Origin of the sequence: Lentzea sp. NPDC004782, from assembly GCF_040609115.1 — a bacterium.
Lineage (GTDB): Bacteria > Actinomycetota > Actinomycetes > Mycobacteriales > Pseudonocardiaceae > Lentzea.
Map to the genome: position 1 here is coordinate 1 of NZ_JBEXJN010000012.1, position 114970 is coordinate 114970.

Below are 114970 nucleotides of genomic sequence, written 5' to 3' on the forward strand. Positions count from 1 at the left end.
CCTGGGGCTGGGTCTTGGGGCGCCCCTTACCCCCCCCTTTGTTGACGCGCCCGCCCTTCATCCACGAAGGTAAGGGCGAACCCCAGGTGACGGACAGACCGCCGCTTCCCCGCTCGCCCTCCTTGACACCGCGACGCGTCCAGCCGCATTCTGGGAGCGCTCCCAGAATGTCGGCGGCGTTGCCAAGGGGTGGCCATGAAACCGTGTCGCAGCAGGCTGTCCGCACGTCGGCTGACGTTGGTCCTGGGTGCCGCCCTCGCGGCACTCGCCGTGGTCGCCGGCTCGCTCGTGCCCACGACCTCGGCGGCCGCCCCCGCGGCACCGGTGACCGGCAACGCCACCCACTTCGACGGGCTCGGCGCTCCCTACGGCGGCTGCGGACTGCCCCAGGAAGTGCTGGACTCCCAGGACTTCGTGGCGCTCAACGTCTACAACACGCCCGGCGACTACAGCTTCTACCCGAGGCCGATCCCGCCGTCGCAGGCGGCCAAGATCGGGCTGTGGGACAACGGGCGCAACTGCGGCCGGTTCGTGCAGGTCACCATCGGCGACTACTGCACCGGAACCAACGACGGCGCGGCCGGGCAACCGTTCTGCCGCAACGGTTCCTGGATCTCCGACGGGTACAACGGCGCGACGCTGACCATGGTGGTGGCGGACAGCTGCGGAGACTCCAACGCCTGGTGCCGCGACGACCCGAACCACCTCGACCTGTCCACCGCCTCGCTCAACAGGTTCCTCCGCAACGGCGTTCCGGTCGGCGACCTCAACCCCGCGCACTGGAACAACCGCAAGGTGTCCTGGTCCTACGTCCCGAGCCCGAACTACACCGGCGACCTGCGCCTGGGCTTCCTGCAGGGCGCCCAGCGGTACTGGCCCGCGATCGCGGTGTCGCACCTCGCCAACGGCATTCACGGCGTGGAGTACCTGAACGAGAGCGGAACCTGGACACAGGCCAAGCCCAACAGCGACATGGGACAGGCGTTCATCATCGGCCCCACGACGAACGCGGGAACCTCCTACGAGATCAGGGTGCGCGACGCCGACGACGCTCTGGTGAACGGCGGCCGGACCTACCGGTTCTCGTTGCCCGGCCAGTGCTCGTCGACGTGTTCGGCCGCCTACACGGCCGTCACCTACACCACCAGCGACGGCACTCCTCCCACGAGCACGACCACCACGACCACCACGACCACCACGACCACGTCTCCCCCGTCCGGCGGGTGCACCGCGACCGCGACGGTCACCGGTTCCTGGAGCGGTGGCTACCAGGTGGAGGTCGTCGTCAAGAACACCGGGTCGAGCGCGCTGTCCGGGTGGACGTCGTCGTTCTCCTTCGACGGCGACCAAAAGGTGACGAACTCGTGGAACGCGACCGTGAGCCAGACCGGGCGACAGGTCACCGCGAGCAACCAGAACTACAACGGCAACCTGGCCGCGGGCGCGAGCACCACCTGGGGCGCCGTCGTCACCGGGAACAAGGCCAACCCGTCGCCGACCTGCACGGCGCGGTGAACCCGACGTACCGCAAAGAAGGACGCTTGCCAACCGACGAACGTCTGGAATGACCGCCCACCAAGAAGATTCCTCTTTTCTCGGAAACGCTGTCCGACCGCAGAACCGCTACCGCCGGGCAACATCGCGGCGATAACGTCCTTTCGGCGCACGACCGTCCGTGCGACCCGAAACCCTGCACTAGGAGCCTCGCAGCGTGCCCAGAACATCGTCAACGAATCGACTCAGGACAGCGGCCGCCGCGGTGATCGCGGTGACCGCACTGGCAGGACTGCCCGCGGTGAGCACCGCCTCGCCGGACAACCCGTGGACCGCGGTGTCCGCACCGGGGGCGGCTTCCCTGTCCGCCGAGCAACCCGAGATCCGGGCCGGCCGGTTCGCGGGATACTCGCTCGACCGCGCCGCCATGTCGTCCAAATTGGACGGTCAGGCCGCGCGCGAGGTGCTCCTGCCCACGCCGGAGGGCACCTTCCAGCGGTTCCGGCTGGAGGACGCGCCGGTGATGGAGGACGGGCTGGCCGCGGCGCACCCCGAGATCAGGACGTACTCGGGCAGGGCCGTCGACGACCCCGCCGCCACCGTGCGGGCCGACCTGACGCCGCTGGGCTTCCACGCGTCGGTCCGGTCGCCGCGCGGTCAGTGGTACGTCGACCCGTACCAGCGCACCGGCCAGGGCCTGTACGCGAGCTACTACGGCCGTGACCTGGCCAGGCCGGCCACCTCACTGGTGGAACGCGGGTCTGTCCGGGGATCGGCGCCCGGCGTGCAGGCGAGCGGTGCCGCCGGCCCGGTGCGGTTGCGCACCTACCGGCTCGCGCTCGTCACCGATCCTTCCTACGCGACGTACTTCGGTGCCGCCAACGTCACCGCCGCGAAGGTGACGCTCGTCAACCGGGTCAACCAGGTCTACGAGGACGAGACCGCGATCCGGCTGCTGCTGGTCAACGACACCGACAAGACGAACCTCAACACCGCGGCGCTGGCCTTCGAGCCCAACGGCCCCTGTGGCGCGGAAGCCTGCTTCGCGCCCAGCGACCTCAGCGCGTGCGACGTTCCCGCTCTCGACCGCAACGCGACCGTGCTCGGCCAGCTCATCGGCGCGAGCAACTACGACGTCGGGCACATCGGTCTCGGCGTCAACGGCGGCGGCCTGGCGGCTCTCGGCGTGGTCGGCGGGGAGGGCAAGGCCCAGGGGTGCACCGGGTTGCCGACACCGGTCGGTGACTTCTACGCGGTCGACTACGTGGCGCACGAGCTCGGCCACCAGTTCGGCGCCAACCACACCTTCAACGGCGCGCAGTACAACTGCGCCTCGGACAACCGGAACGCGGGCACCTCCGTCGAGCCCGGCAGCGGGTCGTCGATCATGGCCTACGCCGGGATCTGCCGTCAGGACAACCTGCAGCCGCACAGCGACCCGTACTGGTCGCACCGGACCTTCACCGAGATCACCTCGTACGTCACCAGCACCCAGCCCGTGCTGAACGAGCAGCAGAACGTGGCGCTGCGCGACTTCGACGGCACGGACTCGTTCCGGATCAGCTACCGCGGCCACGAGTCGGCGCCGATCGTGCGCGGCACGAACTACACCGCCACCGGCATCAAGGCCGCCATCGAGGCGATCCAGGGGTGGCCCGCCGGCGCGACGGTCGACGTGCTCGGGTTCGGCGGTCACGAGATGACCGACGCCGGGTTCCGGGTCGGCTTCACCGGCGGCCCGCTGGCGGGCAAGGACGTGGCACCGCTCGTCATCACCGACGCGCACGGCACGACGAGCCTCGTCGGCGAGGAGATCAAGGGCGGCAAGCCCGACAACGGCGGACGCCGCGTCACCAGCACCGGCAACCACGCGCCCGTGGTGAACGTCGCGCCGAAGTACACCATCCCGGTCCGCACGCCGTTCGCGTTGACCGGCCGTGCGATCGACGTCGACGGCGACACCGTCACGTACATGTGGGAGCAGAACGACATCGGTGGCGCCACCGGCACGGACCTGGTGAGCAACACCAAGACGGACGGGCCGCTGTTCCGGCAGTTCGGCACCGCCGCGGTCGTGAGCAAGGAGGACGCGCTCAAGTACCACTCGCCGGGTGAGAACGCCGTGACCACCAACCCCACCAGGGTCTTCCCGGACCTCGCGCAGATCGCGGCGAACAACACCAACGCCCGCAGCGGTGCCTGCCCCGCCGCACCGCCGCCCCCGACCACCGGCGGCGGCTCGAACGTGCCGCCCGAGCTCGTCGACTGCTACTCGGAGTTCCTGCCCACGGCGGACTGGGTCGGCGTCGGCAACGACCGGACCCTGCACTTCCGCCTCACCGCCAGGGACGGGCGTCCCGGTGGCGGCGGCATCAGCAGCGCCGACACCGCGCTCGTGCTGGCACCGTCCGCGGGCCCGTTCCTCGTGACCTCGCAGGCGGCCACGACCACGCTGACCGGAGGCACCACGCAGACGATCACCTGGGACGTGGCCGGTACGAACGCGGCGCCGATCGGCGTGCGCGACGTGAAGATCTCGCTGTCGCTCGACGGCGGCCTGACCTTCCCGCACGTGCTCGCGCACCGCACGCCCAACAACGGCAGCGCGACCGTCTGCCTGCCGCGGGTGAGCACGTCCAAGGCGAGGATCAAGATCGAGGCGGTCGGGAACGTCTTCTTCGACCTCAACGACGCGGACTTCGTCATCCAGCCGCCGTCATCGGGTGCTGCCGGAATGCTGTGACACACCGGAAGCGGAGGGGCGAGTGGCTCGCCCCTCCGCTCAGCGGTCGTGATCGGCCTGGCGCCACCACAGTGCCGTGCCCACCGCACCCGCCGCCCCGGTCAGGACCACCAGCACGATGCCGAGCGCACCGGGTGACGGCCGGTCGGGCCCGGCGAGCCCGCTGAACAACGCCGGCACGGACCAGGGGAAGTACTGGCCGTAACCGAGCGCGGCGACGATCTGGGCGCAGAACACGGCGGCGATCATGGCGCCCACACCGGGCAGGTAGCCGCGCCCGGCACAGGCCGCGAACGCCACGGGCGTCGTGAGCAGCACCGTCAGGACCGCGACCGCACCGGCCTGAAGCAGCCCGGTGAGCACCTCGGCCGCCGACCAGCCGGGCAGGTGCAGCACGGTGCCGATCCCCAGTCCCAGCACCAGCAGCTGCGCCGTCAGCAGCAGGCACCAGATCGCGACCACGACGAACTTCGCGGCGACGATCGTGACGCGAGGGGTGGGCAGCGCCAGGAGGTCCTTGGCGGTGTGCTGGCCGAACTCGCGGCCGAACGTCCAGATCTCGACCAGGCCGAACACGATCATCCCGCCGACCGCGGTGCTCTGCGCCAGGAACGACAGGTAGGCAGGCCAGTCCGCGGCGCCGCCCGCCAGCGCCGCCTTGGTGCCGAGCAGCCCGATCGACCGCGCCCGTTCCGGGTCCCGCAGGATGAACATGAACAGGCCGCCCACCAGGGCGACGACGGTGAACGCGAGAGCGGTCACCTCGGGCACGCGCGAGCGGCGGGCCTTGAGCAGCTCGGTCGCCAGCACGCCGATCACGGCGCCACCACCCGCAGGAAGAACGTCTCCAGATCGTCCTGGTCGACGGCGAGGCGATACGGCGGGCATCCGGCGGCGACGAGAACTCCCGCCACGATCTCCGGTTCGCTGATCGCGCGCGGATCGGTGAGCACGACCTCGCCGCAGCGCTTCGTCAGTCCATTCGCGACGATCACCATCAGGAGCTCCTCGAAGCCGGCCACGTGCAACACTCCGACCAGGCTTCCCGGCACACCTGCGGAGGAGTCTACAACCGCGGCGCGATCGGAGTTCTCGATTGCGCGGGCCGGACTTCTGCGGCATCTTCGCGCGCGGTGACCGGGCTCAGGCCAGCACGAAGTACCGCAGCCACAGGTACGGGGCGGCGAGCAGGATCGACAGGCCCGCGACGACGATGCCGTACCGGGTGAACTGCCAGAAGCTGATCGGCGTGCCGTTGCGGGCGGCCAGCCCGAGCACCACGACGTTGGCGCTGGCGCCCACGGCGGTCGCGTTGCCGCCGAGGTCCGCGCCCAGCGCGAGAGACCACCACAGGGAATCCGACTGCGGAGTGTTCCCCTGGGCCGCGACGAGTTCGGCGACGATCGGTGACATCGTTGCGACGTAAGGGATGTTGTCCACGACCGCGGACAGCACCGCGGAGCCGGCCAGCAGCGCCATCACCGCGAGCAGCGGGTCGCCCCCGACCGCGCCGGCGAGCGCTGCCGACACGGTGTCGATCACGCCGGTCTTCACCAGCGCGCCGACCATGACGAAGAGACCCATGAAGAAGACCAGGGTCTCCCACTCGACGTCGGCGAGGGCCTCCTCGGTGGTGACCTCGGAGATCAGCACCAGCAACCCCGCGCCGAGCAGAGCGACCACGGACGGCTCGACGTCCACCACGCCGTGGAGCACGAACCCCGCCAGCACCAGCGCGAGCACGCCCAGGCTCTGCCAGAGCAACCGCCTGTCGCGGATGGCTTCCCGTTCGGACAGTGCCATCACCTCGGCGACGCGGTCCTCGTCGTAGTGGAAGGCGTCCCGGAACAACCACCGGCACACCACGACGAACGCCACCATCAGCACCACGATGAACGGCGCCAGGTGGACCAGGAAGTCGTTGAACGACAAGCCGCCGCGGCTGGCGATGATGATGTTGGGCGGATCGCCGATCAGGGTCGCGGTGCCGCCGATGTTGGACGCGAGCACCTCGGCGATCAGGAACGGGATCGGGTTGAGCCCCAGCCGGTCGCACACGAGGAACGTCACCGGCGCGATCAGCAGCACGGTCGTGACGTTGTCCAGCGCGGCCGACGCCCCGGCCGTGATGACGACGAACATCGCGAGCACCGCGAAGGGCTTTCCCCTGGCGCGCTTGGCCGCGGCGATCGCGAGGTACTCGAACAGGCCGGTCTGCTTGATCACCCCGACGATGATCATCATGCCGAGCAGGAGGAACACGACGTTCCAGTCCACGCCCGCGTCCAGCGAGTGGAACGCGGTCTCGCCGTCGGTGAGCCGCAGCGCGAGCATCAGCGCCGCGCCGCCCAGCGCGGCGGCGACGCGGTGCACGCGTTCGGTGGCGATCAGGACGTAGGCGCCGGCGAAGACGAGGACGGACAGGATCTGGGTCGCGCTCATGTCGCCTTCCCGGTCGCGGACAGGATGACCTCCAGCAGGTGCGACGTCGTGACGACGCCGTGGACCGTGTCGTCGTCACTGACGAGCAGCAGAGGCGAGCGCAGGCGCGCCATCACGGCGGCGCACTCGATCACCGTCGCGTCGCCGGACACCTTGGGCAGCTCGTAGCGCTTCTCCTTGGGCGGCAGCAGCTCCTTGACCGTGCGCCCCTCCAGCTTGCGCACGCAGGTCTCCGCGCCGGAGCGCTCGTCGTAGACCCGCGCGAGCGACGGGTCTTCCTGCACGTAGCCGGGGATGATGAACCGCAGCACCTGCGAGCCGGGCAGCACGGTCACCGGCTTGCCGTCCGCGTCGACCACCACGACACCGGGCCGGCGTTGCTCGGCGATCAGCCGCGCCGCGGTCAGCGCCTCGTCGGTCAGCTGGACCAGCGGATACTCCTCGGCGAGATCACGGGCACGCATGAGGCACTCCTTTGCAGGACGAGAACGGGGCGGCCATCACAGGCCGGACTACCATGGCTGTCTCACCACATCGTGATCCTGTACGCGCCGGAGTGCCGCCCATGTCAGGTCTGGTCGTGACGCTGCTGCTCATCGGAGGCTTCCTGGCGGCCGCGCTGACCGTGCGCGCGCTGCAGCGGCGCTGAGTGGTCACCATCCGGGCTCCTGATCTCGGGCAACGGCAAGTTCACATCGCCGACCAGGCTTCCCGGCACACCGCGCGGAAGCCTAACCCGTGATCACCCGTTCCCGCCCGTCACGCCCTGAAACGGGTTTCTTACGGAGTGCTGACGTGGCAATTCGCATTCAGCCGATGCAGCCCGTTCGTGCGTATCCCCTGTCAGACACGGTCCCGACGAGGAGGACGCATGACGCACCGGGTGGACGAACGGCGGAGATTCCGCCTGATCGCCTCGTTGTCAGCAGTAGCTGTGGTGGCGGTGGGCACCGCCACGGTCGCTCTGGCGGCCAAGAACGGTGACCCGGCGCCGGTCGGCGCGTTCGTGCCCATCGAGAAGGTCGCCGCCAACGTGGTCAACCCGAAGGTGCGCCAAGGCGGCACCACGGGAGTGTTCACCGTGGACTGCGGCACCAACGAGAACGGCAAGCTCAGCGCGGACAACCCGGTCGCTCAGCCTGGTCTGAAGCACGGCGCCCAGCACGTCCACGACTTCGTGGGCAACCTGTCGATCAGCGCCGACTCGACCGACGAGAGCCTCGAGGACTCGGACACCACCTGCAAGAACGGCGACAGGTCGTCGTACTTCTGGCCGGTCGTGCGGATCAACCCGAAGGCCAACGTGAACTCGTCCGGCTCCAGCCCCGACAAGATCAAGGAGGCGGGCGGCGCCGAGATCGCCTGCCCGTCGGCCAGGGACCGGTTGCCCGCGGTGCCCCAGCGGGCCCGCGACGAGGTGAACAGCAACCTCGACCTGCTGGACAAGCAGGTCCAGGAAGCCAACGACCGGGTGGCGCGCAACGAGAACCCCGGCGACCCCAACTTCGTGAACAACGCGATCCTCGGCCCGCTGCGCAGCAAGCGGGTGGCCACTCTGGACCGGATCGCGATCGCCATCGGCCGTTCCGCGCCCAAGCCGAACCTGACCTCGCTCGTCGAGTGCGACCTGCGGTTCGGCCACGGCGGTGGCCACGGTGACCACAACCAGGCTCCGCACAAGTTCTCCGGTCAGCCCCTGGCCCAGGCTCAGGGCGGGCGGGACAGCGCCACACCGACCATCAAGTGCCCGTCGGTGCGCGGTGAACTGCCCGGCGTGCCCGACCAGGCGGTCGCGGAGGTGGACCGCAACCTGGCGCTGCTGGACAAGCAGATCGCCGAGGCCAACCAGCGGCTGGTCACCACCAAGGGGCAGGGTGGGCCGAACTTCGTCAACAACGCGATCCTCGGGCCGCTGAAGGACAAGCGGATCGCGACCCTCGACCGGATCGCCATCGCGATCGGCCGCAACGCCGAGAGGCCGCAAGGGCTGGAACGCCTCGCGCCGTGCGGTCTCAACGAGGACGGCGGCAACAACAGCGGTAACAACAACGGGAACGGCAACAACAACGGGAACGGCGGCAACAACGGGAACGGCGGCAACAACAACGGCGGCAAGGAAACGCCACCCCTCGCGGCTCCCTCCGGCAAGGACCTGGAGCTCGTCGGCAACAACGGCAAGATCGTCCAGCCCGCCCAGGTGAAGATCGAGTACCGCGGCAACGCGACCAGCAAGGTCACGGCCATGCCGAAGTTCCTCAAGATGATCACCGGTGACGCCAAGCCCACCAGCCGCGGCCTCGCCAACGCCCGCGCGACGTGGACCTGCAGCGGGTTCGAGGACCGGCTGAGCGACAAGTACGTCATCTGCCCGAACGGCAGCAAGGTCATGCGGGTGCACGACTTCCCCGGCTGCTGGGACGGCCAGAACACCGACAGCGCCAACCACCGCGACCACGTCCGGTTCCCGGACAAGCAGAGCGGCGCGTGCCCGAAGGGCTTCAAGGCGATTCCGCAGCTGCGGATCAGCATCTCCTACAACATCGCGCGGGACGTCCAGGAGAAGGGCCAGTACCAGCTCGACGCGTTCCCGGAGGAGAACCACAACCCGGTCTCCGACCACAACGACTTCGCCAACGTCAACTCCGACGAGACCATGGCGCAGATCGTGAAGTGCGTGAACGAAGGACAGCGCTGCCGCTGACGCTCACCGGACGTGGGGTGCGGTCGCGCCATCCGCACCCCGCTCCGGGCGTCACGCGCGCGGGAAGTTCCGGAACGCGTCGAGCAGCCGGTCGCGCGTCTCGCCGGACAACGTCTCCGGCGGCAGCTCGCCCAGCTCGGCGATGGTGGTGCGGAACTGGTCGAGATAGCGCTCGCAGCCGGGACACTCGGCGAGGTGGGCGACGAAGTCGCGTTCGACCTCCTCCTCCAGCGCGCCCTCCAGGAACGCGGTGACGAGCTCGACGAACTCCTCACAGGTCATGGCACTCCCCCAGGTACTTCTCGACGTGGGCGCGGACCGCCGCGCGGCCCCGGTGCAGCAGCACCCGCTGGTTGGCCGCCGAGATCTCCAGCATCGCGCACACCTCCTCGGACGAGTGGCCGTCGACATCGCGCAACGTCACCACCACGCGTTGCCGTTCCGGCAACTGGTCGAGTGCCCGTGCGACCACTTGGCGAAACTCGGCGCCGAGCACCCACGGTTCGGGAAACTCCCGCCAGTGCCCCGGATAGGCGTCCTCGGGCCCGCGGAACCGGTCCGGGTCGACGGTCGGCCCGCCGTCGCGCTCCAGACTGGCCCACGGCACCGTCCGCTTCTCCTTGACCCCCCGTTTCTTCGCCGTGTTGACCAGGATCCGGTACACCCACGTGCGCAGCGAGGAGGTGCCCTGGAACCTGTCGACGCCGCGGATCACGGCCAGCCAGGTGTCCTGGACGACCTCCTCGGCGGAGGCGTCGGTGGACACGAACGACCTGGCCAGCCGCAGCATCGACGCCGACCAGCCGTCCAGCAGCCGCGCGAACGTCGTCTCGTCACCGGACCGGAGTCCGGCGACGAGCACGTCGTCCGCGGGCATCATCCACGGGAATCTACCGGTACTCGGGGTTGTCGAAGTCGTAGCGACATCCCGCGTCCCACCCGGAGCGCTGGTTGCCGTGCGCCGGGATCCCGCCCGCGTCCTTGAGCATCCGGGCGAGGTGCAGCAGGTTCCACGTCATGAACGTGGTGTTGCGGTTGGTGAAGTCGTTCTCCGGCCCGCCCGATCCCGGGTCCAGATAGGACGGTCCCGGCCCGGCCTCGCCGATCCAGCCCGCGTCGGCCTGCGGCGGGATGGTGTAGCCGAGGTGCTGCAGGCTGTAGAGGACGTTCATGGCGCAGTGCTTGACGCCGTCCTCGTTGCCGGTGATCAGGCAACCGCCGACGCGACCGTAGTAGGCGTACTGGCCGGCGTCGTTGAGCAGGTGCGAGCACGCGTAGAGGCGTTCGATCACCTGCTTGGTCACGGAGCTGTTGTCGCCGAGCCAGATGGGGCCCGCGATCACCAGGATGTCCGCGGCCATGACCTTCTCGTAGATCTCCGGCCAGGCGTCGGTCGCCCAGCCGTGCTCTCTCATGTCCGGCCACACGCCGATCGCGATGTCGTGGTCGACGGCGCGCAGCACCTCGACCTGGACGCCCTGCTTCTCCATGATCGCCCGGCTGATGTCGACGAGCCCCTCGGTGTTGCTCCGGTCGGGCGAACGCTTGAGCGTGCAGTTGATGAACATCGCTTTGAGGTCGTTGTAGTCGGTCATGCGAAACGCTCCTTCAACGCGGTCAGGCCCGGCAGGAAGATCCCGTCGCGGACCCGGGAGAGCACCTGGGGTTCGTCGGTCGCGTCGCAGTCGAAGTCGGCCGTCCACTCGACCAGCGACGTGGTGTCGGACGCGGGCGTCACCCGCAGGCCGGAGACGTAGTCGCGCACAGGCAGTCCGGCGGTGTCTTCGAACGCGTAACGGGTGCTGCGCTCGGCGTCGTCCAGCGCGACGAGGCGTTCCCGGTGCCCGCCCGCCGCCGGGAAGACGCGGACGGCGCCGACCCGATCACCGGGGTCACCGCCTTCGATCTTCGCCTCGGGCAGGAACGGGTGCCAGGAGCCGATGGCGGAGAAGTCCCGCAGCAGCTGCCACACCTCCCGCGCGGGGGCGTCGAGCACTGCGCTGGTCACGATTCTGGGCATGCGGCAACTCCTTCTGCAGCAGTTCGGCGTCTTGCTCGACGCACGGCCGAGCAGTCAGTTCCCGCAGCCGTGCCGGGCGTTACACGAGGAGACGAGACGACTTTCGAAACGACCCGCCTTGTCCGGCCTGTCCGAAGTGGACCGGTTTCCCGGACCGCAGCACGGGCGCCCTCCAGGAGGGGCGGCAACGTCGTGCGTAAAGTTGCGCCCGGTTCGGGGTGAGGCACACACGAGACGGGCACGCCTATGGGAATCATGGACAAGATTCGCGGCGAATTCATCGACATCATCGAGTGGACGGACGACAGCCGCGACACCATCGTGTGGCGCTTCCCCCGCTACGACAACGAGATCAAGATGGGCGCCAAGCTCACGGTGCGTGAGTCGCAGGTGGCGGTCTTCGTCAACGAGGGTCAGGTCACCGACGCCTTCCCGCCCGGCATGTACACGCTGCAGACGCAGAACCTGCCGATCCTGTCCAAGCTGAAGGGCTGGAAGTACGGCTTCGAGTCGCCGTTCAAGGCCGAGGTGTACTTCGTCAACACCCGGCAGTTCACCGACCTCAAGTGGGGCACGCAGAACCCGGTCATCGTGCGCGACCCCGAGTTCGGCATGGTGCGGCTGCGCGCGTTCGGCGCGTTCGCCATCCGCGTCGCCGATCCGGTGGCGCTGCTGAGCGAACTCGCGGGCACGGACCCGCAGTTCCGCACCGAGGAGGTCTCCGAGTACCTCCGCCAGATCATCGTCGGCAGGCTGGGGACCGCGCTCGCGACGGCCGGGGTGCCGATGCTCGACCTCGCCACCCAGCAGGGTCAGATCGGCGACAAGCTGGCCGCCGCGCTGAGCGCGGAACTCGCCTCGGTCGGCATCACGATCCCGAAGTTCGTCATCGAGAACATCTCGCTGCCGCCGGAGGTCGAGGCCGCGATCGACAAGCGCAGCCAGATGGGCATCGTCGGCAACATGGACCAGTACACGCAGTTCCAGTCGGCGCAGGCGATCGAGGCGGCGGCGCACAACTCCGGCGCCGCGGGCGAGGGTCTCGGCATCGGCCTCGGCATGGCGCTCGGGCAGCGCGCGGCGGGTGCCGGCCAGCAGAACCAGCCGTCGTCCCCGCCGCCGCTGCCGCCGGTCGAGCAGTGGTTCATCGGCGCGAACGGCCAGCAGCTCGGCCCGTTCGACCGCGGCCAGCTCGGGCAGCAGGTCTCCGGCGGCGCACTGCGCCAGGACACGCTGGTCTGGAAGGCCGGCATGCCGCAGTGGACGCCGGCGGGCCAGGTGCCCGAGGTGGCACAGCTGTTCGCCGCGACCCCGCCGCCGCTCCCGCCGCAGGCCTGAACCCGCCGGGCCGGAGGGGAACGACGATGACCGACCCACGTGTCCAGCAACCTGGTGTCGCCGCTCAGACGTATCCGTGCGGTGGCTGTGGCGCGCGCCTGGAGTTCGCGCCGGGCTCGACGGCGATGCGCTGCCCTTACTGCGGGTTCCAGCAGGAGATCCACGCCGGCGACCGGCAGATCCGCGAGATCGCGTTCGCCGACCTCGCGAATCTGCCGCGCAAACCCGTCGGCAGCATCGGCGCCTACGTCTTCCAGTGCCAACGATGTGCCGCACGCACCGAGACGAACGAGACAGCGAGCCTCTGCCAGTTCTGCGGCTCACCGCTGGTGATCGACGCCGCGGCCTCCGGGCAGATCGTGCCGGAGGGAGTGCTGCCGTTCCTCCTCGACCGGGGCGCGGTCCGCGAGGTGATGCGCAAGTGGACGTCATCGCGCTGGTTCGCACCGTCGGCGCTGAAGAAGGTCGGCGAGACGGAGACGACGAAGAGCACGTACGTGCCGCATTGGACCTACGACTCGCAAACCGTCTCGCAGTACACCGGTCAGCGCGGTGAGTACTACTGGGTCACGGAGTCCTACACCGACAGCGACGGCAAAACGCAGACCCGGCAGGTGCGCCGGACCGCCTGGCACCCCGCGCAGGGCACGGTGAGCCGGGCGTTCGACGACGTGCTCGTGCCCGGCAGCTCCGTGCTGCCGGTGAAGCACGTCGACGAACTGGCGCCATGGCCGCTGCCGGAAGCCGTGCCGTACCAGCCGCAGTTCCTCGCCGGGCACTCCGCGCTGCGCTACGACGTGGAACCGGAGGCGGGCTTCGACGAGGCGAAGAACAGGATGGCCCCGGTCATCAACGAGGACTGCCGCCGCGACATCGGCGGCGACGAGCAGCAGGTCGACTCGGTGAACACCCAGCACCACGACGTCACCTTCAAGCTCATGCTGTTGCCGATCTGGGTGGCGACCTACCTCTACGCGGGCAGGACCTGGCAGATCCTGATCAACGGCCGGACCGGCGAAGTCCACGGGGAACGGCCGTGGAGCAGGATGAAGATCGCCCTCGCGGTGATCTCGGCCATCCTGCTGATGGTCCTGGTCGCGTACTTCCTGTTCCGCAACGGCGGCACGCACTCCTCCACCAGGGGCGGTCACAGGTAGGCGTCGCGGTCGGCGACGGCTTCGGCACCCGCCCGTGGAGGCCCGGTCACGGCGCCTCCACGGGCAGACCCGTTCCGCCTCGCCGACGTGTGCAGGCTGTCGTGCGTGTTCGCCGCGGCGACGGTCAGCGTGGCGAGGCCGACGACGTTGCCGATCTGGCGGGACACGGTGAAGACCGCCGGGGCGACGCCGGCCTTCTCGCTCGGCGCGTACTCGGTGATCGCGGCGTGGCGACGAACAACATGCCGTAGCAGCCGAGGTTCAACATCACCCCGATCGCTGGGTCGTGCACCTCACCGAGGCACGGACCCGCGGTCTCTCCCGGACGCTCGGGCCGCCTTTCGAGATGGTGACCGCGAAACCTCCCGAGTAGCCGCAACGTCTCGTGCGAGACATCAGCCGCGCCGCGCTCTGAGCACATCGGCAGATGGAACAGCCTCCGCTCATCGCCGTGTCAGAAATGTGTCAGAGCTTTGTCAGCGCCATGGCCGAACCTGGTCCACAGGCACTGCGATCGAGACCGCGCCACCGCATTGACCGACAACCGGTGCGGCTGACCCGCCGGCCCCTGGCCGCAGGAAATGCACTTCCACGAAAGCCGCACGCACACGATTCCCGGCGCTGGACCGAGGCCGTGGCCGGGCTTTGACCGAACGGAAAGAAACACCGCATGAAGACGAAGATGAAGACCCGGGGCGCCATTGCGGCCCTGGCGACCTCCGCTGTCCTGAGCAGTCTGACGTTGAGCACGACGCAGGCGTCAGCCGCACCGCTGCCCGTCGTCAACATGGAAGCCACCGTCCTGGCCGCCCAGATCGACCCCCGGCGCGCCGACGACACGCTGACCCCTGGCGCCAAGGACTCCGTGCTGGCCGTCGAGCGGGCACTCCAGGCACGCAACCTGCTGGACGCGCAATGGGTTGACGGCTACTTCGGAACCACGACCATCAAGGCGTACGCGGCGTACCAGCGTTCGCTCGGATACACCGGGCTGGCCGCGAACGGGCTGCCCGGCGCGAGCTCGCTGGCCTCGCTCGGGGAGGGCCGGTTCACCGTCTCCCACGTGATCAAGCCGGGCTCGAAGGTCCAGCGTGACGGGTACGTCGTCAACACCCGCACCCAGGCGATGCTGACCGAGACCGAGCGTGTGCTGGGACGCCGCCTCAAGCTGGATCAGGGCTCCTACAACCCCGGTGGCGACCCGACCTCCGCCGGCACCCACGACGGCGGCGGTGTCGTGGACATCAACGTCGACGGCATGTCCGCCGACACCCGCACCTCCGTCGCCCGTGCGCTGCGCCAGGTCGGCTTCGCCGCCTGGGTCCGCAGCCCGTCCCAGGGCCAGTGGCCGTGGCACATCCACGCGGTGGCGATCAACGACACCGACCAGTCCACCCAGGCCCAGAACCAGGTCGGTGACTACTACCTCGGCATGAACGGCCTCGGCAACCGCCACCCCGACGACGGTCCCAAGGTGCCGATCCACACCTGGGAGGAGTACCAGCGCGCGCACTGACCACAAGCCTGATCACTGACACTTCGCGAAAAGGGAAACCCGTGAAAATCGCACGCCTGACGCTCGCCGTCGCCGGGGCCGCACTGGCCCTGGTCGCGCCCCTCATGACCGCCACCGCCTCGCCCGCGTTCGCCGCGAGCCGGGACGGGGACTGCGACAGCGGAGAGTTCTGCTACTACTACAACAGCAACCAGGCCGGCTCGGTCTCCGACTTCACCGAGTCGATCAGTGATCTCGGCGCCACTCAGCCGTCCTGCTACGAGTTCAAGGGCGACGGCGCCGGCAAAGGCCTGTGCGTGAAGAACAACGCGGCATCAGTGCGCAACCGCACCAGCCACACGGTGCGTGTCTACTTCAACAGCGACTTCGGCGGAGCGAGCCAGGACTTCGCACCCGGCGCGTCCGGCAATCTCAACGCCACGCTGAAGAACAACAACGCCAGCCACAAGTTCCTCACCGGGGGTGGCGGCGGCGGTTCGGAAAGCCCCACCAACGACTACGACGGTCGTCCCCGCGGGTTCGCCCAGAACAACTGCACCGCCTTCGCGGCCTACCGGATCGCCAGCAGGCTCGGCGTCCCCAGCTTCAGCAACTCCTACGGCGGCACCACGTGGGGCAACGCCGGCACCTGGGACGACGCCGCCCGCCGCGTCGGCGTCACGGTCAACAAGACCCCGAAGGTCGGCGCCATCGCCGTCAACGACGTTCACCGCGTCGGTCACGTCGCCTACGTCAACGCGGTCCACTCCGACGGCTCGTTCGACGTCGAGGAGTACAACTGGAACAACCCGCTCGCCTACGGCACTCGCAAGAACGTCCACGTGAGCAACGCCCAGGCCGACTTCCAGTACATGCTCCACTTCTGACCGTTCAGTGATCTCCCACGAGGTGCCGGTAGTCCCTACCGGCACCTCGTGTTCGTCGTTCGCCGGAGGCCGTCACCGGCGATCTTGCCGCCCTGGAACCCCCGTGGACCGTCCCGCTGCCGATGTGAGCCTCCGCACCAGGCACAATGTGGGTCGTGGGCGTCTCGGAGGGAGCTGTGGTGGGCCAGGGTCAGTTGCGCGGCGTGGTGGCACTCGACGGACCGTCCGGCACCGGCAAGTCCACCGTCGCGAAGCGCCTCGCGATGGCGCTGGACGCCCGCTACCTCGACACCGGCTCGATGTACCGGGCGGTCACGGTGGCGGTGCTGCGCGCCGGGGTCGACCCGGCCGACGAGGTCAAGGTCGCCGAGGTCGCGGACGGCGCGAAGCTCGTGGTCGGCACCGACCCCGCGCGCCCCGGCATCACGCTGGACGGCGACGACGTGTCCGTGGAGATCCGCGGGCCCGAGGTGACGCTGGCCGTGTCGCCGGTCTCGGCCACCAGGCACGTGCGGGAGCTGCTCGTGGCGCAGCAGCGGGCGATCATCGCCGACGCCGTCGACCACGTCGGGGGCATCGTCGTCGAGGGACGTGACATCGGCACCGTCGTGTCGCCGGACGCGCCGTTGAAGGTGTACCTGACGGCCTCGGCGGACGCGCGGGCCGCGCGCAGGACCAAGCAGGACAACGCCGCCGGGCGCCAGTCCACCGTGGACGCCGTGCTGAAGGACGTGCGGCGGCGCGACGACTACGACTCGTCGCGCGCGGTGTCGCCGTTGAAGGCCGCCGAGGACGCCGTCGAGGTGGACACGACCGAGCTCGACCTCGCGGGCACCGTGGACGCGTTGCTGGACCTCGTGCAACGACGAGGCCTGCGGGTGACCGGGTGAGCGTTCCCGCCGGCAGCCTGGGGTGGCTGACCGATCTCGGCCGCTGGATCGCGCGCGGCCCGTACGCCTGGCAGTTCCGGATTCGGGTGCACGGACGCGACCGCGTACCCTTGAGCGGCGGCGTGGTCGTCGTCGCCAACCACAGCTCGATGGCTGATGGACCGATCCTGTTCGGTGTCGTGCCCCGGCGCGTGACGTTTCTGATCAAGCAGGAGATGTTCTCCGGCCTGGTGGGCTACCTGCTGCGCAAGATCGGGCAGATCCCCGTCAAGCGGGGAGAAGCCGATCGCACGGCGCTGACCAGCGCGTTGTCCGTGCTCAAGGCCGGCGGTGTGGTCGGGGTCTTCCCCGAGGGCACGCGCGGCGAGGGCGACGTGGCCTCGGCGCAGAACGGTGCGGCGTGGCTGGCCCGCGTCGGCGGCGCCGCGGTGCTGCCGGTCGCGTGCCGCGGCACGCACCACGCCAAGGGCTGGCGGCCGCGGGTCGACGTGCTGATCGGTGAGCCGTTCCACCTTCCCGAGGGGAAGGGGCGGGCGGCCCTCGGCGTTGCCACCGAGCAGGTGCGCGATCGCCTGGCGACACTGGTCGCCGAACTCGATGTACTTCGTGTGAGTGAGGGAAGACGATGACGGACCTGGACGGCACCTGGGAGGACGAGGCCGACTGGTCAGCCTTCGACGACCTCGACGGATCCGTTGGCGAGGAGGCGGCACCGCCGCAGCCGGTGGTGGCGGTGGTCGGGCGCCCGAACGTCGGCAAGTCCACGCTGGTCAACCGCATCATCGGCCGTCGAGAGGCCGTGGTGCAGGACGTGCCGGGCGTGACGCGTGACCGCGTGGCCTACGACGCGCTGTGGAACGGCCGCAAGTTCACCGTGGTCGACACGGGCGGCTGGGAGCCGGACGCGGTGGGCCTGCAGGCCGCCGTGGCCGCGCAGGCCGAGCTCGCGATGGCTACCGCGGACGTGATCCTCGTGGTCGTGGACGCGACGGTGGGCGCGACCACCACGGAAGAAGCCGTGGCGAAGGTGCTGCGCCGGTCCAAGAAGCCGGTGATCCTGTGCGCGTCCAAGGTGGACGACGAGCGGCTGCTGGCCGACGTCGCGTCGCTGTGGTCGCTCGGGCTCGGCGAGCCGTACCCGGTGTCCGGCCTGCACGGCCGCGGCTCCGGTGACCTGCTCGACGTCATCCTGCAGAAGCTGCCGGAGACCCCGCGCGACGACTTCGGCGCCTCGTCCGGTGGTCCGCGACGGGTCGCGCTGGTCGGCAAGCCGAACGTCGGCAAGTCGTCGCTGCTCAACCGCCTGACCGGGGAACAGCGCTCGGTCGTCGACTCGGTCGCCGGCACCACCGTCGACCCGGTCGACTCGCTGGTGGAACTGGACGGCGAGATCTGGCGCTTCGTCGACACCGCGGGCCTGCGCAAGCGGGTGAAGTTCGAGAGCGGTGCCGAGTACTACGCGTCGCTGCGCACCAAGTCCGCGATCGAGACCGCCGAGGTCGCGATCGTGCTGCTGGACGCGCACGAGCCGTTGTCCGAACAGGACCTGCGCGTGCTCACGATGGTGGTCGAGTCGGGCCGCGCGTGCGTGCTGGCGTTCAACAAGTGGGACCTGGTCGACGAGGACCGCCGCAACGAGATGGTCCGCGAGCTCGAACGCGGCCTCGTGCGCGTGCCGTGGGCGGACCGCGTCAACATCTCGGCCCTGACCGGCCGCGCCGTGCACAAGCTCGCGCCCGCGTTGCGCACCGCGTTGAACTCGTGGGACACCCGCGTCCCGACCGGCCGTCTCAACCAGTGGTTGTCGGACCTGATCGCCGCGACCCCGCCGCCCGTACGCGGCGGCAAGCAGCCCAAGGTGCTGTTCGCGACCCAGGCCTCGACCCGCCCGCCGACGTTCGTGCTGTTCACGACCGGTTTCCTGGAGGCGTCCTACCGCCGGTTCATCGAGCGCAAGCTCCGTGAGGAGTTCGGCTTCGAGGGCAGCCCGGTGCGTATTTCCGTGCGCGTCCGCGAGAAGAAGAAGACGGGCGCCTCGAAGAAGTAGGGCGTTTGGTTGCCCTTTGGCATGAGGTGCGGTTGGTTGGGTTCGTGGCCGTACGAGTGGTGCTAGCCGACGACGAGGCCCTGCTGCGGCGGGGCCTCAAGGTCCTCCTGGAAGCCGACGGACGCGTCGAGGTGGTCGGCGAGGCGGCCGACGGCGCCGAACTCGTCGACGCCGTCCTGGCCTGCCTGCCGGACGTGGTCCTGGTGGACGTGCAGATGCCGGGCGTCGACGGTCTGGAGGCGGTGCGGAGGCTGAGAACCTGGGCCACCCCGCCCGCCATCGCCGTGCTGACCACGTTCGACCTCGACGACTACGTGGCGACGGCCCTGGACCTGGGCGCCCAGGGCTTCCTGCTGAAGGACGCCGAACCGGAGACCCTGGTCCGCGCCGTCGTGGACCTGGCCGCGGGCGGCGCCGTCCTGGACCCGCGGATCACCGCCCGCCTGCTGCCCCGGTTGCGCGGCTTCCGCGCCAACCGCCAGCTCGACTCCCTCTCCGCCCGCGAACGCCAGGTGCTCGAACTCCTCGCGGGCGGCCGCTCGAACCACTCGATCGCCGACGAGCTCTGCCTCTCCGAGGCCACGGTGAAGAGCTACGTCTCCACCGTCCTGACGAAACTGGGCGTGGAGAACCGGGTGCAGGCGGCTCTCGTCGCCCACCAGGTCGGTGTGTGGTGAACCGCTTCGTACGCGAGCTCCTCACCGTGGGCATCACCACGGGAGTCGTCCTGCTGACCCAGGACCGCCCGTTCCCGTGGTCACTGGGAACCGCGGTCGGCGCGTCGCTGCTGCTGTCCGTGCGCCTGCGCTGGCCGTGGCTCGCCTCGCTGCTGTGCGTCCCCGCGGTGGCCGGCGGCCTGGGCTGGGCCCCGGCACTGGTGGCCCAATACCGCCTGGGCCGCAAGGAGAAGTCCATCCCGGTGCAGGTCTTCTGGGTGGTCCTGCTGACCGTGGCCGCGATCGCCCCGGTCATGCTCACCGAGGACATCCCTCTGGGCCCGCTGCTGCTCGCCACCGCCTTCGCGTTCGGCCTCGCCGCCGCCCCCACGGCCCTCGGCGCACTGGTCACCACCCGCAAGGAACTGACCGAGTCGCTCTACGAAACCCGCCGAGCCCGAGCCGCCGAACTCGAGGCCCAGGAAACCTCCGCCCGCGCCGCGGAACGAGCCCGGATAGCCCGCGAAATCCACGACGCCGTGGGCCACCACGCCACCCTGATCGCCGTCGAGTCGGCCGCCCTGGCCGCCACCGCCTCCGACCCGGCGGTCCGCGACACCGCACTGCGTCTGCGAGCCCTGGCAAAGGAATCCCTGTCCGAGATGCGCGCGGCCCTGGGCCTGCTGAACTCCGACACGTCCTACCCGTCCCTGCAGGAGCTGGTGGACCGCGCCCGAGTGGCAGGCGTGTCCGTGACGCTGTCCGAAACCGGCGACGCCGCCCTGACCCCAGCCGTCTCCCGCGCACTGTTCCGAGTGGTCCAGGAATCCCTGACCAACGTGGCGAAACACGCACCGGGCGCCACCGTGACCGTGACCGTCGACCGCTCCTCCCCGGTCCGCGTGTCCGTCGTGAACGGCCCAGGCGACCTGCCCGCACCAGGCGAGGGAGGCGGCGCGGGCCTGCACGGCCTCTCCGAACGCGTCCGCCTGGCCGGCGGCACCCTGACCACCTCCTACCGCGCGGACGGCGGCTTCAGCGTCACAGCCGTCCTACCACCCGGTAAGTCGAAGGTTGACGGACAAGACTCGACTTTCGGCGGTGGTGCACGAGACACGGCCAACGCATAGTTCTGGATGTCGGTCGAGGATCGGGGGATCGGTCGGACCGAGGGACGCGGGGACCCGCACGCCGGGTCCCCGCCGTATTTCCCCCGTTTCCGCAGCTCCAGGCCTCCACGAGGGGCCGTTTTTGATCTCCGTCCGGGGTGTTGTAGGATTCTTCCTGCACGCCGGGGAACCGGGAGTGTGGCCGGGACGTGGCGCAGTTTGGTAGCGCACTTGACTGGGGGTCAAGGGGTCGCAGGTTCAAATCCTGTCGTCCCGACGGTCTGAATCAGCCCGCTGATTCTGGGTAAAAGCCCAGGTCAGCGGGCTTTTTCGTGCGCGTGTGTCGATCTTCGCCTGACCATCCACTGTGGCCTGTACTGGTGGGTGACCTGGGTTTGGGAGGATTTTGGGAGATCCGTTTCCTGGCGGTGAAATGGGGTCGCGTTGCCGAACGCGAATCCGTACCCCGTCCGGGTGGTTTCCGGACAAGAGGCGGTCACCGCGTGATCCTTCACGGATTGCCGCCGGCGGGGTGTCGCACGTACTCCCCGAAACGCCCGCTCGAGACAGGGGTGCTCGCGGTCCGACCGGCCGCGAGCACCCCTGTTCGTCCGCAACCCGCGGAACCACGTCACATGTCGTCGATCTCGACGGGTGGCAGGGTCCACGTCGCGTCGGCGGGCAGGCCGAGCACGGCGCGCGCGTTCCGCTCGCCCTGCTCGTCACGTGCCCACACGCCCCACCGAGCCATGTCGGGCAGATGGAACAGCTCCGCGTACGTGCGCCACACGAGCACACGGAAGCCGTCCCCTTCCCACCACTGCTCCGTGCGGCCGGAGGCCTCCTCGACCAACGTGAGGGACTTCGCCCTGGCGTCGATCTCCTCGACGAGCTCGTCCGTGCCAGAGGCGACCTCGCGCCACGAACCGCACTCCCAGTAAAGGGCGTCGGACTCGATCAGGCTCTCGCACCGGTCGAACACCGTCACCGGGGGCAGCCCGCTGCTGTCGAACACGAACACGACCTCGCCGTCGAAGTTCGCGTGCACGGTGAACGGGTGCGCCACCATGTGGTCGACGAAGTACACCTCCGGCACCCTGACTTCCTGGTCGAACCGGAGCACCGGAACCAGGGACAACACCTCCTCGAACGACCAGGAGGTGCTCGGCCACCGGAGTCCGCCGAACCTCTCGCGCATCCGCCGCAGGCCGTCCAGGATGTCCAGCGCCGAGATGCCGAGGTTCTCCGCGTACTTCTCCGCCGTCTCCCGGTCCTTGTCCGCGTCCCACTCGTCGTCGAGGACGTCCGCCCGCTCGCGGAGGAACGCGACCGCGCGGTCCGTCAGGCCGGCACCGGAACTCATCACCTCAGGCATGTCACTCACCGATCGCCCACAGGATGCCGACGTGGGCTCGGTGGCTTTCCGGTTCGGACGTCTCGGTGGGCTCGGCCGTGGCCGACTCCTCGGACGCCGCGGTCTCCGTCTCCGCCGCTTCCGGGGCCGCCTCCGCGCTGACCTCGGTGTTGACGGTCGTCTCGGTGAACGTCTCGGTCGTGGTGGTGGCCTCCAGCGCGGGTGCGGCTTCGGCCGTCCCTCCGGCTGTACATGCCCATCCGAAACTGAGGACTATTCGGCGGCTGCCGCGCAGAACGCGACGACCGCGGCCACGATCCGCCGATGGCCGTCCGCACTCAGCTCGGGCACGTTCAGCAGGCTCGGCGTGAACGAGGCAACCGAGAACTCGGCGCCGTCCCGCCTCACCTTGCAGTCGACGACCAGTCCGTTGCCGAACTCGGCCACGCACACGTCGTCCTGCGCCCAGCGCAACGACACCAGCCGCAGTTCCCCGAGGGGCTGATCAGCCGCCGGAAGATCACCTTCACGCAAGTGGATCGTGGTCCTTACTCTCGGGTGGGTGTTCGTTGGTCCGCACCGACGACGGCGAGGACCAACGAACACCACACTAGTTCGGCATTACTTGAAGACGCCGGCCAGAACGTACTGCTCGATCCACTCGCTGGTCACCTCGTAGACCGATCCACCCGCCCACGGATCCTGGACCAGGAATCGGCCCACGCTCAGTGGCGAGGTCACCACCATGTGCGCGGAGTACCCGAACGCCTTGAGCATCGCGCCCATCGGTCCCTCGGCAGCCTGTGCCACCGCATCCGCCGGATCACCGAAATAGTTGTAGTTCCACCCATCTCCGAGGTGCTCCGCGAGCGACTCCGGGTTGGACCACTCGCCGATCGATTCCAGAATCGACTCCTGTGACATGGCGCCTTCGGTCAGCATCTCGCCGGAGGCCGACACACACGACCCATTGGTGATCTGGCCGACGGCCTGGCCTTCGGCGGGTGTCTGGCCCTCCGCCCAGGGGCCCGACGTGTCGCCGCCGCCAACCGGTTCCGGCTTGGCCGCCTGCGCGGGATCCGCGGCTTGGCCGGACTCGCCCGCCTCCGCCGACTCGCCTGCCTCCGCGGACTCACCAGCCTGCGCCGACTCACCGGTAGCCGCGTCCGCAGTGCTCGCCTCGCTGCTCGCCGCCGACTCGGTGGCAGCAGGTTCGGCCGCGGCCTCGGCGTTGACCTCCGTGTTCACCGTCGTCTCGGTGAACGTCTCGGTCGACGTGACGGTCTCGGTCGTCGTAGTGGCCTCGAGTGCGGGTGCTGCTTCGGCCGTTCCTTCCATGGCTGCTGTGCCCGCGGCGACCACCCCGGCGCCTTCCTCCGCCGCGAGGCCTGCTCCGGCCGCGCCCGCGAGCGCCGCGTCACCGACACCGAACGTCGTCACCGTGATCACCGTGACGACCACGACCACGACCACGACCACCGCGACGATCGCGACGATGTCCCAGAAACCCTTGCCGCTCGGGTCACTCCAGGTGGTGGGGTTGTTACCGCTGTAGGCGTAGTTGTTCCACGACTGCGGATGCGTGAGGTCGAACTGGGGATCGGCCTGAGTGAACCGGCCGATCGTCGGGTCGTACTCCCGCGCGCCCACACTGGTGAGGCCCGTGGTGTCCTGCAGGCCGTCCAGGTATCCGTGCTTGTCCGGCCACGTGCTCGGGTTCGGACCACGTGTGTTGCCGAACGGGTCGAGGTACCGGCGGTTCACCGACAGGTCCCCTGACTTCACCGTGGCAACGCTGGTGCTGTGGTGGTCGCCCAGCATCCAGGTCACGCTGCCGTTGCCCGTCCGCTCGGCGATCTTCTCTCCGCCATGCGTGTAGAAACGGGTACCGGTCGCCGTCGTCGACCCCGTGGGTACGAACAACTCGACGTCACCGATCGACAGCGTCGTGCCCGTCGAGTCCTTCGTGACGAGCCGGTTGCCGTCGGCGTCGTAGACATACGTTGAGACCTTGCCACCGGTCTCGGTGACGGTCGCGACATGTCCTTCGGCGTCGTAGGTGAAGGTCTGCCCCTTACCACCGGGGTTGCGGGTAAGCGTGTTGCCCGACTTGTCGTAGGTGTAGTCGCTCTTGGTCGTGGCCGTCGGGGTCTTGCTGCTCACCGACTGCAGCGCGTGCGGCTGCTTGGCCCCGGCTTCGGGGAAGGTGCTCGTGGCGACGACGTCTCCGCCGGTGACGTGCTGGGTCTGCGTTGTGCGGTTGCCCGTGACGTCGTAGGTCCAGCTGTCCCAGTACGGGGCCGCACCACCCAATGCTGAAACCGACTTCGGGGTCGCGCAGTTGCCGTCGGACGGAGTCCAAGCCTCGGTCGTGCGGCGCAGATAGTCGTTCGAGAAGCACTGCACGTCCGCCGTCTGCCCCTCAGGCGTGTCGGCGACCTTGGTGACGTTGCCTGCCGGGTCGTAGCTGTAGGTGCGGTTCGCGACCTGTGGTGTGGCGGTCGTAGCCCGCACGGTCAACATGTTGGTGACCTGGCCGGTGGTGTCGTCGTAGGTCTTGGTGGTGGAGACCTGCTTGGGGTCGGTCGCTGCGGCGAAGTTCTCCCGCAGCACCTTGGCGAACGGGCTGTAGTCCGTTTCCGACACGAGCGAAGTCGTGACGCCGGAGCTCATCGCCGCGGTCGTCGTGGTCGGGTTACCCAATGCGTCGTAACCCTTGTAGATCGTCTCCTGTGGCAAACCACCCACCCCAGGGCTCGTCGCGGTCGCGACGGCGCCGGTGTTGCTGTCGTACGTGACCGGGAAGCTGTACGAGCCCGATACGCCGTTCTCCGAGACGAGGGTCATCGTCGTGCCGGTCGGGCGATCGGCATTGTCGAAACCGTTGACCTCGTTCACCGCGTACGGCTGGTTGTCGACGTAACGAATCGTCCTGGTCAGCATGCCCTTGAGCAGGGTGTCGTAGGTCCAGGAAGCGAGCTTCGGCCCAGACGCCGAACCACTGTGCTCGACCGTCTTACGACCGAGGCCGTCGTAGTCGAAGAAGAGCGATCTTCCTTCTGCATCCACTGTGGACTTGAGTTCGCCTGCGGCGTCGAAGCTCGCCGTGGTCGTGCCTGTGTCCGGATCGGTGTTGGACACCTTGCGGCCGTGCATGTCGTACGTGTAAAGCCACTTGTTCTTGCCGGTGGCGTCGGTGACCGACGCGAGCTGACCCGCAGGTGTGTACGAGTAGCTTGTCATGTCAGCCGGGTCACCCAGCTTGCTGTGCGCCAGGTCCTTGTACTGGAGCCTGGAGGACAACCGGCCGAGCGAGTCGGTGACGACCGTTTCGGCCGTACCTCCCGAGGGTGGGATGGTGGTCGTCCGGTCGCCGTCGACGACGACGGTCGACCTGGTGACCTCCGTGCCGTCCCGCAGCGTGATCGCGGCGCTTTGTCTGCCAGCCGAGTCGAAGTTGAGCATCGTCGTGTTCGGAACCTGCAGGTCCTGGACGGCGAGCAACGTCCCGGAGGGACCAGAGTCGTTGTTCCAGTAGGCGTTATGGAGCTTCCACTGCCTGCCCTGTGAGTCGAACAGCGTGTCGTTGACGACGCGGCCCGAGGTGTACGCCGTGGGAGCCTGCGTCTGCACCGTCCGGCCGAGGCCGTCGACCAGTGCGTAGGTAGACGAGTACTGGCCCGACGACAGCAGCGTCTTGGTCGTGACGACGCTTGGCTTGCTGTTGCTGACGATGTAGTCGTACCTGACGTCCGCGGGACCGCCCTGGTCCTTGTCGTGGCCGGGCCTCCACAGCGCCGTCAGCCTCCCGAGCGGGTCATACGTCGCGTCGGCGTGCCGGTTGTTGGCGTCGATGGAGGACGTCTCGAGCCCGGAAACCGGATCGAACGCCTTCGCCTGGACATGACCGGGCTTGCCGGGCCCAACCTCCGGGCTGGTCGCGGTGATCTTGCTGACCGCGCCGGCCGCGGGGGTGTACGACATGGTCGTCGTACGGCTCAGCTCGTCGGTCGCGGTCTTGACGCGGCCGTAGGTGTCGTAGGTCGTCTTGGTGGAGGTGAAGGTTTCCGCCCCGCCGGCCGGCCAGGTGTCGAGGCTGTCGGTCTGGGTCACCTCGCCCTTGGTCGGCGCGGCGCCGAATCCCTGGCTGTCGTAAAGGGTGTGCGAGTCGGCGAGGATGTTGCCGCTGCCCGCCGGGTTGTTCGCGCAGCCGCCCGACACCTTCTGCACGCTGCTCGGGAACGTCAGCATCCACGCGCCGAGGTTCTGCGCGTAACTCGTACGCGTACACGTCGACGGCAGGCCATCAGCCTCGTCGAGCTGCTCGGTCGGCAGACCCTGGTCGTTGAACGTCGTGGTCTTGTTGGTCGTGCGCCACGATTTCGAGTGCTCGATCCAGGTTCGCTGCTTCGTGCCCGCCGAGTTCGTGCGGAACGATTGACGACCATAACCATCAGTCGCCGTCGCACCCGAAGACCACGGGGTCTCGACGCTCACCGTGATCGGATTGCCGTCCAGGTAGGTGGTCGTCTCGTAGGACCGGCCGCGGAACTGGTCGGCGTCGTGCACGCTGTCACCGGTCGAGGCGGTGACGGTGCCGTCCATGCCGCGCAGGAACTTCACCGTCGACACGGACTGCTTGCCCGCCGGGTCGTCCGGGTTGCCCTTCGTGGTCCTGACCGTGTCGAACCCGCGCCACGCCGAGTACGTCTTGTACTGCGGGTCGCCGATCGGGTTCTCGTCGAAGTGCCACGCGCCGCCGTCGAGGTAGTCGTAGTGCGTCCGCTTCTGCTGGGACAGCACGGTGCGGCCGTCCTCGAGGACGTCGGTCACCACGTACTTGTTGAACCAGTCGATCCGCGGGTCCTTGGCCGCCTGGTACGTCCAGTAGATCGGGTAGCAGCGGGTGGCGTTGTGCGCCGGATCCGGCGTGCCCGACTGGCAGTCGGGGGCCGAGTAGTCGACGGTGGTCACGCCGCCCTGCTCGTTGACGATCGACGTGATCCGGTTGCGGGTCAACGACGTCAGCTCCTGGCTACCGGGGAACGTCCGGTTCGCCTTCGCCGTGCCGATGAACGTCGTCGGCGGCAACGTCAGCGACCCGCCCGCCAGGCCGGTCCGCGTCACCGAGTCCAGCCACAACGCGGCGGACGACCCGTCTCCGGTCGGCGGGAACGACTGCCCGAGGTCCCACCGGTTCACCGCCCGGTCGCCGACCTTCGTGGTGATCGACGTCAGCCGCTTGCGGGTGAAGAACGACGGGTTCATGTTGTTCTTGCACGCGTCACCGGCGTTGCAGATCTCGTCCGCGGGAACGTCGGGCCACGAGCTCGCGGTGTCCTTGTTCAACGCGCCCGGATCGCAGTTCCCGGACACGCACCTCTCGGCGCTGTCGAAGATCACCGAGTTGGGTGCCGCCCCGTACAGGCTGTCGGTACTGACGTTGAACCCGTACTCCATGCGCAGCAGGTACGCGCCCCGCACGTACTGCGTGCCCGCGGTCTCCCAGTTGCCGTTCAGGCCGTAGAAGTTCGTCTCCGGCTGGTAGTAGAACGTCTGCGCGTTGCCGTGCGGATCCACGACGTAGTCCAGGTTCCACCGGTACGCCTGCGTGCACCACGACGACGCGAAGTCGGCCGCGTGGCACGGTTCGCCGTCGTTGTTGCCGAAGACCGGCTCGGTCTGCACCGACTGCGTCTCGATGTTGCCGTCCCGCCACCCCGGCAGGTGGTTGCGGCCGAAGAAGTACTGGGTGCCATCCGTGGTGGTGACCTTCCAGTACTCGCCGTCCTTCGCGCCGTTCGCCGCGCCGTAGAGGCGCTCGATCTTCGACCCGTCGTCGTTCTTCGGGTGCCAGCCGGTGTGCGGGTCGTTGATCAGCGCGCCGTTGCGGTCACCGAGGTTCAGCGTCGCGTTGTCCGACACCCAGCACCGGTCGCCGACCTTGGCGTCGCCGTTGTTCCCGGGGTCGACGGCGCAGCCTTCGTACTTGCGCTCGATGTAGCCGGCGACCGTGAGCTCCCAGCCGTCACCCACCACCGACGGCTGGTTGTTCGTCGCCGACGTCAGCCCGTCCACCGCTCCGGACGCGTAGGTCAGCGCCACCTTCGGCGTCGCGCCACCCGGCGGCGCGGGCACCGCGATCGGGTAGTTGTAGGTGAAGTCGCCCGACGAGCTGCCCGCTGTCCAGGAACCGGCGGGAGACAGCGTCGTCGCGGTGAAGTCACCGCCACCGGAGTTCGCCCCGCTGGCCGTGCCCATCACCGTCGCGCCCGAGCTCGACGAGGCTGACGAGGCCGTCATCTGCTGCGGGAACGCGATCTCACCGACGAGGTGCTTGTTGCCCTCGAGGTTCACCGAGTCCACCGGCGTGGGCTTGCGGCACTCCGGCTTGTCCGGAGTGGACAGAATGCACTCCGGGTAGGTCACCCACCGCAGGCGCTGACCGAAATCCGCGCCGTAGGCGTCCTTGAACCCGGAGTAGTCGATGTCCACCGACACCGGCCCGGTCGTGTCACCGGAGACCGGGGTGATCCGCAGCAGCGCGCCTGCCACGCCGGCCTTCTTCGCGAGGTCGTGGTTGACGGCCTCGACCTTCACCTTGCCCTTGTCGTGCCGCGCGACGGCCTTGTCCGCCTTCGCGGTGAACGCGCCCTTCGCGTCACGACCGTGCCCGCGCGTCACCGAGATCGGCGACACACCGGCTTTGAGGGCCTTCGGCTGGGCGTCCCCCTGCGTGGTCGCCGGCAGCTCCACCTCGGTGGTGACCGGCAACGGCCACGTCACCTTCGGCGCGGTGCGCAACGCCCGGCCGGCGGTGGTGTTCGCCGGCGCCGGCCGCAGCGGCGCATCACCGCCGTGCACGTCCTTCGGCTTCTGCAGCTCGGGCAGCTCCCAACCCAGCCCGTGCCACCCCTTGCGCGGAGCGGCATCGGCGTCGACGTGCCCCATGACCAACGTGAGAGCGACCGCGGCCACGACCGCTCTCACGGCGCGCGAAAAGCGCCACACACCCATCGTTTCCCCCAAGTACCGGACGAAAATGCGCTGATTGTGGTGCGACGTAACCGTCAGTGGACGACGCCGAACAGGCGGCCGGGGTCGTCGGCGGTGCGGTCGCCCTTGATCTCGTCGGGCGTCCGCACGCCCGAGTACAGGCGCACTCCCGCGATGCCGCCGTGCCAGAAGTCCGTCAGCGACCCGTTCCACTTCATCTTGCCGAGCCGGAGCAGTCCGGTGGAGTTCAGCCCGGTCACACCGGTCAGGCACGTCGACTGGCGCACCGCGTTCACGTACAGGCACGCGGTGCTCGTCGTGGCGTCGTACACCCCGGTGAGGTGCGTCCACTTGCCCCGCTCCGCCTTGGCATCGCTGTAGGCGATCTTCAGGCAGGGTGAGCTCGCGCTGCAGGAGAAGCCGAAGTTCCACTTGCCCTCGGGCTGGTCGTCCTTGCGGAACCCGAGCTCGAACGGCGGGCTGGCCGTGTCGTCGACCGAGACCGCCCCACGGGTCGTGTCGTCGGTCGCGTCCAGCTTCACCCACGCCTCAGCCGTGAAGGACTGGTCCGTGCGGAAACTGTCGGGCCGGCCTGCGGTCACGGTCCCGTCCCAGGTGAACTGGGCGTTCGCCGAGCTGCCCGCGACCGCCGTCTCGGCGACGTTGCCGGCGGGCGTGACGGCCGGCTGACCGTTCAGGTTCCACGTGGCGTCCTGATAGGACAGTCCGGCCATGCCGGCGATCTGCGACGCGGTCAGCGCCTGCTGCCACACCTGCACCTGGTCGACCGACCCCTTGAGCTGGTGCGTGATGCCGCCGACGTCGTAGGCGCCGATGGTGAACACGCCGCCGACGTTCCACGGCGCCGCGGGGAACGCCGAACGCCCGGCGAACCTGCCGTCCACGTAGATCTCGATGCGGTTCGTCTCGGTGTTGAACACACCGGTCACCAGCTGCCACACGCCGGACTTCGCCGAGTTGTCCGACACGTACGCCCAGTTCATGTGCGCGGCGGTCTTGTCGGCGGAGTCGCTGTTCACCCCGAAGATCCAGGCCTTGACGTCCGCCGAGTACCGCATCATGAAGCCCGGCACGTGCGTGTTCGGATCGGACTGCCCCATCACGCCGTAGTAGCCGTTGAGGTCGTCCAGCTTCACGTAGGCCGATACCGTGAACGACCTGCTGGTGTCCACCACGTCACCGGTGGTCTGGCCGTAGCCGGTGCCGTCGAGGTGCACGGAGTTGCCGACCTTGCCCGCCGTCCACGTGCTGCCGCCCGTGAACGTCGCCGGGCGCGGCGTGTAACCGTTGCCGTGGTTGCCGTTGTCCTGCGCCTGGTTTCCCGCGTCGGCGGCGGTGTTGCCGGACGACTCGTCGAGCTTCCAGTAGCCGTTCAACGCGGGCACCGGCGCCGGGACGAAGTTGTCGTCGGGCAGGCGGTTGCCCGACGACCCCGTGGCCAGCACCGCGGCAGCGCCTTCGGCGAGACCGTACTGGGCACGCGACACCGACGCGGTCGCCAGCGCGTGCACCTCGTCCGGCGACAGCGCGCGCTGCCACACCTGGGCGTCGTCGATGAAGCCGTTGAAGAAGGCCGTCCGCTGGCTGTTCCACTTCAGTCCACCGACGGTCAGCGGGCCGTTGGTCGCAAACCCCTTGCGCACCAACGAGTTCTGCTTCACGCCGTTGACGTACAGGGTCGCCGTGCCGCTCGGCGCGTCGTACGTGCCGGTGAGGTGCGTCCAGACGTTCAGCGCCGGCGCGGACCTCGCGACGACACGCGGGTTGTCAGGGCTGGTGGCATCCGTGGCGGGCAGGTTGAACGTCCACGTCTTCGCGTCCGACGAGTACTCGATGAACGCGCCGCTGTTGACGTTGCCGTCCTGCGCGATGACGGCGTGGTAGGCGTCCGGGCTGGTGTCGGCGATCATCGCCCAGGCCGACATGGTGAACGACTTCGTCGTGTCGATCACCGGGCCGTTCGCGGCCAGGTAGCCGTTGGCGGAGAAGTGCATCCCGCCCTTGACGCCGTCCTTGGCGTTCGCCGCGTCCGGCTGGGTCCAGCCGTTGCCCCTGCTGTAGCCGAGGGCCCACCACGCGTCACCGTTGAGCGCGGCCGGGTGCGGCGTGGCGCCAGGACGCAGAGCCGCGACGCTGTCCGATGTGGACGTGCCGTACGTCTCGTCGATCGCCCAGGCACCCATCAGGCCCTTCTCCGGCGTCAGCGGCTGCACCACGTACGAGCACGACGCCGCGTCCAGACCGTTGCCCGCGACGCAGTTCGCGTTCGGGCCCGGCTTGCCGGTCCTGTTCACCGCCTTGACCCGGATGATGTTCTGATTGCCGTTCGCCGCCGTCGCCGTCAGCTTGGCGGTCACATTTCCGTTCGCGTCCAACGCGGCGTCACGGGCGATCGTCGGCGAACCCTGCACCGCCGGATCGGAACCATCCGTGCTGTAGACGAAGTGATCGATGTCGTCCAGCCCCGGCGTGGCGAGCGGCACCGCGACCGAGAACGACGCCATGTCGCCCTGGATCTGCGGCTGCGCACCCGTCAACGCCACCGTCGGCGCGTTCGGCACCACCGTGTCGACATAGAACTCACAGTCCCAGTCCCACCGCGGCGAGTCCACCTCGCCGTCACCGACCCGGATCGCCCACTTCCACAGGCCGTCCTTGGTGATCCACCCGTCCGGAATCCAGTACTGCGCGGTCGATCCCGATGCGAACGCCGGGCGGTTGGCGTTGTTGTCCCGGTACGTGTTCGGCACGTCCGCCCCGTACGGGCCACCGCTCGTGGCGACCTCCGCCCACAACGTGCCGCCGTCCGGGTCCGACACCCACGCCGACACCTGCGGCGTCCGCGTGTCCACCCACGGCCGGTTCGCGCCCTTCACGCACGGCACCGTGCCGTTCTGCATCGCGTGCCCGGACGGGTTGTCCGGCACCGAGTCGTAGTTCACCTCGAGATAGGTGTTCAGACCGAACCTCCGCCAGCTCGAAGTGCGTTGGTGCGACTCGTCGTCGTCCGTACCCTTCAGGCCGAACGTGATGTTCTGCCACCCCTCGCCCGCCGCGCGCCGCACGATGTCCGTCGCCGTGACCGACATCGTCACACCACCGGCGTCCTTGCAGTTCGCCACGTTGCTCGATCCGACCCAGTCACGCAACACCGGTTGCGCGCCCCACGTCGTGCCACCACCGATCGCGTCCGTGCGCCACAACTCCGTCGCCGCCGGCGAACACGACGCCGTGTGCAACACCGGCGCGTCGAACCGCGCCCAGTGAATGATCTTGCCGATCACCGGAGCCGAGTTCATCTGCACATACGAATGCGACGTGCCGGCCTTGTCGTAGTTCTCGTACCCGGCCTTCAGATCGCCCAGGTCACCGCCGGTCGCGTCGTAGTTGCGCGCGCTCGGATACCCCGACTGCGTCACCACATGATGTTGCTGACCGCACCACGACGTGTTCGAACAGTAGTACTCCGGGTCGATCGACACCGGGAACTTCGTGTCCTTGCCCAACAACAACGCCGGATCCGGCGTCACCGAGATCGTGTCACCACTCACCTCGGTGGTCATCGTCGCCTGCTTGCCCGCCGCGTCCCACATGTGCGACGCGTCACCGGTGAACACGGTCTTGCCGCTGCCGTCCACCACATCCAGACCGTTCGTGGACACCTGCGCCGACTTCGCCGACACCTTGTTCTGGCCGGGACGCACCTGGGTCTTGCGCGTGTACGACCCGAACGCCACCTTGGCCAGCTTGGGATTGCGCGACGCCTCCGGGGTCTTGACCACCAGCAGCTCGGAGAACCCGAGCGTGTCCGCGGTGACCTTCAGGTCCACCCCTGGCCACACTTCGGGATACGTCGCGGACGCACCGTCCAGCACCGGCGCGGGCAGGTCCGATTCCCACGCGAGGCCAACTTCGGTATCACCCGAACCGATCTTCACCAGCGGCCCGCGCGCCTTCGAACCCTGGCCACCACCCGAGAACGTCACATCCACAGTGGACGCCTTCGGGCCGATCGTGCCGTCCGCGTGCCGCTCCAGGGTGGTGTCCACGTCGATCCAATGGTCACCGCGCTTCACACGCACCGGACGCACGTAGGAGCGCAGCTGGAACGACCCATCCGGCTGCGCCGACACCTCATCGGTCTCCGTCGTCAACGACGTGACCCTCACACTCTTGTTGCCCTGCTTGGCGAACACCTTCGCTGCCGCCTCAGTGGATGCCTCATCCGGCACCGCCGTCGGCGCCGCGTGCACCACGGGCGGGGCAAACAAAAGGACGGCGGCAGCAGCCACCGTCCCACTGATCAGTCTCGTCCCAACAACTCTCACACGCGCGCGTCTAAGCAGGGCGAAGCCCATTGAATCCCCCCAGATACAGGCGACCCGCCTCAGATCGCCAGCCAGCCAGAGCCTGGCACACGAGCCGTCACCAAACAACACATTCACAATCACACCGGAGATATATCGGGCAGAAAACCGCAAAACGGATGGAAGAAGGTTGCTTGCCCCGGCGACGCCTCACCGAACTACGCGTCACCACTGCCGTTCGGTGCGGGAAGCCGGAATCGACGCGCTGCTCGACCTCACCGACATCGTCAACGAAGGCGCCTACGGCAACGTCTTCCACCGCTGAGCCCACATCTCGTACAGACCGTCCTGCGCGATCTCCCGGTGGTGGTTCGTGCGGATGGGTCGCTGAACTTCTTCACGTCCACGGCCAGGACCACCCGCGGCTCGGCGCGCGGTGTCCGTTCCACGAGGGCCCCAACCGCACCGGTGGCGATCTGTTGTTCCGGACGTGATCGAGCGGTGTCCTGTTCCCGGTCGAATTTAGATCAATCGGGTCAGGCCGGGCGGGTGCACTTGCCGCAATCATGGAACCATGGGGAAGGACCGCTCTTTTTGGGGGATGCTCGATGAATCTGATCGCGCAGCGTTGCGAAGTGTGGCGACCAAGGTGGATTTTGCGCCCAAAAAGGTGATATGCCACCAGGGCGACCGGTCGCGGAACGTGCTCGTGGTGCGGCAGGGCCGAGTCCGGGTGACCAGGACCACCATCACGGGAGAGGAAAGCGTGCTCGCCGTGCGCGGCCCCGGGGAGATCATCGGGGAGTTCTCGGCGATCGACGGCGGCGCTCGCGCGGCCGCTCTGATCGCCGTGGACCGCGTGTGCGGCTTGGTGATCAAAGGCCAGGCGCTGAAGGACCTGTGCCACGCGCGCCCGTCCATCGCGTGGGCTTTGCTGTGCGTCGTGGTCTCGCGCCAACGCGCCACGAGCGACCAGCACGACCTGCGCACCGGGCCGGCGCTGTACCGGGTGGGCGCGGTCCTGCTCAACCTCGCACACCGCGAGGCGGACGACATGATCGCGACCGTGCCACTCAGCCAGCGCGAACTCGCGGGCATTGTGGGAATTTCTCGTGAGACACTGGTCAGAACGTTGAAAGTGCTGCGTGACGAGAACATAATCGCCACCCGGCGGAACGACATCAAAATTCTTCACGAGCACGAATTGCGCGCCCTGTGCGGCATATGACGCAGACTTCTCCGCGCGTCGGCGGTTTGCTCGGTGACACGAGTTCATCGAGTTCAGGAGTGGTCACGATGCGCCAGTCACTGCCCGACCCCGACTCCCGCGCACAGGTGCTGCGGGCCCGTCGCAAGCACATGGAGCAGGTGCTGCTCCTGATCGTGTACACGGTCGTGGAGGTGTGGGCGGTCGTCGCGGTGGTGGTGCTGCTCCAGGACGACGGCGTGCTCGCGGTCGCGGCGTCGATGGTGCTGGCCGGCCTGCTGCTGGCGTTGTGGGACAGCTGGCGGACGCTGCTGAGGTTCGGGCGGGCGTTGCGCGCGTGGTTGCCGGAGGAACTGCCCGCCGAGGAACCCAAGCCCGTGCGGGTGTCCCACCTCGTGCGGCTCTGAAAGAGGTGTGGCCGCGCAGGGGGTGCGGCCACACCGCATCTACTCGCGGCCTGAAGCCGTTGTCGCGACACGGGTTCACCCGGTTCACCCCCATCGGTGCTGGAGGCGGCCTCGGCTTCAGCACGTCAGTTCTTCTTCACCTGGTTCAGCCGGGTGATCACGGCCCCGCCGTCCTGCGGCCCGAACGAGGTGCACGCGGTGTCCCACGGGAACCGGCTGCACGCGTTGGACTGCACGACGACGTCCTGCTCGTTGTTCCAACCGCTGCCGATGATCTTCGCGCTCTTCCACGTGATGGCGACGGGGTTGTAGCTGTACCAGAGCAGGTTGCCGTTGTTCTGGTTCACGGCGTAGAACGTCTCGCCGCCCGCCGAGCTCAGGTTCTTCAGGTTCGCCCAGCCGGTGGTGACCGTCGTGGTGGGCTTGACCCACGTCGCCGTGGCCGCGGACCAGAAGTCGATGTAGTAGCGGTACATCGCGCCGGCGGCGTTGCGGGCGTAGACCACGCCACGGCTCGTTGCCACGATGGCGTTGTACTGGGTCAGCCCGGTGTCGAGCAGGGCGCCCTGCACGGCCCACTGCTTGGTCGTGAAGTTGTAGTAGTGCGCCTTGAGGTTGCCGAGGGTGTCGAGCGTGTAGATCACGCCGTCCTCGTCGACCGAGATCCGGTAGCGGGTGTTCGCCGCGGTGTAGGACCAGCCCTGGGCCAGCACCACGTACTGGCTGCCGTTGAACAGGTCCCAGTTGGTTCCGTTGTAGTGCAGCAGTCTCAGCTCACCGCCGGTGGTGATGCTGAACATCCACCCGCTCGGGCCGGCGAGCACCCGGCCCTGCCAGCCCGAACCCACCTGGTAGTTGTCGCCCCAGGCGAAGGTGCCGGTGGTCGGCGTCGAGTGCTCGAACAGGTGCAGGTCTCCGGTCGTGCCGCACGGGTAGACCGGAGCGAGGCCGTAGCGGGCCGTCAACGTGGTGCTGGGTCCTGGCATCTCTTGAACCACCCCTCAGAGGTTCAGCATGGTCGTGCAGGCGTCGAGGAGCACCCGCTCGGTCGTCCCGGCCGCCGCCGGGCCGCTCGGGCTGAACTTCAGCGGTGCGGGCCACGGGTAGAAGGTCGTCCACGTGCCGGCGCCGGAGATCGTGGCGTCGTCGATCCAGCCGGCCTCGTAGCCGAAGCGCATCCCTCCGCCGGTCTGCAGGATGCCGTTGGCCGCCACGTAACCCTCGGTCTCGTTGGCGTAGGCCATGACCCACAGCCGACCAGGGGTCTGGGCCCGCAGCCTGACCGCGTACTCCGAGAGGACCTCGTGCGACAGCGCGAGCACGTTCAGGCCGTCCATCTTCCAGCGCTGGATGGGCATCGGGAACACGCGCGGCAGGCCTTGGCCGGCGATCTGATCGAGCATGACCTCGGCGTGGCGGTAGCCGTAGTCCGTGGGCGGGGTGGTGTCGAGCCGCTGGTTGTAGGCGTTGCGCGCGCGGATGACCGCGGCCGGGTCGCCGAAGTCGACGGTCAGCTGGAGCTCGAGCTCTTTGTAGTACGTGCTGATCGTGCCGCTGAGAGCGCTCCAGCCGCCCGAGTTCACCATCTGCACGACCGCGTTGCCCAGGACGGTGCCCAGGTTGGTGACCTGGCTGGGCTGGTGCGGATCGTTGGGTTCCTGGTCACCCGCGGCGCCCTGGAAGAACAGCGCCTGCACGCCGAGCGCGTTGCTGATCACGTCGGTGGCGGCGCCGGGGTAGTCGCTGCAGAAGGTCGTGTCGTTGCCGCGTGCCACGGCGTGGCACGCGTATCCGAACAGGACGGTGTGCAGGCCGTTGTCGCTCGTGCGGCGGGCGATCAGCGCGTTGATCGTGGTGAGGACGTTGGGTTCCTCACAACGGTTGTAGCCGATCGTCGCGGTGCCTTCCTTGTACCACAACGTGACCGGCGTGCGGGCCATCGCCAGCGTCTGCTGCACGAGGGTGACCATCTGGTTGACGAAGACCGTGGTCGTGTCCTCGATGGCGCTGATGTCCGCGGGCGTGAGGTTCATCATCACGTACGGATCCGGCCGTGTCGTGCCGATGAACGGGCCGGAGTGGGTGTGGCTGCAGATGATCAGGAAGTCGCCGTTGTTGTTGCCCACCAACGGCACCACCGCGGATCTGATCGCCTGGTGGACGTATCTCGGGATGCTGATGACGTCGATGCGGAGCATCACCTTGGGCCCGGTGCCGTCGTCGATGAGGACGCACTGGGCGCGCAGCCTGCGGTCCACGAGGCCCTGGTTGCCGCGTGGAGCACCGCCGTAGCCGCCCATCCACAGGCTCGGGTAGGGCGGCCAGGTCGGGGTGTAGTCGAGGGTCTTGACGGCCATGGAGAAAGGCATCGCGGGTTCCTCCCGGCGCTCAGGCGGACTCGACGAACGCGACGCAGGTCGGCGTGTTCGAGTTGGGGGTCGACAGGGACTTGTCCGGCTTGCCGGTCGCGGTGTCCGCGGACGTGACCTTGCGGTTCTTCTCGTCCAGCACGAAGGCGCGGTCACCGTCCTTGCTCATCGTCAGAGGACCGTTCGCCTTGCCGTTGGGCTCCTTCGTCCTGACTTTGTTGGACGCGATGTTCACCGTCACGAGCTGCGCGTCCGTGTTGCGGCCCGTGTAGAGGCTCACGACCGCGAGCGTCCCGTCCGGGTGCACCGCCAGACCACAGGGAAGGCCCTCCAGCTCCGTCGAACCCACCTTGCCGCCGCGCAGGTCGAACGTGACGAGTTCGCGCAACGAGGCCGCGTAGAGGTTCTTGCCCTTGGGGTCGACGGCGAGCTCCAGCACCTGCTTCTCGGTCCTGAACGACCCGGCCACCGCGTTCTTCGCGGTGTCGATGATCGTGACGCCCTTGACCCGCTCGTCGCCGACGAACAGCTGTGTGCCGTCCGGTGTCAGCGCGAGCGAGCGCGGCAACGGGCCGGCCTTGATCCGGGCTCGCACGTCACCGGTCGCCGCGTCCACCACGGCCACGTGCCCGCTGGAACCATCGGCGCCGCTCGACCCGGTCGCGACGTAGACGACCTTGCCGTCGGGCGAGACCAGCACCTCGTTCGCGAAGCCGCCCACGGCGATCTCGCCGGTGACCTTCGCGGCGTCGACGTCAACGACGGTCAGTCCGGGCTCGAACGCCGTCGCCACGTACGCGCGCAGCCCGTCCGGCGATCCCACGACGCCGTTGGGCTGGCTGTTGACGGCGACGATCGTGGACTCACCGGTGAGGCTCGGGTCGGCGAGCTGCACGATCCCGTTGCCCCAGCGGTCCACGCTGCCGATGACCAGCGTCTTGCGTCCGGGGGCCGCGGAGGCCACTCCGGTGAACAGGCCGTGCCCCGCGACGCTCACCACGGCGCCGCTCAGCGCGGCGGTCAGCAGCGTGCGCCGGGACAGTTGTCGGTTCTTCGATGTCATGTCGTCTGTCCCCCTCTGGTCCAGGTCGACTGGTTGAGGATTCGACGCAAGGGACGCGCGTGTTATCACTGCGGGTAGCCATTTCGAGGTCCGTGACCAAGTTGACACCTCTCATAGCCAATTGATACGCACCGTGGCGATCACGTGACCTATCGCGTCTGACCTGCATTTATGAGCGAGGTCAAGGACGGGTCTTTGTGCTCTGTTGACGTAACGGACACTGATGTACGCGCGTACCACTGTCACTCAAAGTAATGTTTGGCTAACCAAAGCCTCCGGTAAAGCGATCAGGTTCGTACCCCAACGGACCCGCCACTGGTCGGTCGTCATGTCCGGCAGCGGTTCCACGGGCGACACACCCGCGCGGCTACGGAGATCGGGGCGGACGGCCCGACAGCCACGAGGTGACCTGGGTGCGGGAGGTGAAGCCGAGCTTCGCCAGGATGTTCTCGATGTGGGATTCCACGGTTCGTCTGCCGATGACGAGGGCGGTGGCGATGTCCCTGTTGCTCATCCCGCGCGCGACCAGCTCGGCGATCTCCTGCTCGCGCTTGGTCAGCCCGCTCGGCTCGCCCCCGTGTCCCGGTTTGGCCGACCTCGGAGGCTTCTCCCGCAGCGCGTACCGGATCACCTCGTCCAGGTCGAAGCCTGCCGCATCCGCGAAGGCCGCGTCGTACGTTTCGGCCCCGAGCGCCGAACGGGCGTGGGCGGCGCACTGTTCGTCGAGATCGCGGTAAGGGCTCATCTGGTCGATCCGTGCGCCGGTGAGCCGCCAGACCGCGTGGGCACAGCCCAGCAGCCGGGCGGCGCGGTCGTGTTCGGCGGCGGAGGAGCTGCACCACGCGAGCGCCTCGATCAGAAAACCGAGCAGCGTGCGGTCGGCCAGGCGGAGTGCGATGGCCTCGCGCAACAGGCCGGCGGCCTGCTGATGCTCACCCGTTCGCCAGCGGTGGGTGGCGACCGCCCACAGCGCCCAGCAACGGGACCAGTGCGCCTGGCGCTGCCCGGCCATGGCGAGGGCCTCGTCCGCTGCGGCCGCGCCTCGCGGGTCCGCGAGGAAGAAGCGCACGTTGGCGAGCAGGATCAACGTGTCGAACACGTGATGCTCGTCGCCGGTCCAGCGGAACCCGGCCAATGCCCGCTCCAGGAGGTCGGCGCCGCCGGTCAGGTCGCCGTCGAGGTTCCTCGCCATGCCGGAGCATTCCGCGTGCCCCGCGCGCAACCGTTCGTCGTCGAGCTCCTCGGCGAGGACAGCGAGCTCGGCCAGCATGTGCCGCACATCGGCCGCGCTGCTCAGGATCGCGAAGAACGACGCGGCGTACAACGCCTGTGCGCGCACGGTTGTGCGGTCGCGGTAGAGCTTCAGCCCGCGGCGGAGATAGCGGTGGCCCTCCAGCTCATGGCCGCTGCCGTACCAGTAGCGCCACAGGGTCGACGCGATGTCCAGAGCCTGGCTCGCCCGCTCCGGCCGCGACAGGCAGTGCTCCAGCACCGCCCGGAGGTTGGCGTGCTCACGTCCCATCCGGGCCAGCCACTCCAGCTGCCCGCGGCCGAACACCTCGGTCGCGAACGTCCGGGTGAGGTTCACGTAGTGCTCGACCTGCCGAGCCCGCACGTCAGGCTCGTCGCCGTGCTGGGACAGCTTGGCGCCGGCGTATTCGCGGACGGTCTCCAGCATCCGGTACCAGGCCTGCCGTCCGGACGTGCCGTCCTGGCGGCTGAGAACGGACTTGTCCACCAGCCCTGTCACGAGGCCGAGCACGCGGCGCCGGTCGGCCGCGTCGGCCGCGCAGACCTGTTCGGCGGCTTCCAGGTCGAACCCGCCGGGAAAGACCGACAGGCGCGCCCACAGCCGTTGTTCCGCGGGAGAACACAGCTCGAAGCTCCAGTCGATCGCCGCTTCGAGGGTTCGCTGGCGCATCCGCGTTGCGTGCGGCCGTGCCGCGAGCACGCTGAGGCGGTGGTCGAGCCGCTGCAGGAGTTGATCAGCCGACAGTGCGCGCATGCGGACAGCGGCCAGTTCGATCGCGAGCGGGATGCCCTCCAGCCGCTCGCAGATCCCGATCACCGTCGTCCGGTTGCCGGGGGTGAGCTCGAAGCCGGGCAGAACGGCGGCGGCACGTTCGACGAACAGCGTCACGGCATCGGACGGGCCCGCGCTCTCCTTCCCGGCCGGCGGCACGGCCAACGGCTGGACCTGCACGACGTGCTCGCCTTCCACGTGCAGCACGTGCCTGCTGGTGGCGAGTATCCGGACACCCTCGCAGGCCGCGAGCAACTTCCCGACGAGCGTCGCGCACTCGTCCGCCATGTGCTCGCAGTTGTCCAGGACGAGCAGCAGCTGCTTGTCCTGGAGGTGTCCGGCGAGCCCCGCCGTGTTCGTCGCGGCGGCACCACGCAGGCCGAGGGTGATCGCCACGCTGTTCGCCAGCAAGTGCGGATCTCGCAGATCGGCGAGCTGGACCAGCCACACGCCGTCCGGGAACGCTCTGAGCATCTCGGCGGCCGCCCGGAGTGCCAGCCGGGTCTTGCCGATGCCTCCGGTGCCGGTCAGCGTCACCAGCCGGGCAGCGGACAGCAGGCGCCTGACCTTTCCCAGGTCACGCCGCCTGCCGACGAAGCTCGTCAGCTCCGCCGGCAGATTGCCCGCGCTCCGTCGCGCCCCGGCACTCACGCCGGACGAGTCCGGAGCTGCTCCGATCTGGCCGGACCGTTCCACGCTGCCTGCGCCTAACGCTCGAAGTTGTCCGCACGGTCACGGATTTCGCTGGTTCTCCTGCTGGTGGACCCAGGCGCTGAGCTGGGTACGTGTGAAGAAGCCGAGCTTGGTCAGGATGCGTGCCACGTGGCCTTCAGCGGTGCGCTGTGCGATCACCAGCCGCGCGGCGATCTCCTTGTTGGTCAGTCCCTGCGCGACGAGCTCGGCGACCTGCCGCTCGCGGCGGGTCAGCTGCGTGTCCGCGTCTGTCGTCGCGGCGTCGGCAGGCGTGGCGGGGATCGGCTCCTCCTCTCCGAGCGCGCAGGCGACGGCGTGATCCAGGTCGAAGCCGGCGCCGCGGTCGAACGCGGCCTGGAAGGCGCGGTCACCGAGAGCCTGGCGGGCCCGCTGCTCACACGCCTGGTGCGGGACGTTCCAGTGCGGCGAGGTCTGCAGGAGCGACTCACCGCCCACCAGCGCCCAGAGCCGGTGCGCCGCGCCGAGCAGCACCGCGGCCCGGTCGGTCTCGCGCACCACGCCCGCCACCCACGCCAGCAGTTCGACCGTCACCGCCGTGCCGATGGTGTCGTTGAAGGCGTGCGAGAACCGCAAGCTGTCCTTGGCATGAGTGCTCGCCCGCGCCAGTTCGCCGTGCTGCCATTCGATGTTGGCGAGCACGTGGAGCGCGTAGGCCCTGGCCCACTTCTCGCCGTGCCGCTCGCAGAGTTCCAGGCTTCGCCGGCACAGCTCGGTGGCGCGGGCGAGGTCGTCGGAGTGGAGGGCCATGGTGGACGTGTTGCAGGCGATGATCAACGTGGTGGTCAGTTCGCCGGTGGCCTCGAACCGTGCCAGTGCGTCCTCGAACAACGCCCGGGCTCGCTCCGGGTCGCCCTGCTGCCAGGCCGCCGCTGCGAGGTTGGCGGTGGCGTAGGCCGATGTGGCCTCGTCACCCAGCTGCTCGGCCAGGTCCCGGGATTGCCGCGCCATGCTCGCCATGCCCGCGATGTCGCCTTGCGTGACAGCGAGGTGGGCGTTGACCGCCAGGGCGGCGGCCCGTTCCGCGGTCGGCTCGGTGTCCAGGCTCAGCGCGCGGTCCAGCCAGTGGCGTCCCTCGGCCGAAAGGCCGCAGCTGAGCCAGTAGAAGTGCAGGACTCCGGCCAGCCGAAGCCCGGTTCGGGACTCGCCGGGAGTGCTGAGACAGAACTCCAGCGCGAGGCGGAGGTTGGCGTGTTCGGACCGGATGCGGGTGGCGATCTCCAGTTGGTCGGGACCGAACCAGCGGGCCTCGGCGCGTTCGGCCAGCTTCAGGTAGTGGTCGCGATGCCGGCGGCGCAACGCCATTTCGTCCTCGGTCGTGCGCAGGCGCTGGAGTCCGTAGTGCCGAATGGTGTCCAGCAGCCGGTAGCGGGCCTGTGGGCTGTGCTCCCGGTCTTCGCGGATCAGGATCGACTTGTCCACCAGCCCGGCCACCAGGTCCAGCACCTGGTGGACGTCGATGCCGTCCCCGGCGCACACCGCCTCGGCGGCGTCCAGGTCGAAGCTGCCGGCGAACACCGACACCCGAGCCCACAGGATCTGCTCTGGTGGCGAGCACAGTTCATGGCTCCAGTCGACCACCGCCCGCAGCGTCTGGTGGCGAGGCAGCACCGCTCGGCCGCCTCCGCGCAGGAACTGGAAACGGTTGTCCAGCCGGCGCAGGACCTGCTCCGGCGAGAGCACCCGCAGCCACGTGGCAGCCAGCTCGATCGCGAGCGGCAACCCGTCCAGCCGGTGGCAGATCCGTGCCAGCGTCGCGTGGTTGCGGGCATCCACGGTGAAACCGGGCCGCACGGGTGCCGCGCGCTCCGCGAACAGCCGGATCGCCTCGTTGCTGACGAGTTTCCCGGGCTGGAGCGGGCTTTCGGGATCGGGCAGCGGCAGTGGCGGGACGGTCAGGACGTGTTCGGCCGAGATGCCCAGAGCGTGCCGGCTGGTGGCCAGAATCCGCAGACCTGGTGCTGCCACGAGCAGATCGACCGACAGCTCCGCGCAACGGTCCGCCAGGTGCTCGCAGTTGTCGAGCACGAGCAGCAGTTGCTTGTCGTGCAGATGGTCCGCCACGGCTTCTCGAGGCGGCCGCGCCGACCGGTCACGCAGCCCGATGGTGTCCGCGACCGTCTGGTCCAGCAGCGTGTGGTCCTGCAGCGCGGCCAGCTGGACCAGCCACACCCCGTCGGTGAAGGCCCGCTGCAGTCCCGCCGCGACCCGCACCGCCAGCCGGGTCTTGCCCACACCGCCGACACCTGTCAGCGTCAGCAACCGGGTGGTGGACAGCGCCTGCCTGGCCGTGGAGATCTCCTTTCGGCGGTCCACGAAACTCGTGGCCTCGGCGGGCAGGTTGCCCCGTCGGTGCGACGGTTTCATGCCCGGCCTCGAAGGTCTCTCATCCGTTCAGTGTCGTTTCCGGTCAAGCCCAGCCACATCCCCGTATGTGCTCAGGTACATGTCCCGGTTCCTCCGCGGGGGTTTCCGGAGAGCCTTGTCTCTTGCTCACGTCTTTTCCTTGTCCACCAACAGAGCGAGGTAATCACCGTGCAGGAGACGTCCCATCAGGACTCGGATGAACGAGTGGGGCCGTCATGATTCGCGCGCAGGCCTTCGCCGGCGGCAGCGTGGTTCATCTCTGGATCGCGGACACGCTCACGGTGTCCGAGCACGCCTTGTGCGGCGTCACCGGTCCTGCCGTCCGTGATCGGACTGGTCAGTTGTGCTTGTCCTGCTGGCGCGCCCAGGGTGGCTTGCTCGGCTCGGCGTTCACCCGGGCGACCACGGCGCGCGGCCGCTGACGGGCAAGCTCGGACACAGCCCTCACCGCGACAGCGGACCGGAACCGCCCCCCGGTCCGCTGTCGCAACTACGCACTCACCGGGTTCGGTGCCGGCGTCGGCGTGAACTGGACGGGGAGGGCGGACAGCCCTCGCATCCAGACCGACGGCCGCCAGACCAGGGCATCGGGCGACACCGCCAGGGTGACGTCGGGCAACCGGTCGAGGAGGACCTCGACGGCGGTCCTGGCGATGATCTCGGCGAGTTCGGGTGCGGGGTGGACACAGCGGTGTTCACCGTGGCTGAAGGACATGTGGGCCCGGTTGCCCGTGGAATCGGCACACGAGTCCGGCCGGATGCCGGCGTCCGCGTTGGCTGCCGCGAGACCGAGGATGAGCAGGTCGCCCGCGCGGATGCGCTGGCCGCCGAGGTAGGTGTCCTGCGTGGCGAACCGGCCTGCCATGTTCTGGGTGGGTGTGTCTTCCCAGAGGACCTCGTTGAGCGCCTGGCCGATGCTGTTGCGGCCACCGGAGAGTGCGAGGGCGAAACGGTCGTCGGTGAGCATCAGCCGGATGGTGTTGCCGATCCAGGTCGAGGTCGGCAGCTGACCGGCGTTCATCACGACGACGATGTCGTTGACGATCTCGTCGTCGGTCAGAGCCGCCGCGTGGCCCAGCAGACGTGAGGTCATGTCGTGGCCGGGGTGCACCCGCCTGCTGTCGACCAGCTGCACCACGGCAGCACGAACCCGCGCGAAGGCTTCCAGGGCGTCGGCACCGCCGTCGAAGGCGATCCCCATGTCGCGCACCAAGGTCATCGCTCCGGCGTCGGACATGCCGCACATCTTCGCCACCGCCAGCAGCGGAATGGGGGCTGCGTACTGCGCCGCCAGGTCGGCTTCACCGGTGCCGGCGAAGGTGTCGATCAGCCTGTCCGCGATTCGTTCGCATTCCCGGCGGAGCTCGAACGGGTCGATCTGGGAGAGCGCGTCACTCACCGCGCCCGCCCGGCGCCGGTGCTCCTGCCCCTCGGCGAACAACATGGACGGCTGGTACGCGAACAGGGGAAGCAGCGGCCAGTCCGGCGGGATCCTGTCCCAGGCGTTCCAGCGACGGGGGTCGCGAGCGTAGAGCTGGGGACTGCCGGTGACGTGGAGGAGCTCGCGGTAGCCGAGTACGAGCCAGGCGGGGACGTCACCGTCGAGCAGGACCGGGGCGACCGGGCCGTGCTGGTGCCGCATGTCGCGGTACAACTGGCCCGGGTTGTGCTGGAACTTCGGCCCGTGCAGCACGGTGGGCCTGGGAGGGGCGGCGTGTGCCGGCGGCGGCGAGAAGTGGTGCGGGGTGGTCATGACGTGGTCTCCTGGGCGGCGGACAGGGCGTAGAGGTGGTTGACCAGGGCGATCAGCACGGACTTGCTCGAGTCACGCCGCCGGGCGTCGCAGTCGATCAGCGGCACCTCGTCGGACAGCGACAGCGCGTCCCGCACCTGCTCCAGGCTGTGGACCGGCGGCTCGAAGTTGTTGCGGGCGACGATGAACGGCATCCCGTGGTGTTCGAGCCGGTCGATGGCGTACCAGGAGTCGTCCAGGCGCCGGGTGTCCACCAGGACGACCGCACCCAGTGTTCCGGCGAACAGGCCGTCCCACAGGAACCAGAACCGCGCCTGGCCCGGAGCGCCGAACAGGTACAGCACCAGCTGGTCGTTGAGGCTGATCCGGCCGAAGTCGAAGGCGACCGTGGTGCTGGTCTTGCCCCGCACGGCGCCGACGTCGTCGATCCCGGCACCGGCCTGCGTCATGGTCTCCTCGGTGCTCAGCGGACGGATCTCGCTGACGGAACGGACCATCGTCGTCTTGCCCACCCCGAACCCGCCGACGATCACGATCTTGACCGCGTCCGCGGCGGTGCCGGCCAGCGGAGGGCAGTCGGCCGGGTCAGAGCTTCTGGAGTCCAACGAGCACCTTCTTCAGCAAGTCGACGTTGGGCAGCCGCTGCGCGCCGGCGTGGTTCTCCGAGGAAGAGCGACCTTCCGGGGACCGGGGGCCGGCGTGAGAGCGGACGGAGGGATGGCGGGCGGAGACCCGGCCGGTGTCGAGCAGGTCGCACAGCAGGATCTTGACGACGCTGACGGGAAGGCCCAGGGCCGCGGAGATCTCCACGACGGCCATCGGCCGATGGCACATGCGCAGAATCCGGATGTGCTCGGACTGCATGCCCGGGCTGGGCGCGCCTTCGCTGATGATCAAGGTGACCAGGTCGAACGCCGTCTCGTGGGCGCGGCTGCGCCCTCCGGTGACGGCGTAAAGCCGGTCCGGGGTCTCGTCGTCGAACGGGCGCCTGATCATGGTCTGTGGCTCGGTTCCTGTTCTCGCGGCGCTGCGATCAGGTGGTCACCGAGTTGCTCGACCAGCTCGTTCATGTTGTGCCCGACCAGACCCACGTCGGCGGCTTCGGATGCCACCACGGCGAGATGCGCGCCTTCTCCTGCCTCGACGATGAACAACAGCCCGCCGTGGAACTCGATCATCGACTGTCGCACCCCGCCGTTGCCGTCGCCGAACTCGACGGACGCACCGTAGGAGAGGCTCTGGATGCCCGAGGCGATCACGGCGAGCTGGTCGGCGCGGTCGACGGTCAGCGCGGAGGTGTGGCAGAGCTTGAGGCCGTCCCTGGACAGCACCAGTGCGTGCCGGGCGCCGGACGTCCGGGCCAGCAGGTTCTCCAGCAACCAGTCGAGGCCGGGGTTGGTGGTGGTCATCTGGATTCCTCTTCTGGGGAGCGGGTGAGGTGACGGCTGGGGTGCTGGCTCCTGCTGGTCTGCCGGAACGCGCTGAACCGGTCGCCGATGTCGCTGCGCGGGCGTGCCGGTCCCGGTTGGGGAGCAGGAGCGGGCAGGAGACCTGTCATCGCCGTCTGCCCGCGGTGGCGTTTGGGCAGGACCGGTGGATCACCGGGTTCCGGCGCCGCGTGCGCTCCCCCGGAGGAACCGCTCGCCCGGGGTGGCGCGGGCTCGGGTGTGCGCTCGGCTGCCGGCATCACCGGACCGGTGCCGCCGTTGCGCGGCTCTGTGATCAACTGGCGGGGGATCAGCACCACCACGCCGGTGCCCCCGCGCGAGGACGGCCGGAAGGAGACGGTCAGGCCGTGCTTGTGGGCCAGGCAGCCGACCACCGCGAGCCCGAGCCGGGTGCCCGACAGCGTCGTGAGGTTGAGCGGTCCGGCGGAGACGGTCTCCTCGGCGCGGCGCAACGCGGCGGCGCTCATCGCCAGGCCCCCGTCCTCGATGGTGACCACGACGCCGGCGTGCACTTCCTCCACGTACACGTGCACCTCGTCGGAGGGAGGGGAGAAGCTGGTGGCGTTGTCCATCAGCTCGGCGAGTGCGTGGATGACGCCTTCGGCGGCGTACCCGGCGACGGCGACGGTGCTGTTCGAGTGCATCCGCACCCGTTGGTAGGCACTGATGCGGCTGACCGCTCCCCGCAGAACGCTCTCCATCACGATCGGCTTCGTCCAGCGCCTGCCGGAGCGCGCACCGGTGAGGACCGCGATGCTGTCCGCGAGGCGGCTCGCCTGTGCGGTTGTGTGGTCGAGCTTCAGCAGATCGCCCAGGACGTCCTCGGCGTAACGGTTCTCCATGTCGCGCAGGTCCGCGAGCATGCTGGTGGTCAGCGCCTGAACCCGGCCGGCAGCGTTGGCGCACGCCGACATCGCGGCCGTGCGCCGGCGTTCACTGCGGCCGATCTCGTGCGCCAGCGTCCGCACGATGCGCTGGTGGACGGCATCGGCCGGTTGCGGCACCTCGGCGAGCACGGTCTCCACCGATTCCCCGTCGCGCAGTCGCTTCACCACGGCCGACAGCGTGTCGTCGTTGAGCCGAGCGGCGTCGGCGTGCATCCGCGCGACCTGCACGCGGAGCTGTGCGGCTGCCTGTGCCGTGTATGCCACGACCGCGACGGCGATGCACAGCAGGACAGCTGCAGTGACGCTGAAGGCAACGACGAACGGGTCGTCAGCGGCAGGTGTCCGGGCGGTTGCCCAGAGGCAGACACCCCCGATGACCACCACCGCGGCCGGCAGGGTCAGCAGCGCCCGTCCGATCGGCGAACGTGGTGCCTGACGGCTGACGGATGTCTGTGCGGCCATTGCTCGAGTCCTCGGGGGCTGTCGGCGGCAGAAAAAACTCGGTCGTGCCTGGCTTCCGGCCAATTACCGTCCACGACGGAGAAAGTGGGCGGCGTGCGGGTGTGACACGGGGGAATTCGTGCGGCGATAGCGGTTCTGAATCTGTTCACCGCGTCCGGAACTCGGGTCGCCCGGGCGGGTCGAGATGTTGACGCCGTCTCTGCTGCAGAGGGCCGGATCGTGATCGGCACGTGATGCACGAACGATTGCAAAGCATGGCGAACCTTTTTGGGCACGAGCGCTTTTCGCAAACCGGACATTCCGGCTTCCGGACCGGTTCTTCCCCGTCCTGACGGAAAGTCGCTGTTCAGATGAGGACTGCGGCGCCCTGGGCCTTCTGGCACCCCTTGTCCGGCTGATCGGCCAAATCACGTGCACTATTTCGCTCGACCGGGTGATTCGTTACATCCCCTGATCGCGAGCCCGTGACGTGGAGGCCGACCACGCGCCGCAGACCAACTCCGGGCCGCCGAACCAGGATCAGGTGAATCGAGTGCGCGGGAATGATCGCCCGCTGTCGCCGGCCGCCGGTCACACTTGCGTCAGATGCTGTCGAAGAATCTCGTCGTCTCGTTCCGCGTTCACCGGAGACGCCTGCCTCTTCTGCCTTCACCTGTTCGATCCGGTCGGCGCCGCTCGCACCCGCGGCATCACGGTCCGCCCGAGCCTCCGGTCACCCGACTGCTCCCCCGCCGGCGCGATCACGAGAATCACCGACAGCGGTTTCGGGGCGGTGCCGATCAGCCGCAACCAACGCCAGTGCACTTCATTCGCGGTCAAGTGCACCGAGCTGCGACCAATGTTCCTTTTTGCAGTTCGACGCGCGTGAACCCTGATCTGAGGGTCACCGAGACCGCCTTCGACGGCCGCCTGGTTGCCGGACGCAAGCAGTTTCCTTCAACCCGAGTAGCACCGCTCGTGTCGGACGCATCCCCGGCCGACGGCGTCCGGTCAGAACTCGCCGCGCAGGCGGGCCGCGGCGCGTTCGTGCCGATCGGTCGCCGAGCGCAGGAACCGGACGATGGCGTCGAGTTCCGCGTCGCTGTAGTCCTCGAGTTCCGCGTGCGCCTCGGCCAGCCGCTCCCGCAGCAGTTCGGTGACGGTCCGGACGGCGCGCTCGGTCGGCACGATCAGCACCCGCCTGCCGTGCGTCGGATCCGGTCTCCTGTGCACGTAGTCGGCCTTGATCAGCCGGTCGACCAGCGCGGTCACCGAACCGGGGGTCAACCCGAGCATTCGCGCCAGCTTGCCGGAGGGCAGCGGGCCGTGCCGGAACACCAGATCCAGGCAGCGCAGGTCGGTGCGGTGCACACCGAGGTGGTCGGCCAGGGCCTGGTCGTCGGCGTCGATGGCGGCCTGCAGGTCGGCCATGGCGGCGCCGAGTGCGGTGGTCAGCGCCTCGCGGTCGGGCATGCCACCAGTGTAATGTTTGATCGTCAAACATTATGGAGGTGTCATGCGCTGGAAGATCGCCGTCGTCGCGCTGGTGCTCGCCGCGGTGCCCGCGCCGGTGTCCGCCGCACCGGGCATCGGCTGGGCGCCCTGCCCGCAACCGCAGGCCGCGAAGTACCACGCGGAGTGCGCCACCCTCTCGACCCGTGGCGTGACGCTCGCGCTGCTGCGGATCCCCGCCACGGGCACCTCGCAGGGCCCCGTGTTCGCCGACTCGCAGGAGATCGACGGCTACGGCGGCAGCCAGATCGACTTCTTCCTGCGGCACGGCGACAACTACCTGGCCCGGTTGCCGCAAACGCACCGCACGCACGACATCGTCCTGGTCGACCCGCGCGGGCTCGGCGCGAGCACGCCGGTGCGCTGCCCGATACCCGCGCACGACCCCGCGGTACCGGCCACGCCGCTGGACACCACCCTGCACGGAGTCTCGGTGTACCTCCACTGCCGCGCCGCCACCGGCCCGCTGATCGCCCGCACCGGCCTCGTCGAGCAGGCCGACGACCTCGACGCCGTGCGCGTGGCGCTCGGCGCGCCGCGGTTGGACTTCCTCGGCCAGGCGACCGGCGCCGAGTTGGGCGTCGTGTACGCCGCTCGCCACCCGGAGCGCACCGGCCGGATCGCGTTGGACACCGCCGTCGACCCGTTCCTGCCGGCCGCGCGACGGGTGCTCGACGCGGCGCACGCCGAGGAAGCCGCGTTCGACCGGTTCGCCGCCTGGTGCGCCGCCACGCCCGCGTGTCCGCTGGCCGGTCAGGACGTTCCGGCCGTGCTCGACGAGGTCGTGGCGCGCGGCGTGCCCGGCCTCACCGGCGACGAGGTGCGCATCGCCGTCGGTCAGTTCCTGCTCGGCTATCCGGTCGCCTGGCCCGGCATCGCACACGCGCTCGTCGTGGCGCGCGACGGCGACGCCGGCGAACTCGCGCCGTACGTCGCCCTGACCTACACCGAACCCGACTACACGGCCGGCCACGCGCAGACTTGCGCCGACCACCCGAGCGATCCCGCTCAGCTGGCCACGCTCGCACAGCAGGTCCGTGCGGCGGCGCCGCACACCGGCGGCGTCTCACTGCACTGGGACGCGCTGATGTCGTGCACCGGCTGGCCCGACGGCCCGAGCCTGGCCGAACGACTGCCCGGCCACCTCGTTCCCGCCTCGCCGGTGCTCATCACGGCAACGGCCGACGACCCCATCAACCCGACGGCGTGGGCAACCGACCTCGGCGCACGGATCGCTGGCTCCCACGTGCTGATCGCACCTGTGGACGGACACGGCGCGTTGGACAACGCACCGCGCGCCGCAGACGCGATCGACAGCTACCTGACGACCGGCGCACTACCGTCGCATGAGGAACAGGCCTTGTGAGTCCTGGTCTTGAGCGGGTCGGCGCGGTCGTGCGTCGGATCAGACGTCGCTGCAGCGCGCCTGGTTGAACTCCAGGAATCCGGAGAGGCGGCCCGAACTGACCACAGCACCCTGGCAGTCGATCGACCGGAACCCGTTGAACACCGTGTGCTCGCGGTCCGCCCACCACTGGTACAGGCACGCATACCCGCTCTTGCACGCTGGAATCGCCTGCGCCTGACCGGCGGGCATGACCACGACACCGAACACTGTGGCGGCGACGAGCAGCAGGCGACGGATCACAACCGCGTCCTTCCCGGCAGGGTTCGCTGACGTGGCCCGGTGATCACGTCATCCTCTCCACCAGAATCGCACCGCGATCATCACGCGAACACCACCGACCGGGCCTCAACGCGTTGGTGCCCGCGGGTTCAATCCGGCGCGTCCATCAGCACGGGGTCAGTGGTTGAGGTCGGTCCGCAACGCCGCCGCCCCGCGCAGGTAGACGTGCTTGACCGACGCGCGCGGCAGCTCCGTCTCCACATGCGCCAGCAGCCTGATCACGCGCGGCATCGAGCCCGGCACCGCGATCTCGGTCGCGGACAGCAGCGGCACGTCCGAGAGCCCCGCCAGGCGTGCGGCGTAGGCGGGGAACTCGGACGTCAGGTCGGGTGTGGCGGTGAGCACGACGCTGATCAGGTCGTCGCTGGTCAGGCTGTTGCGGGACAGGACCTCGCGCACCAGCTCGGCCGTGGCCTCCAGCAGCAGGTCGCGCGAGTCCGCGTCGATCTGCGTGGCTCCCCTGATTGCTCGTACCGCCATATGCCCGACCCTAGCGCGGTACGACCTCGTACGCCCGTAGCACCGTGTGCGTTGCTGAGTTGCCGAGAGAGTCCGACACCGACATACGCAGTGATACGAACGCCTTGCCGCGCGGGTGACACAACAGCGCGTGGTTGCCCACCACGAGAGCGCGTTCCCACGTTTTGCCGTCGTCGTAAGAAACTTCGACGCGTGGCACACCCACGCGTCCGTATACGGCGCCCTTCTGCTTGTCCACCTTGAGTTCGAGCGGGAACAGGCGGCCGGACGGGGCGAGCCCCTCGCTGTCCGTCCGGCCCGACGCGCGGACCGCCAGCAGCGGCAGCGCGGTCCGTTCGGCGGTGGTGCCGGGCGAGTTGAACGTCCACGAAGCCGAGGCGTGCGTGCCGAACGCCGAGTAGGGCGCGGGCCGGTCCGTCTCCGTCGAGAGCGTGTAGCGGCCGGCGCCGGGCACGGGAGTGGCGATCCAGCCGGGATATGGCGAACGGGCGGTCTCCTTGCCGTCCAACGACAACGTGGTCGAGGCGTTCGCGTAGGAGCCCCACGATTCGGTGTACGCCCAGTCGCCCGCGGTGGAGAACAACGGGATCGAGGCGTTCAGCACATCACCGGTCCGCGAGAGACCCCAACCGTCCGCATAGGACCCCAGCGACGGCCCGAGCGGAGACCTGTTCCACACCACCGTGTACGCGCGCGCCGAGTATGCGCGTTTGGGCGAACGCTGGTACTCGCCCCAGCCGCCACCGCGGAACCCGAACGTGCTGTCCCACTCGACGTCCGGTCCCGGCGCGTAGAACTCGGTCCGCGTGGTGGGCACGGGCATGTCCAGCAACACAGTCACGTTGGGCGCCCACCCCTTGTAGTAGCCATAACCGCCACGAACGCCCACGGCGGGTGCACCACCCTGCGATTGATAAGTCGCACGTATCCGTGCCAACGACGAATCGTGCGCCACCAGCGAGGCCGGATCCGGAATCGCCCCGTCCCGCACGAACACCAGGTTGTACACGGCATCGGAAGCCACCAGCACCGGCTGGTACCAGAACCGGAAAACACGTCCGGAAACCCGGGGCGTCGGAGCCGCGAACGTGTCCCCACCGACTGATGAGACCAGGCCGATGCCGGTCGACTTCGTGGCGTTGCCCGAGTACAACGCCAGGAAGAACATCCCCGCCTTCGCGCCCGGCCGGTCCACCCCGGGCAGCAACGAAGACGCCGACCGCGCGTCGAACCGCACCGTGGTGTCGCCACCGACGACGACCTCAGGCAACGACATCAAGGTCGTGTCCCGCTTGTACCCGAACACCATCGCGTGCACGTCGTAACGTCCCTTGGGCACGCGCACGGACCCATGAGCGCCATCGGTGAAGAAGTACCCGTGCGAGACACCGGTGGCCACGTCGATGACCTGCACGCTCGCGAACCACGGATCGGCACCGTCCCGCCCCACGACGTCCAACGACAGCGTGTACTTCTCGTCCTCGACCACCGCGCCCACCGGCGTCCGAACAACAACACCCGGACCAGACGCGACCAACGAACCACCGAACTCCCCGCCCGAAGCACCAGGAGTCAGCGTCACGTCAACGGAAGCCGTGCCACCGGCCGGCACCTCCACGACCGAAGAGCTCACCGAGAACGGCCCCGCAGGTGCCCTCACCGCCAACGAAACCGGCGCGGCACCGGCGTTCGAGTAGGTGACCGTCCGCGTCGAGGTCCCGGTGTGCGGCCAAGCCACGTGCGGAAACGACAGCGACGCGGGCGAGGAGGTCACGGTCTGCCCCAGGGCACGCGCCACGTCCAGCCGCCCGGCTCCCTGCTCGTACACCGAGAGACCCAGCTCAAGAGAGGAAGCCATCAACGCGGACTTCAACTCCGCGGCACGCCAGGACGGATGTGCCTGCTTCAGCAACGCCGCCGCACCCGTCACGTGCGGCGTCGCCGTCGAAGTCCCGGAGGCCGACGTGTACAGCGCGTCCACCGGCGTGCCCATCGACGTTCCGGCAGCCCTCGCGGCCACGATCGACGACCCCGGTGCCGCGATGTCCGGCTTCACGGCGTAGTCCCCCACACGCGGCCCGCGAGAGGAGAACGGGCTCAACGAGTCCTGTTTGGTCACCGACCCCACCGTCAACGCCGCGTCGGCCGCACCTGGCGCACCGACAGACCCCGGCACGCCCGAGTTGCCCGCCGCAACGACGAACAACGTCCCGTACTGCGCCGTCAAAGCGTTGACTGCCAACGACATCGGATCCGTACCGTCGGTGGCAGCGCCGCCCAGCGACAGGTTCACCGCGGTGGCACCGGACGCGGCCGCCCACTCCATCCCGGCGATGATCGCCGACTCGGGACAGCTGCCGTCGTCCGTGCACACCTTGCCCACCAGCAACCGCGCGTCCGGCGCCACACCGCGGTACTTGGCGCCCCGGCCCGCGATGATCGACGCCGTGTGCGTGCCGTGCCCGTAGCCGTCGCGGATCCCCGTTGCGGTGAAGTCGCGTGTCTCGGCCACCGCGCCGAGGTCCGGGTGGCCCGGATCCCAGCCGCCGTCGAGGTCCGCGATCGTCACGCCCTTGCCGGTGATCCCCGCGTCCCACGCCGCGGGCGCCCCGATCTGACGCGCGCTCTGGTCCAGCACGACGCGGGCCCGCCCGTCCAGCCACACCCGCGCCGCCCCGGTCACCGCCGCCCGCCACACCTCGGCCGAGGCCGGCACGGCCGCCGCGTTCAGCGACGACAACGTCCGCACCCCCGGCAGGCCGGACACGATCAGCGGCAACGGCCGACCGGCGTACCCCTGCCGTGCCAGCTCGGAGATGTCGAACAACCTCGGGTCCAACCGCCTGTCCCGCAGCAGCGGCGCCGCGTCGGACGGCACGACCGTGATGTCCGGGGTCCCCTGCTGTTGCAGGAAACTCACGTCCGACCGCCCGGGACCGGGCCGCACCGCGACCCGTGAGGACCCGGTGAGCACCACCTCGTCGCCGGTGACCAGCGTGATGACCCGATCGGCGGGTGCGGGAGCGGCGGAAGCCACCGCGGGTGGCCCCAGAAAGGCCAGAGCGAGCACCAAGAGCACAGGTGTGCGCATGAACGTCCCATCATTCGGTGGGACACCCAGCAACCCGCGGCAAGCGAAAACTAACGCGTCAGTCAGTTTTGAGGAAGCCTCATTCGCCGACCACGAGGTTGGGATACCGCAGGGTGAGACCGAGCAGGTTCACGACGTAGACCGCCCACCCGCCGCCGAGCAGCACCAGCCGCCGCTCCCCCAGCTTCGTCGCGGCCTCGATCAGCACGTGCAGGCCACTCGACCCGATGAACGTCAGATCGGTGAAGTCGATCACGACATCCCCCTCGCCGTCCCCGAACGCGCAGGCCAGAGCCAGCTCGGACCGCAGCAGGTCGCTGGTGGTCAGGTCGACCTCACCGGCGAGCGCCACCACCGCGCCCCGCCGGCGCACCTGCAGCAGGCCAGGTTCGGGTTCCATCTGTGCGCCTCACGAGTCGGGAGACAGCAGGCCGCGCACCGCAGCGAGTACAACCGCGTCCCTTCGTCATGAAACGTCAGAAGGCCGGCGACCGCCAGTGCCGGAGGGCTCTCCAACGCAGATTCGGCGGCCCCTGCCGTCGCCACGAGACTCGCCGGCCGGAGCACGCCGAGGCGCTCGGCAGGGCCCTACGGGCGGACGTCCGCGAGCAGCAGCCCGCTGCGCGGCTTGGGTGTGAAATACGTGCTCTTGCGCGGCATCTTGGTGCCGGCCAGCACTTCCGCGAGCGGCACCGGCGCGATGAGCAGCACCGCCTCCGCCTCGACCGAAGGGTCCACAACCGGCCGCACGGAAGGGCTTTCGGGATCCAGGCCGAGTGCCGCGTCCAGCAGCAACGACTCCACCACGGCGTGGTCGATCCCTTGTCCCGCAGGCAGTTCGACGCGCAGCACCTCGTCGGGACACCGAACCACGACCACGCCGGGCTCCGGATCGACGACGTAGGGCAACGACGACACCGCCAGTCCGACCCGTTCCCACGCCGTCACCAGGTCGGACGCGACCAGCCCGGTGCCCGCGATCGCCCGGTGGATCGGCCCGACCCTCAGCCCCGGCCCGGACGTCACCAGCGCCAGCAACCCGGACAGCCCGGCCGACCGCGCCGCCGCCACCCGGTGGTTGCCGTCCGCCACGAGCAGCGGATGCGCGCCCGCCGCCTCCAGGAACGCGTCCTGCAGCTCCCCCGGCCCGACCAGCCACACCCAGTGCCTGCGCCCACCGGAGTCCACAAGGGACACCGCGGGTTCGCCGGTCATCCCGAGCACCAGCGACGTCAGCCCGTCGTGGGGCGTGATCGGGACGAGCATCGCGGCGCTCGTGGCGATGCCGAGCGAGGCGAGCACCTGGCCGCGTTCGGCGACGACGTCCGGGTAGACGTCCTCGGTGTGCGCGATGGCGTCCGGGTCGACGAGGCACAGCAGCCCGCACGCCGTGCCGTCCGGTCCGTCCACCCGGTACGGCGCGACGACGTCGGTCACCTCGCGGTACGCCCGCCGCACCAGCGCGGCCAGTTCGGCACGGGCGTGCGGCAGCGCGTCGAGCAGGCCCGTGCCCGCCGCCAGGGCCGCCGGCGTGCGGTGGGGGTGCTGGACGGCCAGCAGCGTGCCGTGCGGTGCTCCGGCGAGCGCCCCGATCACCTGGCCCGGCTCGGCGAACTCGTCGACGTCGGGACCGGGGACGCGTTCGCGCACCACCCACCCGCGTCTCACTGGGCGTACTCGTAGAGACATCCACGTATCATGATCGGTGTGAACGTCGAGATCACGCCTTTGCCGGGAATCGGGACGCGCCAGGACTTCATGATCCGCGCCGGGCGCCGGATCGGTGTGATCACCTACCGGGACGGCCGGTTCGAGCTGATCCTCTCCAAAGCGAGCGATCCGGACTCCTGCGCCGCCTCCATACCCCTCTCACCGGAAGAGGCGAACACGCTCGCGGGCCTGCTCGGCGCGCCGCAGCTGGTCGCCCACCTGCGCGAGGAGCACCGCGACATCACCGGCATCACCACGCGTCAGCTGCCGGTGACGGCGTTCGCGAACCGCACGCTCGGTGAGACCGCTCTGCGCACGAGGACGGGTGCGTCCATCGTGGCCGTCGTGCGCTCGGGCAACGCGCATCCGTCGCCCGGCCCCGACTTCCTCTTCGACAACGGCGACCTGGCGGTCGTCGTCGGTACCGCGGAGGGCCTCGACGCCGCCGCTGAGATCCTCCACGGCGGTTAAGCACAGTGCACGAGACGACTATCGCCATGATCCAGCTCGGCGCGGTGTTCTTCGGCCTCGGTCTGCTCGGTCGCGTCGCCTGGAGGATGGGCATCTCGCCGATCCCGCTCTACCTCGTCGGCGGTCTCGCCTTCGGCGTCGGAGGGTTAGTTCCTTTACACGGCATCCAGGAGTTCACGCACATCGCCAGCGAGATCGGCGTGGTGCTGCTGCTCCTCCTGCTCGGGCTGGAGTACTCGGCGTCGGAGCTCACCACGGGCCTGAAGCGCTCGTGGATGGCGGGCGTGCTCGACCTGGTGCTGAACGCGGCGCCGGGCGCGATCGCCGCGCTGCTGCTGGGCTGGGGCCCGGTGGCCGCGCTCGCGATGGCGGGCGTCACCTACATCTCGTCGTCCGGCATCGTCGCGAAGGTGCTCGGCGACCTGGGACGCCTCGGCAACCGCGAGACGCCGGTCGTGCTGTCCGTGCTGGTGTTCGAGGACCTGGCGATGGCCGTGTACCTGCCGGTGCTCACGGCCGTGCTGTCGGGCGTGAGCTTCCTCGGCGGGCTCACCTCGGTCGGCATCTCGCTGCTCGCGATCACCGCGGTCCTGGTGGTGGCGTTGAAGTACGGCCGGTTCATCTCGGCCATTGTGGACAGTCCGGATCACGAGGTGTTCCTGCTCAAGCTCCTCGGCTCCGCTTTGCTGGTCGCGGGTCTCGCCTCGCAGCTGCAGGTGTCGGCGGCGGTCGGCGCGTTCCTGCTCGGCATCGCGATCTCCGGCTCGACCGCCGAGAACGCGACGCGCCTGCTGGAACCGTTGCGCGACCTGTTCGCGGCGATGTTCTTCGTCGTGTTCGGACTCAACACCGACCCCCGCTCGATTCCACCCGTTCTGGGAATCGCCGTGGCGCTCGCCGCCGTCACCACGCTGACCAAGGTCGTCACGGGCTGGTGGGCGGCCAGACGGCAGGGCATCGGCAAGATGGGCCGCATGCGTGCGGGCGTGGCCCTCGTGGCGCGTGGCGAGTTCTCCATCGTCATCGCGGGCCTCGCCGTGGCGTCCGGCCAGGTGGACGACCAGCTGGCCGCCCTGGCGACCGCGTACGTGCTGCTGATGGCGATCCTGGGCCCGATCGCGGCCAAGTACGTTGAGCCGATCGGGGAATTCTTTCAGCGAAGAAGGCAAACGGCCTGAAACAAGTGCCCCGAACTGACGACTTTCTCTAGTAGAGCTAGACGGAGAGTGGGGCGAGAACGTCATGACCGAACCCGCGGAAGTGGAGACCACCGGCCGGTTCCTGGTGCTGTTGCAGCAGGACGCCGTCGAGGAGGGGGTGGCCGAGCTCGGCGCGATCGCCGGGTTCGACCCGAACAGCGGTGACCTGGACCCGAACACCGTGCAGGTGTTCCCCCAGCTCGGTGTCGCGGTGGTGTCCGCGGACCCGAACCTGCTGGCCGAGCTGAACGGCGCCGCCGAGCGCCCTGGACCGGTGCTGATCGTCGAACCGGAACGCGTCGTGCACCTGTTCGACGCCGCACCGGCGGAGGATCCGGTGGGGCAGGCCGACGAGTCCGTGCTGACCTGGGGCCTGCAGGCGGTCGGCGCGGACGTCAGCACGGCGACCGGCAAGGGCGTCCGGATCGCCGTGCTGGACACCGGCTTCGAGCAGAACCACCCGGACTTCGCGGGCCGCACCATCACCACGAAGTCGTTCATCGCCGGCGAGGACGTCCAGGACGGCCACGGCCACGGCACGCACTGCATCGGCACGTCCGCGGGCCCGCGCAAGCCCGCCACGGCCCCCGGCTACGGCATCGCCTACGAGGCGGAGATCTACGCGGGCAAGGTCCTGTCCAACGCGGGCTCCGGCTCCGACGGCGGCATCCTCGCGGGCATCGACTGGGCGGTCAGCAACGGCTGCGCGGTCATCTCGATGTCGCTGGGCGCCGACGTCCCGGTGAACACCCCGTACTCGCAGATCTACGAGACCGTCGCCCAGCGCGCCATGGCCAAGGGCACCCTGATCATCGCGGCGGCGGGCAACGCCTCGTCCCGTCCGGCGAAGATCGCGCCGGTGGGCCACCCGGCCCGCTGCCCCAGCATCATCGCGGTGGCCGCCATCGACGTGAACCGCGCGATCGCGTTCTTCTCGTCCGGCTCGGCGGACCGGATCGGCCAGGTCGACGTGGCGGGCCCCGGCGTGGACGTCTACTCGTCGTTCAAGCTGCCGGAGAAGTACGCCCGCCTGCGCGGCACGTCCATGGCCACCCCGCACGCGGCCGGTGTGGCGGTCCTGATCGCCGAGAAGACCGGCGCCAGGGGCTTCGAGCTGTGGGCACGCCTCGCCCTGTCCGCGCTGCGACTGCAGCTGCCGTCCACCGACGTCGGCGGCGGGCTCGTCCAGGCGCCATGACGACATCGGTGGACCAGGTGATGGTCTCCGTGAAGGAGGGCAGCCTCCCGAAGGTCCTCGACTACCTGCGGGAGGCCGGCCTCGTCGTCGACACGGTCCTGGAGGCCCTGGGCGTGGTCACCGGCACCGTGGAGGTCAGAGCCATCCCGTCCCTGCTCTCCGTGCCCGGCGTGCTGGACGTCGAACGGCAGTGGCGCGTGCAGCTCCCGCCGTACTGACTAGGCTCTGCGTCGACCCCATTGCCGTTCGATCGAACACGTGTTCTAGGATTGTGCGCGGGGTCACGTCGTTGCGCAGAGAGGAAACCTGATCGTGTCGGACACGCTCACCGAGGTGCAGGCAGTCGAGGAGACCGTCGTGGAGGAGACTCCGGCGCCGGCCCCCGAGGCCGCGAAGCCGGTCGAGGCTGCCAAGGCCGAGGCCCCGAAGGCCGAGAAGCCCAAGGCCGGCCGTCCCAAGAGCACGGCGAAGAAGACCCGCACCGTCGAGCTCACGCTCACGGTGACCGGCACCGCCGAGGGCGAATGGCAGGCCGACCTGGTCCACGGCACGCAGCGAGTCGTGTCGGGCCTGGTCATCCCGGCCATCGCCGTCGCCAAGGCGGCCAAGGAACTGCACGCCGACATCGCGGAGGGCATCGAGACGGTGCTCGAGGCGGCGCGCGACCAGCACCGCACCCGCATGGAGGAGCTGGAGGCCGAGCTGGCCAGGGTGAAGGCCCAGCTCGCCGAACTCTCCGAGTAACCACGCACGCGAAAGGGGCGGCCCGCACAACGCGAGCCGCCCCTTTTCCGCATGCTGGAAGTAACGCGGGGGCCCCGCGTTTCCTTCCGGGGAACGCGGGGCCCCCGCGTTCCGTCCGGAACGGCTAGCGGGACGGGTTCAGCAGGAGTTTGCCGGCGGTTTTGCGGGAGCGCAGGTCCTCGTGGGCCTGGCGGATCTCGCCCATGCCGTACTCGCCGCCCGGGATCGCCTTGAGCTTGCCGTCGACGACGAGCCGGAACAGCTCGGCCATCGCCCGGTGAGCAAGAGTCCCGTGCTCGGAGTCCCGAACCTTCAGGGCGTGCGGCAGCCACATACCCGCAACGGTCGTGGAGTGCACGAGCAACGCTCCGAGGTCGACCGGCTTCGGCCTTTCCCGCGAGGCCATCCCATAAAACGCAAGCCGACCGAACGGAGCCAACGCCACCAACGACTGATCAGTGGTAGCACCCCCAGTCATGTCCAGCACAACATCAACCCGGCGCCCGTCGTTGGCCTCGATCAACGCCGCGGTCATGTCGTCGGCACGCGAGTCGATCGCGACATCCGCCCCGAGATCCAGCGCCAGCTTCCGCTTGTCGTCGGAAGAAGCCGTCGCGATGACCCGACCGGCTCCCCACAGCTTGGCCAGCTGCACGGCAATCGTGCCGACACCGCCGGCGGCCGCGTGCACGACAACCGACTCACCGGGCTCCATGTGAGTCGACTTCCGCAGCAGCAACCAGGCGGTGGCCCCCTGCACGATCAACGACAACGCCGTCAGGTCGTCCACCCCGTCCGGCACGTCGAAGGTCGTCAGCGCGGGCGCGACGGCCTTCTCCGCGTAGCCACCGGAGTTCTTGGTCAGCGCTACCACGCGCCGGCCGTCCACAGTGGTGCCGACGACCTCACCGCCGGGCACCAGCGGCAGGGTCATCCGGGCGAGGTAGGAGTTCTCCGCCTGGTGCGTGTCCGCGTAGTTCAGCCCGGCCCGCGAAACGTTGATCAGCACCTCACCGTCACCCGGCACCGGGTCGGGCAGCTCCACCTGCTGGAGCACCTCGGGCCCGCCGAACTCGGTGATCTGAATGGCACGCACGTCAGCTCTCCTTGAGCGCGATCGAGATGGGGTCCTTGCGGGCGGCTTCGAGGCGCGAGCCGTCGGCCGCGCGAGGCCCGGGCGGGTTGCGGAACCCGAACGGCTCCGACGCGCGCCCGGACTGCACGAACCAGGCCTCACCGGTGCCCGAACCCTCCACAATGGACATGAACGCGTCCACCACGGTGGACACCGGCAGGATCGGCATGCCGATGTCCTCCAGCGTCGACCGCAGCGGCGTGATGATGTTGGTGTCGGCGAACGCGGGGCACAGCGCGTTCACGCGCACGTCCGGGTACGCGCCGGCGAGCGCACGGACGAGAGCGACGACGGCCGCCTTGTTGGCACCGTAGATCGGATCGCCGGGCATGGGCATGAGGCCCGCCATCGAAGCGGTGGCGATGATCTGCCCGCCACGCTTCCGCACCTCCGGCAACGCGTAGTGCGCGCCGTAGACGACCCCGTCGAGGTTGATGGCCATCGCACGCCGATACGTCTCGACGTCGAAGTCGTCGCCCAACGAGCACCCGGTGCCGATGCCGGCGTTCAGGAAGGCGATGTCCAGGCCACCGAACTCGCGCACGGCCGTCTCGATCGCGGCAGCGGAGTCCGCGGGCGAGGTGACGTCGCAGCGCACGAACACGCCACCGACCTCGTCGGCGACGAGTTCACCCTGCCCGGCGTCCACGTCGGCGACCACGACGCGCGCACCGAGCGAAGCCAGCCGCCGGGCGGACGCGGCACCGATGCCGTTGGAGCCGCCGGTGATGAGCGCGACCTTGCCGGTGAGTTCCACGGGCACCTGCCTCCTCTGTTGCACATTCCGACCAGTCGGTATGGTCGTCCGCACGGCGCTGGACGTCAAGCGGACTGATAGGTACGTTACTAAGCGCTTGCTTAGCTCACCATCCCCCAACGAAGGAGGACCCGTGGCCGACAGGGTTGCCATCGTCACCGGCGCGGCTCGCGGAATCGGTGCCGCCGTCGCGCAGCGTCTCGCCGCGGACGGCCTGGCCGTCGCATTGCTCGACCTCGACGAGCAGGGTGTGCTCGACGGCGCCGACAAGATCGTCGCGGGCGGTGGGCGCGCCATCGGTCTCAAGGTCGACGTGTCCGACGAGGAGCAGGTCAACGCCGCGGTGGCCAAGGTCGCCGAGCAGCTCGGCGCGCCGACCGTGCTGATCAACAACGCCGGTGTGCTGCGCGACAACCTGCTGTTCAAGATGACCGCGAGCGACTGGGACACGGTCATGAACGTGCACCTGCGCGGCGCGTTCCTGATGAGCAAGGCCGTGCAGGCCTACCAGACGAAGGAAGGCTTCGGCCGCATCGTCAACCTCAGCTCGACGAGCGCGCTCGGCAACCGCGGCCAGGCGAACTACTCCGCCGCCAAGGCCGGTCTGCAGGGCTTCACCAAGACGCTCGCGATCGAGCTCGGCAAGTTCGGCGTCACGGTCAACGCGATCGCGCCCGGCTTCATCGCCACCGAGATGACCAAGGCGACCGCCGAGCGCATGAAGATCTCGTTCGAGGACCTCGTCAACGGTGCCGCGCAGACGATCCCGGTCGCGCGCGTCGGTCAGCCCGAGGACATCGCGCACACCGCGTCGTTCCTCGTGAGCGAGGGCGCGGGTTTCGTGTCCGGCCAGGTCATCTACGTCGCCGGCGGACCGAAGGACTGAGGCCCTGATGCGCACGTTCGAGAACATCGACGAGCTGGTCGCCGCGAAGGGCGAGCACCTCGGTTTCGGCGAGTGGCACGAGATCACGCAGGACCAGGTCAACCTGTTCGCCGACGCGACGCTGGACCACCAGTGGATCCACATCGACGTCGAGAAGGCGAAGAAGGGCCCGTTCGGCGGCCCCGTCGCGCACGGCTACCTGACGCTGTCGCTGGTGCCGTTCCTGGTGCGCGACATCTACACCGTCAAGAACATCAAGATGGGCGTGAACTACGGCAGCAACAAGGTCCGCTTCCCGCAGCCGGTGCTCGTCGGCGCGCGCGTGCGGGCCGGTGTCGAGCTGCTGGACGTCTCGGACATCGCACTGGGCAAGCAGCTCGTGACCAAGGTCGTCGTCGAGATCGAGGGCACCGAGAAGCCCGCGTGCGTCGCCGAGATCGTCAGCGTGATCGTGCCTTAGGTGAGGCTGTGGATCAGCAGATCCGCGAAGTGCTCCGCCAGCCGCCCGGCCGGGATCTCCCCGTCCGGGCGGTACCACGTGCCGAGGTGGTGCAGTGAGCCGAAGAAGTAGTGCGTGGCGAGGTCCGCGGGCACCTCGGCGCGGAAAGTCCCCTCCCGCTGGCCCTCCTCGACCAGGCCGCGGAACTTCTCGTGGTAGCGCCGCCGTTGCGCCCGCACCTCCTTCTGCTTCTCGGCCGAGAGGTGGTCGATCGAGCGGAAGAACACCCTGGCGGCGTCGTAGTTGTCGACGCTCGTGATGATCACGTCGATGGCCGCCTCGCGCAGCCGGTCGGCGATCGGCCCGTCACCCGAAGCGATCTTCTCCAGCCGTTCGGTCTGCATGCGCAGCAACCGCCCGTAGATCTCGTGCAGCAGGTCGTCCTTCGACCCGAAGTAGTGGTACATCGCGCCCTTGGTGACGCCGGCGCGTTCCACGATCTCCTGCACGGCGACCCGCTCGTAGCCCTTGTCCGCGAACAGGGTGGTGGCGGCGTCGATCAGTCTTTCAGGCACGGTCACGACCGGAGCGTACCTCCCGACCTAGGAGAATCCTGGCAATGATCAGTCGCTGGACCGTTGTCGTCGACCGCGACGACCTCACCAAGACCGAAGTCCTGCACGACGAACTCTCCCCGGAGCTGGGTGACTGCGAGGTCCTCCTGCGCACCGGCCACGTGGGCCTCACCGCCAACAACGTCACCTACGGCGTGGTCGGCGACCGCATCGGCTACTGGAACTTCTTCCCGGTGCCCGCCGAAGGCCGCGGCGTCATCCCGTTGTGGGGCTTCGCCGACGTGGTCGGCTCCACTTTGGACGCCATCCCGCCCGGCACCCGCGTCTACGGCTACCTGCCGATGTCGAGCCACCTGGTCGTGCGCGCCAAGTTGACCTCTTCCGGCTTCGTGGACACCGTCGACCACCGCGCGGAGCTCCCGGCCGTCTACAACAGCTACCTGATCGCCACCGACCCGGAGTCGGAAGATCTCCAGGTGCTGTACCGGCCGCTGTTCATGACGTCGTTCCTGCTCGCCGACCAGCTGACGGACAACGACTTCCACGGCGCCCGCACGGTCGTGATCTCCTCCGCCTCCAGCAAGACCGCCTTCGGCACCGCCCAGTGCCTCCGAGCCTCCGGCGTGCGCCTGGTAGGCCTGACCTCACCGCGCAACGTCGAGTTCACCGAAAGTCTCGGCCTCTACGACACCGTGCTCCCCTACGACGCGCAGGTCGACGTCGAGCCTTCCGTCTACCTCGACTTCAGCGGCTCCGCGGACGTCCGCTCAGCCCTGCACGACCGCCTCGGCCCGTCACTGGTCAAGGCCATCTCCATCGGCCTCACCGGGCAGAAGTCGTCGGCGGACCCGCGCTCACGGTTCTTCTTCGCCCCGGAGCAACTCCGCAAGCGCACCGCCGACTGGGGCCCCGAGGGCTTCGCGGAGCGCTTCGGCACGGCCTGGAGCGCCTTCACCGCTCAGGCGCGCGACTGGGTCGCCATCAAGCACCACCACGGCCCGGACGAGCTGGTCGAGGTGTGGCAGTCCGTGCTGGCGGGCAAGACGAACCCGGACACGGCCGACGTCATCACCTTCTGAACAAGCCCAGGCGGGCGCCGCGACCGTGGCGTCCGCCGGCTGGCCGTTCTGGTTCGCGATCACGGCGTGGAGGGACTCCGAACAGGTGAAATCAGCTCAGCCAGCAGACCCGCGATGTTGTAGGCGTCGTCGTGCCCGCGGTGATGGGTGCCGTCGAGCTCGTGCCCGGCGATGCGCAGGGCCTCGGCCATCCCGACCTCTCGCGGCAACGCGTGCGACAGAGCGAAAAGCGTCTTCACGTTGACGTGCCTGGGCCCGAACGGATAGCCCACGCCAACCGCCGCACATTGCCGTTCGAACATCTTGCGGTCGTAGTCGCCGTACGAGGCCCACACCCGGCGATCCGACCGGAACTCCCTGCGCAGCAACGAACACGCCTCGGCGAACGAGATCCCGCCGTCGACGTCGGACTGCGTCAGCGTCGTCAGCCGGGTGCAGAACGCACTGACGGCGGAGCGCGCGGGCCGCACCAGCACACTGCGCCGCTCGCCCCGCACCCCGGTGCCCACCTCCAGCGGGCAGATCCCGATCTCGATGATCTCCGAGACCTGGCCGGGCGGCGGCGGTCCTTCCCAGCAGGTCGACTCCACGTCGACGACCAGCACCTGATCCAGTGATATCACGTGCCGATCGTCCCGGACGTGTCCACCGACTTACCGCGCGTGTTTCTCGAAGAGCGCTTCGAAGGCGTCGAGCACGGCCGGGACGCTGAACTTCGCCGCCGCCGTGCCGTCGGAGACCGGCGGCTCGTCGCGCAACGACCGCAGCCCGGCGGTGATCGCGGCCGCGTCGCCGGGAGGGACGATGAGCCCGAAACCGGTTTCCCGCACCGGGATGCGCACGCCGGGCAGGTCGCTCGCCAGCACCGGCACCCCCGCCAGCATGGCGACGACCTGCACGATGCCGAACGCTTCGAAGGCGTTCACCGAGGGGAGCGCGAACACGTCCATGGAGGCGTAGAAGTCGGCGAGGTCCTCGTCGGGCACGAACCCGAGGAGCTTGATCCGCGGGTCGCCGTCGATGTGCTCCCGCACGCGGGCGATGACACTGCCGCCCGCGACGTTGCCGAAGTCGCCACCGATCAGCAGCCGCGCGGACGGGTCGTTCAACGCGCGGAAACCGTCGACCAGGTGCTCGACGCCCTTCTCCTCCACGATCCGGCCGAGGAACCCGACGTGCAGGCCGTCGCCGTCGCGGAACCGCGGTGCGCCTTCCGGGACCGGGCGGCAGGGCGGCGGCACGGCGGCCATGTGCGGCTGGATCGACGGCCACAGCCGGCTCTCCCGCGCGTAGTCCTCGCTCGTCACCGCGACGGCCGCCGCGCGGCGCATCGCCAGCCGGCTGGACGCGTCGATCACCTTGCCCTGCACCGAGTTCACCAGGCCCGGCGGCAGGCTGACGTCGCAGTGGTAGGTCACGACGACCGGGCACTTCGCGAGTGCCGCGACCGGACCGGCCTCCAGCATCGGCAGGTGGAGGTTGAGCACGCGGGCGTTCGCCGAGGCCTCACGCACCATCGTGGCGAACGCCGGGCTGATCACGCCCTTGCCGAACCGGGCGAGCACCGGTGCGCGGCTCACCCGCACACCGTTGATCGTCTCCTCGTGCGGCAGCATCGGGTCGTGCCGGGTGGTGACGACGCGGACGCGTTTTCCGCGTTCGGCGAGCCCCTCCGCGACGTCCCGCGCGAAGTTGGTCAGGCCCGACACGTACGGCGAGTAGTAGGTCAGGGCGATGACGAGGTCGTCGAGCACAGTTCGCTCTCCAGTCGTGGGGAAATGAGCAGCCGGAGGCCGGTCAGCCAACCGGCGAGTGATCCGGCGAGGAACGCGATCTCCGCGCGGAGCAACAGATCCGGGATGAGCACGAACGTCACGGCCGCGACCAGAACGCCCGCGAGCCAGCTCCACGCGACCCGGCTGTGCAACGCGCTCGCCACCAGCGCCTGTGTCGTGACGATCAACCCGAGGTGGGTGACGACGCCGAGCACGACCAGCGCCAGGTCCACGGAGGACACGACGTAGAGAGGGCCGAACACGAGTCGCACCAGCCACGGGCCGATCGTGAACGCCAGTCCGACGCCCGCGGCACCGATGAGCGCGAGCGCGGCGGCCAGACGTGTCACGACAGCGCGCCCCGGCTTGCCGGTGATCACCGGCAACAGCGCCGTCTGCAGCGGGACCGCGACGAAGAGCGGGACCCTGGCGAGGAGGAAGGCGGCGAGGAACACGCCGGCTCTGGCACGTTCGTCCGGAGCGGCGACTGCGGTCACCAGCACCGGAATGCCGTTGAGCAGCAGCTGCGCACACACAGATCCGACGAGCAACGGTGCTACCGCGCGCGCGACGTCGCGCACGGGCACCTCACTCTCTCCCTGCCACCAGAGGCCGGCCAGCACCGGCAGGTGGGCGACCGCGACCGCTGCCACGAGCGTCCACTCGAACTGTGCGCTCGTGGTGGCTCCGAGCCATCCGGCGAGCAGCGCGAACACCACGCGCAAGGTGGTGTCGACGACCAGCAGGCCGCCGTGCCACGCCAGCCTCCCGCTGCCGATCAGCACACCCCGCACCAGGAACTGCCCCGCGGACAGGAAGCACAGCACCACGACGGCCGGGGACACGAACACCGCCAACCCGCACTCGACGACCGCCATGGCGAGCGCGACCACGGCGGCCGAACGCAGCGCGCGAGGACCGAGGCGTGCCAGTTCCTGTTCCACCGGAAGAAAAGCACCGAACCCGACGAGCAGCGCGATCGACCAGAAAGCGCCGAAGTCGCTGTACTCCGCGGGTGAGACGTTGTGTGCGACAACCGCGAGGTAGGTGTTGATCAGAAGTCCGGACAGGACGACGCACACCCCGACGAAGCTGAGCGCACGGACCATGGGCGGCACGATATCCGCCACGACTTGGCGGTTTTCCCGCCCGAAACACAAATCCGGGGTTTGGCAACGCGAACGTAGCAAAGCGCGGTGCGCTCGGGCTCTTCGTGTAACGGGCGGTGGCTAGCTTCTGACGCCTCACCTACCCCACCCCTAAGGCAACGGCGCGTGACGACACAAACGATTCCGCTCGCCCCCGAAGCGCCCGCCACGACCGCCGGGCCTGTGCCGAAGACCAGACGGCTGCTCGCCGTCGCTGTCGTGTCCGGCGCGCTCACCGTGCTGTTGTCGGCGCTCATGCCGCTCGCGCCCGTGACGATCAACGATCCGACGGTCAACTGGCCGGCGGACGCGTCCGCGCCGCGGTCCTCGATGCTCGCGCTCAGCGCCTACCGTCCATTCGAGATGGACGTGCGCTTCGGCTGTTCGACCGTGCGCACCGCGCAGGCCGCCGGTGGTGTCGTGTTCGCGACCGTCAACCCGTCGGACCCGGCGCAGGGGCTCGTGGTGAAGGCGGAGAACGGTCGCCTGCTGGTGAGCGGTGTCACCGCGCTGAACGAGCCGGTGCCGCCCGGCAACTGCGGGTACGAGATCCGCGGCGACCGGGCCGGGCTGAGCATCCTGCGCGACGGCACGGAGATCGGCCGGTCCGCGACCATGCCGGACGTGCACGTGCTGGCGACCTCGATCACCAGCCTGAGCACTCCCGACCTGTCCGCGCGGATCCGGGTGGACGACCAGTTCAGCACGAGTCCCACACCGTTCAAGATCGTGCTGATGGTGCTGCTCGCGCTGTCGGCGGCGACCGCCTTCGCCTGTCTCGTGCTGCTGGACCGTCGCGTGCACCGCGAGCCGGGCCGGTTCCGGTTGCGGCTGAGTCCAGTCGACCTCGTCGTGCCCGCGATCATGGTGCTCTGGGTGTTCCTGGCGCCGATGTCCGACGACGACGGCTACTACAGCGCGATGGCCAAGAACGTGCCGTTCGAGGGCTACGTCGGCAACTACTACCAGATCCTCAACCAGGGCTTCACGCCGTTCTCCTGGTTCTACTACTTCCTGGCCAAGTGGCAGGTTTTCGGCTTCGCCCCGGTGGTGCTGCGCATCCCGGCACTGCTGTTCGGACTCGTGACGTGGTTCGCCGCACGTCGTTACGTGTCGGGCAAGTTCAGCGGAGTCGTGCTGGGTGCGGCGTTCCTGGCGTGGTGGCTGCCGCTGGACATGGGTGTGCGGCCCGAGGGCGTCGTCACCATGTGCGGCATGCTCACGCTGCTGGCCGTGACGACCGCGGTCGAGCGGCAGCGGCTCGCGTTGCTCGGCGCGGCCGTGGGAGTCGCGGGTATCGGGTTCTTCGCGCACCCCACCGGTTTCACGACCCTGGCGCCGCTGCTGGCGGGTCTGCCGTTCGCGTGGAAGCTGCTGACGAAGGACGCGGGCTGGCGCACGGTCGTCGCGCGGACGCTCGCGGTGCTCTCCCCCGGCGCGGTCGCGATGATCATGGCGTTCGGCGACGGCAGCCTGCGCGACTTCCTGTACGCACAGGAGATCTTCAAGAAGATGGCGGGTTCCGAGTCCTGGTACACGGAGTTCGCCCGCTGGATGTTCCTGCTGAACCAGGGCGACGCCATGGCGAACTACGCCAAGCGGGCGCCGGTACTGGTGTGCGTCGTCGCGCTGGTCTGGTTCGTCGTGCTGGTCACGGCCGCGCGGGCCCGCCGGATCGACGTGCCGCCGCGGCTCGCGCTGGCGGGCTGGTCGACGATGTTCGCGTTCTTCCTGCTGTGGTTCACGCCCAGCAAGTGGACGCACCACTTCGGCAGCCTCGCCGGCATCGGCTCGGTGTTCCTCTCGCTGATGTTGCTCTCCGCGGTGCCGTTGATCCGTGAGCTGACCACCGACCGCCGCGTGCCGGTACCGGTGCTGCTGGGCGGCCTCGTCAGCGTCGTCGCGATGCTCGGGCTGGCCGGGCACGGTGCCAACAAGTGGCCGTACTCGTGGCACCTCGGGCTGCCGTCCGCGGGCGTGCCACCACACCTGTCGGTGCTCAAGTTCGACAAGCCGTACTGGTGGCTCCTGCTGATCGCGATCGTGGCGTTCGTCCTGTACCGGCGGGGCAGGGGTTCCTACGCCCCGGTCATCGCGATACCGATCGTGATCGTGCTGTTCTTCGCGGCCAACATCACCTACCTGGTGGGCGGTTTCGCGGTCGCGACCGCACGCACGCTGAACACCTGGTCGCCGTGGGCCGCGAGCGTCCAGGACCCGCTCGCGCGGCGCTGCGTCGCGGCGGACGCGATCGACGTGGCGACACCGCGGCCGCTGACCCCGTTGCCGGACAGGTGGTTCGCGATCCAGAACGACGAGATCGCGACCGTCGTCACCGGCAAGCCCACACCGGTCACCTACGAGTACGCGACGTCGAACGCGCAGGTGCTCAGCACCGGTGTGCTCACCGACAACGTGGACAGCACGCTGCGCCGCACCCTCGTGCTGCCACCGGCACCGGCCGGAGCGACGCAGGTGCGGCTCACCGGTGAGGGCCTGTTCACCGCGCCCGCCGCGCAGAAGTACCAGCCGCTGCGCGAGTTCCTGCCGCGCGAGTCGGCCGTCGGGGTGGCGTGGCAGATCGCGTTCCTGTTCCCCTGCCAGCGCCAGCCGCGCATCCAGGACGGCGTGATCGAGCCGATCTCCTACGCGGTGCAGTGGGGCGACACGCAGTGGCTCGGCCTGAACGACGCGACGTGGCAACCCGTGCGCGGCGCGCTGTTCGGCGACGTCCTCTCCTCGCAGGAGGTCACCGCGTTGCCGGCGCGGCTGCGGGACTTCCCCGGCGCGTACCCGATCCAGGTGTACCAGACCAAGCCGCGGTACGAGGCCGGCCAGTACACCGTCACCCACGACAGGCAGACCCGCATGGGCTGGGAAGGCGTCCGATGAGCGATCGTGAAGCTGAAGTGCTGGTCGCTGTGCAGACAGCGCTCGCGAAGCCACCGGCGGTGCGCGCGGCCCGGATGCTGTCGTTCTTCGGCGAGCACGGCGCGGGCTGGGTGGCGGTGGGCGTGGCGGGCTGGCTCGTCGACCGCCGGCGCCGTCCGGAGTGGACGGTCGCGACCACGTCCGTGGTGGCCGCGCACGCCACCTCCATCGTGGTCAAGCGCCTGGTCCGGCGCCGGCGTCCGCACCACGCCGGCGTCCAGGTGCTGGCGGGCACCCCGAGCAAGCTGAGCTTCCCGTCGTCACACGCGACCTCCACCACGGCCGCCGCGATCGCCTACGGCGCGCTGACCAACCAGCCGCTGGCGCCGCTTCTGGTGCCTCCCATGGCGATCAGCAGGCTGGTGCTGGGCGTGCACTACCCGACGGACGTGCTGGCCGGCGCCGTGCTGGGCGCGGTCGTGGCCCGCGGTGTGCGCCGCGCGGTTTGGGGGCGTCGATGACCGTGACGACGGAAACCCGGCCGTCGGTGGTCCGCGGACTGGTCAGGGCCGCCCGGCCGCACCAGTGGACGAAGAACGTCCTCGTGCTGGCCACACCGTTCACGTCGAGCAGGATCACCGAAACCGTCGTGCTGCGGTCGGCCGCGCTGGCGTTCGTGGCGTTCTGCTGCGCGGCCTCGGCGGTGTACCTGATCAACGACGCGAAGGACGTGGAAGCCGACCGCGCCCACCCGAAGAAGCGCAACCGGCCGATCGCGGCCGGCATCGTGCCCGTGCCACTCGCCTTCGCCACGGCCGGAGTGCTGATGGCCGCATCGCTGGCGGTCGGCGCGGTGGCGGGCTGGAAGCTGCTCGTGCTCATGGTCGTCTACCTGGCGGTGCAGCTGGCCTACTGCTTCGGCCTGAAGCACCAGCCCGTGCTCGAACTGTGCGTGGTCGCCTCGGGCTTCCTGCTGCGCAGCATCGCGGGCGGGCTGGGCGCCGGCATCGCGCCCAGCCAGTGGTTCCTGCTCGTGACGGCGTTCGGGTCGCTGTTCATCGTGGCGGGCAAGCGCTACGCGGAGATCAAGCTCTTCCACGACACCGGCGCCGCGATCCGCCACTCGCTGACCAAGTACTCGGCGACCTACCTGCGGTTCGTGTGGGCCACCTCGGCCGCGGTCATGAACATGACCTACGGCCTGTGGGCGTTCGAGCTGGGCCAGCGCACCGGCGGTTCGTGGGCCGCCCTCTCCATGATCCCGTTCGTGATCGCCGTCCTCCGCTACGCCGTCGACGTCGACAGCGGCAAAGCAGGCGCTCCGGACGACCTGGCCCGCTCCGACCGCGTCCTGCAGTCCCTGGGCATCGCCTGGGTGGTCACCGTCGCCCTGGCCATCTACCTGTGACCCGACGTCCTGCCTTCGACTCCACGTCGACGACCAGCACACGATGCGGCGGCATCACGTGCTGGTCGTCCCCGACGTGTCCAGCGGTCAGACGATGACAGCGCCGCCGTCGACCACGAGCGTCTCGCCCGTCACGTAACCACCGGCCGGCGAGGCCAGGAAGACGACCGCCGCGGCCAGCTCCTCCGGGTCGCCGATGCGCCCGGCCGGAAGCGCGGCCTGCATCTTCTCCAGGTAGCCGGGCGGGTACTGGTCGGTCATCTCCGAGGAGAAGAACCCGGGGCAGATCGCGTTGACCCGGATGCCCTTGCGCCCGGTCCACTGCTGCGCCAGATCACGAGTCAGGCCCAGCAGACCGGCCTTCGACGCCGAGTACGCGGCCTGCGGGATGCCCCCGGTCACCAGGCCCAGCACGCTGGAGATGTTGATGATCGAGCCACCGGACTTCATCACCGACGCGGCGGCCTGAGCCATCCAGTACGCGCCGTTGAGGTTCACGTCCATGACGCCCAGGAACTCCTCCGGCGTCTCGCGCGACGCCGGCACCGCCGACGCCACACCGGCGTTGTTCACCAGCACGGAAACCGTGCCGAACTCGGCCGCCGCCCGCGCCACCTCACGGCAGTCGTCGGGCTGCGAAACGTCCGCCTGCACCACGAGAGCACGACGTCCGGCCGACTCGACCAGCGCCGCCGTGTCCTTCAGCTTGTCCGCGCGACGAGCCGCGAGGACGACGTCCGCACCCGCCTCCGCGAGACCCTTCGCGAACGCCACACCGAGGCCCGAGGACGCGCCCGTGACGATCGCGACCTTCCCGTCCAGCCGGAACTTGTCCAGGATGCCCACTACGAAAGCCTTTCCAGGATGATGGCCATGCCCTGACCGCCGCCGACACACATGGTCTCCAGACCGAACTGCGCGTCACGCGCCTGCATGCCGTTGATCAGCGTGGTCATGATCCGCGCACCGGTCGAGCCGAACGGGTGGCCCAGCGCGATCGCGCCGCCGTGCACGTTCAGCTTGTCGATGTCGATGCCGAGCGCACGCTGGCTGCCGAGCACCTGCACCGCGAACGCCTCGTTGATCTCCACCAGGTCGATGTCCGAAATGGACAGACCGGCGTGGGCCAAGGCCTGCTTCGTGGCGTCGACCGGGCCGAGGCCCATGATCTCCGGCGAAAGCCCGGACACGCCCGTGGACACGATGCGCGCCAACGGGGTCAGCCCGAGCTCCTTCGCCCGCGTGGAACTCATGATCACGACAGCGGCGGCACCGTCGTTCAACGGGCAGCAGTTGCCGGGCGTGACCGTGCCCTCCGGCCGGAACGACGGCTTCAACGCCGAAACAGCCTCGTAGGTGACGCCGGCGCGAGGCCCGTCGTCAGTGGACACCACCGTGCCGTCGGGCAGAACCACCGGCGTGATCTCGCGGGCGAAGAACCCGTCCGCGATCGCCTTCTCCGCGAGGTTCTGCGACCGCACGCCGAACTCGTCCTGGTCGTGCCGCGAGATGCCCATCCGCGTGGCGACGTTCTCGGCGGTCTGCCCCATCGCGATGTAGTAGTCGGGCAGCTTGCCGTCCAGCCGCGGGTCGGTCCACGGCGCGTTGGACGCGGCCGTGTCGAGGGTCCGCTGCTGCGCCTCGTCGAACAACGGGTTGAACGACGGCACACCGGAGTGCATGTACCGGGAAACGCACTCGACACCGGCGGAGATGAACGCGTGCCCCTCCCCCGCCTTGATCGCGTGGAAGGCCATGCGCGCGGTCTGCACGGAGGACGCGCAGAACCGGTTGACCGTCGTGCCCGGCAGGTTGTCGTACCCGAGCTGCACGGCGACGCGGCGCGCGATGTTCTGGCCGTGCTCGTCCTGCGGCTCGGCACACCCGAGGTGCAGGTCGGTGATCTCGGACGCCGGCAGGTCGCCCAGCGCGGCGGAGATCACCTGCGCGGCCAGGTCGTCCGGCCGCAGCGACACCAGGGAACCCTTGCGGGCACGGCCGATCGGCGACCTGGCGGTGGAGACGACGACTGCTTCAGCCACAGAACACCCCTTACAGGCCCAGGTCGCGGCCGATGAGTTCCTTCATGATCTCGTTGGAGCCCGCCCAGATCTTCGTGACGCGGGCGTCCATCCACGCACGGGCGACGCGGTACTCGGTCATGTACCCGTAGCCGCCGTGCAGCTGCACGCAGGCGTCGATGACCTCGTTCTCGACGTCGGCGCTCCAGTACTTCGCCTGCGCCGCCTCGACCGAGCTCAGTTCGCCGCGAACGTGCTGCATGGTCAGGGTGTCGATGAACGCCTGCGTGACGTCGAGCTTGGTGCGCAGCTCGGCCAGCAGGAACTTGTTGTGCTGGAACTTGCCGATCGCCTGCCCGAACGCCTTGCGCTCCTTGACGTACTCCAGGGTCTCGTCGAACACGCCCTGCGCGTGCGCGAGGTTGGAGATCGCGCCGCCGATCCGTTCCTGCGGCAGGCGTTCCATCATGTAGATGAAGCCCTGGCCCTCCTCGCCGATGACGTTGGCCTGAGGCAGGCGCACGTCGGAGAAGAACAGCTCCGCGGTGTCGGACGGGTGCTGGCCGACCTTGTCGAGCTTGCGGCCGCGCTCGAAGCCGGGCATGCCGGTCTCGACGGCGAACAGCGTGATGCCGCGGGCGCCCTTCGACGGGTCGGTGCGCGCCGCGACGACGATCATGTCGGCGGTGTAGCCGTTGGTGATGAACGTCTTGGAGCCGTTGAGGATCCAGTCGGAACCGTCCTGCACGGCGTTGGTCTTGAGCGCCGCGAGATCCGAACCACCGGAGGGCTCGGTCATCGCGATGCCGGTCTTGATCTCGCCGGTGCACATGCCGGGCAGCCAGCGCTGCTTCTGCTCCTCGGTGCACAGGTCGACGAGGTAGGGCGCCACGACGTCGCCGTGGATGCCGAGCGACGACGCGACCGCCGCGTTGACCCGGCACAGCTCCTCGGCGAACACGGTGTTGAACCGGTAGTCGTTCGCGCCGCCGCCGCCGTACTCCTCGGGGATCTCCAGCCCCAGCAGGCCCTGGCGACCGGCCTCCAGCCACACGTCGCGGTCGATCACGCGCTGCTCGATGAACTTCTCGACGTTCGGCGTGATGGTGCGCTCGACGAACGCCTTCGCCGACTCCCGGAACGCGGCGTGATCCTCGTTGAACAGCGTCCGCTGCACGACTACCTCCATACTAAGCGGTTGCTTAGCGCTAAGCGCCCGCTTAGCGTGCAGTACGATCCATCACCTGTCAACACGCGAGGAGCAGGCCCGATGACGACGACCGGACTGGACGAGTTCGCGCTGCTCGACGAGACGTGGCGCTCGGTCACCCCGGACGCCGCCCGCCGCATGCTCATCGCGGCCGCGCACGCGTTCGCCGGCAAGGGATATCACGCCACGACGACCCGCGACATCGCCTCTCTGGCCGGAATGTCACCCGCGGCCGTGTACATCCACTACCGGTCCAAAGAGGAGCTCCTCTTCAACATCTCGCGCGTCGGCCACGAGCTGTCGCTCACGGCGCTGTCGTCGATCGAGGGCCGGGACGCGACGGAACGGCTGCACAACGCGGTGAAGTCGTTCGCGAGCTGGCACGCGGAGTTCCACACGACGGCACGGGTGGTGCAGTACGAGCTCGGCGCGCTCTCTCCCGAACACCACGCGGAGGTGGCGAAGCTGCGCCGGCAGATCGACCAGCGGATGCGGTCGTTCATCGCGGACGGCATCGCGGAGGGCACGTTCGACGTGCCGGACCTGAAGGGCGCGACGCTCGCCGTGCTGTCGCTGTGCATCGACGTCGCGCGGTGGTACCAGCCGGGCGGGAAGCGGACCCCGGACGAGATCGGCGCGTTGTACGCCGACCTCGTCCTGCGGATGGTCCGGCCTAACTGACGGACTTGCGGCCGTACAGCCCGGCCGCGAGCGAGACACCGATCGCCGCGACGACGATCTGGACGATGATCTCGATCCAGTCGATGCCCGGCGTGTCCTGCACACCGAGCAGCCGGGCGATCCACGACCCGATGAACGCGGCCGCGATGCCGACCAGCAACGTCAGCCAGATCGGGATGTTCTGCTTGCCCGGCGCGAACAGCTTGCCGAGAAAACCAAGGATCAGACCGATGACGAGCGCGCCGAGAATGCTCTCGATGGTCACGGACGCCTCCTCCCGCTACTCCCCGACGAAGGTGGGGATCTCGCGGGAAATCATCCCGTCAACCGGCATGATCCGCAGCTCGAACGTTCACCAGCGGCTGCCGGAGACCTGCGCCGTCCACTGGTTGATCGTCGCGGTCCAGTCCGTGCCGATCGACTGCTGGTGCGACACCGCGAAACGGCCGTACACGTCACCGCCCGCACGGAGCAACCCGGCGCGCTTGTCCGCCTCCAGGATCACGTGCAGCTCGGCCGGGGTCGTCACGAACGTCAGCTCGACCTGCTTGAGCCGCCCGGAGAACTGCGGCGGCGGGTAGAACTCGATCTCCTGGTAGAACGGCAGCTGCTGCGGCACGCCGTAGATGCGGCCGCGCTCGTTGTCGGCCTTGGTGAAGCGAAAGCCCATGTGCCCGAACGCCTGCAGCACCGCGTCCTGCGACGGCAGCGGGTGCACCCAGATCGGGTCGAGGTCGCCGGGGTCGACCGCGCCGCGGACCTCCAGTTCGGTGCGCAGACCCAGCTGCATGCCGGACAGCTGCAGCCCGCCCACGACGTTGAGCGGGCACTCGAACGGCACCGGGATCTGGAACGGCAGCGACAGGTTCTGGTGCGGCTGCGCGACGATCCGCTGGCCCACGGAGAACTTGTGGAACTCCATGTTGGTGTTGTACTCGTTGTCGCCGCTCTCGACCTCGACGCGGGTGAGCAGCGCCAGCGTGACGTGATCGATCTCGGCGGGGTGGTCGCCGCCGGCGATCCGCACCTCACCGCTCAGCATCTCGCCGGGCCGGACGTTCGGGTTGGTCAGCACCGTGTCGACAGTCGGCCCGCCCACGCCGAACGCGCGCAACATCCTCTTGAACACCACTGCGGCCTCCTGAAGCCCTGCCGGGAGCTTGCCTGCTGAATCGCCCGTTTGCGACGAAGCGTTCCGTTGACGCCTCAACACCCAAATCGGTTCCGTATGGACTTCCGTTGACTTCAGATGGCAGCATGCGACCGCCGTCACATACTAAGCGGTCGCTCAGGAGGATTGCCGTGCTGCTCGTCGCCAACCGGGGTGAGGTCGCCGTCCGCGTGCTGCGCGCGGCCGCTGACCTGGGGATTCGCACCGTGGCGGTGTACGCGGGGGACGACGCCTCCTCGCTGCACGTGACGCTCGCCGATCGCGCTGTCGCGTTGCGCGGCGACTCGCCCTATCTGGACATCGACCAACTGCTGGACGCGGCCGACGGCTGCGTCGCGGTGCATCCGGGATGGGGGTTCCTCTCGGAGAACGCGGCGTTCGCACGGGCCTGCGCCGAACGCGGGCTGACGTTCGTCGGACCGTCGCCCGAGGTGCTGGAACTGCTGGGCGACAAGCAACGCGCCCGTTCGCTGGCCGCGTCGCTGGGGATTCCCGTGCTGGACGCGGCACCCGGCGAGTTCCCGGTGATGGTGAAGGCGGTCGCCGGTGGTGGCGGCAAGGGCATGCGGGCGGTGCACGCGCCCGAGGACCTCGACGGCGCGGTCGAGGCGTGCCGGGCGGAGGCACTGGCGGCGTTCGGGGTCGGGGACGTCTACCTCGAACGGCTGCTGCCCTCCGCCCGGCACATCGAGGTGCAGCTCGTCGGCACGTCGGTGATCGGCGACCGCGACTGCTCGGTGCAGCTGCGCCACCAGAAGGTCGTGGAGATCGCGCCCGCTCCCCTGCTGGATCCCCTTCTCCGCAAGGCACTGCACTCCGCGGCCGCCGAGATCGCGTCGGCCGTGGGGTACACCGGCGTCGGCACGGTGGAGTTCCTGGTGGCCGGCGACGCGTTCTTCTTCCTGGAGGCCAACCCGCGGCTGCAGGTCGAGCACACGGTGACCGAGATGGTGTCCGGTGTGGACCTCGTGCGCACCCAGTTGCTGCTCGCATGGGGCGGCGACGTCGACTACACGCCTGCCAGCCGCGGCTGCGCCGTGCAGGTGCGCGTGAACCAGACGTCCGGCGGCGTGCTGTCCTCCTTCGCGCTGCCGTCCGGTCCTGGCGTTCGCGTCGACACCCACGGGTACGTCGGCTACCGGGCCGGGACTCGCTACGACGGGTTGCTCGCGAAGCTGGTGGTGCACGGCGAGGACCTCGACGTGGCCCTGAACCGGGCGCGGCGGGCGTTGCGCGAGTTCCGGATCGAGGGCGTCCCGACGAACCTGGAGTTCCTGAAGTCGTTGCTGGACCGCGACATCGTGGGCGCCACGACCGATTTCGCGGTCGAGGAGCCGGCATCCGGCATGCGCGCGCCGATGGCGGGCACGGTCGTGGACGTCACGCCGGACTCGGTGGTGCTGGAAGCGATGAAGATGCAGCACGTCGTCCGGGTTTCGGGTGAGGTGCTGGTGTCGGTCGGCGACACGGTCTCCGAGGGCCAGCCGCTCGCTCCCGGCCCGGGCGAGTCCACTGAGGACTCGGCGGAGGCCGATCCGTCGTTCGTGCGCCCGGATCTGGCCGAGGTGCTGGCACGGCACGACTTCGACCGGCCCGAGTCCGCCGCGAAGAGGCACGCCGCCTGTGGCCGCACGGCACGCGAGAACATCGCGGACCTCTGCGACGACTTCGTCGAGTACGGCGGCCTGGCGATCGCCGCCCAACGCCAGCGCCGCTCAGTAGAGGAGCTGATCGAACGCACGCCCGCCGACGGCATGGTGGCGGGCATCGGTGTGGTCAACGGCCAGCGGATCGTGGCGATGTCCTACGACTACGCCGTGCTCGCCGGTACGCAAGGCCTGCGCAACCACCAGAAGAAGGACAGGTTGTTCGCGCTGGCCCAGCAGGAGAACCTGCCGGTGGTGCTGTTCGCCGAGGGCGGCGGCGGACGGCCGGGCGACACCGACCACAGCATGGTCAGCGGCCTCGACTGCGGCTCGTTCCACGCGTTCGCCCGGCTCAGCGGCCAGGTGCCGCTGGTGGGTGTGGTCGCCGGGCGGTGCTTCGCGGGCAACGCGGTGCTGCTCGGCACGTGCGACGTGATCATCGCGGTCGAGGGCGCGAACATCGGCATGGGCGGCCCCGCGATGATCGAGGGAGGCGGCCTGGGCGTCTTCCGTCCGGAGGACATCGGCCCGTTGGACGTCCAGATCCCCAACGGCGTCGTGGACATCGCGGTGCGCTCCGAAGAAGAAGCGGTCGCCGTCGCGAAGAACTACCTCTCCTACTTCCAAGGCGCGACGACCGACTGGTCGTGCGCCGACCAGCGCCTCCTCCGTCACGCCGTCCCCGAGAACCGCCTCCGCGCCTACGACATCCGCAAGGTGATCGACACCCTCGCCGACACCGGCTCCGTCCTCGAACTGCGCCGAGGCTTCGGCAAGGCCGTCGTCACCGCGCTGGTCCGCGTCGAAGGCCGCCCGCTCGCCCTGATCGCCAACGACCCGAACGTCCTGGGCGGCGCCATCGACGCCGGCGCGGCCGACAAGTGCGCCCGTTTCCTGCAGCTGGCGGACGCCTTCGACCTCCCGGTCGTCTCGCTCACCGACACCCCCGGCTTCATGGTCGGCCCCGACGCCGAACGCACCGCCACCGTCCGCCACCTCACCCGCATGGTGGTGACCGGCGCCAACCTGACCGTCCCCTTTGGACTGGTCGTGCTCCGCAAGGCGTACGGCCTCGGCGCCCAGGCCATGGCGGCGGGCAGCCTCAAGGTCCCGCAGTTCGCCGTCTCCTGGCCCACCGGCGAGTTCGGCCCGATGGGCCTCGAAGGCGCGGTGAAGCTCGGGTTCAAACGCGAACTCGACGCCATCGAGGACCCCCAAGAACGCAAGCAGCGCTACGACCAGATGGTCGCCGCCGCGTACGAGCACGGCAAAGCGCTGAACGTCGCGAGTGTGTTCGAGATCGACGACGTGATCGACCCGGCCGACACGCGCCGTTGGATCGCCACGGCGCTGGCCCCCGCAACTTCCCGCTCCCAGGGGAAGAAACGCCCGTTCATCGACACGTGGTGAGGAGAAGCCGTGGTCAGTGTTGCCCCGGGAAAGAAGACCCTGCGCAGGCTCATGGCCGCCGGACTCGTCGGCAGCAGTATTGAGTGGTACGACTTCTTCATCTACGCAACCGCCGCGGCGCTGGTGTTCCCCAAGCTGTTCTTCCCGGAAGCCACCCCGATCGCCGGCCTGCTGCTGAGCTTCAGCACGTTCTGGGCGGGCTTCGTCGCCCGCCCGATCGGCGGCCTGGTCTTCGGCCACGTCGGTGACAGGTTCGGCCGCAAGCCCGCGCTCGTCATCTGTCTCGGGCTGATGGCCGCCGCCACGTTCCTCATCGGCCTGCTCCCGACGTCGAGCAGCATCGGCGTGGGCGCCCCGATCCTCCTGGTGCTGCTCAGGTTCCTGCAGGGCATCGCGGTCGGCGGCCAGTGGGGCGGTGTGGTCCTGCTGCTCACCGAGTCGGCGCACCCCGGCAAGCGCGGTTTCGCGGGCACGTTCGGCCAGGCCGGTGTCCCGATCGGCGTGTTCCTGGGCAACGTGGCGTTCATCCTCGCCACCGCCACCCTGTCCAAGGAGGCCTTCGCGGCGTGGGGCTGGCGCGTGCCGTTCCTGGCGTCCGCCCTGCTCTTCCCGGTGGTGCTCTTCATCCAGCTCAAGGTCGAGGACAGCCCGGTCTTCCGCGAGCTGCAGGCCGAACGCACCGACGCACCGGCCCCCGCACCGCTGAGCGAGGCCGTCAGGACCCACCGCAGGCCCGTCCTGCTCGGCGCGGGCCTGATGTTCGCCTCCAACGCGATCTTCTACGTGTCGATCGCCGGCGTGCTGTCCTACGCCACCACCACGCTCGGGCTGTCCCGCGAGTCCGTGCTGATCGTCAGCCTGCTGTCGTCCGTCGTGAGCATCCCGGTGATCCTCTACAGCGGGCACCTGTCCGACCGGCTCGGCCGCCGTCCGCTGATCATCGCGGGTGCCGTCGGCCTCACGGTGTGGGCGTTCCCGTACTTCCTGCTGGTCGACACGGGCTCGCTCGTCGCGCTGTTCGTCGCGGCGACCGTCGGCGGCATCGCGTCGTCGCTGGTCTACGGGCCGATCGCGGCGTACCTGGGCGAACTGTTCGAGCCGCACGTCCGCTACTCGGGCGCCTCGCTCGCCTACCAGCTGGCGTCGATCCTCGTCAGCGGTGGCACGCCGTTCATCATGACCGCGCTGCTCGGGGCGACCGGGACGTCGATGTCGGTGTCGGCGTTCCTGTGCCTGATGGGCCTGGCCACGCTGTTCTCGGCGCTCAAGCTCCCGGAGACGCACCGGGCCGTTTGACTCCGACTACCCTGGCAACCCTTGATTCAGCGACGAACTGAGTTGGGGGAAGCACATGTCCGACAAGGTGTGGCTGATCACCGGCGCCAACAGCGGCTTCGGCAGGGCCATCGCCGAGGCGGCCATCGGAGCCGGTGACCGGGTCGTCGCGACCGCACGCCGCGCGGAAACGCTGGACGACCTGGTGAGGACCCACCCTCGCCAGGTCGTCCCGGTCGCGCTCGACGTGACCGACCACGAAGCCATCGCCACCGCGGTCGCCGACGTCATCGCCGAGGAGGGCCGCATCGACGTCCTCGTCAACAACGCCGGCCGCACCCACGTCGGCGCCGTCGAGGAGACCACCGACGAGGAGCTGCGCAGCCTCTTCGACGTGCACCTGTTCGGCCCGGCCGCGCTCATCCGCCACGTCCTCCCGCACATGCGCGCCCGAAAGACAGGCGCCATCGTGCAGATGAGCAGCATCGGCGGACAGCTGTCGTTCGCGGGCTTCGGTGCGTACAGCGCCACCAAATGCGCGTTGGAAGGCCTGAGCGAGGCACTGGCCGACGAGGTGAAGTCGTTCGGCATCAAAGTCCTCATCGTCGAGCCCGGCGCGTTCCGCACCAGCCTGTTCGAGAACAGCAGCGGGTCGGAGGACACCGAGATCTACGCCGACTCCGCGGGCAAGACCCGGCAGATGGTCCAGGCGAACGCCGGCAAGCAGCCCGGCGACCCCGCCAAGGCCGCCCACGCCGTCCTCACCGCCCTCGACGCAGCCGAGACGCCGCTCAGGCTGCCGCTCGGCCCGGACTCCGTCGACGGTCTCCTGGCGCACCTCACCGAGGTCAAGGCCGAGATCGAGCTGTGGGAGAAGGTCTCGCGGGACACCCAGCTGGAGGGATGAACCGGACAAAACGAGCTTCACTGTCAAGACCTCTGCGGAACCCTGAGCCGATGCCGTACGTTGCTGCGTCGTGACCACTCTCATGGCGCGCTTCAAGCAGCGGATGCGCCGGTTCGCGCAGAAACCGGCGTCGGTTGACCTCGCCCCGTTCCAGGCACTGCTCAAGGACGTGGAAAAACACGCTGACGCGTTCAAGGCGTTCAGCGACGAGGAGCTGACGGCACACGCCGAGAAGCTGCGCGAGGAGCACGACGACACGGAGCTGGTGGCGCTCACGAGGGAGGCCGCCGAGCGCGCCATCGGGCAGCGTCCGTTCGACGTGCAGGTGCTGGGTGCGCTGGGCATGCTCAGCGGGCTCGTCGTCGAGATGGCCACCGGTGAGGGCAAGACCCTCGCCGGCGCCATGGCGGCGGCCGGGTTCGCGATCAAGGGCAAGCGCGTCCACGTGGTCAGCGTCAACGACTACCTCGCCCAGCGCGACGCGGAGTGGATGGGCCCGCTGTACCGGCTGCTCGGCGTCACGGTGGGCTGGCTCAACGGCGGCTCGAAGAGCGAGGAGCGCCGCGAGGCCTACCAGTGCGAGGTCACGTACGCACCGGTCAGCGAGATCGGCTTCGACATCCTGCGCGACCGGATCGTCACCAGGCCGGAAGACCTGATCGTGCCGGAGCCGGAGGTCGCGCTGATCGACGAGGCCGACTCGGTGCTCGTCGACGAGGCCCGCGTGCCGCTCGTGCTCGCCGGTTCCACCAGCGCCGAGGCCGCCGACCCGGTCATCGCGGACCTCGTGAAGCGGCTGCGGCACGGCCTGCACTACGAGGTCGACGACGAGGAGCGCAACGTCTTCCTCACCGGCGCGGGCTCCGAGGCCGTCGAGCGCGCGCTCGGCGAGATCGACCTCTACTCGCAGGAGCACGTCACCTCGACGCTGTCGAAGGTCAACGTCGCCCTGCACGCGCAGGTGCTGCTGCACCGCGACGTCGACTACATCGTGCGCGACGGCAAGGTGCACCTGATCAACGACACCCGCGGCCGCGTCGCGAAGCTGCAGCGGTGGCCGGACGGTCTGCAGGCCGCGGTCGAGGCCAAGGAGAACGTCCAGACGACCGAGTCCGGTGAGATCCTCGACTCGATGACGGTGCAGGCGCTGCTGTCGCGGTACCCGACCCGGTGCGGCATGACCGGTACCGCGGTCGCCGTCGCGGAGACCCTGCGCGAGTTCTACGAGCTCGAGGTGCTCGTGATCCCGCCGAACAAGGAGAACATCCGCGAGGACGAGCACTTCCGCCTCTACGCCACGCTGGAGCAGAAGGAGGAGGCGATCGTCGAGGAGATCAAGAAGGTCCACGAGACCGGGCGCCCGATCCTCGTCGGCACGCTCGACGTCGCGGAGTCCGAGCGGATCTCCTCGAAACTGCGCGCCGCCGGGCTCGAGTGCGTGGTGCTCAACGCCAAGAACGACGCCGAGGAAGCGGCGATCATCGCCGACGCCGGTTCGTACCAGCGCATCACCGTCTCCACCCAGATGGCCGGCCGCGGTACGGACATCCGCCTGGGCGGCCACGAGGGCGAGGACCACGACCGGATCGCCGAGCTGGGCGGTCTGTACGTGATCGGCACCGGCCGCCACTCGTCCTCACGCCTGGACGACCAGCTGCGCGGCCGTGCCGGACGTCAGGGCGACCCCGGTGGCTCGGTCTTCTTCTCCTCGCTGCACGACGAGCTGATCACCCAGTACGCGCCGGACGCCGAGGAACCGTCCGAAGTGGACGATGACGGCCGGGTGCGGGACAAGGGCCTGCTGCACACCTTCGAGCACGCGCAGCGCGTCGCGGAGGGCGTGAACCTGGAGATCCACCGCAACACGTGGCGCTACAACAAGCTCATCGAGCACCAGCGCGACCTGCTGCTCAAGCACCGCGACGTGGTGCTGCGCACGGACGCGGCGTTCGAGAAGCTCGGCGGGAAGGAAGGCGTGTCCGACGAGGTGGCCGCCGACGCCGCCCGCAAGATCACGCTGTTCTTCCTCGACGACCTGTGGACGCACCACCTGACGTTCCTGTCCGACCTGCGCGAGGGCATCCACCTGCGCGCGCTGGCCAGGCAGAACCCGTTGGACGAGTTCCACCGCGAGGCGATCCCGGCGTTCAACAAGATCGTGCCGGAGTCGTGGGAGCTCGCGAAGGACAAGTACGAGGCCGCCAAGATCACCGACGACGGCTACGACCTCGCCGACGCCGGTGTCAAGCGCCCGAGCTCGACGTGGACGTACCTGGTGCACGACAACCCGTTCGGCTCGGGGCTCGAGGAGACGATGAAGGGCCTGGTCAAGATGGTGCGCGGCCAGCGCCGCTGACCGTCACCACCGCTCGCCGACGAGATCGTCCGCGGCTCTCGCGGGCCGGGGCAGAGCCTCGGCCCGCCTGCCCGTTCTGGAAGTCGTCATCTCCTCGGTGAGTGCTCTGATCTCCGCGAGGATGTCGAGGTGCTCCTGCGACGGCGGCGGCCCAACGAGGTTGGACCGGTTGTGCGCCGTCCGTTCCGCGCGCTCGGCCAGTTGCCGGATGCGGCGGAGGAGATCGTGCTCCCCGTCCGGGAGCAAGAAGTCGTTCTGCTCCATCACCCGTGCAAGCTTTCGCGTGCACGGGTGACCCGTCGATCCCCTAGTCGGCTGATTCCAGTTTCTGGACCAGCCACGCGTGGAACCCGCCGATGTGGTGCTCCGAGGGCACCAGCACTCCGCCGCGCGCGTAGGCACGTGAGGACATCGCGGGCTGGCAACGCTCGCATGCTTCGAAGTCCTGCTCGTTCACCCGGTGGAACAGCTCGACCGAGCGAGAGACGTCACGGCCGGTGTCGACCACTTCCTTGGCGTACAGCCAGTCGCACTCGACGATCGTCCGGTCGGCCGCCAGCGGGTACATCCGGTGCAGGATCACGTGGTCCGGCACGAGGTTCACGAAAACCTGCGGCTTGATGGTGATCGCGTAGTACTTCCTGTCCCGCTCCTCCTCCAGCGCCGCGAGTTTTCCGAAGCCTTCGCCGCCGTCGACGGTGAACCCCTTGATCTCGTCGCCGAACTCGGCGCCGTGCCCGACGTAGTACTGCGCCGCGTAGCCGTCGGCGAACTCGGGCAGCACCTCGGTGAGTTCGGGGTGGATCGTCGCGCAGTGGTAGCACTCCATGAAGTTCTCGATGATCAGCTTCCAGTTGGCCTTGACGTCGTAGACGATTCGTTTGCCCACGGACAACTGGTCGATCTCGTAGCCGTCGATCGCCTCCAGCGAGCCGAGGCGTTCTGTCACGGCGTGCAGCACGTCGGCGGAGAAGCTCGGCGGTTCGTCGGCGAGGCACACCCACGCGTAGCCCAGCCATTCCCGCAGATGCACTTTCGTCAGCCCGTACTCGACGCGGTCGACGTCCGGCATCGACGTGAGGTTCGGCGCGGCGATCAGCTTGCCGTCCAACGCGTAGGTCCACGCGTGGTACGGGCACTGGAACGCCCGCTTGACGCTGCCCGCCTCGTCGACGCAGATGCGCGCGCCGCGGTGCCGGCAGACGTTGAGGAACGCGTTGAGGTTCCCGTGGCGGTCTCTCGCGATGAGGACGCTCTCCCGCCCCACCTGCACGGTGCGGAAGTCGCCGGGGTTCGCGAGGTCGCCCGAGCGGACCGCGCAGAACCACATCTTCTCGAAGATGTGCTCCTGCTCCCGCGCGAAGATCGCGGGATCGGTGTAGTAGCGGCCCTCAAGGGTGGAGATCAGGCTGCCGGTCATGCTCCGCCTCTCAAGCGAGCAGGGTCATAGGCCGTCCCAGAAGGCATCTCAGCCCCTGAGCCGCTTCATTTCGGGGTCGAACAACGGCTCCTGCGCCGGACGCGCGGTGACGCGCTCGCCGAAGTACTCGATCTCCACCTCGCCGTCGACGTCACCGGGCAGCCACGCGTACGCGATGTTCAGCCCGGTCGTGTACCCGTACGCGGCGCTCGTGACGTACCCAACGGGTCGCCCTCGGTGGTACACCGGTTCGCTGCCCATGACGACCTGTGCCGGGTCGTCGATCGTGAGGCAGGTGAGCTTCTTCGCCGAGCTCCGCGCGGCGAGCGCCTCCTTGCCGAGGAACTCCTTGTCCTTGCGCACCGCGAACCCGAGCCCCGCCTCGAACGGGTCGTGCTCGGTCGTCACGTCCGTGCCCCACGACCGGTAGCCCTTCTCCAGCCGCAGGCTGTTGAACGCGCCGCGCCCGGCCGCGATGACGCCGAGCTCCTGCCCGGCCTCCCACAGCGTGTCCCACAGCTTCGGCCCGAGGTCCGCCGTCGTGTACAGCTCCCAGCCGAGTTCGCCCACATAGGACAGTCGCAGCGCGGTCACCGGCACGTTCTTGATGAACGCCCGCTGCGCCGTGAAGTAGCCCTTCTGCGTGTCCAGCGTGTGCGGGATCCGCTCGACGAGATCGCGTGCTTTCGGTCCCCACAAACCGATGCAGCACGTCCCGGCCGTGATGTCCCGGACGTGGACGCCATCCGGCGCGTGCCTGGTGAGCCAGTCGAGGTCGAGGTTGCCGTTCGCGCCGACCTGGAACGTGTTCTGGTCGAGCCGCGCGATCGTGAGGTCGCTGCGCACCCCGCCCCGCTCGTCCAGCAGCAGCGTGTACACGACCGCGCCGGGTTTGCGGTTGAGGTTGTTGGTCGTCATGCGCTGCAGGAACTCCAGCGCGCCCGCTCCGCTGACCTCCAGTCGCTTCAACGGTGTCATGTCGAACAGCGCGACCCGTTTGCGCGTCACGAGCGCCTCGGCCCCGCAGATCGGCGACCAGTACCGGCTCGCCCAGTCGTTCCTGGCCGGTACCTCGGCGACCTCGGGCAGGTCGGCGTTGGCCTCGTACCAGTGCGGCCGCTCCCACCCGGACGCCTCCAGGAAGAACGCCCCGAGCTCCTGCTGCCGGGAGTGGAACGGACCGGTCCTGATCGGCCGCGGACTCTCCATGGGCTGCAACGGGTGCAGCACGTCGTAGACCTCGACGAAGTTCTGGCAGCTGCGCTCCAGGACGTAGTCCGGCGCCAGCTGCACCTGCTCGAACCGGTTGAGGTCGCTCGAATGCAGGTCGAGCTGCGGCTGCCCGTCCACGATCCACTCGGCCATCGCCTTGGCGACACCCGCGGAGTGCGTGATCCACACCGCCTCCGCCACCCAGAACCCGCCCAGCCGCGGGTGCTCGCCCAGCAACGGCATCCCGTCGCTGGTGAACGAGAACAGCCCGTTGAACCCGCGGTCCACGCCGGCCTCGGCCAGCGCCGGGATCAGCTCGACCGCCGCCTCCCACGAGGGTTCGAAGTCCTCCTTGGTGAACGGCAGCTCCGACCCGGTGATGTCGTGCGCCCTGATCGGCATGGGCCGGTGCCCGTACGCCCCGATGCCCAGCGCCTGACCGTGCGCGCGGAAGTACAGGTCCGCTTCCTGGTGCCGCAGGATCGGCTGCCGTGCCAGCGCTTCCGCGCTCGCCCGCACGTCGCCCGTGAACACGTACTGGTGCGCCATCGGCACGAGCGGAACGGTCAGCCCGACCATCTCCCCCAGCACCGGTCCCCACATGCCCGCGCACGACACCACGATGTCGGCCGGGAAGACGCCGGTCTCGGTCCGCACCCCGGTGACGCGATCGCCCGCGGTCTCCACCGCGACGACCTTCTGCCCCAGCACGAACCGCGCCCCGCGCTCGACCGCGCGCTGCGCCTGCGCCTCCGCCGCGGCCACGGGCTTCGCGAGGCCGTCGCTGGGGATCAGGAAGCCGCCCAGGACCTGCTCGCGGTCCAGCAGGGGGTGCAGCCGCGCCACCTCGTCCGCGTCGACCAGGCGGCTCTCCACGCCCCACGACGTGGCCCACCCGTGCCGCCGCGCCAGGTCGGCGAGGCGTTCCGGGCTGGTGGCGATCTCCAGGCCACCGATCTGGTCGAAGCACCCGAGCCGGGTGTACTTCTCGACCGTGTAGCGGGCGAAGGCCGTCATGCTGCGGCAGGAGTTCGTCTGGAACACGAGCCCCGGCGCGTGGCTGCTCGAACCGCCGGCCGCGAGCCCCTGAGCCTGGTCCAGCACCGTGACGTCGGTGAAGCCCCGTTCGGTGAGCTCGTCGGCGAGTGCACAACCGACGATCCCGGCCCCCACGAGCACCACGCGAGGCACCTCTGCAGGCATCTGGACACCCCTTCGCCGCCGTTGCGCGAAACGGAACTCGTTCCGCCATCAGCAACAAACTGCGGCCAGCGCGACCTGGTGTCAATACCGCGTTCGGGCTTTCGTGCGGTCAAACCGCAACTTGGGCCTGCCGGGCCGACCGGCTGAACCCGATCGCGAACGCACACGCAGCCGTGCCGATGAACACGAACAGGCCGGTGTCTCCCGACAGGTACTCGCGGACCGCAACGGGTCGTTCGGTCGAGATCGCGTACTCGGTGAGCACGGCGAAAGCGGCGTTGTGCGCGAAGTGGGCCAGCACGACCGGCCAGAGGCTGCCCGACCTCGTCCGGAGTTGGCCGAACAGGAACGAGAACGCGATCACCGAGCAGGAGAACAGACCCAGCACGACGGCCCGGTTGCCGTCGCTGTGGTAGCCGGGCGTGAGCAGGACGTACGGCAGGTGCCAGCAGATCCAGACCAGGCCGATGACGAGCATCGCCGTCCACTCGCCCAGGAAGGCGAGCCGCGGCTGGAGGTAACCGCGCCAGCCGATCTCCTCGGCGAACGCGAGGATCGGCCCGGTGATGCACAGCGCCACCACGTTCTGCACCCAGTCGCTCGGCGGGGCGGAGAACCGGGCGAACCCGAGCGCCACGACAGCCGCGGTCGCGACCGCGCAGACGCCGGCGGTCGTGGCGATCGCGAGCGGCCAGTCACGCAGCCCGAGCCGCCCCATCCCGAGCCGCCGCCACCCCTCCCGGCCGTACCCCTCGCGCGTGACGACGAGAAGCATCACCAGCACGACGAGCAACGGGGAGACGGCGAGGATCAGTCCGCCGGCGATGGTGGCGGTACCGAGCGAGATCGCCAGCACCAGAACGACGAAGACGACCGCACCGGCGCGGTCGGAGAGCTGTTCGAACACGGACGGGACCCGCTTTCTCGCTTGAACGTCCCGTCCGAGTCTTCTTGATCACCGCCGCGCCGGCATCCGCCCTTGATCGGAACTTGCGCTCTCAGCCCGCGAAGTAGCCGAGCTGGGCCGAGAGGTCCGCGGCCGCCGCCGCCATCGCGGGAACGATCTGCTCCACGCGCTCGCGCGACAACCGGTACGACGGCCCGGAAGCGCTCATCGCCGCCACGACCTCACCGCGATGGCCGCGCACCGGCACGGCCACCGCGTGCAGCCCCAGCTCCAGTTCCTCGTAGCAGGCCGCGTAGCCCTGCGCCGCGATCTCCTCCAGCTCGGCCAGCAGGCGCTTGCCGTCGACGACCGTGTTCTCGGTGTAGGAGTCGAGCGGCAGCGCGACCAGCCGCCGTTGCTCCTCCGGCGGCAGGTGGGCGAGCAGAACCTTGCCGGACGACGTGGCGTGCAGCGGCGTGCGCTGGCCGATCCAGTTCACCGCCGACACCGCGGCCGACCCGCGGGCCTGCGTGATGTTGATGGCGACCCCGGCGTCGTGCACGGCGATGTTGACGGTCTCGCCGAACGAGTCCGCCAGCGCCTGGCACACCGGCTGGCCCAGCTTGGTCAGGTCCATGCGACCGGTCGCCGCGCCGGCCAGCCTCACAACCCCGAACCCGATGGCGTACTTGCCTCTTTCGCCGAGCTGCTCGACCAGGCCACGCGACTCCAGCACGGAGACGAGTCTGGACACCGTGGACTTGTGCACACCCAGCTCACCTGCGATTTCGGTGATACCGGCCTCGCCCTGGGCCAGTAGTTCGAGCACGCTGATGGCCCTGTCCACGGACTGCACCTGAGCTGCCGAGTCGGAGTTGCTCATCGCGCAACAGTAACCGGCAGGCAAAACAACCCGCTCGAACTCTTGACGGCGCGTCGCCGGGGCCGCACATTGTGTTGCGTCATTCGGAACGTGTGCCGCGTCACGCAACGGAGGCCGACGATGATCCGCGCTTGCGCTCTCACGGACCTGCCCCCAGGAGAGGCGGTGCGCGTCGTCGGCCCTCATGCGCCGATCGCGGTGTTCAACTCCGACGGCGTCCTGTACGCCATCGACGACACCTGCACCCACCAGGACGCGTCCCTCAGCGAGGGCTGGCTGGAGGGCTGCTTCGTCGAATGCCCGCTGCACGCCGCGAGCTTCGACCTTCGCACCGGCGAGCCGACTTGTCTGCCCGCCAAAAGACCGGTGAAGACCTATCCCGTGGTTGTGAAAGATGGAGAGGTCTATGTCGATGCCGAGGTGAACAAGGACGTGGCGTGAGGACGATCGCGATCATCGGCGCTTCGCTCGCCGGTTTGAGGTCGGCGCAGGCACTGCGCCAGCAGGGGTTCGACGGACGGATCGTCATCGTCGGCGACGAGGTGCATCTTCCGTACGACCGACCCCCTCTCTCGAAGGACTTCCTGCTCGGCAAGGTCGAGGCGGTGCCGCTCGCCGACCAGGAGGACCTCGACGCGATCGACGCCGAGTGGCGCCTGGGCGTCCGGGCCACCGGACTGCTCTCCACCCAGGAGGTCGCGCTCAGCGACGGCACGACGGTCGAGACCGACGGACTGGTCATCGCGACCGGCGGCATCCCCCGGGCAATATCCAATGCACAGGTCCTGCGCACGCTCGACGACGCCGTCAAGCTCCGCGACGCGCTCACCAACGTGAACAGCGTCGGCATCATCGGCGCCGGCTTCATCGGCGCGGAGATCGCGTCGAGCGCGCGCTCTCTGGGCAAGGAAGTCACCGTCGTCGAGGCCCTTCCCACGCCACTCACGCGTGTTCTGGGCGCGGAGATGGGCGCCGCGTGTGGACAACTGCACGGCGACCATGGATCAACGTTGATTACGGGAGTCAATGTTGATTCGGTCAACATTGACGGCGGAATCAACCTCGCAGATGGACGCAAGGTTGACGCGGACGTCGTCGTCGCCGGCATCGGCACCCGACCGGCCATCGACTGGCTCGCGGGTGGACCCGTCAAGGTCGACAACGGCGTCGTGTGCGACGCGGGCGGCGTCACGAACGTGAAGAACATCGTGGCCGTCGGCGACGTCGCGAACTGCGCCGGACACCGCGCCGAGCACTGGACGTCCGCAACCGAACAGGCGCAAATCGCCACCCGCAACTTGCTCGCGGGCGAGACCGTCGCGACGCACACCAACGGCGGTTACGTCTGGTCCGACCAGTACGGGGTCAGGATCCAGTTCATCGGACGGGCGACGAACGACGTCCGCGTCGAAGACGGGTCCATTGAGGACCGCAAGTTCGTCGCGACCTATCGAGACGCCGCCAACCCGGACGACGTCGTCGGCATCGTGGCCATGAGCAATGCTCGGCTTTTCACGCGACTGCGCAGGAATTTGAAGTAGAGACGGTCGTCACGGTTTAACCGCCACCGGCGACCGGCTATACCCCAGTGTCCTACTTGGACATACGAACAGGGAGGCGTGTCGCCGGTGCGGCAGATCATCAACCCCTTCGACCAGAGTGTTCTCACCGAGGTGGAGGACCAAACCCGCGAACAGGCGATCTCGGCGATCGCGAAGGCCCGCGACGCCTTCGACCACGGCGACTGGCAGCACGCGAGCCCCGAGCACCGCGCCGCCGTGCTGAACCGGGTCGCGGACCTGCTGGAACGCGACAAGGAGGACATCGCCCGCACCGAGACGCTCGACACCGGCAAGACGCTGGTCGAGAGCCGCATCGACGTGGACGACGTCGTCGCCGTGTTCCGCTACTACGGCGGTCTGGCCGGCCTGCTGCACCCGAAGGTCGTCCACGGCACCCCCGCGGACGTCATCAGCCGCATCGACTACGAACCGGTCGGCGTCTGCGGCCTGATCGCGCCGTGGAACTACCCGCTGCTGCAGATCTCCTGGAAGATCGCCCCGGCCCTGCTCGCCGGCAACACGCTGGTGGCGAAGCCGAGCGAGATCACGCCGCTCACCACCATCAAGCTCTTCGAACTGCTGCAGGAAGCCGGACTGCCCGACGGTGTGGCGAACCTCGTGCTCGGCACCGGCCCCGAGGTCGGCGCGCCGCTGAGCGAGCACCCTGACGTGGACCTGGTCTCGTTCACCGGCAGTCTCGCCACCGGGCAGCGGATCATGGCGAGCGCGGCCAAGACGGTGAAGAAGGTCGCGCTCGAACTCGGTGGCAAGAACCCGAACATCGTCTTCGCGGACGCCGACCTCGACACCGCGGTCGACTACGCGCTCACCGCCGCGTTCTTCCACGCCGGTCAGGTCTGCTCGTCCGGCACGAGGCTCATCGTGCACACGGACATCTACGACGACTTCGTGAACGAGGTCGCCCGCCGCGCCGATCTCATCAAGCTGGGCAACGGTTTCGACTCCGACACCGAGTCCGGGCCGCTCGTGTCCGCCGAGCACCGCGCCAAGGTCGAGGGCTACGTCGCGATCGCCGAGCAGGAAGGCGCCACCCTCAAGGCGGGCGGCAGGCGGCCGGAGGAACCCGAGCTGCAGAACGGTTTCTTCTTCCGCCCCACGGTCTACGCGGACTGCACCCGCACGATGAAGCTCGTCCAGGACGAGACGTTCGGCCCGATCATCACCGCCGAGCGGTTCGAGACCGAGGACGAGGCCACGTTCCTCGGCAACGACACCGACTACGGCCTCGCGGGCGGGGTGTGGAGCCAGGACCTCGACAAGGCCCAGCGCGTGGCGAAGAAGCTGCGCCACGGCACGGTCTGGATCAACGAGTTCGGCCCCTACCTGCCGCAGGCCGAATGGGGCGGCTTCAAGCGGTCCGGCGTCGGCCGTGAGCTCGGCACCGCGGGCCTGCACGAGTACACCGAGCCCAAGCACGTCTACCAGAACCTCAAGCCACAAGCCCAGAACTGGTTCGCGCGAAAGGACGACAAGTGACCGCACATGACTACGTGATCGTCGGCGGCGGTACGGCGGGCTGCGTGCTCGCGGCAAGACTGACTGAAGACGAGAACGTGACAGTCGCGGTCATCGAGGGCGGCCCGTCCGACGTCGGCGACGAGAAGATCCTCAACCTGCGCAACTGGATCAACCTGCTGGAGACCGAGTACGACTACGACTACCCCACGGTCGAGCAGCCGCGCGGCAACTCGCACATCCGGCACAGCCGCGCGAAGGTGCTCGGCGGGTGTTCCAGCCACAACACGCTGATCTGCTTCAACCCGCTGCCGCAGGACTTCGACGACTGGGGCCACGGCTGGACGTGGGACGCGATCGGCCCGTACTACGACAGGGTCGCGCTCAACATCATCCCGGTCGAGGGGAAGGACCGGAACCCGATCGCCAGGGACTTCGTGACAGCCGCCCGGCAGGCCACGGGCGTCCCGGAGATCGACGACTTCAACGCCAAGCCCTTCGAGGACGGCGTCGGCTTCTTCTCGATCGCCTACCACCCGGAGAAGAACAACCAGCGGTCGAGCGCCAGCACCGCCTACCTGCACCCGATCCTGGACAGCCGCAAGAACCTCACGCTGCTGCTCAACACCTGGGCGAGCAGGATCGAGTTCGACGGCAGCCGCGCGATCGGCGTGCACACCGACAAGGGCTACGTCGAGGCGAACAAAGAGGTTCTGCTCTGCGCGGGCGCCATCGACACCCCGCGGCTGATGATGCTGAGCGGCATCGGTGACGCAGAGCACCTCACGAGCATCGGCATCGAGGTCAGGCACGACCTGCCCGGCGTCGGCGAGAACCTGCTCGACCACCCGGAGTCGGTCATCGTCTGGGAGACCACGAAACCGTTGCCGCCCAACTCGGTCATGGACTCCGACGCGGGCCTGTTCATCCGCCGCGACCCCTCCGACCCGCGGCCGGACCTGATGTTCCACTTCTACCAGATCCCGTTCACCACCAACACGGAACGCCTCGGCTATCCGACGGTGGAGCACGGGGTCTGCATGACGCCGAACATCCCGAGGCCGCACAGCAAGGGCAAGCTGTGGCTGAAGTCCAACGATCCCAGCGAGAAGCCCGCGCTGGACTTCGGCTACTTCACCAACCCCGACGGCTACGACGAGCAGACCCTGGTCGACGGCTTCAAGATCGCCCGCAGGATCGCCGAGCAGGAACCGCTGAAGTCGTGGCTCAAGCGGGAGATCGCGCCCGGCCCGGACGTCACGAGCGACGAGGCGCTGTCCGAGTACGGGCGCAGGGCCGCCCACACCGTCTACCACCCGGCCGGCACGTGCGCGATCGGATCCGTCGTGGACGGTGACCTGAAAGTCATCGGACTCGAGGGCCTGCGGGTCGTCGACGCGTCCGTGTTCCCCACCATGCCGACCGTGAACCCGATGGTCACGGTTCTCATGATTGGAGAACGCGCCGCCGACCTGATCAAGGAGGCGTGATGACAGCGACGCTCGACGAGGCGGACAGGCTCAAGGACCTCGGCTACACGTCGGAGTTCAAGCGGGACATGAGCCCGTGGGCGAACTTCTCGCTCGGCTTCACCTACCTCTCCCCCGTGGTCAGCACGTACACGTTGTTCGGCACCGCCCTCGCCCTGGGCGGCCCGCCGATGATCTGGAGCTTCGTCGTCGCGGGCGTCGGCCAGTTCCTGGTCGCGCTCGTGTTCGGCGAGCTCGTCGCGCAGTACCCGGTCGCGGGCGGCGTGTACCCGTGGGCTCGCCGCCTGTGGGGCAAGCGCTGGGCGTGGATGACCGGCTGGGTGTACATGATCGCCCTGCTGGTCACCATCGCGTCCGTCAGCTACGGCGCGGGCCCTTATCTGGCAACGCTTCTCGGCTACACCGCCACCGTCGGCAACACCGTGCTGTGCGCGATCGCGATCGTCGTGGTCTCCACACTGATCAACTACGCGGGTACGAAAGTTCTCAGCTGGGCCGCCATCTTCGGGTTCGCCGCGGAGATCGTCGGCGCGCTCGTGGTCGGCATCTGGCTGCTGGTCGAGCACCGCGTGCACGGCCTGGGCGTGCTGTTCGACAACTTCGGAGCGGGCGGGCCGGGCAGCTACCTGCCCGCGTTCTTCGCGGCGGGCATCATCGGCCTGTACCAGTACTACGGCTTCGAAGCCTGCGGTGACACCGCGGAAGAGGTCAAGGACCCCGGCCGCGTCATCCCGAAGGCCATGCGCCGCACCATCTACATCGGCGGCGCGGCGGCGACGTTCGCGTGCCTGTCGCTGCTGCTCGCGGTGCCGGACTTCGGCAAGGTCATCAGCGGCGAGGACGCCGACCCCGTCACGCACGTCCTGACGAACGCGTTCGGCCCCGTCGGCTACAAGATCGTGATCGCGGTCGTGCTGATCTCGTTCCTGTCCTGCACGATGTCGCTGCAGGCGGCGGCGTCCCGGCTGACCTACTCCTACGCCCGTGACAAGATGCTGTTCGGGCACAGGGTGCTCGCGAAGTTCGACCAGAAGCGGCACATCCCGCCGTACGCGCTCGCGCTCGCCGGCGTCGTCCCGATCGTCATCGTGTTCGCGTCGATGCTGTCCACGAACGCGCTGGACAAGATCGTGTCGTTCGCGACGCTCGGCATCTACCTGGGCTTCCAGATGGTCGTGTTCGCGGCGCTGCGGGCCCGCCTCAAGGGCTGGACGCCGTCGGGCGAGTTCACGCTCGGCCGCTGGGGACTGATCATCAACGTCCTCGCGCTCGCGTACGGCGTCGCGGCGATGGTCAACATGGTGTGGCCGCGCACCCCGGACGCGCCCTGGTACGACAGCTACGTCGTGATCCTCAGCGGCGCGCTCGTGGTCGGCATCGGCCTGGTGTACATGGCGATCGCCAAGCCGTTCGGCAACTCCGACGCACCGGCGGGAGACGCGCTAGCCCAGCAGGCGAAGTAGGCGCAACGCGAGCTGCACCTCCAGCACCCGGTCCGGCGACTGCCAGTCGCCGAGCAACGACGACACCCGGTCGAGCCGTTGCGTGACCGTGTTGACGTGGAGGTGCAGCTCCGCCTTGGCCTTGCTCAGGTTCGCACCGCACCGGAAGTACGCCTCCAGCGTGTGCACCAGTTCTGTGCCGCGCTCGGAGTCGTAGTCCAGAACAGGGCCCAGCACCGACCGCACGTACCCGGAGACGTCCGCGCGATCACCCAGCAGCACCCCGACGAACCCCAGGTCGTCCAGCGTGGCCGCGTCCTTCTCCCGCCCCAGCTGCCGCAACGCCTTCAGGCACCGCCGCGCCTCCTCGTAGGCCGCCGCGATCGCCACCGGTCCGGCCACCGGCCCGCACGCCCCGACCGTGGCGTCCAACGCCTTGGCCACCTCACGAGCGACGTCCGTGGAGGCAGAAGGCAACGCCAGCACGACGTCCCGTCCGCGCGACCCGGCGAGTCCTCTGTGGACCGACGCGTAGTGCGTCGCCCCGGACAGGTTCCCGTCGGCCACCAGCACCACGTGCGGCTCGGTCAGCTCGACACCGATCCGCCGCGCCCGCGCCAGCAGTCCGGCGGGGTCCCGCCCGTCCAGGATGTCGGTGATCAGCTCACCGCGGACCTTGTTCTCCGCCTCGGCCACGGTTCTGCGCAACAGCAGCAACAACGCCGTCACGGCCGCCGACCGCTCGAAGACCCGCCGGTCGGCGTCAGACAGGTCCGGCCGCCCGGACAACGCGAGCCCGCCCAGCAGCTCCGAGCCGGCCAGCACCGCGCACACCCACACGCCGTCGAGCAGCACAGCTCGCCCGTTGGCCCGCACCGCCGGCGACGGCACGGACTCCAGCACCTCCACCGGCCCGCGGAGCAACTCGCCGACGGCCGCCGCCACCTCGGCCGACGACCCACCGCGCAGCACGAGGTCGGTGAGCCGGTCGTGCGCCTCCTCGGCGCGTTTCATGGCCTCGTTGTGCGACTGGATCGTGGCGAACAACGAGGCCGTGTCGATCGCGATGGCCGCGTGGTCGGCCAACGACTGCAGCAACGCCACTTCTTCGGCGGGGAACTCGCGCGAGGTCCGGTCGGCCGCGTACAGCACGCCGATGACCTTCGAGTCGAGCTTCAGCGGGACGCCCAGGATCGCCACCAGGCCCTCGTCCCGCACGGCGGAGTCGATCGGCCGGGTGTGGTTGAAGCGGGCGTCCGCGAAGTAGTCGGAGGTCGCGTACGGGCTCGCGGTCTGCGCCACCAGCCCGCCCAGCCCCTCGCCGAGCCCCAGCCGCACCTTCTGGAACAGCGGCGAGAACGACCCGTCCGTCACCCGCATGTAGGTGCCGGCCGGGTCGTTCATCGACAGGTACGACACGTCGGTGCCGAGCAGCGTCCGCGCCCGCCGCACGATCGAGCGGAGCACCGCGTCCGGGTCGCGCATGCCCGCGAGCTCGGACGCGGTCTCGAACAACGCCGCCAGTTCGGCTTCACGTCGCCGTGTCACACCCCAACCCTGTCACGTTCCTCCAGATCCGCACCACGGGTCTCCCGCGCCAGAGCGATCGCCGCCACCGTGATCACGCACGTGATCACCACGTACACCGCGATGGGCACCGACGACTTGTACGCCTGCAGCAACGCCGTCGCGATCAGCGGGGCCAGCGCACCGGCCACGATCGACGCCAGCTGGTAGCCGACCGACGCGCCCGAGTACCGCACCCGCGTGCCGAACAGCTCGGAGAAGAACGCCGCCTGCGGCCCGTACATCGCGCCGTGCAGCACGAGCCCGACCGTGGTGGCCACCATGATCAGCACGGGGTTCTTCGTGTTGAGCAACGCGAAGAACGCGAAGATCCACAGGGCCATGCCGACCGCGCCGACGAGGTAGACAGACCGCCGCCCGAACCGGTCCGACAGGTGACCCCACACCGGGATCGCCACCAGGTGCACGGCCGAGGCGACCAGCACCGCGTTGAGCCCCACCGACTTCGACAGCCCGAGCCCGGTCACCACGTAGACCAGGATGAACGCCGTGATCACGTAGTAGGACACGTTCTCGGCGAACCGCGCGCCCATCGCGATGAGGACCTCACGCCAGTTGTGCTTCAGCAGTTCCAGCGCGGGCGCCTTCTCCAGCTTCGGCGCCTTCTCCTGCGCCAGCCTTTCCCGGGCTGCCAGGAACACCGGCGACTCCGAGACGGAAAGCCGGATCCACAGCCCGATCACGACCAGCACACCCGAGAGCAGGAACGGGATCCGCCAGCCCCACGCGAGGAAGTCCGCGTCCGACTGCACCGCCGCCAGAACGGCCAGCACCGCGGTGGCCAGCAGGTTCCCGCACGGCACACCGGCCTGCGGCCACGACGCCCAGAACCCGCGCCGCGCCGAGTCGCCGTGCTCCGACACGATCAGCACGGCCCCGCCCCACTCACCGCCCAGCGCGAAGCCCTGGATCAGCCGCAGCAACGTGAGCAGCAACGGCGCCAGCACACCCACCGACGCGTACGTCGGCAGCACGCCCATCAGCATCGTCGCGCCACCCATCAGCAGCAACGACAGCACCAGCAACTTCTTGCGCCCCAGCCGATCGCCGAAGTGGCCGAACACCAGACCGCCCAACGGCCGCGCCAGGAAGCCGATCGCGTACGTCGTGAAGGCCAACAGCGTCCCGTTCAGCGGATCCGCGGTCGGGAAGAACAGCTTGTTGAACACCAAGGCCGCAGCCGACCCGTAGAGGAAGAAGTCGTACCACTCGACCGTTGTCCCGATGAGCGACGCGCCTACCACTTTTTTGATCATCGACAACTCCTCATTGAGCTGACCAGCCGCCGTCGACGGCCAACGACGTACCGGTGACAAAACTGTTGTCGCACAACCACAGCACGGCGTCCGCGACCTCGGAAGGCTCAATCAGCCGTTTGATGGCACTGCGCTGCAGGAAGATCCGCCCGGAGACCTCGGACTCGGGGATGCCGTGCACCCGCGCCTGGTCCGCGATCTGCTTCTCCACCAACGGAGTCCGCACGTACCCCGGCGCCACGCAGTTCGACGTCACGCCGTGCGGAGCGCCCTCCAGAGCCGCGACCTTCGAGAACCCCTCAAGGCCGTGCTTCGCGGCGACGTAGGCGGATTTGAAGGCGGAGGCACGAAGGCCGTGCACGCTGGAGATGTGCACCAGCCGGCCCCAGCCGTGCGAGTACATGTGCGGCAGCACGTGCCGGGTCAACCGGAACGCGGCTCCGAGCATCAGTTCGAGCATCGAGGAGAACCGCGCGACCGGGAACTCGTGGATCGGTGCGACGTGCTGGACGCCTGCGTTGTTGACCAGCACGTCGATCTCGGCGGGCAACGCGTCCACCGCTGAGGTCAGGTCGAGAACGTGCCCGACCCCGCCGATCTCGGAGGCGAGGTCCCGCACGCCCTCGTCGAGGTCGACCAGATGAACCTTCGCGCCCGCGGCCGCCAGCGCGCGGGCGCAGGCCAGGCCGATGCCGCTCGCGGCTCCGGTGACCAGCGCGGTGTGACCCGTGACACTCGACATGACCGGAACGGTAGGCGTCACCGGGCGTGATCAATATGTGCTCAACCCACATAATGCCTGGTCACCAGGTGGATTTAGCCAACATTTAGCGTCTCGGCGGCATAGGACGAGAGACCAACGGGTACAGAGGCGTAAGCTCCCGTCACCTGAACGGGGGAAGATCCAGAAACAGGGGGCTAGACCATGTCAGCGACACCGATTTACGACGACCTCCTGCGCGAGCTCGAGGAGATCGCACAGGAGGCCGGGTTGACCAGCTCGGAGCCTGCTTCCGAGCCCGCCGAGCAGTAGCTACTTCGGGGGAGCGATCAGCTCGGCCGGCACCGGCTGGTCCTTGCTGATCAGGTCGAAGAGCTGCGAGGCCTTCTCCTTGTTCCACTGCACGACCGACTGGCCACCGATGTTCGGGGTACCGCTGATCGGCACCGTGCCGGAGGTCGCGTCGCTGATGTTCAGCGCGACGCTCGCCAGGTTCCACACGTGGTCGCCCTCGTTGACCGTCACCGAGTCGGACGCCGCGTTCATGAGCGGCAGCATGCGGAACGGGTTCGCGAGCGTGGCCGGGCTCTTCACCTTCTCGAACAACGCTGACAGGAACTTGCGCTGGTTCTGCACGCGCTGCAGGTCGGAGGTCGCGAACGTGTAGCGGGTCCGCACGAACCCGAGCGCCTTCGGGCCGTCGAGCTCCTGACAGCCCGCGGGCAGGTCGATGCCGGCCATCGGGTCCTTGATCGCCTGGTCGAGGCAGATGTCGACACCACCCACCGCGTCGACGATGTTCGAGAACCCACCGAAGCCGATCTCCATGTAGTGGTCGATCCGCACGCCGGTGGCGCCCTCGATGGTCTTGACGAGCAGCTGCGGGCCGCCGATCGCGAAGGAAGCGTTGATCTTGTTGCGGCCGTTGCCCTCGATCGCCACGTACGAGTCGCGCGGGATCGACAGCAGCACCGGCTTGGCGGCGCTGTTGTCCGGCAGGTGCAGCAACATGATGCTGTCGGTGCGGCTGCCTGCCGCGTCACCGGTGGCGAGCTTGTCCTTCTGCTCCTGCGTCAGTCCATCGCGCGAGTCGGAACCGACGAGCAGCCACGTGGTGCCCGGCGTCTCGGCGGGACGGCCCTGGTAGTCCGGCAGCGCGTCGATCCGCTTCAGCGTCGAGTCGACGTAGAAACCGAATCCGAGTGCAGCCAGCACCAGGACCAGCAACAGCACCAGAATGACGCGTCCGGGACGCCTCTTCTTCTTCACCGGCCGCTGCGGCGGCATGGGACGCCGCGGCTGCTGGTAGCCGTGGTGATACCCAGCGCTCATGTGTCGCCAACCCCGATCGCGTCAGTTTCGCTTTGCACCTAGGGACGCGAGGCGCCCGTTCAGGTTGCGACGAACCTACCGGGGCGGCAGCACCAGCGCTTCGAAAAGCCGCGTGACCTCGGCCGACGGGTCGTCGGTGAACCCGGTGTGCGCGGGCGAGGTCTGCACGATCGTGCTGCGCGGCGCGGTCAGCCAGCGGAACCGCTGCCCGATCGTGGTCCTGCTGACCGGGCCGGCCTCTGGCGTGCCGTCGCACGAGTTCGTGAGGTGCTTCAGCGACGTCTCCAGCATCTCGACGTCCAGCCGCGGGTCCAGCGCCCGCAGCCGGTCACCGTCCACATAGGTCTTCGCGCACAGGAAGTCCAGATCGCGGCAGTAGACGATGACGCCGACGTTCATGAACTCGCCGCGCTCCTGCCGCGGGACCGCCCGCAGCAGCGCGTACTCAAACACGTGCGGCACGCGCGGCCTCCAGCGAGTCGACCCAGCCGCGGTGGGCGAGGCGGTAGGTGAAGAAGTCCTTGTAACGCTGCCGCAGTTCTACCGGATCCCCCTCCAGCCACTCGTCCGGGACCAGGGCGAGCACCTCGTCGAGCAGCTCGGGCGTGATCTTCCCGGCCAGCTCCGCATCCACTTCGGACAACGAGCCCGCGTTCGGCAGCATCGCGTGGTCCGACGCGTCGTACTTGAACTCCTTGGTGGCCGGGCGATCTTCGCTCCAGGAGTGGTGGAAGTACAGCGCGGCACCGTGGTCGATCAGCCACGCGTCCCGGTGCCACAGCAGCATGTTCGGGTTGCGCCAGCTGCGGTCCACGTTGAGCACCAACGCGTCCAGCCACAGCAGCTTCGTCGCGAGCTCGACGCCGGGGTCGCGCACGACCGGGTTGAAGTCGAACGAGCCGGGCAGGTAGTCGAGACCGAGGTTGAGGCCGCCGCTGGCGCGCAGCAGCTCCTGGACCTCCTGGTCCGGTTCCGCGCGTGCGAGCTCTGGGTCGAGGTGCACCAGCACGATCTCGGGTATGCGGAAGCCCAGCCGCCGCGCCAGCTCGCCGACGACGATCTCGGCGACCAGCACCTTCACGCCCTGTCCGGCGCCGCGGAACTTCACCACGTACATACCCAGGTCGTCGGCCTCGACCAGCCCCGGCATGGAACCGCCCTCGCGGAACGGCGTCACGTACCGGGTGGCCGTGACCTCCCTCAGAAGACTCACCCGCGCATGATCACACGAACGCTTGCCGGAAGCCGAGCAGAATTCCGCCCCAGCCGCCCTCGCCGCTGACGCCGTCGCGCACCCGCTCCGGCTTGGTGAAGTGCCGCTCGAACCCGCGATGCACCAGCTCAACGCGCGTGCCGTCACCCTCGGCGGTGAAGGTGATCTCCACTTCGGACGCGCGCGCCGGGTCCGGGTCGTAGGCCCAGTCACCGTCGAGGTGCCAGGCCAGCAGCAACCGCGCGGGCGGCTCCCAGACCTTCACCGCACCCCACTCGCACTCGGCGCCGTCCACCCCGATCTCGTACCAGCGCCCGCCTTCGCGCGGCTCGACGACGACGTCCTTCAGGTCCGCCTCGCCGATGTGGTGCCCCGCAGGCCACCACGTCACGAACTTCTCCGTGAACACCTTGAACGCGTGGTCCGTCGAAGCGTTGACCAGCACGGACTTCCGGACTTCCGTCATGTCTCCTCCACCACCGCAGCGAAGTTCGCGAGCGCCTGACCCCAGACGTCGTCGAGGTAGTCGCGCATCGCGGCCACCCCGACGTGGTCGACCGAGTACCGCCGGCGAGTGCCCTGCGCCTCGACGCGGACCAGCCGTGCCTGCTTGAGCACCTTGAGGTGCTGCGACACGGCGGGCCGCGACACGGGCAGCTCGGCGGCGATCTCCCCCACCGCCCGCGGCCCGGCCGCGAGCAGCGTGAAGATCTCGCGGCGCGTCGGGTCGCCGAGCGCCGCGAACGCCACTTGGTAAGTCTCCACGAACGGTAAGTCTGAACTTACGGAACGGCGGCTGTCAACGCCTCGAAGTAAGCCGCCTGACCCGCCTTGTTCGGGTGGTAGGAGTCCTCGGTCGGGTTGACCAGCGCGTTGATCCACGGCTCGTCCGCGCAGACACCGTGGTCCGCAAACGCTTCCCTGACGTCGACGTAGCGCGCACCAGCCCGGGAAGCGGCCGCCGAGATCACGCCGGACACCTCGTCAGCCGCGTCGTCGAGCGCCTCCCGCTTCCGCTTGGACAGCGTGCGGCAGCCGTCGTCCGGCGTGAACAGCCGCGGATAGCCGAGGACGACCAGCTGAGCCGAAGGCGCGGCGTCCCTGATCGCGGCGTAGGTGGCGTCGAGCCGCGCGGGCAGCTGGTCGCGGGCGAACGCCCTGGCCTTGCCGACCCGGTTCTCGCACGCCTTGTCACCCTTGAGCGTGCAGGTCGTCATCACGTCGACGAACCCGAGGTCGTTGCCGCCGACGGTGATCGTGACCAGCGTCGTGGCGGGCGTCAGCGCCTTCAGCTGCGGCTTGAGCGACTTCGTGGTCGCGCCGCTGCACGCCACGAACTTGAACGACGGGAAGTCCTTGCCCCGCAACGCCGGGTAGGCGTTGGCGCTGCGCCGGCACGAGCTGTCCACATAGGAACCAGCGCCCGCGCCGGCCGCGTAGGAGTCGCCGAGTGCGACGTACTCCGGCGCGATCGGCGCGGGCACCATCAGAGCTGCTGCCAGTACTCCAGCCATAAGACCCATGGGCACGGAGTACCACTGTGGACGGTCGACCAGAAGTGCGTTAACCCAGACGTGTGGGCAGCACGCAGACCGGGATCGCGGTCTGCAGCGGCGTCCCGGACGGCGTCAGCGCGCCGGTCGCCCGGTCCACCGCGAACGACGTCACGTTGTTCGAGTTCTGGTTGGCCGCGAACAGCAACGTCCCCGACGGGTCCAGCGTGATGTGCCGCGGGTACTTGCCGCCGACCGGCGTGTGCCCGACCAGCGCCAGTTCAGCGCCGTCGACCGCGAAGTGCGCGACGCTGTCGTGCCCGCGGTTGGACAGGTAGACGTGCTTGCCGTCGGCCGACACCAGCACCTCGGCCGGGTAGTTGCGCACTCCCGAAGCGGGCGCCGTCTTGAGCACCTGGCCCGGTGTGAGCTTCCCGTCGGCGTACGCGCAGGCGACGATCGTCGAGTCCAGCTCGTTCGCGACGTAGGCCGCGTGACCGTTGGGGTGGAACGCGATGTGCCGCGGCCCGGCGCCCGGCTTGAACTTCGCCGTCGAGACGAGCTTGAGCTGACCGCCGGCGAACGAGTACACGAACACCGCGTCGGCACCGAGGTCGACCGCGAGCGCGTACCGCCCGGCCTGGTCGAACACGACGTGGTGCGCGTGCGGGCCCTCCTGGCGCTCCGGATCGGGCCCGGACCCCTTGTGCTGCACCTTCTGCGTGCGCGCGCCGAGGCTGCCGTCCGGCTTGACGGGGAAGACGCTCAACGACCCGGACGAGTAGTCCGCGGTGATCAGGAACTTCCCGGACGGGTCGAGCGTGAGGTGGCACGGGTCGGCGCCGCCGGTCGGCTGCTTGTTCAGCACCTTGAGCGACCGCGCGTCGATCGCGGTGACCTCGCCCTTGGTGATCTCGTTGACCGCGTACAGGAACCGGCCGTCGCGCGACTCGATCACGAACGACGGGTTGACCACGCCCGCGATCACGCCGGTGCTCTTCAGCTGGCCGTTGGCCGGGTCGTAGGTGCCGATGCCGATGCCCTTGGCGCCACCGCTCCACGTCGTGTACGCGCCGAAGAAGACTCTCTTGGTGGCAGGTGCCGCCTCCGCGGTTCCTCCGGTCATCAGCAGTCCAGCTCCCACACCCATGGCTCCGAGAAAACGTCGCCGGTCCACACGCACGTCCGCACCTCCGGGATACTCAACGGCGGCGCAGCCCACAGTGGCCTAGACCGTTACAGTCAGGCAATAGGTGCAATGAAGATTGCGTCTAGCGCAATGGATCGTTCGAGATCAACCGGGCTTTCTCGGCCTCGATGTCGTAGGCGGGCGGCGGGAACTTCGGGTCCATCTCGCGCATGGTCTCCAGCAGCAACTGACTGACCGCCCAGTTGCGGTACCACTTGCGGTCGGCGGGAATCGCGTACCACGGCGTGTCCTGGCAGTTCTGCAACGCCTGTGTGTACGCGTCCTGGTACCTGGACCACTTCGCCCGCACGTCGATGTCCGCCGGGTTGTACTTCCAGTGCTTGCGCGGGTCGTCCAAACGGGCAAGCAGACGTTCCTTCTGCACCTCCGGAGAGATGTGCAGGAAGCACTTGATCACCGTGGTGCCGCCGTCCGCGAGCTCCCGCTCGAACGCGTTGATCTCCTTGTAGCGCGCTTTGATCTCCGCGGCGCTGAGCAGACGCTCGACCTTGGGCACGAGAACGTCCTCGTAGTGGGAGCGGTCGAACGCGCCGATGTGCCCCTTCGCGGGCAGGACCTTCCTGATGCGCCACAGGAAGTGCTGGCGCCGTTCGGCGGGAGTCGGCTTCTTGAACGACGCGATGCGCACGGCCTGCGGGTTCACCAGGCCGACGACGTGCCTGACCACGCCGCCCTTGCCCGAGGTGTCCATGCCTTGCAGCACGAGCAGCACCGCGCGAGAGTTCTCGGCGTACAACGCCTCCTGAAGGTCGTCGAGCTCGGCCCCGGTGGCGGCGAGGTCGTCGGCCGCCTCCTTCTTGTTCTTGGGGCCGATCGGACGACCGGCCGGGTCGAGGGTGGAGAGATCCACCTCATCGAGTCGCAGGGCTTCACGAACCGACTTCTTCGCCATGAGCGGAGCGTATCGATGAACCGTTGAGTACGCCTGTTGCGCAATATTCAGCCACTGTTCGGTGAATTTACGCAACGAACTGAGGTCAGGCGCAACGCTTGGCGGCTGAAATCGCTTGTCCAGGCCCCTAGCCTTGGAGGATGACCGCCATCGCTGAGCACCAGACCACCACCAGCGCTGACTACGTAGCTCTCGACGAGGAATGGAGCACCCACAACTACCACCCGCTGCCGGTGGTCATCTCGCACGGCGAGGGAGCGTGGGTCACCGACGTCGAAGGCCGCCGCTACCTGGACTTCCTGTCCGGCTACTCGTCGCTCAACTTCGGCCACCGCCACCCCGCCCTGGTGGCCGCCGCAGTCGAGCAGCTCGGCCGCGTCACGCTGACCAGCCGCGCGTTCCACCACGACCAGTTCGGCCTGTTCTGCCGTGAGCTCGCTTCCCTGACCGGCACCGAGATGGTGCTCGCGATGAACTCCGGCGCCGAGGCCGTCGAGTCCGCGATCAAGGTCGCCCGCAAGTGGGCCTACCAGGTCAAGGGCGTGCCGGAGGGCACGGCCGAGATCATCGTGGCCGGGTCGAACTTCCACGGCCGCACCACGACCATCGTCTCGTTCTCGACCGACGAGACCGCGCGCAACGACTTCGGCCCGTTCACGCCCGGCTTCAAGGTCGTCAAGTACGGCAACCTCGACGAGGTCGAGTCCGCGATCACGCCCCGCACCGCGGCCGTGCTGATCGAGCCGATCCAGGGCGAGGCCGGCGTCGTCGTGCCGCCCGCCGGGTACCTGGCCGGGATCCGCCGCCTGTGCGACGAGCACAACGTGCTGATGATCGCCGACGAGATCCAGTCCGGGCTCGGCCGCACCGGCGAGCTGTTCGCGCTGGACCACGAGGGCATCCGCGCCGACCTCTACACGCTCGGCAAGGCGCTCGGCGGCGGCATCCTGCCGGTGTCCGCGGTGGTCGGTTCGCGTGCGGTGCTGGGCGTGCTGAAGCCCGGCGAGCACGGGTCGACGTTCGGCGGCAACCCGCTCGCGTGCGCCGTCGGCCGCGCGGTCGTGCGGCTGCTGGAGACCGGGGAGTTCCAGGAGCGCTCGCGCGAGATGGGCGCCTATCTGCACGCCGAGCTGGGCAAGCTGGTCGGCCACGGCATCGCCGAGGTGCGCGGCCGCGGCCTGTGGGCCGGTGTCGAGATCGCGCCGGGCGGACCCGTCGGCCGTGCCGCGTCCGAGGCGCTGGCCGCGCGCGGGGTGCTGTGCAAGGAGACGCAGGCGACCACGTTGCGCGTCGCTCCCCCGCTGGTGATCACCCGGGACGAGGTCGACCTGGGCGTGCGCGCAATCGCCGAGGTCGTTCGTCCCGATTTGGGGTGATTTCGTTCCTCGATGAAGGGCTCCTTCTTACACCTGAGGTGGATGAAGGAGCCCTTCATCGTTTTCACGTGAGGCATGATTACCCGTATGGGTGAGAGGGTGCGCACTGAGGCCGCTGCCGCGCTGGGCAAGTGGGTCGAGCCGGAAGAGGTCTACGCGACCGGCCGGGCATTGCGGTCCACTGTGGACTTCAAGGCGCACCGCACGGTCTCGCTGGCGCCCTCGCGGCCGTCCGTGCTGGAGTTCGTGAACGCCAGCAACGAGGGACGGCTGGAGCACCTCATCCCGTTGCGGGTCGGCCGGATGCTCGCCAACCCGTTCGCGTTCTTCCGCGGCGCCGCCGGGCTGCAGGCGGGCGACCTCGCCGCCGGGTGCGCGACCGGCCTGCACGCCCAGCTGTGCGGTGACGCGCACGCGGCGAACTTCGGGTTGTTCGGCACGCCCGAGGGTGAGATCGTCATGGACATCAACGACTTCGACGAGACCGTGCCCGGCCCGTGGGAGTGGGACCTCAAGCGGCTCGTGGCGTCGCTGGTGCTGGCGGGCCGGGTCGGCGGGGTGTCGGACAAGGGCTGCCGCGAGGCCGCGGAGGACGCCGTCAAGGCCTACCGCGCCGTGATCAAGCAGCTCGCCGGGATGCCGTTCCTGGACTCGTGGACCGCACTCGGCGACGAGTCGACGCTGTCGAAGGTGAAGGCCGGCGACCTGGTCGACGACTTCTTCAAGGCCGCCGAGAAGTCGCGCAAGAACACCAGCGCCCGCTTTGCCGCGAAGTGGACCGCGCACGACGGCGAGAGATGGCGGTTCATCACGAACCCGCCGACGCTCACCGACGTCACGCAGGAGACCAAGGACGCCGTGATCGCCGCACTGCCGTCCTACGTGGACACTCTGCGCGAGTCGCGGCGGATCCTGATCATGCGCTACGGCGTGTCGGACGTGGCGTTCCGCGTCGTCGGCACCGGCAGCGTCGGCCTGCGCAACTACCTGATCCTGTTGCACGGCAACGGCACCGAGGCATTGGTGCTGCAGGCCAAGGAAGCCCGGCCGTCGGCGCTGCAGCCGTTCCTGGACGTCGAGCCCGCCAAGCACGAGGGCAAGCGGATCGTGCACGGCGCCCGGCTCGTGCAGGCGGAGTCCGACATCCTGCTGGGCTGGACCACGATCGAGGGCCGCCCGTTCATCGTGCGGCAGTTCCGCAACCGCAAGGGCGAGATCGACGCGACCGCGCTGAAGCGCGACGACCTCGACGACTACGGCCGCCTCGCGGGCGCCCTGCTGGCCCGCGCGCACACGCGTTCGCTCGACCCGAGGCTGCTGGCCGGGTACTTCCAGAACGGCGGCGGCGAGGACCTCGACGAGGCCTTCACCAAGTACGCGTTCGACTACGCCGACCAGACCGAGGCCGACCACGCCGAACTGGTGAAGCTCGTCAAGAACGGGAAGCTGCCCGCCCTCGTCGAGGACCGCTGACGCGCCTTCGGGCCTGGACCGAAAAGTTCACATAGCCTGGCGAGATGAAGATCCGCCGCGCCGCCTCCCCCGACGACGTGTTCGCCGCCGCGCACCTGTTCGACGCGCCGCCGCTGCCGGACGCGACGTCCCGGTTCCTGGCGCAGGATCACCACCACCTGCTGATCGCCTACGTGGACAGCCGGCCCGCCGGGTTCGTGTCCGGTGTGGAGACCACCCACCCGGACAAGGGCACCGAGATGTTCCTCTACGAGCTCGGCGTGGACGACGCGTTCCTGCGCCGCGGCATCGGCACCGCCCTGGTGGAGGCTCTGAAAGCCCTTGCCGCGGAACGGGGTTGCTACGCCATGTGGACCGGCACCGCCGCGGGCGACGCGGCCGCCCAGGCCACCTACCGCAAGGCGGGCGGGTCGATCGACGAGGGCGCGTTCGTCAGCTGGGAGCTTTGACCTGGCCGACGAGCGCCTGCCAGGCCTGGGCGGAGAACGTGAGAACAGCACCCGCACAGTGAACTCGCCGTTGGCCTTGCCACCGCTGCGGTTGCTCTCAGGCCAGCTCGGCTCGCAGGCCGCGAGGATCGCTCACGTACTCCGCCGGCCTCTTCCGGGACCGTTCCTCATCCCAGGCGACAGCATCCAAACGCTCGAAGATCCTCCTGGTCCGCTCGACAGCGGCGGGGTCCTGGGCGAACACCATGGCCAAGGTGAAGCACAGGTCGAAGGCGTGCTTGTAAAGGCGCTTGAAGTCCTCGAGGAAGTCGATGTCCTTCCCGCACGCCGTGAAGAGCTGCGCGAGGTCGATCTCGCTGGCGCGGGCACGGCCGTGCTCGATGTTGGGCACCTTGCTCGGATCCCATCCGAGCTTCCTGGCCAATTTGCGGCCGTTCAAGCCTGTGCAGGTCTCACGCAACCGGCGCAGTTCGTCACCGAGGTCCCGGCTGTACGCGGTGGAGCTGAACGCGGTCATAGCCTTCGACGCTATTGCTTGGAGTCACTCCCAGCATCCCGCTCGTTCGGGTGAAAACGCACTCCCTGCCACAGCACCGCCTGGGCGACGATCACGCGCTCGCCGTCGAAGGTCACCGCGGGGCCTTCGTGCAGGCGATAGCCCAGCGCGATGGCCTCGCTGACCCGGCGGCAGAACGCCTCGTCGTCGGGACCGGTCAGGACTCGATAGATCGGCAGGCCGTCCGGAGGTGTGCTCATGCCACAGGACCCTACGTCCAGACCGGTTCGTCCACTTCGGACACCAGGCCGTCGGCGCGGAAGTGCAGGAACCGGTCGAACGACTTGGCGAACCACCGGTCGTGCGTCACCGCGACGACCGTGCCCTCGAAGTCGTTCAACGCGTTCTGCAGCGCCTCCGCCGACGCCAGGTCGAGGTTGTCCGTCGGTTCGTCGAGGAGCAGCAGGGTGGCACCGGACAGCTCCAGCAGCAGGATCTGGAACCGTGCCTGCTGGCCTCCCGACAGGTTCTCGAAGCGCTGGTCACCGGCCTTGTCGAGTCCGTAGCGCTTCAACACCGACATGGCGGCGCCGCGATCGCGTCCGGACCGTTGGTCGTCCCCGTGCCAGAGGATGTCCACGAGAGTGCGGCCGACCCACTCGGGGTGCTCGTGCGTCTGCGCGAACAGGCCCGGCACGACCCGTGCACCGAGCTTCCAGGAGCCGGTCGTGCGCACCGGGTCGCCGCCGAGCAGGCGCAGGAAGTGGCTCTTGCCCGAGCCGTTCGACCCCAGCACCGCGACCCGGTCACCGAAGAAGATCTCCTGCGAGAACGGCTTCATCAGGCCCGTCAGCTCCAGCTCCGAGCACGTGATCGCGCGAATGCCTGTGCGGCCGCCTTTGAGCCGTGGGCTGACGGTCTCGTCCTGAGGGATCTCCGGTGGTGGTCCGGCTTCCTCGAACCGTTCGAGGCGCCCACACATGACGCGGTACTTGGGTGCCATCGACTCGTAGTACTTCGCCTGCTGCTGCAACGTGCGCACGAGCTCTTTGAGTCGCTCGTGTTCCTCGTTCCAACGGCGGTGATCTTCTTTGAGCTTCTCGATGCGCTTGTGGCGGGCGGCGTGCCAGGTCGCGAACGAACCCGGATGCGTCCACGCGGAGTGCGCCTCGACGGTGACGACGTGGGTGGCGGCGTTGGCCAGCAGTTCGCGGTCGTGGCTGACGACGAGCACGGCCTTGTCGGTGGCCTTCAGCCGGTCTTCCAGCCAGCGCTTGCCGGTGACGTCGAGGTAGTTGTCGGGCTCGTCGAGCAGCAGGACCTGCTCGTGGCCGCGCAGCAACGTTTCCAGGACCAGGCGTTTCTGTTCGCCGCCGGACAGCGTGCGCACCGAACGGAACCGTGCGCGGTCATAGGGCAGACCCAACGCGGCGACGGTGACGGTGTCCCAGAGGACCTCGATGTCGTACCCGCCGGCCTCGCCATAGGTGGTCAACGCGTTGGCGTAACGCATCTGGGCGGCTTCGTCGTCGGTGTCCATCAACGCGAGCTCGGCGTCGTCGAGCTCTTGAGCGGCGGCGCGCAACGCCGGGGGCGCGACGGAGAGCAGCAGGTCGCGGACCAGCGACTCGTCGCGGACCGAGCCGATGAACTGCGGCATGACCGCGAGGCCGCCCTGCACGTGCAGGCTGCCCTGCTTCGGGGTGAGCTCACCGGACAGGATGCGTTGCAGGGTCGTCTTGCCGACGCCGTTCGCCCCGACCAGCGCGACGACCCAACCGCCGCTCACCTTGAACGAGACGTCGTGGAACAGCTCCCTGCCGTCCGGCAGGACGTGCGCCAGCCCGTTCGCTTCCAGATGACCCACGCCGGAGATGGTCTGCGCCGGCGGGTCGTGAACGCCAGCGAGTTTCCGGCTACCGGAGACGGATCGGGTATCTGCGCAGCACCAGCGCACTGGCCGTGACCAGCAGGCACTGGAACGCCGGACCGAGCGCGCCGATCACCGTCAGCAGCACGGTGAGGCCGCCGAAGACGAGCAGCAGGGAGTAGAACAACCACGGCCGAACCGGGCGGCTCATGGTCCGGGCGAGTCTCGGTTCCTCGGCGAGCAACCGCTGCTCGATCTCCGCGAGCGAGCGGCGTTCGGCTTCACTCAGCATGGGTGCCTCCGGAAGACGTCGGGACGTCATCATTCCCGCTCGTCACCCAGTGGATACTCGAACGCCGCCGTAGTCAAACTCGGCGGCACCGGTTCAGTCGTACTGCCGCGCATGTCTGGGGGATTTTCGAAGAAGCTCGCGCCGAGACCCGACGCACAGCAGCAGGGCTCGCCGTGCTGGGGGTGATCGGCGGTCTGGAGCTGGTCGCCCACGAGGGCGAGCCCGGCGACGTACCGCACCGTCTCGAAGCTATATCAAGAGGACTATCGCGCCTAAGGTCAGTATTGACATGCGGTTATGTCCGGGAAGGTATGGCGTGCAGTGGACCTGAACTCGCTCAGGCAGTTCCTCGTGGTGGCGCGGCTGGAACATCTCAGCCACGCGGCCGACGAGCTGCGCGTCGCCCAGCCGTCGCTGAGCCGCACGATCGCCCGGCTGGAGAGCGAGCTCCGCACGCCGCTGTTCGATCGAGCCGGGCGGCTCCGGCTGAACGACACCGGAAAGCTCTTCCGCGACTACGTCGAACGCGCGCTCGGCGAACTGGACGCAGGTCGGCGGGCCGTCGCCGAGGCCGTCAGCGGGAGCTCCGGCACCGTGCGGCTGGCCTCGGAGACCTTCCTGACCTTCATCGGGCCACTCGCGGCCTTCAAGCAGGCTCATCCCGGCGTCGAAGTCGAACTTCGCCAGACACCCGCCGCGGAGATGGCCCGCCGCCTCCTGGCGCACGACGTCGACCTCTGCGTCGCCTCCCAGCCGATCCACACCGACGGGCTGGAAGCCGTCCCGCTGCTGGACGAGGCGATGTGGCTGGCCACTCCGCTCGATCACCCGCTGGCGGGCCGAACCTCGGTGACCATCGAAGAACTCGCCGACGAACCCTTCATCGCCGCCGGCAAGGGGCACTGGCATCGCCGGCTGCTCGATCGGCTCTTCGCGGCCCGCGGCCTCACTCCGAAGATCGTCTGCGAGGGCGACGAGCTGAGCGCCATCGCGGAACTCATCAAGGCGGGCCTCGGCGTCGGCCTCGTCCCCGACCTCGCCAAACGCTCGACCCCCAGCACCTCGGCCGCTTTGGTCGCCGTCGACGCCCCGGACTGCCGCCGCACGCTCACCCTCTACTGGGGCACCGGCGACCACCTCTCGGCCGCCGCCCGCAGGTTGCGCGACACGATCATCGGCTGGGACTGGACGTATACCGCCACGGCTATAACGTCATAGCGATATTGGTCTTAGTCAAAATAACCTCAGCGTCATAGCTTTCTCGGTGTCGGACGAAATCCGGAGACGAGGAAGAAGATCATGTATCGGATGACAACGCTGAGGAAAACCATCATCGCGGCTGCCGTGGGGTCGCTGCTGGTGGGTGGCGGGCTCAGCGCCTATGGAGCGGAGACCGGCTCGGCGAGCCGGTCAGAGCATCCCGAGATCCTGGAACTCGCGGTCGAGAACGACCAGTACGCGGCCCCCGACCTGCCGCCGACCGGCACCAGCGTGGGTGATCTCTACGTGTATTCCGGCTGGCTGCTCAAGGACGGCCGCCGGGTCGGGCAAGGCGGGGGTTCGTGCCAGGTCATCCAGGTCGACGGCGCCAAGATCACCACGCAGTGCCTGCTCACGGCGAGGCTCGAGCGGGGATCGCTGACCGTGCAATCGCTCTGGGTCACCGGCGAGAGCCCGCTCGACATGGCCATCACCGGCGGCACCGGCGCCTACCGTGACGCGCAGGGCACCGTCCGGGTGTGGGACATCGCGACGCCGAACGAGCGGATGCGAGCCGAAATCACCCATCCGGTCACGAGGTAACCCCGAATCATGACTACAGCCAACGAATTCGGAGCACAGGCCGACCGCGATGAGGTCGAGATTCGCGGGCAGATCGGCAAGGTGGTCGAAGCACTGCGGGCCAAGGACATCGAGGCCCTGCGGCAGCTGTACACGACCGACGTCGTGTCCTTCGATGTCGAGCCGCCGCTCCAGCACGTCGGAATCGCGGCGAAACTCGAGAACTGGGCGCGGGTGTTCCTGTTCTTCGAGACCGTGACCTACGAGATTCGCGACCTGACGTTCACCGTGGGCGACGAGGTGGCGTACGGACATGGTTTCGCTCGCCTGCGCGGCACGCTGCCGAGCGGGACGCGGACGAACGGCATGTGGGTCCGGGTCACCTACGGCATGCGAAAGATCGACGGCGCCTGGTTGATCGCCCACGACCAGGTCTCCGTGCCGCTGGACGTCTCCAGCGGCAAGGGCGTGGTCGACCTCGATCCCTGACGGTTCTCCGGACGCGCCTGGTCAGCGGCTCAGCGCGACCAACCGGGAGACGGCGCGGAGGTACTTCTTGCGGTAGCCGCCGCGCAGCATCTCGTCGGTGAACAGCTCCGACAGCGGCTGCCCCGACACCGCGACCGGGATGTCGCGGTCGTAGAGCCGGTCGCCGAACGCCACGAGGCGCAGCCCGACGTTCTGGTCCGGGGCCGCCTTGACGTCCTTGAGGTGCACGGCGCTGACGCCGTCGAGGAGCCTGCCGTACTTCGACGGGTGGATGCGGGCGAGAGCCTTGC

At 68.9% G+C, this 114970-nt stretch carries 105 protein-coding genes and 1 tRNA gene (1 of these 106 cut by a window edge); 44 read left to right on the plus strand and 62 right to left on the minus strand.

Features of this window, described 5'->3' with window-relative positions; genetic code table 11:
* Window positions 1–195 precede the first annotated feature (195 nt).
* Together ABZV40_RS13470 and ABZV40_RS13475 are read left to right on the plus strand one after the other, a co-directional pair.
* The gene (locus tag ABZV40_RS13470; RefSeq protein WP_355439672.1) at window positions 196–1515 is read left to right on the plus strand and encodes a cellulose binding domain-containing protein; all 1320 of its coding nucleotides are present in this window, start codon (window positions 196–198) and stop codon (window positions 1513–1515) included.
* Window positions 1516–1768: 253 nt separating this feature from the next.
* A complete protein-coding gene (locus tag ABZV40_RS13475; protein WP_355439675.1) occupies window positions 1769–4237 on the plus strand; it encodes a M12 family metallo-peptidase in 2469 nt (822 codons plus the stop codon).
* Between the two features lie 39 nt (window positions 4238–4276).
* On the opposite strand, the gene ABZV40_RS13480 is transcribed toward ABZV40_RS13475, so the two are convergent.
* From ABZV40_RS13480 to ABZV40_RS13495, 4 genes are all read right to left on the minus strand, one after another.
* Window positions 4277–5056 carry an ABC transporter permease gene (locus ABZV40_RS13480; RefSeq protein WP_355439678.1) on the minus strand — a complete coding sequence of 260 codons (780 nt, stop codon included), beginning with the start codon at window positions 5054–5056 and terminating at the stop codon, window positions 4277–4279.
* Entirely contained in the window at window positions 5053–5268 is a 216-nt protein-coding gene (locus ABZV40_RS13485) for a hypothetical protein (protein ID WP_355439682.1), read from the minus strand. The genes ABZV40_RS13480 and ABZV40_RS13485 overlap by 4 nt, the downstream gene beginning before the upstream one ends.
* A gap of 112 nt (window positions 5269–5380) precedes the next feature.
* On the minus strand, window positions 5381–6679 hold the full coding sequence (locus tag ABZV40_RS13490) for an ArsB/NhaD family transporter (RefSeq protein WP_355439685.1): 1299 nt from the start codon (window positions 6677–6679) through the stop codon (window positions 5381–5383).
* Window positions 6676–7143: a CBS domain-containing protein gene (locus tag ABZV40_RS13495; protein ID WP_355439688.1), complete on the minus strand. Its 468-nt coding sequence runs from the start codon at window positions 7141–7143 to the stop codon at window positions 6676–6678. The genes ABZV40_RS13490 and ABZV40_RS13495 overlap by 4 nt, the downstream gene beginning before the upstream one ends.
* A 407-nt stretch (window positions 7144–7550) precedes the next feature.
* On the opposite strand from ABZV40_RS13495, the gene ABZV40_RS13500 reads away from it, so the two are divergent.
* The gene (locus tag ABZV40_RS13500) at window positions 7551–9380 is read left to right on the plus strand and encodes a DUF1996 domain-containing protein (protein WP_355439691.1); all 1830 of its coding nucleotides are present in this window, start codon (window positions 7551–7553) and stop codon (window positions 9378–9380) included.
* Window positions 9381–9431: 51 nt separating this feature from the next.
* Here the strand turns inward: ABZV40_RS13500 and ABZV40_RS13505 are convergent, their stop codons facing one another.
* The 4 genes from ABZV40_RS13505 to ABZV40_RS13520 are packed head-to-tail and all read right to left on the minus strand — an operon-like array spanning window position 9432 to window position 11400.
* Entirely contained in the window at window positions 9432–9662 is a 231-nt protein-coding gene (locus ABZV40_RS13505; protein ID WP_355439693.1) for an anti-sigma factor, read from the minus strand.
* Window positions 9652–10260 carry a sigma-70 family RNA polymerase sigma factor gene (locus ABZV40_RS13510; protein ID WP_355439696.1) on the minus strand — a complete coding sequence of 203 codons (609 nt, stop codon included), beginning with the start codon at window positions 10258–10260 and terminating at the stop codon, window positions 9652–9654. The genes ABZV40_RS13505 and ABZV40_RS13510 overlap by 11 nt, the downstream gene beginning before the upstream one ends.
* Before the next feature lie 10 nt (window positions 10261–10270).
* Window positions 10271–10975, minus strand: coding sequence for a flavodoxin family protein (locus ABZV40_RS13515; RefSeq protein ID WP_355439699.1), 705 nt, complete (start codon window positions 10973–10975; stop codon window positions 10271–10273).
* Window positions 10972–11400 carry an SRPBCC family protein gene (locus ABZV40_RS13520; RefSeq protein WP_355439702.1) on the minus strand — a complete coding sequence of 143 codons (429 nt, stop codon included), beginning with the start codon at window positions 11398–11400 and terminating at the stop codon, window positions 10972–10974. Before ABZV40_RS13520 ends, ABZV40_RS13515 begins: the two co-directional genes overlap by 4 nt.
* Before the next feature lie 255 nt (window positions 11401–11655).
* Here ABZV40_RS13520 and ABZV40_RS13525 point away from each other — a divergent pair, with 255 nt between their 5' ends.
* Both ABZV40_RS13525 and ABZV40_RS13530 read left to right on the plus strand, forming a co-directional pair.
* Window positions 11656–12738 carry an SPFH domain-containing protein gene (locus ABZV40_RS13525; RefSeq protein ID WP_355439704.1) on the plus strand — a complete coding sequence of 361 codons (1083 nt, stop codon included), beginning with the start codon at window positions 11656–11658 and terminating at the stop codon, window positions 12736–12738.
* A 26-nt stretch (window positions 12739–12764) separates the two neighbouring features.
* Window positions 12765–13895: a hypothetical protein gene (locus ABZV40_RS13530; RefSeq protein WP_355439707.1), complete on the plus strand. Its 1131-nt coding sequence runs from the start codon at window positions 12765–12767 to the stop codon at window positions 13893–13895.
* Here ABZV40_RS13530 and ABZV40_RS13535 read toward each other — a convergent pair.
* Window positions 13886–14062: a hypothetical protein gene (locus ABZV40_RS13535; RefSeq protein WP_355439710.1), complete on the minus strand. Its 177-nt coding sequence runs from the start codon at window positions 14060–14062 to the stop codon at window positions 13886–13888. The genes ABZV40_RS13530 and ABZV40_RS13535 overlap by 10 nt on opposite strands.
* A 503-nt stretch (window positions 14063–14565) precedes the next feature.
* Here ABZV40_RS13535 and ABZV40_RS13540 point away from each other — a divergent pair.
* The 8 genes from ABZV40_RS13540 (at window position 14566) to ABZV40_RS13575 (ending at window position 21256) form a co-directional block, all read left to right on the plus strand.
* On the plus strand, window positions 14566–15411 hold the full coding sequence (locus tag ABZV40_RS13540) for a peptidoglycan-binding protein (RefSeq protein ID WP_355439713.1): 846 nt from the start codon (window positions 14566–14568) through the stop codon (window positions 15409–15411).
* Window positions 15412–15452: 41 nt separating this feature from the next.
* Window positions 15453–16277, plus strand: a complete 825-nt coding sequence (locus ABZV40_RS13545) for a CHAP domain-containing protein (protein WP_355439716.1) — start codon at window positions 15453–15455, stop codon at window positions 16275–16277.
* 203 nt (window positions 16278–16480) lie between these two features.
* Window positions 16481–17167 (plus strand): (d)CMP kinase, encoded by a 687-nt coding sequence (gene cmk, locus ABZV40_RS13550; RefSeq protein WP_355440136.1) that lies wholly within the window; start codon window positions 16481–16483, stop codon window positions 17165–17167.
* A complete protein-coding gene (locus tag ABZV40_RS13555) occupies window positions 17164–17796 on the plus strand; it encodes a lysophospholipid acyltransferase family protein (RefSeq protein WP_355439719.1) in 633 nt (210 codons plus the stop codon). Before cmk ends, ABZV40_RS13555 begins: the two co-directional genes overlap by 4 nt.
* Entirely contained in the window at window positions 17793–19214 is a 1422-nt protein-coding gene (der, locus tag ABZV40_RS13560) for a ribosome biogenesis GTPase Der (RefSeq protein WP_355439722.1), read from the plus strand. Before ABZV40_RS13555 ends, der begins: the two co-directional genes overlap by 4 nt.
* A 44-nt stretch (window positions 19215–19258) precedes the next feature.
* Window positions 19259–19891 (plus strand): response regulator transcription factor, encoded by a 633-nt coding sequence (locus ABZV40_RS13565; RefSeq protein ID WP_355439725.1) that lies wholly within the window; start codon window positions 19259–19261, stop codon window positions 19889–19891.
* Window positions 19888–21000 carry a histidine kinase gene (locus ABZV40_RS13570; protein ID WP_355439728.1) on the plus strand — a complete coding sequence of 371 codons (1113 nt, stop codon included), beginning with the start codon at window positions 19888–19890 and terminating at the stop codon, window positions 20998–21000. The genes ABZV40_RS13565 and ABZV40_RS13570 overlap by 4 nt, the downstream gene beginning before the upstream one ends.
* 182 nt (window positions 21001–21182) lie before the next feature.
* Window positions 21183–21256, plus strand: a tRNA-Pro gene (locus ABZV40_RS13575).
* Window positions 21257–21610: 354 nt separating this feature from the next.
* Here the strand turns inward: ABZV40_RS13575 and ABZV40_RS13580 are convergent.
* The 4 genes from ABZV40_RS13580 to ABZV40_RS13595 all read right to left on the minus strand — a co-directional run bounded on the left by ABZV40_RS13580 (window position 21611) and on the right by ABZV40_RS13595 (window position 33546).
* Window positions 21611–22354, minus strand: coding sequence for a hypothetical protein (locus tag ABZV40_RS13580; RefSeq protein WP_355439731.1), 744 nt, complete (start codon window positions 22352–22354; stop codon window positions 21611–21613).
* 252 nt (window positions 22355–22606) lie between these two features.
* Complete coding sequence (locus ABZV40_RS13585; RefSeq protein ID WP_355439734.1) at window positions 22607–22867, minus strand: hypothetical protein; 261 nt, start codon at window positions 22865–22867, stop codon at window positions 22607–22609.
* Window positions 22868–22954: 87 nt separating this feature from the next.
* Window positions 22955–29311 (minus strand): RHS repeat-associated core domain-containing protein, encoded by a 6357-nt coding sequence (locus ABZV40_RS13590; protein ID WP_355439737.1) that lies wholly within the window; start codon window positions 29309–29311, stop codon window positions 22955–22957.
* Window positions 29312–29403: 92 nt separating this feature from the next.
* A complete protein-coding gene (locus ABZV40_RS13595; protein WP_355439739.1) occupies window positions 29404–33546 on the minus strand; it encodes a LamG domain-containing protein in 4143 nt (1380 codons plus the stop codon).
* A gap of 301 nt (window positions 33547–33847) precedes the next feature.
* On the opposite strand from ABZV40_RS13595, the gene ABZV40_RS13600 reads away from it, so the two are divergent.
* The 3 genes from ABZV40_RS13600 to ABZV40_RS13610 all read left to right on the plus strand — a co-directional run bounded on the left by ABZV40_RS13600 (window position 33848) and on the right by ABZV40_RS13610 (window position 35271).
* Window positions 33848–33982, plus strand: coding sequence for a hypothetical protein (locus ABZV40_RS13600; protein WP_355439741.1), 135 nt, complete (start codon window positions 33848–33850; stop codon window positions 33980–33982).
* Window positions 33983–34231: 249 nt separating this feature from the next.
* The gene (locus tag ABZV40_RS13605) at window positions 34232–34885 is read left to right on the plus strand and encodes a Crp/Fnr family transcriptional regulator (protein ID WP_355439744.1); all 654 of its coding nucleotides are present in this window, start codon (window positions 34232–34234) and stop codon (window positions 34883–34885) included.
* Window positions 34886–34953: 68 nt separating this feature from the next.
* Window positions 34954–35271, plus strand: coding sequence for a hypothetical protein (locus tag ABZV40_RS13610; protein WP_355439747.1), 318 nt, complete (start codon window positions 34954–34956; stop codon window positions 35269–35271).
* 125 nt (window positions 35272–35396) lie between these two features.
* Here ABZV40_RS13610 and ABZV40_RS13615 read toward each other — a convergent pair whose 3' ends face one another.
* The 11 genes from ABZV40_RS13615 to ABZV40_RS13665 all read right to left on the minus strand — a co-directional run bounded on the left by ABZV40_RS13615 (window position 35397) and on the right by ABZV40_RS13665 (window position 49806).
* Entirely contained in the window at window positions 35397–36257 is an 861-nt protein-coding gene (locus ABZV40_RS13615) for a tachylectin-related carbohydrate-binding protein (RefSeq protein WP_355439750.1), read from the minus strand.
* Between the two features lie 15 nt (window positions 36258–36272).
* Window positions 36273–37640 carry a hypothetical protein gene (locus ABZV40_RS13620; protein WP_355439753.1) on the minus strand — a complete coding sequence of 456 codons (1368 nt, stop codon included), beginning with the start codon at window positions 37638–37640 and terminating at the stop codon, window positions 36273–36275.
* 19 nt (window positions 37641–37659) lie between these two features.
* Window positions 37660–38703, minus strand: coding sequence for a YncE family protein (locus tag ABZV40_RS13625; protein ID WP_355439757.1), 1044 nt, complete (start codon window positions 38701–38703; stop codon window positions 37660–37662).
* A gap of 367 nt (window positions 38704–39070) precedes the next feature.
* Window positions 39071–41377: a LuxR C-terminal-related transcriptional regulator gene (locus ABZV40_RS13630; protein ID WP_355440138.1), complete on the minus strand. Its 2307-nt coding sequence runs from the start codon at window positions 41375–41377 to the stop codon at window positions 39071–39073.
* Between the two features lie 81 nt (window positions 41378–41458).
* Entirely contained in the window at window positions 41459–43804 is a 2346-nt protein-coding gene (locus ABZV40_RS13635) for a LuxR C-terminal-related transcriptional regulator (protein WP_355439760.1), read from the minus strand.
* A 490-nt stretch (window positions 43805–44294) separates the two neighbouring features.
* A complete protein-coding gene (locus tag ABZV40_RS13640) occupies window positions 44295–45446 on the minus strand; it encodes a cytochrome P450 (protein ID WP_355440141.1) in 1152 nt (383 codons plus the stop codon).
* A 107-nt stretch (window positions 45447–45553) separates the two neighbouring features.
* Window positions 45554–46090, minus strand: coding sequence for an ATP/GTP-binding protein (locus ABZV40_RS13645; protein WP_355440144.1), 537 nt, complete (start codon window positions 46088–46090; stop codon window positions 45554–45556).
* A 52-nt stretch (window positions 46091–46142) separates the two neighbouring features.
* Window positions 46143–46553, minus strand: coding sequence for a DUF742 domain-containing protein (locus ABZV40_RS13650; RefSeq protein ID WP_355439763.1), 411 nt, complete (start codon window positions 46551–46553; stop codon window positions 46143–46145).
* Window positions 46550–46966 carry a roadblock/LC7 domain-containing protein gene (locus tag ABZV40_RS13655; protein ID WP_355439766.1) on the minus strand — a complete coding sequence of 139 codons (417 nt, stop codon included), beginning with the start codon at window positions 46964–46966 and terminating at the stop codon, window positions 46550–46552. The genes ABZV40_RS13650 and ABZV40_RS13655 overlap by 4 nt, the downstream gene beginning before the upstream one ends.
* Entirely contained in the window at window positions 46963–48354 is a 1392-nt protein-coding gene (locus ABZV40_RS13660; protein ID WP_355439769.1) for an ATP-binding protein, read from the minus strand. Before ABZV40_RS13660 ends, ABZV40_RS13655 begins: the two co-directional genes overlap by 4 nt.
* Before the next feature lie 990 nt (window positions 48355–49344).
* Window positions 49345–49806, minus strand: a complete 462-nt coding sequence (locus tag ABZV40_RS13665; protein ID WP_355439771.1) for a MarR family transcriptional regulator — start codon at window positions 49804–49806, stop codon at window positions 49345–49347.
* Between the two features lie 43 nt (window positions 49807–49849).
* Here ABZV40_RS13665 and ABZV40_RS13670 point away from each other — a divergent pair, with 43 nt between their 5' ends.
* Window positions 49850–51211 (plus strand): alpha/beta fold hydrolase, encoded by a 1362-nt coding sequence (locus ABZV40_RS13670; protein WP_355439774.1) that lies wholly within the window; start codon window positions 49850–49852, stop codon window positions 51209–51211.
* 39 nt (window positions 51212–51250) lie between these two features.
* Here the strand turns inward: ABZV40_RS13670 and ABZV40_RS13675 are convergent, their stop codons facing one another.
* From ABZV40_RS13675 to ABZV40_RS13695, 5 genes are all read right to left on the minus strand, one after another.
* Window positions 51251–51493 (minus strand): hypothetical protein, encoded by a 243-nt coding sequence (locus ABZV40_RS13675; protein ID WP_355439777.1) that lies wholly within the window; start codon window positions 51491–51493, stop codon window positions 51251–51253.
* Between the two features lie 156 nt (window positions 51494–51649).
* Complete coding sequence (aroH, locus tag ABZV40_RS13680) at window positions 51650–52012, minus strand: chorismate mutase (RefSeq protein WP_355439780.1); 363 nt, start codon at window positions 52010–52012, stop codon at window positions 51650–51652.
* 10 nt (window positions 52013–52022) lie between these two features.
* Window positions 52023–55103 carry a S8 family serine peptidase gene (locus ABZV40_RS13685; protein WP_355439782.1) on the minus strand — a complete coding sequence of 1027 codons (3081 nt, stop codon included), beginning with the start codon at window positions 55101–55103 and terminating at the stop codon, window positions 52023–52025.
* 79 nt (window positions 55104–55182) lie between these two features.
* The gene (locus ABZV40_RS13690) at window positions 55183–55503 is read right to left on the minus strand and encodes an STAS domain-containing protein (RefSeq protein ID WP_355439785.1); all 321 of its coding nucleotides are present in this window, start codon (window positions 55501–55503) and stop codon (window positions 55183–55185) included.
* Between the two features lie 188 nt (window positions 55504–55691).
* Window positions 55692–56792, minus strand: coding sequence for a DUF1015 family protein (locus tag ABZV40_RS13695; RefSeq protein ID WP_355439787.1), 1101 nt, complete (start codon window positions 56790–56792; stop codon window positions 55692–55694).
* Window positions 56793–56810: 18 nt separating this feature from the next.
* Between ABZV40_RS13695 and ABZV40_RS13700 the strand changes: the two genes are divergently transcribed.
* The 5 genes from ABZV40_RS13700 to ABZV40_RS13720 all read left to right on the plus strand — a co-directional run bounded on the left by ABZV40_RS13700 (window position 56811) and on the right by ABZV40_RS13720 (window position 60425).
* Window positions 56811–57284 (plus strand): TrkA C-terminal domain-containing protein, encoded by a 474-nt coding sequence (locus tag ABZV40_RS13700; RefSeq protein ID WP_355439790.1) that lies wholly within the window; start codon window positions 56811–56813, stop codon window positions 57282–57284.
* Window positions 57285–57289: 5 nt separating this feature from the next.
* Entirely contained in the window at window positions 57290–58462 is a 1173-nt protein-coding gene (locus tag ABZV40_RS13705; RefSeq protein WP_355439793.1) for a cation:proton antiporter, read from the plus strand.
* A gap of 64 nt (window positions 58463–58526) precedes the next feature.
* Complete coding sequence (locus ABZV40_RS13710; RefSeq protein ID WP_355439796.1) at window positions 58527–59681, plus strand: S8 family serine peptidase; 1155 nt, start codon at window positions 58527–58529, stop codon at window positions 59679–59681.
* Window positions 59678–59899: a hypothetical protein gene (locus ABZV40_RS13715; RefSeq protein ID WP_355439798.1), complete on the plus strand. Its 222-nt coding sequence runs from the start codon at window positions 59678–59680 to the stop codon at window positions 59897–59899. The genes ABZV40_RS13710 and ABZV40_RS13715 overlap by 4 nt, the downstream gene beginning before the upstream one ends.
* A gap of 94 nt (window positions 59900–59993) precedes the next feature.
* The gene (locus ABZV40_RS13720) at window positions 59994–60425 is read left to right on the plus strand and encodes a DUF6319 family protein (protein WP_355439801.1); all 432 of its coding nucleotides are present in this window, start codon (window positions 59994–59996) and stop codon (window positions 60423–60425) included.
* A 124-nt stretch (window positions 60426–60549) separates the two neighbouring features.
* Here ABZV40_RS13720 and ABZV40_RS13725 read toward each other — a convergent pair whose 3' ends face one another.
* Together ABZV40_RS13725 and ABZV40_RS13730 are read right to left on the minus strand one after the other, a co-directional pair.
* The gene (locus tag ABZV40_RS13725) at window positions 60550–61521 is read right to left on the minus strand and encodes an NADPH:quinone oxidoreductase family protein (RefSeq protein WP_355439804.1); all 972 of its coding nucleotides are present in this window, start codon (window positions 61519–61521) and stop codon (window positions 60550–60552) included.
* 1 nt (window position 61522) lies between these two features.
* Window positions 61523–62323: an SDR family NAD(P)-dependent oxidoreductase gene (locus ABZV40_RS13730; protein WP_355439805.1), complete on the minus strand. Its 801-nt coding sequence runs from the start codon at window positions 62321–62323 to the stop codon at window positions 61523–61525.
* 127 nt (window positions 62324–62450) lie between these two features.
* On the opposite strand from ABZV40_RS13730, the gene ABZV40_RS13735 reads away from it, so the two are divergent.
* Together ABZV40_RS13735 and ABZV40_RS13740 are read left to right on the plus strand one after the other, a co-directional pair.
* Window positions 62451–63203, plus strand: a complete 753-nt coding sequence (locus ABZV40_RS13735; RefSeq protein ID WP_355439808.1) for an SDR family oxidoreductase — start codon at window positions 62451–62453, stop codon at window positions 63201–63203.
* Between the two features lie 7 nt (window positions 63204–63210).
* Window positions 63211–63663, plus strand: coding sequence for a MaoC family dehydratase (locus ABZV40_RS13740; protein WP_355439811.1), 453 nt, complete (start codon window positions 63211–63213; stop codon window positions 63661–63663).
* On the opposite strand, the gene ABZV40_RS13745 is transcribed toward ABZV40_RS13740, so the two are convergent.
* Complete coding sequence (locus ABZV40_RS13745) at window positions 63660–64223, minus strand: TetR/AcrR family transcriptional regulator (RefSeq protein WP_355439813.1); 564 nt, start codon at window positions 64221–64223, stop codon at window positions 63660–63662. The genes ABZV40_RS13740 and ABZV40_RS13745 overlap by 4 nt on opposite strands.
* A 38-nt stretch (window positions 64224–64261) precedes the next feature.
* Between ABZV40_RS13745 and ABZV40_RS13750 the strand changes: the two genes are divergently transcribed.
* The gene (locus ABZV40_RS13750) at window positions 64262–65296 is read left to right on the plus strand and encodes a DUF2855 family protein (protein WP_355439816.1); all 1035 of its coding nucleotides are present in this window, start codon (window positions 64262–64264) and stop codon (window positions 65294–65296) included.
* Window positions 65297–65355: 59 nt separating this feature from the next.
* On the opposite strand, the gene ABZV40_RS13755 is transcribed toward ABZV40_RS13750, so the two are convergent.
* From ABZV40_RS13755 to ABZV40_RS13765, 3 genes are read right to left on the minus strand one after another with little or no spacing between them, the layout of a single operon-like run.
* Window positions 65356–65919: a 3'-5' exonuclease gene (locus ABZV40_RS13755; protein ID WP_355439819.1), complete on the minus strand. Its 564-nt coding sequence runs from the start codon at window positions 65917–65919 to the stop codon at window positions 65356–65358.
* 30 nt (window positions 65920–65949) lie between these two features.
* Complete coding sequence (locus ABZV40_RS13760; RefSeq protein WP_355439822.1) at window positions 65950–67050, minus strand: glycosyltransferase family 4 protein; 1101 nt, start codon at window positions 67048–67050, stop codon at window positions 65950–65952.
* Window positions 67023–68180 (minus strand): hypothetical protein, encoded by a 1158-nt coding sequence (locus tag ABZV40_RS13765; RefSeq protein ID WP_355439825.1) that lies wholly within the window; start codon window positions 68178–68180, stop codon window positions 67023–67025. The genes ABZV40_RS13760 and ABZV40_RS13765 overlap by 28 nt, the downstream gene beginning before the upstream one ends.
* A gap of 165 nt (window positions 68181–68345) precedes the next feature.
* Between ABZV40_RS13765 and ABZV40_RS13770 the strand changes: the two genes are divergently transcribed.
* The 3 genes from ABZV40_RS13770 to ABZV40_RS13780 are packed head-to-tail and all read left to right on the plus strand — an operon-like array spanning window position 68346 to window position 72498.
* Window positions 68346–71111 carry an arabinosyltransferase domain-containing protein gene (locus ABZV40_RS13770; protein ID WP_355439827.1) on the plus strand — a complete coding sequence of 922 codons (2766 nt, stop codon included), beginning with the start codon at window positions 68346–68348 and terminating at the stop codon, window positions 71109–71111.
* Entirely contained in the window at window positions 71108–71611 is a 504-nt protein-coding gene (locus ABZV40_RS13775) for a phosphatase PAP2 family protein (protein ID WP_355439830.1), read from the plus strand. Before ABZV40_RS13770 ends, ABZV40_RS13775 begins: the two co-directional genes overlap by 4 nt.
* Window positions 71608–72498, plus strand: a complete 891-nt coding sequence (locus ABZV40_RS13780; RefSeq protein ID WP_355439833.1) for a decaprenyl-phosphate phosphoribosyltransferase — start codon at window positions 71608–71610, stop codon at window positions 72496–72498. Before ABZV40_RS13775 ends, ABZV40_RS13780 begins: the two co-directional genes overlap by 4 nt.
* Window positions 72499–72585: 87 nt before the next feature.
* Here the strand turns inward: ABZV40_RS13780 and ABZV40_RS13785 are convergent, their stop codons facing one another.
* The 3 genes from ABZV40_RS13785 to ABZV40_RS13795 are packed head-to-tail and all read right to left on the minus strand — an operon-like array spanning window position 72586 to window position 75696.
* The gene (locus ABZV40_RS13785; protein ID WP_355439836.1) at window positions 72586–73344 is read right to left on the minus strand and encodes a glucose 1-dehydrogenase; all 759 of its coding nucleotides are present in this window, start codon (window positions 73342–73344) and stop codon (window positions 72586–72588) included.
* Entirely contained in the window at window positions 73344–74540 is a 1197-nt protein-coding gene (locus ABZV40_RS13790) for an acetyl-CoA C-acetyltransferase (RefSeq protein ID WP_355439839.1), read from the minus strand. The genes ABZV40_RS13785 and ABZV40_RS13790 overlap by 1 nt, the downstream gene beginning before the upstream one ends.
* A 10-nt stretch (window positions 74541–74550) precedes the next feature.
* Window positions 74551–75696 (minus strand): acyl-CoA dehydrogenase family protein, encoded by a 1146-nt coding sequence (locus ABZV40_RS13795; RefSeq protein ID WP_355439841.1) that lies wholly within the window; start codon window positions 75694–75696, stop codon window positions 74551–74553.
* Window positions 75697–75789: 93 nt separating this feature from the next.
* Here ABZV40_RS13795 and ABZV40_RS13800 point away from each other — a divergent pair, with 93 nt between their 5' ends.
* A complete protein-coding gene (locus ABZV40_RS13800; RefSeq protein ID WP_355439844.1) occupies window positions 75790–76410 on the plus strand; it encodes a TetR/AcrR family transcriptional regulator in 621 nt (206 codons plus the stop codon).
* On the opposite strand, the gene ABZV40_RS13805 is transcribed toward ABZV40_RS13800, so the two are convergent.
* Window positions 76403–76675: a GlsB/YeaQ/YmgE family stress response membrane protein gene (locus ABZV40_RS13805; protein WP_355439847.1), complete on the minus strand. Its 273-nt coding sequence runs from the start codon at window positions 76673–76675 to the stop codon at window positions 76403–76405. The genes ABZV40_RS13800 and ABZV40_RS13805 overlap by 8 nt on opposite strands.
* An 87-nt stretch (window positions 76676–76762) precedes the next feature.
* Complete coding sequence (locus ABZV40_RS13810; protein WP_355439850.1) at window positions 76763–77542, minus strand: sporulation protein; 780 nt, start codon at window positions 77540–77542, stop codon at window positions 76763–76765.
* 170 nt (window positions 77543–77712) lie between these two features.
* Between ABZV40_RS13810 and ABZV40_RS13815 the strand changes: the two genes are divergently transcribed.
* From ABZV40_RS13815 to secA2, 4 genes are all read left to right on the plus strand, one after another.
* Window positions 77713–80637, plus strand: coding sequence for a carboxyl transferase domain-containing protein (locus ABZV40_RS13815; RefSeq protein WP_355439853.1), 2925 nt, complete (start codon window positions 77713–77715; stop codon window positions 80635–80637).
* 9 nt (window positions 80638–80646) lie between these two features.
* Complete coding sequence (locus ABZV40_RS13820) at window positions 80647–81933, plus strand: MFS transporter (protein WP_355439857.1); 1287 nt, start codon at window positions 80647–80649, stop codon at window positions 81931–81933.
* Between the two features lie 55 nt (window positions 81934–81988).
* Window positions 81989–82819, plus strand: a complete 831-nt coding sequence (locus tag ABZV40_RS13825) for an oxidoreductase (RefSeq protein WP_355439859.1) — start codon at window positions 81989–81991, stop codon at window positions 82817–82819.
* Between the two features lie 70 nt (window positions 82820–82889).
* The gene (gene secA2, locus ABZV40_RS13830; RefSeq protein ID WP_355439863.1) at window positions 82890–85175 is read left to right on the plus strand and encodes an accessory Sec system translocase SecA2; all 2286 of its coding nucleotides are present in this window, start codon (window positions 82890–82892) and stop codon (window positions 85173–85175) included.
* 3 nt (window positions 85176–85178) lie between these two features.
* Here the strand turns inward: secA2 and ABZV40_RS13835 are convergent, their stop codons facing one another.
* The 5 genes from ABZV40_RS13835 to ABZV40_RS13855 all read right to left on the minus strand — a co-directional run bounded on the left by ABZV40_RS13835 (window position 85179) and on the right by ABZV40_RS13855 (window position 90779).
* Window positions 85179–85439 carry a hypothetical protein gene (locus tag ABZV40_RS13835; RefSeq protein ID WP_355440147.1) on the minus strand — a complete coding sequence of 87 codons (261 nt, stop codon included), beginning with the start codon at window positions 85437–85439 and terminating at the stop codon, window positions 85179–85181.
* A 43-nt stretch (window positions 85440–85482) separates the two neighbouring features.
* Window positions 85483–86595, minus strand: a complete 1113-nt coding sequence (locus ABZV40_RS13840; RefSeq protein ID WP_355439866.1) for an aromatic ring-hydroxylating dioxygenase subunit alpha — start codon at window positions 86593–86595, stop codon at window positions 85483–85485.
* Window positions 86596–86643: 48 nt separating this feature from the next.
* Window positions 86644–89010: an FAD-dependent oxidoreductase gene (locus tag ABZV40_RS13845; RefSeq protein WP_355439869.1), complete on the minus strand. Its 2367-nt coding sequence runs from the start codon at window positions 89008–89010 to the stop codon at window positions 86644–86646.
* 109 nt (window positions 89011–89119) lie between these two features.
* Window positions 89120–89917 (minus strand): CPBP family intramembrane glutamic endopeptidase, encoded by a 798-nt coding sequence (locus ABZV40_RS13850; protein ID WP_355439872.1) that lies wholly within the window; start codon window positions 89915–89917, stop codon window positions 89120–89122.
* Window positions 89918–90008: 91 nt separating this feature from the next.
* Window positions 90009–90779: an IclR family transcriptional regulator gene (locus tag ABZV40_RS13855; protein WP_355439875.1), complete on the minus strand. Its 771-nt coding sequence runs from the start codon at window positions 90777–90779 to the stop codon at window positions 90009–90011.
* 120 nt (window positions 90780–90899) lie between these two features.
* Here ABZV40_RS13855 and ABZV40_RS13860 point away from each other — a divergent pair, with 120 nt between their 5' ends.
* From ABZV40_RS13860 to ABZV40_RS13880, 5 genes are all read left to right on the plus strand, one after another.
* Window positions 90900–91220: a bifunctional 3-phenylpropionate/cinnamic acid dioxygenase ferredoxin subunit gene (locus tag ABZV40_RS13860; protein WP_355439878.1), complete on the plus strand. Its 321-nt coding sequence runs from the start codon at window positions 90900–90902 to the stop codon at window positions 91218–91220.
* Window positions 91217–92320 (plus strand): FAD-dependent oxidoreductase, encoded by a 1104-nt coding sequence (locus ABZV40_RS13865; protein ID WP_355439881.1) that lies wholly within the window; start codon window positions 91217–91219, stop codon window positions 92318–92320. Before ABZV40_RS13860 ends, ABZV40_RS13865 begins: the two co-directional genes overlap by 4 nt.
* Window positions 92321–92407: 87 nt before the next feature.
* Window positions 92408–93838: an aldehyde dehydrogenase family protein gene (locus ABZV40_RS13870; protein WP_355439884.1), complete on the plus strand. Its 1431-nt coding sequence runs from the start codon at window positions 92408–92410 to the stop codon at window positions 93836–93838.
* Window positions 93835–95307: a GMC oxidoreductase gene (locus tag ABZV40_RS13875; protein ID WP_355439887.1), complete on the plus strand. Its 1473-nt coding sequence runs from the start codon at window positions 93835–93837 to the stop codon at window positions 95305–95307. The genes ABZV40_RS13870 and ABZV40_RS13875 overlap by 4 nt, the downstream gene beginning before the upstream one ends.
* Window positions 95307–96770 carry an APC family permease gene (locus ABZV40_RS13880; protein ID WP_355439889.1) on the plus strand — a complete coding sequence of 488 codons (1464 nt, stop codon included), beginning with the start codon at window positions 95307–95309 and terminating at the stop codon, window positions 96768–96770. The genes ABZV40_RS13875 and ABZV40_RS13880 overlap by 1 nt, the downstream gene beginning before the upstream one ends.
* On the opposite strand, the gene ABZV40_RS13885 is transcribed toward ABZV40_RS13880, so the two are convergent.
* From ABZV40_RS13885 to ABZV40_RS13935, 11 genes are all read right to left on the minus strand, one after another.
* Window positions 96750–98297, minus strand: a complete 1548-nt coding sequence (locus ABZV40_RS13885; RefSeq protein WP_355439892.1) for a GAF domain-containing protein — start codon at window positions 98295–98297, stop codon at window positions 96750–96752. The genes ABZV40_RS13880 and ABZV40_RS13885 overlap by 21 nt on opposite strands.
* The gene (locus tag ABZV40_RS13890) at window positions 98294–99592 is read right to left on the minus strand and encodes an MFS transporter (RefSeq protein WP_355439895.1); all 1299 of its coding nucleotides are present in this window, start codon (window positions 99590–99592) and stop codon (window positions 98294–98296) included. The genes ABZV40_RS13885 and ABZV40_RS13890 overlap by 4 nt, the downstream gene beginning before the upstream one ends.
* Before the next feature lie 10 nt (window positions 99593–99602).
* Window positions 99603–100334: a 3-hydroxybutyrate dehydrogenase gene (locus tag ABZV40_RS13895; RefSeq protein ID WP_355439898.1), complete on the minus strand. Its 732-nt coding sequence runs from the start codon at window positions 100332–100334 to the stop codon at window positions 99603–99605.
* 291 nt (window positions 100335–100625) lie between these two features.
* On the minus strand, window positions 100626–101645 hold the full coding sequence (locus ABZV40_RS13900; RefSeq protein WP_355439901.1) for an LCP family protein: 1020 nt from the start codon (window positions 101643–101645) through the stop codon (window positions 100626–100628).
* 75 nt (window positions 101646–101720) lie between these two features.
* Window positions 101721–102107, minus strand: a complete 387-nt coding sequence (locus ABZV40_RS13905) for a DUF3037 domain-containing protein (RefSeq protein WP_355439903.1) — start codon at window positions 102105–102107, stop codon at window positions 101721–101723.
* A complete protein-coding gene (locus ABZV40_RS13910) occupies window positions 102091–102858 on the minus strand; it encodes a HipA family kinase (RefSeq protein ID WP_355439906.1) in 768 nt (255 codons plus the stop codon). The genes ABZV40_RS13905 and ABZV40_RS13910 overlap by 17 nt, the downstream gene beginning before the upstream one ends.
* Window positions 102859–102868: 10 nt before the next feature.
* Window positions 102869–103324, minus strand: a complete 456-nt coding sequence (locus ABZV40_RS13915) for an SRPBCC family protein (RefSeq protein WP_355439909.1) — start codon at window positions 103322–103324, stop codon at window positions 102869–102871.
* Window positions 103321–103623 (minus strand): metalloregulator ArsR/SmtB family transcription factor, encoded by a 303-nt coding sequence (locus ABZV40_RS13920; RefSeq protein ID WP_355439913.1) that lies wholly within the window; start codon window positions 103621–103623, stop codon window positions 103321–103323. Before ABZV40_RS13920 ends, ABZV40_RS13915 begins: the two co-directional genes overlap by 4 nt.
* Window positions 103624–103640: 17 nt before the next feature.
* Complete coding sequence (locus ABZV40_RS13925) at window positions 103641–104372, minus strand: SGNH/GDSL hydrolase family protein (RefSeq protein WP_355439916.1); 732 nt, start codon at window positions 104370–104372, stop codon at window positions 103641–103643.
* A gap of 49 nt (window positions 104373–104421) precedes the next feature.
* Complete coding sequence (locus ABZV40_RS13930) at window positions 104422–105477, minus strand: lactonase family protein (protein WP_355439918.1); 1056 nt, start codon at window positions 105475–105477, stop codon at window positions 104422–104424.
* A gap of 145 nt (window positions 105478–105622) precedes the next feature.
* Window positions 105623–106453 carry a PPK2 family polyphosphate kinase gene (locus ABZV40_RS13935; RefSeq protein ID WP_355439920.1) on the minus strand — a complete coding sequence of 277 codons (831 nt, stop codon included), beginning with the start codon at window positions 106451–106453 and terminating at the stop codon, window positions 105623–105625.
* Window positions 106454–106593: 140 nt separating this feature from the next.
* On the opposite strand from ABZV40_RS13935, the gene rocD reads away from it, so the two are divergent.
* From rocD to ABZV40_RS13950, 3 genes are all read left to right on the plus strand, one after another.
* Window positions 106594–107829 carry an ornithine--oxo-acid transaminase gene (gene rocD, locus ABZV40_RS13940; protein ID WP_355439923.1) on the plus strand — a complete coding sequence of 412 codons (1236 nt, stop codon included), beginning with the start codon at window positions 106594–106596 and terminating at the stop codon, window positions 107827–107829.
* 87 nt (window positions 107830–107916) lie between these two features.
* Window positions 107917–109302, plus strand: a complete 1386-nt coding sequence (locus tag ABZV40_RS13945; RefSeq protein WP_355439926.1) for a DUF2252 domain-containing protein — start codon at window positions 107917–107919, stop codon at window positions 109300–109302.
* A 44-nt stretch (window positions 109303–109346) separates the two neighbouring features.
* Window positions 109347–109751 carry a GNAT family N-acetyltransferase gene (locus ABZV40_RS13950; RefSeq protein WP_355439929.1) on the plus strand — a complete coding sequence of 135 codons (405 nt, stop codon included), beginning with the start codon at window positions 109347–109349 and terminating at the stop codon, window positions 109749–109751.
* A 97-nt stretch (window positions 109752–109848) separates the two neighbouring features.
* Here ABZV40_RS13950 and ABZV40_RS13955 read toward each other — a convergent pair whose 3' ends face one another.
* Genes ABZV40_RS13955 through ABZV40_RS13975 form a run of 5 tightly spaced genes read right to left on the minus strand, consistent with a single transcriptional unit; the run spans window position 109849 to window position 112648 of the window.
* Window positions 109849–110268 (minus strand): helix-turn-helix transcriptional regulator, encoded by a 420-nt coding sequence (locus ABZV40_RS13955; RefSeq protein ID WP_355439932.1) that lies wholly within the window; start codon window positions 110266–110268, stop codon window positions 109849–109851.
* Window positions 110269–110279: 11 nt separating this feature from the next.
* Window positions 110280–110507 carry a DUF1737 domain-containing protein gene (locus tag ABZV40_RS13960; RefSeq protein WP_355439935.1) on the minus strand — a complete coding sequence of 76 codons (228 nt, stop codon included), beginning with the start codon at window positions 110505–110507 and terminating at the stop codon, window positions 110280–110282.
* Window positions 110508–110518: 11 nt separating this feature from the next.
* Window positions 110519–112114 carry an ATP-binding cassette domain-containing protein gene (locus tag ABZV40_RS13965; protein ID WP_355439938.1) on the minus strand — a complete coding sequence of 532 codons (1596 nt, stop codon included), beginning with the start codon at window positions 112112–112114 and terminating at the stop codon, window positions 110519–110521.
* Between the two features lie 49 nt (window positions 112115–112163).
* A complete protein-coding gene (locus tag ABZV40_RS13970; protein ID WP_355439940.1) occupies window positions 112164–112409 on the minus strand; it encodes a DUF3040 domain-containing protein in 246 nt (81 codons plus the stop codon).
* A gap of 29 nt (window positions 112410–112438) precedes the next feature.
* Window positions 112439–112648, minus strand: coding sequence for a hypothetical protein (locus ABZV40_RS13975; RefSeq protein ID WP_355439943.1), 210 nt, complete (start codon window positions 112646–112648; stop codon window positions 112439–112441).
* A 58-nt stretch (window positions 112649–112706) separates the two neighbouring features.
* On the opposite strand from ABZV40_RS13975, the gene ABZV40_RS13980 reads away from it, so the two are divergent.
* The 3 genes from ABZV40_RS13980 (at window position 112707) to ABZV40_RS13990 (ending at window position 114680) form a co-directional block, all read left to right on the plus strand.
* A complete protein-coding gene (locus ABZV40_RS13980) occupies window positions 112707–113627 on the plus strand; it encodes a LysR substrate-binding domain-containing protein (protein WP_355439945.1) in 921 nt (306 codons plus the stop codon).
* Window positions 113628–113717: 90 nt separating this feature from the next.
* On the plus strand, window positions 113718–114212 hold the full coding sequence (locus ABZV40_RS13985) for a hypothetical protein (RefSeq protein WP_355439948.1): 495 nt from the start codon (window positions 113718–113720) through the stop codon (window positions 114210–114212).
* A gap of 9 nt (window positions 114213–114221) precedes the next feature.
* Window positions 114222–114680, plus strand: coding sequence for a nuclear transport factor 2 family protein (locus ABZV40_RS13990; RefSeq protein ID WP_355439951.1), 459 nt, complete (start codon window positions 114222–114224; stop codon window positions 114678–114680).
* A 21-nt stretch (window positions 114681–114701) separates the two neighbouring features.
* Here ABZV40_RS13990 and zapE read toward each other — a convergent pair whose 3' ends face one another.
* Window positions 114702–114970, minus strand: partial view of a cell division protein ZapE gene (gene zapE, locus ABZV40_RS13995; protein WP_355439954.1) — the 3' end only. It continues 718 nt past the right edge of the window; only the last 269 of its 987 coding nucleotides appear in the window; its start codon lies beyond the right edge, outside the window; it ends in the stop codon at window positions 114702–114704.

What these genes read in the sequence shown, in the direction of transcription:
- ABZV40_RS13470 (WP_355439672.1), top strand. Translation starts at nt 196, where the DNA reads ATGAAACCGTGTCGCAGCAGGCTGTCCGCACGTCGGCTGACGTTGGTC.
- ABZV40_RS13490 (WP_355439685.1), bottom strand. Translation starts at nt 6,679, where the DNA reads ATGAGCGCGACCCAGATCCTGTCCGTCCTCGTCTTCGCCGGCGCCTAC.
- ABZV40_RS13495 (WP_355439688.1), bottom strand. Translation starts at nt 7,143, where the DNA reads ATGCGTGCCCGTGATCTCGCCGAGGAGTATCCGCTGGTCCAGCTGACC.
- ABZV40_RS13500 (WP_355439691.1), top strand. Translation starts at nt 7,551, where the DNA reads ATGACGCACCGGGTGGACGAACGGCGGAGATTCCGCCTGATCGCCTCG.
- ABZV40_RS13505 (WP_355439693.1), bottom strand. Translation starts at nt 9,662, where the DNA reads ATGACCTGTGAGGAGTTCGTCGAGCTCGTCACCGCGTTCCTGGAGGGC.
- ABZV40_RS13510 (WP_355439696.1), bottom strand. Translation starts at nt 10,260, where the DNA reads ATGATGCCCGCGGACGACGTGCTCGTCGCCGGACTCCGGTCCGGTGAC.
- ABZV40_RS13515 (WP_355439699.1), bottom strand. Translation starts at nt 10,975, where the DNA reads ATGACCGACTACAACGACCTCAAAGCGATGTTCATCAACTGCACGCTC.
- ABZV40_RS13520 (WP_355439702.1), bottom strand. Translation starts at nt 11,400, where the DNA reads ATGCCCAGAATCGTGACCAGCGCAGTGCTCGACGCCCCCGCGCGGGAG.
- ABZV40_RS13525 (WP_355439704.1), top strand. Translation starts at nt 11,656, where the DNA reads ATGGACAAGATTCGCGGCGAATTCATCGACATCATCGAGTGGACGGAC.
- ABZV40_RS13530 (WP_355439707.1), top strand. Translation starts at nt 12,765, where the DNA reads ATGACCGACCCACGTGTCCAGCAACCTGGTGTCGCCGCTCAGACGTAT.
- ABZV40_RS13540 (WP_355439713.1), top strand. Translation starts at nt 14,566, where the DNA reads ATGAAGACGAAGATGAAGACCCGGGGCGCCATTGCGGCCCTGGCGACC.
- der (WP_355439722.1), top strand. Translation starts at nt 17,793, where the DNA reads ATGACGGACCTGGACGGCACCTGGGAGGACGAGGCCGACTGGTCAGCC.
- ABZV40_RS13580 (WP_355439731.1), bottom strand. Translation starts at nt 22,354, where the DNA reads ATGCCTGAGGTGATGAGTTCCGGTGCCGGCCTGACGGACCGCGCGGTC.
- ABZV40_RS13605 (WP_355439744.1), top strand. Translation starts at nt 34,232, where the DNA reads ATGGGGAAGGACCGCTCTTTTTGGGGGATGCTCGATGAATCTGATCGC.
- ABZV40_RS13610 (WP_355439747.1), top strand. Translation starts at nt 34,954, where the DNA reads ATGCGCCAGTCACTGCCCGACCCCGACTCCCGCGCACAGGTGCTGCGG.
- ABZV40_RS13615 (WP_355439750.1), bottom strand. Translation starts at nt 36,257, where the DNA reads ATGCCAGGACCCAGCACCACGTTGACGGCCCGCTACGGCCTCGCTCCG.
- ABZV40_RS13620 (WP_355439753.1), bottom strand. Translation starts at nt 37,640, where the DNA reads ATGCCTTTCTCCATGGCCGTCAAGACCCTCGACTACACCCCGACCTGG.
- ABZV40_RS13625 (WP_355439757.1), bottom strand. Translation starts at nt 38,703, where the DNA reads ATGACATCGAAGAACCGACAACTGTCCCGGCGCACGCTGCTGACCGCC.
- ABZV40_RS13635 (WP_355439760.1), bottom strand. Translation starts at nt 43,804, where the DNA reads ATGAAACCGTCGCACCGACGGGGCAACCTGCCCGCCGAGGCCACGAGT.
- ABZV40_RS13640 (WP_355440141.1), bottom strand. Translation starts at nt 45,446, where the DNA reads ATGCGGCACCAGCACGGCCCGGTCGCCCCGGTCCTGCTCGACGGTGAC.
- ABZV40_RS13650 (WP_355439763.1), bottom strand. Translation starts at nt 46,553, where the DNA reads ATGATCAGGCGCCCGTTCGACGACGAGACCCCGGACCGGCTTTACGCC.
- ABZV40_RS13655 (WP_355439766.1), bottom strand. Translation starts at nt 46,966, where the DNA reads ATGACCACCACCAACCCCGGCCTCGACTGGTTGCTGGAGAACCTGCTG.
- ABZV40_RS13660 (WP_355439769.1), bottom strand. Translation starts at nt 48,354, where the DNA reads ATGGCCGCACAGACATCCGTCAGCCGTCAGGCACCACGTTCGCCGATC.
- ABZV40_RS13665 (WP_355439771.1), bottom strand. Translation starts at nt 49,806, where the DNA reads ATGCCCGACCGCGAGGCGCTGACCACCGCACTCGGCGCCGCCATGGCC.
- ABZV40_RS13670 (WP_355439774.1), top strand. Translation starts at nt 49,850, where the DNA reads ATGCGCTGGAAGATCGCCGTCGTCGCGCTGGTGCTCGCCGCGGTGCCC.
- aroH (WP_355439780.1), bottom strand. Translation starts at nt 52,012, where the DNA reads ATGGCGGTACGAGCAATCAGGGGAGCCACGCAGATCGACGCGGACTCG.
- ABZV40_RS13685 (WP_355439782.1), bottom strand. Translation starts at nt 55,103, where the DNA reads ATGCGCACACCTGTGCTCTTGGTGCTCGCTCTGGCCTTTCTGGGGCCA.
- ABZV40_RS13690 (WP_355439785.1), bottom strand. Translation starts at nt 55,503, where the DNA reads ATGGAACCCGAACCTGGCCTGCTGCAGGTGCGCCGGCGGGGCGCGGTG.
- ABZV40_RS13695 (WP_355439787.1), bottom strand. Translation starts at nt 56,792, where the DNA reads ATGTCTCTACGAGTACGCCCAGTGAGACGCGGGTGGGTGGTGCGCGAA.
- ABZV40_RS13710 (WP_355439796.1), top strand. Translation starts at nt 58,527, where the DNA reads ATGACCGAACCCGCGGAAGTGGAGACCACCGGCCGGTTCCTGGTGCTG.
- ABZV40_RS13715 (WP_355439798.1), top strand. Translation starts at nt 59,678, where the DNA reads ATGACGACATCGGTGGACCAGGTGATGGTCTCCGTGAAGGAGGGCAGC.
- ABZV40_RS13740 (WP_355439811.1), top strand. Translation starts at nt 63,211, where the DNA reads ATGCGCACGTTCGAGAACATCGACGAGCTGGTCGCCGCGAAGGGCGAG.
- ABZV40_RS13750 (WP_355439816.1), top strand. Translation starts at nt 64,262, where the DNA reads ATGATCAGTCGCTGGACCGTTGTCGTCGACCGCGACGACCTCACCAAG.
- ABZV40_RS13765 (WP_355439825.1), bottom strand. Translation starts at nt 68,180, where the DNA reads ATGGTCCGTGCGCTCAGCTTCGTCGGGGTGTGCGTCGTCCTGTCCGGA.
- ABZV40_RS13775 (WP_355439830.1), top strand. Translation starts at nt 71,108, where the DNA reads ATGAGCGATCGTGAAGCTGAAGTGCTGGTCGCTGTGCAGACAGCGCTC.
- ABZV40_RS13780 (WP_355439833.1), top strand. Translation starts at nt 71,608, where the DNA reads ATGACCGTGACGACGGAAACCCGGCCGTCGGTGGTCCGCGGACTGGTC.
- ABZV40_RS13800 (WP_355439844.1), top strand. Translation starts at nt 75,790, where the DNA reads ATGACGACGACCGGACTGGACGAGTTCGCGCTGCTCGACGAGACGTGG.
- ABZV40_RS13825 (WP_355439859.1), top strand. Translation starts at nt 81,989, where the DNA reads ATGTCCGACAAGGTGTGGCTGATCACCGGCGCCAACAGCGGCTTCGGC.
- ABZV40_RS13835 (WP_355440147.1), bottom strand. Translation starts at nt 85,439, where the DNA reads ATGGAGCAGAACGACTTCTTGCTCCCGGACGGGGAGCACGATCTCCTC.
- ABZV40_RS13840 (WP_355439866.1), bottom strand. Translation starts at nt 86,595, where the DNA reads ATGACCGGCAGCCTGATCTCCACCCTTGAGGGCCGCTACTACACCGAT.
- ABZV40_RS13845 (WP_355439869.1), bottom strand. Translation starts at nt 89,010, where the DNA reads ATGCCTGCAGAGGTGCCTCGCGTGGTGCTCGTGGGGGCCGGGATCGTC.
- ABZV40_RS13855 (WP_355439875.1), bottom strand. Translation starts at nt 90,779, where the DNA reads ATGAGCAACTCCGACTCGGCAGCTCAGGTGCAGTCCGTGGACAGGGCC.
- ABZV40_RS13860 (WP_355439878.1), top strand. Translation starts at nt 90,900, where the DNA reads ATGATCCGCGCTTGCGCTCTCACGGACCTGCCCCCAGGAGAGGCGGTG.
- ABZV40_RS13880 (WP_355439889.1), top strand. Translation starts at nt 95,307, where the DNA reads ATGACAGCGACGCTCGACGAGGCGGACAGGCTCAAGGACCTCGGCTAC.
- ABZV40_RS13890 (WP_355439895.1), bottom strand. Translation starts at nt 99,592, where the DNA reads ATGATCAAAAAAGTGGTAGGCGCGTCGCTCATCGGGACAACGGTCGAG.
- ABZV40_RS13895 (WP_355439898.1), bottom strand. Translation starts at nt 100,334, where the DNA reads ATGTCGAGTGTCACGGGTCACACCGCGCTGGTCACCGGAGCCGCGAGC.
- ABZV40_RS13900 (WP_355439901.1), bottom strand. Translation starts at nt 101,645, where the DNA reads ATGAGCGCTGGGTATCACCACGGCTACCAGCAGCCGCGGCGTCCCATG.
- ABZV40_RS13915 (WP_355439909.1), bottom strand. Translation starts at nt 103,324, where the DNA reads ATGACGGAAGTCCGGAAGTCCGTGCTGGTCAACGCTTCGACGGACCAC.
- ABZV40_RS13925 (WP_355439916.1), bottom strand. Translation starts at nt 104,372, where the DNA reads ATGGCTGGAGTACTGGCAGCAGCTCTGATGGTGCCCGCGCCGATCGCG.
- ABZV40_RS13930 (WP_355439918.1), bottom strand. Translation starts at nt 105,477, where the DNA reads ATGACCGGAGGAACCGCGGAGGCGGCACCTGCCACCAAGAGAGTCTTC.
- ABZV40_RS13935 (WP_355439920.1), bottom strand. Translation starts at nt 106,453, where the DNA reads ATGGCGAAGAAGTCGGTTCGTGAAGCCCTGCGACTCGATGAGGTGGAT.
- rocD (WP_355439923.1), top strand. Translation starts at nt 106,594, where the DNA reads ATGACCGCCATCGCTGAGCACCAGACCACCACCAGCGCTGACTACGTA.
- ABZV40_RS13945 (WP_355439926.1), top strand. Translation starts at nt 107,917, where the DNA reads ATGGGTGAGAGGGTGCGCACTGAGGCCGCTGCCGCGCTGGGCAAGTGG.
- ABZV40_RS13950 (WP_355439929.1), top strand. Translation starts at nt 109,347, where the DNA reads ATGAAGATCCGCCGCGCCGCCTCCCCCGACGACGTGTTCGCCGCCGCG.
- ABZV40_RS13955 (WP_355439932.1), bottom strand. Translation starts at nt 110,268, where the DNA reads ATGACCGCGTTCAGCTCCACCGCGTACAGCCGGGACCTCGGTGACGAA.
- ABZV40_RS13960 (WP_355439935.1), bottom strand. Translation starts at nt 110,507, where the DNA reads ATGAGCACACCTCCGGACGGCCTGCCGATCTATCGAGTCCTGACCGGT.
- ABZV40_RS13970 (WP_355439940.1), bottom strand. Translation starts at nt 112,409, where the DNA reads ATGCTGAGTGAAGCCGAACGCCGCTCGCTCGCGGAGATCGAGCAGCGG.
- ABZV40_RS13980 (WP_355439945.1), top strand. Translation starts at nt 112,707, where the DNA reads ATGTCCGGGAAGGTATGGCGTGCAGTGGACCTGAACTCGCTCAGGCAG.
- ABZV40_RS13985 (WP_355439948.1), top strand. Translation starts at nt 113,718, where the DNA reads ATGACAACGCTGAGGAAAACCATCATCGCGGCTGCCGTGGGGTCGCTG.
- ABZV40_RS13990 (WP_355439951.1), top strand. Translation starts at nt 114,222, where the DNA reads ATGACTACAGCCAACGAATTCGGAGCACAGGCCGACCGCGATGAGGTC.